Source organism: Faecalicatena orotica, assembly GCF_905197545.1.
GTDB classification, from domain to species: Bacteria; Bacillota; Clostridia; order Lachnospirales; family Lachnospiraceae; genus Faecalicatena_A; species Faecalicatena_A orotica.
The window spans coordinates 1-115,343 of sequence record NZ_CAJJZH010000008.1 but is presented as its reverse complement, the minus strand read 5'-3'; the positions used below and the strand labels follow the sequence as shown (position 1 = coordinate 115,343).

At 45.3% G+C, this 115,343-nt stretch carries 95 protein-coding genes and 1 riboswitch (1 of these 96 running past the window's edge); of the genes, 76 read left to right on the top strand and 19 right to left on the bottom strand.

Annotation, left to right across the window (positions count from 1 at the left end; all coding sequences use genetic code 11):
* The 6 genes from ABIN22_RS16950 to ABIN22_RS16925 all read left to right on the top strand — a co-directional run.
* Window positions 1-42, top strand: the final stretch of a protein-coding gene (locus ABIN22_RS16950) for a sugar ABC transporter ATP-binding protein (RefSeq protein ID WP_109730824.1). Its footprint begins 1,458 nt before the window's first position; 42 of the gene's 1,500 nt are visible here — the last part of the coding sequence; the start codon falls outside the window, past its left edge; it ends in the stop codon at window positions 40-42.
* A gap of 15 nt (window positions 43-57) precedes the next feature.
* Window positions 58-1,023, top strand: coding sequence for an ABC transporter permease (locus tag ABIN22_RS16945; RefSeq protein WP_118622498.1), 966 nt, complete (start codon window positions 58-60; stop codon window positions 1,021-1,023).
* Between the two features lie 14 nt (window positions 1,024-1,037).
* On the top strand, window positions 1,038-2,237 hold the full coding sequence (locus ABIN22_RS16940) for a sugar ABC transporter substrate-binding protein (RefSeq protein WP_109730822.1): 1,200 nt from the start codon (window positions 1,038-1,040) through the stop codon (window positions 2,235-2,237).
* Between the two features lie 35 nt (window positions 2,238-2,272).
* Window positions 2,273-3,256 (top strand): ABC transporter permease, encoded by a 984-nt coding sequence (locus tag ABIN22_RS16935; protein ID WP_118622496.1) that lies wholly within the window; start codon window positions 2,273-2,275, stop codon window positions 3,254-3,256.
* A gap of 132 nt (window positions 3,257-3,388) precedes the next feature.
* Window positions 3,389-4,975 carry a response regulator transcription factor gene (locus ABIN22_RS16930; protein WP_346910104.1) on the top strand — a complete coding sequence of 529 codons (1,587 nt, stop codon included), beginning with the start codon at window positions 3,389-3,391 and terminating at the stop codon, window positions 4,973-4,975.
* 9 nt (window positions 4,976-4,984) lie between these two features.
* Window positions 4,985-6,766: a sensor histidine kinase gene (locus ABIN22_RS16925; protein WP_109730819.1), complete on the top strand. Its 1,782-nt coding sequence runs from the start codon at window positions 4,985-4,987 to the stop codon at window positions 6,764-6,766.
* Between the two features lie 51 nt (window positions 6,767-6,817).
* Here ABIN22_RS16925 and ABIN22_RS16920 read toward each other — a convergent pair whose 3' ends face one another.
* Window positions 6,818-7,315 (bottom strand): QueT transporter family protein, encoded by a 498-nt coding sequence (locus tag ABIN22_RS16920; protein WP_109730818.1) that lies wholly within the window; start codon window positions 7,313-7,315, stop codon window positions 6,818-6,820.
* A 604-nt stretch (window positions 7,316-7,919) separates the two neighbouring features.
* On the opposite strand from ABIN22_RS16920, the gene ABIN22_RS16915 reads away from it, so the two are divergent.
* A complete protein-coding gene (locus tag ABIN22_RS16915) occupies window positions 7,920-8,072 on the top strand; it encodes a hypothetical protein (protein WP_187370895.1) in 153 nt (50 codons plus the stop codon).
* Window positions 8,073-8,157: 85 nt separating this feature from the next.
* Window positions 8,158-8,466 carry a hypothetical protein gene (locus ABIN22_RS16910; protein ID WP_346910101.1) on the top strand — a complete coding sequence of 103 codons (309 nt, stop codon included), beginning with the start codon at window positions 8,158-8,160 and terminating at the stop codon, window positions 8,464-8,466.
* Window positions 8,467-8,900: 434 nt separating this feature from the next.
* On the opposite strand, the gene ABIN22_RS16905 is transcribed toward ABIN22_RS16910, so the two are convergent.
* From ABIN22_RS16905 to ABIN22_RS16890, 4 genes are all read right to left on the bottom strand, one after another.
* Window positions 8,901-9,446: a Uma2 family endonuclease gene (locus tag ABIN22_RS16905; RefSeq protein WP_346910099.1), complete on the bottom strand. Its 546-nt coding sequence runs from the start codon at window positions 9,444-9,446 to the stop codon at window positions 8,901-8,903.
* A gap of 85 nt (window positions 9,447-9,531) precedes the next feature.
* The gene (locus ABIN22_RS16900) at window positions 9,532-9,777 is read right to left on the bottom strand and encodes a helix-turn-helix domain-containing protein (protein ID WP_346910097.1); all 246 of its coding nucleotides are present in this window, start codon (window positions 9,775-9,777) and stop codon (window positions 9,532-9,534) included.
* Window positions 9,778-9,800: 23 nt separating this feature from the next.
* Complete coding sequence (locus ABIN22_RS16895) at window positions 9,801-10,346, bottom strand: Uma2 family endonuclease (protein WP_118622222.1); 546 nt, start codon at window positions 10,344-10,346, stop codon at window positions 9,801-9,803.
* A gap of 49 nt (window positions 10,347-10,395) precedes the next feature.
* A complete protein-coding gene (locus tag ABIN22_RS16890) occupies window positions 10,396-10,626 on the bottom strand; it encodes a helix-turn-helix domain-containing protein (RefSeq protein ID WP_118622220.1) in 231 nt (76 codons plus the stop codon).
* 203 nt (window positions 10,627-10,829) lie between these two features.
* On the opposite strand from ABIN22_RS16890, the gene ABIN22_RS16885 reads away from it, so the two are divergent.
* The 16 genes from ABIN22_RS16885 (at window position 10,830) to ABIN22_RS16810 (ending at window position 29,629) form a co-directional block, all read left to right on the top strand.
* Window positions 10,830-11,417 (top strand): ANTAR domain-containing response regulator, encoded by a 588-nt coding sequence (locus ABIN22_RS16885; RefSeq protein WP_346910094.1) that lies wholly within the window; start codon window positions 10,830-10,832, stop codon window positions 11,415-11,417.
* Window positions 11,418-11,437: 20 nt separating this feature from the next.
* Window positions 11,438-13,234 (top strand): histidine kinase dimerization/phosphoacceptor domain -containing protein, encoded by a 1,797-nt coding sequence (locus ABIN22_RS16880; RefSeq protein WP_346910092.1) that lies wholly within the window; start codon window positions 11,438-11,440, stop codon window positions 13,232-13,234.
* A 267-nt stretch (window positions 13,235-13,501) separates the two neighbouring features.
* Window positions 13,502-14,725, top strand: coding sequence for an anhydro-N-acetylmuramic acid kinase (locus ABIN22_RS16875; RefSeq protein ID WP_109730812.1), 1,224 nt, complete (start codon window positions 13,502-13,504; stop codon window positions 14,723-14,725).
* Between the two features lie 35 nt (window positions 14,726-14,760).
* The gene (locus ABIN22_RS16870) at window positions 14,761-16,242 is read left to right on the top strand and encodes a sugar ABC transporter ATP-binding protein (protein ID WP_346910090.1); all 1,482 of its coding nucleotides are present in this window, start codon (window positions 14,761-14,763) and stop codon (window positions 16,240-16,242) included.
* A 16-nt stretch (window positions 16,243-16,258) separates the two neighbouring features.
* A complete protein-coding gene (locus tag ABIN22_RS16865) occupies window positions 16,259-17,218 on the top strand; it encodes an ABC transporter permease (RefSeq protein ID WP_109730810.1) in 960 nt (319 codons plus the stop codon).
* 93 nt (window positions 17,219-17,311) lie between these two features.
* Window positions 17,312-18,343, top strand: coding sequence for a sugar ABC transporter substrate-binding protein (locus tag ABIN22_RS16860; protein ID WP_109730809.1), 1,032 nt, complete (start codon window positions 17,312-17,314; stop codon window positions 18,341-18,343).
* Between the two features lie 13 nt (window positions 18,344-18,356).
* A complete protein-coding gene (gene alsE / locus ABIN22_RS16855) occupies window positions 18,357-19,043 on the top strand; it encodes a D-allulose 6-phosphate 3-epimerase (RefSeq protein ID WP_346910088.1) in 687 nt (228 codons plus the stop codon).
* 211 nt (window positions 19,044-19,254) lie between these two features.
* Window positions 19,255-20,247, top strand: coding sequence for a Gfo/Idh/MocA family protein (locus ABIN22_RS16850; protein WP_346910086.1), 993 nt, complete (start codon window positions 19,255-19,257; stop codon window positions 20,245-20,247).
* Window positions 20,248-20,333: 86 nt separating this feature from the next.
* Window positions 20,334-21,725 (top strand): asparagine--tRNA ligase, encoded by a 1,392-nt coding sequence (asnS, locus tag ABIN22_RS16845; protein WP_346910084.1) that lies wholly within the window; start codon window positions 20,334-20,336, stop codon window positions 21,723-21,725.
* Window positions 21,726-21,816: 91 nt separating this feature from the next.
* Window positions 21,817-22,869 carry a metallophosphoesterase family protein gene (locus ABIN22_RS16840; RefSeq protein WP_346910258.1) on the top strand — a complete coding sequence of 351 codons (1,053 nt, stop codon included), beginning with the start codon at window positions 21,817-21,819 and terminating at the stop codon, window positions 22,867-22,869.
* Window positions 22,870-22,884: 15 nt separating this feature from the next.
* Window positions 22,885-24,537 (top strand): ATP-binding protein, encoded by a 1,653-nt coding sequence (locus tag ABIN22_RS16835; RefSeq protein ID WP_346910082.1) that lies wholly within the window; start codon window positions 22,885-22,887, stop codon window positions 24,535-24,537.
* Between the two features lie 62 nt (window positions 24,538-24,599).
* Window positions 24,600-25,934: a CCA tRNA nucleotidyltransferase gene (locus tag ABIN22_RS16830; protein ID WP_346910080.1), complete on the top strand. Its 1,335-nt coding sequence runs from the start codon at window positions 24,600-24,602 to the stop codon at window positions 25,932-25,934.
* Window positions 25,935-25,996: 62 nt separating this feature from the next.
* The gene (locus tag ABIN22_RS16825) at window positions 25,997-27,019 is read left to right on the top strand and encodes a CotS family spore coat protein (RefSeq protein WP_109730802.1); all 1,023 of its coding nucleotides are present in this window, start codon (window positions 25,997-25,999) and stop codon (window positions 27,017-27,019) included.
* Between the two features lie 48 nt (window positions 27,020-27,067).
* The gene (locus tag ABIN22_RS16820; protein ID WP_346910078.1) at window positions 27,068-28,798 is read left to right on the top strand and encodes a phospho-sugar mutase; all 1,731 of its coding nucleotides are present in this window, start codon (window positions 27,068-27,070) and stop codon (window positions 28,796-28,798) included.
* Between the two features lie 229 nt (window positions 28,799-29,027).
* Window positions 29,028-29,303 (top strand): non-specific DNA-binding protein Hbs, encoded by a 276-nt coding sequence (hbs, locus tag ABIN22_RS16815; protein ID WP_109730800.1) that lies wholly within the window; start codon window positions 29,028-29,030, stop codon window positions 29,301-29,303.
* Between the two features lie 86 nt (window positions 29,304-29,389).
* Entirely contained in the window at window positions 29,390-29,629 is a 240-nt protein-coding gene (locus ABIN22_RS16810; protein WP_109730799.1) for an RNA-binding S4 domain-containing protein, read from the top strand.
* A gap of 91 nt (window positions 29,630-29,720) precedes the next feature.
* Here the strand turns inward: ABIN22_RS16810 and ABIN22_RS16805 are convergent, their stop codons facing one another.
* On the bottom strand, window positions 29,721-30,509 hold the full coding sequence (locus tag ABIN22_RS16805; protein WP_346910075.1) for a DeoR/GlpR family DNA-binding transcription regulator: 789 nt from the start codon (window positions 30,507-30,509) through the stop codon (window positions 29,721-29,723).
* A 29-nt stretch (window positions 30,510-30,538) separates the two neighbouring features.
* On the bottom strand, window positions 30,539-35,110 hold the full coding sequence (locus tag ABIN22_RS16800) for a chitobiase/beta-hexosaminidase C-terminal domain-containing protein (protein ID WP_346910073.1): 4,572 nt from the start codon (window positions 35,108-35,110) through the stop codon (window positions 30,539-30,541).
* A 305-nt stretch (window positions 35,111-35,415) separates the two neighbouring features.
* On the opposite strand from ABIN22_RS16800, the gene ABIN22_RS16795 reads away from it, so the two are divergent.
* The 8 genes from ABIN22_RS16795 (at window position 35,416) to ABIN22_RS16760 (ending at window position 45,030) form a co-directional block, all read left to right on the top strand.
* Window positions 35,416-36,711, top strand: a complete 1,296-nt coding sequence (locus ABIN22_RS16795; RefSeq protein WP_346910071.1) for an MFS transporter — start codon at window positions 35,416-35,418, stop codon at window positions 36,709-36,711.
* Window positions 36,699-37,547 (top strand): class II fructose-bisphosphate aldolase, encoded by an 849-nt coding sequence (locus tag ABIN22_RS16790; RefSeq protein WP_118622198.1) that lies wholly within the window; start codon window positions 36,699-36,701, stop codon window positions 37,545-37,547. The genes ABIN22_RS16795 and ABIN22_RS16790 overlap by 13 nt, the downstream gene beginning before the upstream one ends.
* A gap of 115 nt (window positions 37,548-37,662) precedes the next feature.
* On the top strand, window positions 37,663-39,243 hold the full coding sequence (locus tag ABIN22_RS16785) for a response regulator transcription factor (RefSeq protein ID WP_109730790.1): 1,581 nt from the start codon (window positions 37,663-37,665) through the stop codon (window positions 39,241-39,243).
* A gap of 91 nt (window positions 39,244-39,334) precedes the next feature.
* The gene (locus ABIN22_RS16780) at window positions 39,335-40,390 is read left to right on the top strand and encodes a LacI family DNA-binding transcriptional regulator (RefSeq protein WP_346910068.1); all 1,056 of its coding nucleotides are present in this window, start codon (window positions 39,335-39,337) and stop codon (window positions 40,388-40,390) included.
* Window positions 40,391-40,561: 171 nt separating this feature from the next.
* Window positions 40,562-41,887, top strand: a complete 1,326-nt coding sequence (locus ABIN22_RS16775; RefSeq protein WP_109730789.1) for an ABC transporter substrate-binding protein — start codon at window positions 40,562-40,564, stop codon at window positions 41,885-41,887.
* A gap of 114 nt (window positions 41,888-42,001) precedes the next feature.
* Window positions 42,002-42,868 carry a carbohydrate ABC transporter permease gene (locus ABIN22_RS16770; protein ID WP_118622192.1) on the top strand — a complete coding sequence of 289 codons (867 nt, stop codon included), beginning with the start codon at window positions 42,002-42,004 and terminating at the stop codon, window positions 42,866-42,868.
* On the top strand, window positions 42,865-43,689 hold the full coding sequence (locus ABIN22_RS16765) for a carbohydrate ABC transporter permease (RefSeq protein ID WP_109730787.1): 825 nt from the start codon (window positions 42,865-42,867) through the stop codon (window positions 43,687-43,689). The genes ABIN22_RS16770 and ABIN22_RS16765 overlap by 4 nt, the downstream gene beginning before the upstream one ends.
* 9 nt (window positions 43,690-43,698) lie before the next feature.
* On the top strand, window positions 43,699-45,030 hold the full coding sequence (locus ABIN22_RS16760) for an alpha-L-fucosidase (protein WP_346910065.1): 1,332 nt from the start codon (window positions 43,699-43,701) through the stop codon (window positions 45,028-45,030).
* Window positions 45,031-45,119: 89 nt separating this feature from the next.
* Here the strand turns inward: ABIN22_RS16760 and ABIN22_RS16755 are convergent, their stop codons facing one another.
* Window positions 45,120-46,676 carry a response regulator gene (locus ABIN22_RS16755; RefSeq protein WP_346910063.1) on the bottom strand — a complete coding sequence of 519 codons (1,557 nt, stop codon included), beginning with the start codon at window positions 46,674-46,676 and terminating at the stop codon, window positions 45,120-45,122.
* Window positions 46,673-48,460: a sensor histidine kinase gene (locus ABIN22_RS16750; RefSeq protein WP_346910061.1), complete on the bottom strand. Its 1,788-nt coding sequence runs from the start codon at window positions 48,458-48,460 to the stop codon at window positions 46,673-46,675. Before ABIN22_RS16750 ends, ABIN22_RS16755 begins: the two co-directional genes overlap by 4 nt.
* A gap of 476 nt (window positions 48,461-48,936) precedes the next feature.
* Here ABIN22_RS16750 and iolC point away from each other — a divergent pair, with 476 nt between their 5' ends.
* From iolC to ABIN22_RS16705, 9 genes are all read left to right on the top strand, one after another.
* Window positions 48,937-49,971, top strand: coding sequence for a 5-dehydro-2-deoxygluconokinase (iolC, locus tag ABIN22_RS16745; protein ID WP_109730775.1), 1,035 nt, complete (start codon window positions 48,937-48,939; stop codon window positions 49,969-49,971).
* 76 nt (window positions 49,972-50,047) lie between these two features.
* Window positions 50,048-51,979: a 3D-(3,5/4)-trihydroxycyclohexane-1,2-dione acylhydrolase (decyclizing) gene (iolD, locus tag ABIN22_RS16740; RefSeq protein WP_346910059.1), complete on the top strand. Its 1,932-nt coding sequence runs from the start codon at window positions 50,048-50,050 to the stop codon at window positions 51,977-51,979.
* A 35-nt stretch (window positions 51,980-52,014) separates the two neighbouring features.
* Complete coding sequence (locus ABIN22_RS16735) at window positions 52,015-52,812, top strand: 5-deoxy-glucuronate isomerase (protein ID WP_346910057.1); 798 nt, start codon at window positions 52,015-52,017, stop codon at window positions 52,810-52,812.
* A 68-nt stretch (window positions 52,813-52,880) separates the two neighbouring features.
* Entirely contained in the window at window positions 52,881-54,035 is a 1,155-nt protein-coding gene (locus ABIN22_RS16730) for an iron-containing alcohol dehydrogenase (protein WP_346910055.1), read from the top strand.
* 283 nt (window positions 54,036-54,318) lie between these two features.
* Window positions 54,319-55,284 (top strand): CPBP family intramembrane glutamic endopeptidase, encoded by a 966-nt coding sequence (locus tag ABIN22_RS16725; RefSeq protein ID WP_346910053.1) that lies wholly within the window; start codon window positions 54,319-54,321, stop codon window positions 55,282-55,284.
* A gap of 98 nt (window positions 55,285-55,382) precedes the next feature.
* On the top strand, window positions 55,383-55,667 hold the full coding sequence (yabP, locus tag ABIN22_RS16720; RefSeq protein ID WP_109730770.1) for a sporulation protein YabP: 285 nt from the start codon (window positions 55,383-55,385) through the stop codon (window positions 55,665-55,667).
* A gap of 8 nt (window positions 55,668-55,675) precedes the next feature.
* Window positions 55,676-56,008: a spore cortex biosynthesis protein YabQ gene (gene yabQ, locus ABIN22_RS16715; RefSeq protein WP_109730769.1), complete on the top strand. Its 333-nt coding sequence runs from the start codon at window positions 55,676-55,678 to the stop codon at window positions 56,006-56,008.
* 99 nt (window positions 56,009-56,107) lie between these two features.
* Window positions 56,108-56,446 carry an FtsB family cell division protein gene (locus ABIN22_RS16710; protein ID WP_109730768.1) on the top strand — a complete coding sequence of 113 codons (339 nt, stop codon included), beginning with the start codon at window positions 56,108-56,110 and terminating at the stop codon, window positions 56,444-56,446.
* Between the two features lie 159 nt (window positions 56,447-56,605).
* Window positions 56,606-58,003, top strand: coding sequence for a SpoIIE family protein phosphatase (locus ABIN22_RS16705; RefSeq protein ID WP_109730767.1), 1,398 nt, complete (start codon window positions 56,606-56,608; stop codon window positions 58,001-58,003).
* Between the two features lie 63 nt (window positions 58,004-58,066).
* On the opposite strand, the gene ABIN22_RS16700 is transcribed toward ABIN22_RS16705, so the two are convergent.
* Entirely contained in the window at window positions 58,067-59,176 is a 1,110-nt protein-coding gene (locus ABIN22_RS16700) for an ROK family transcriptional regulator (protein WP_346910050.1), read from the bottom strand.
* 274 nt (window positions 59,177-59,450) lie between these two features.
* Between ABIN22_RS16700 and ABIN22_RS16695 the strand changes: the two genes are divergently transcribed.
* The 8 genes from ABIN22_RS16695 (at window position 59,451) to ABIN22_RS16660 (ending at window position 70,189) form a co-directional block, all read left to right on the top strand.
* Window positions 59,451-60,995 carry a sugar ABC transporter ATP-binding protein gene (locus ABIN22_RS16695; protein WP_330405311.1) on the top strand — a complete coding sequence of 515 codons (1,545 nt, stop codon included), beginning with the start codon at window positions 59,451-59,453 and terminating at the stop codon, window positions 60,993-60,995.
* Complete coding sequence (locus ABIN22_RS16690; RefSeq protein ID WP_346910048.1) at window positions 60,985-61,965, top strand: ABC transporter permease; 981 nt, start codon at window positions 60,985-60,987, stop codon at window positions 61,963-61,965. Before ABIN22_RS16695 ends, ABIN22_RS16690 begins: the two co-directional genes overlap by 11 nt.
* 79 nt (window positions 61,966-62,044) lie before the next feature.
* Window positions 62,045-63,124, top strand: a complete 1,080-nt coding sequence (locus ABIN22_RS16685; RefSeq protein ID WP_346910046.1) for a sugar ABC transporter substrate-binding protein — start codon at window positions 62,045-62,047, stop codon at window positions 63,122-63,124.
* Window positions 63,125-63,140: 16 nt separating this feature from the next.
* Window positions 63,141-64,190 (top strand): NAD(P)-dependent alcohol dehydrogenase, encoded by a 1,050-nt coding sequence (locus ABIN22_RS16680; protein ID WP_346910044.1) that lies wholly within the window; start codon window positions 63,141-63,143, stop codon window positions 64,188-64,190.
* 108 nt (window positions 64,191-64,298) lie between these two features.
* Window positions 64,299-65,732, top strand: coding sequence for a tRNA lysidine(34) synthetase TilS (tilS, locus tag ABIN22_RS16675; protein WP_346910042.1), 1,434 nt, complete (start codon window positions 64,299-64,301; stop codon window positions 65,730-65,732).
* Window positions 65,716-66,243: a hypoxanthine phosphoribosyltransferase gene (gene hpt, locus ABIN22_RS16670; RefSeq protein ID WP_109730762.1), complete on the top strand. Its 528-nt coding sequence runs from the start codon at window positions 65,716-65,718 to the stop codon at window positions 66,241-66,243. The genes tilS and hpt overlap by 17 nt, the downstream gene beginning before the upstream one ends.
* A gap of 16 nt (window positions 66,244-66,259) precedes the next feature.
* Window positions 66,260-68,107: an ATP-dependent zinc metalloprotease FtsH gene (gene ftsH / locus ABIN22_RS16665; protein WP_109730761.1), complete on the top strand. Its 1,848-nt coding sequence runs from the start codon at window positions 66,260-66,262 to the stop codon at window positions 68,105-68,107.
* Window positions 68,108-68,137: 30 nt separating this feature from the next.
* A complete protein-coding gene (locus tag ABIN22_RS16660) occupies window positions 68,138-70,189 on the top strand; it encodes a glycoside hydrolase family 13 protein (RefSeq protein ID WP_118622371.1) in 2,052 nt (683 codons plus the stop codon).
* 56 nt (window positions 70,190-70,245) lie between these two features.
* On the opposite strand, the gene ABIN22_RS16655 is transcribed toward ABIN22_RS16660, so the two are convergent.
* Window positions 70,246-73,542 (bottom strand): M64 family metallopeptidase, encoded by a 3,297-nt coding sequence (locus ABIN22_RS16655; protein WP_118622373.1) that lies wholly within the window; start codon window positions 73,540-73,542, stop codon window positions 70,246-70,248.
* A 191-nt stretch (window positions 73,543-73,733) separates the two neighbouring features.
* Here ABIN22_RS16655 and ABIN22_RS16650 point away from each other — a divergent pair, with 191 nt between their 5' ends.
* The 10 genes from ABIN22_RS16650 (at window position 73,734) to ABIN22_RS16605 (ending at window position 84,570) form a co-directional block, all read left to right on the top strand.
* A complete protein-coding gene (locus ABIN22_RS16650; protein WP_346910038.1) occupies window positions 73,734-75,512 on the top strand; it encodes a glycoside hydrolase family 2 protein in 1,779 nt (592 codons plus the stop codon).
* 156 nt (window positions 75,513-75,668) lie between these two features.
* Window positions 75,669-77,717 (top strand): BglG family transcription antiterminator, encoded by a 2,049-nt coding sequence (locus ABIN22_RS16645; protein ID WP_346910036.1) that lies wholly within the window; start codon window positions 75,669-75,671, stop codon window positions 77,715-77,717.
* A gap of 206 nt (window positions 77,718-77,923) precedes the next feature.
* Window positions 77,924-78,373, top strand: a complete 450-nt coding sequence (locus ABIN22_RS16640) for a PTS sugar transporter subunit IIA (RefSeq protein WP_346910034.1) — start codon at window positions 77,924-77,926, stop codon at window positions 78,371-78,373.
* Between the two features lie 11 nt (window positions 78,374-78,384).
* The gene (locus tag ABIN22_RS16635; protein WP_109730755.1) at window positions 78,385-78,642 is read left to right on the top strand and encodes an HPr family phosphocarrier protein; all 258 of its coding nucleotides are present in this window, start codon (window positions 78,385-78,387) and stop codon (window positions 78,640-78,642) included.
* An 18-nt stretch (window positions 78,643-78,660) separates the two neighbouring features.
* Window positions 78,661-78,951, top strand: coding sequence for a PTS sugar transporter subunit IIB (locus tag ABIN22_RS16630; protein WP_109730754.1), 291 nt, complete (start codon window positions 78,661-78,663; stop codon window positions 78,949-78,951).
* A 33-nt stretch (window positions 78,952-78,984) separates the two neighbouring features.
* The gene (gene ulaA, locus ABIN22_RS16625) at window positions 78,985-80,277 is read left to right on the top strand and encodes a PTS ascorbate transporter subunit IIC (protein WP_118622377.1); all 1,293 of its coding nucleotides are present in this window, start codon (window positions 78,985-78,987) and stop codon (window positions 80,275-80,277) included.
* A 31-nt stretch (window positions 80,278-80,308) separates the two neighbouring features.
* Window positions 80,309-80,692: a tetratricopeptide repeat protein gene (locus tag ABIN22_RS16620; RefSeq protein WP_346910031.1), complete on the top strand. Its 384-nt coding sequence runs from the start codon at window positions 80,309-80,311 to the stop codon at window positions 80,690-80,692.
* Window positions 80,693-80,749: 57 nt separating this feature from the next.
* Window positions 80,750-81,598, top strand: coding sequence for a class II fructose-bisphosphate aldolase (locus ABIN22_RS16615; RefSeq protein ID WP_109730751.1), 849 nt, complete (start codon window positions 80,750-80,752; stop codon window positions 81,596-81,598).
* Between the two features lie 15 nt (window positions 81,599-81,613).
* Window positions 81,614-82,222 (top strand): AAA family ATPase, encoded by a 609-nt coding sequence (locus ABIN22_RS16610; protein ID WP_109730750.1) that lies wholly within the window; start codon window positions 81,614-81,616, stop codon window positions 82,220-82,222.
* 320 nt (window positions 82,223-82,542) lie between these two features.
* On the top strand, window positions 82,543-84,570 hold the full coding sequence (locus ABIN22_RS16605; protein WP_416388298.1) for a PAS domain-containing hybrid sensor histidine kinase/response regulator: 2,028 nt from the start codon (window positions 82,543-82,545) through the stop codon (window positions 84,568-84,570).
* Window positions 84,571-84,587: 17 nt separating this feature from the next.
* Here the strand turns inward: ABIN22_RS16605 and ABIN22_RS16600 are convergent, their stop codons facing one another.
* From ABIN22_RS16600 to ABIN22_RS16585, 4 genes are read right to left on the bottom strand one after another with little or no spacing between them, the layout of a single operon-like run.
* Complete coding sequence (locus ABIN22_RS16600) at window positions 84,588-85,259, bottom strand: HAD family hydrolase (RefSeq protein ID WP_182440809.1); 672 nt, start codon at window positions 85,257-85,259, stop codon at window positions 84,588-84,590.
* 58 nt (window positions 85,260-85,317) lie between these two features.
* Entirely contained in the window at window positions 85,318-86,583 is a 1,266-nt protein-coding gene (locus tag ABIN22_RS16595; protein ID WP_118622404.1) for a zinc-binding dehydrogenase, read from the bottom strand.
* A gap of 5 nt (window positions 86,584-86,588) precedes the next feature.
* Window positions 86,589-87,524, bottom strand: coding sequence for a 1-phosphofructokinase (gene pfkB / locus ABIN22_RS16590; protein WP_109730747.1), 936 nt, complete (start codon window positions 87,522-87,524; stop codon window positions 86,589-86,591).
* Window positions 87,521-87,997 (bottom strand): PTS mannitol transporter subunit IIA, encoded by a 477-nt coding sequence (locus ABIN22_RS16585; RefSeq protein WP_109730746.1) that lies wholly within the window; start codon window positions 87,995-87,997, stop codon window positions 87,521-87,523. Before ABIN22_RS16585 ends, pfkB begins: the two co-directional genes overlap by 4 nt.
* Before the next feature lie 378 nt (window positions 87,998-88,375).
* Between ABIN22_RS16585 and ABIN22_RS16580 the strand changes: the two genes are divergently transcribed.
* Complete coding sequence (locus ABIN22_RS16580) at window positions 88,376-89,770, top strand: RNA/DNA-binding domain-containing protein (protein ID WP_109730745.1); 1,395 nt, start codon at window positions 88,376-88,378, stop codon at window positions 89,768-89,770.
* A gap of 64 nt (window positions 89,771-89,834) precedes the next feature.
* Here the strand turns inward: ABIN22_RS16580 and ABIN22_RS16575 are convergent, their stop codons facing one another.
* The 4 genes from ABIN22_RS16575 to ABIN22_RS16560 all read right to left on the bottom strand — a co-directional run bounded on the left by ABIN22_RS16575 (window position 89,835) and on the right by ABIN22_RS16560 (window position 95,981).
* The gene (locus tag ABIN22_RS16575; protein WP_346910027.1) at window positions 89,835-91,925 is read right to left on the bottom strand and encodes a BglG family transcription antiterminator; all 2,091 of its coding nucleotides are present in this window, start codon (window positions 91,923-91,925) and stop codon (window positions 89,835-89,837) included.
* A gap of 4 nt (window positions 91,926-91,929) precedes the next feature.
* On the bottom strand, window positions 91,930-93,309 hold the full coding sequence (locus ABIN22_RS16570; protein ID WP_346910025.1) for a PTS sugar transporter subunit IIBC family protein: 1,380 nt from the start codon (window positions 93,307-93,309) through the stop codon (window positions 91,930-91,932).
* 77 nt (window positions 93,310-93,386) lie between these two features.
* Window positions 93,387-94,808, bottom strand: a complete 1,422-nt coding sequence (locus ABIN22_RS16565) for a PTS mannitol transporter subunit IIBC (RefSeq protein WP_346910023.1) — start codon at window positions 94,806-94,808, stop codon at window positions 93,387-93,389.
* A 228-nt stretch (window positions 94,809-95,036) separates the two neighbouring features.
* Window positions 95,037-95,981 (bottom strand): Abi family protein, encoded by a 945-nt coding sequence (locus tag ABIN22_RS16560; RefSeq protein ID WP_346910021.1) that lies wholly within the window; start codon window positions 95,979-95,981, stop codon window positions 95,037-95,039.
* Window positions 95,982-96,251: 270 nt separating this feature from the next.
* On the opposite strand from ABIN22_RS16560, the gene ABIN22_RS16555 reads away from it, so the two are divergent.
* From ABIN22_RS16555 to ABIN22_RS16480, 16 genes are all read left to right on the top strand, one after another.
* The gene (locus ABIN22_RS16555) at window positions 96,252-98,732 is read left to right on the top strand and encodes a glycoside hydrolase family 94 protein (protein WP_346910019.1); all 2,481 of its coding nucleotides are present in this window, start codon (window positions 96,252-96,254) and stop codon (window positions 98,730-98,732) included.
* Window positions 98,729-100,153, top strand: coding sequence for a phosphoglucomutase/phosphomannomutase family protein (locus tag ABIN22_RS16550; protein WP_346910017.1), 1,425 nt, complete (start codon window positions 98,729-98,731; stop codon window positions 100,151-100,153). Before ABIN22_RS16555 ends, ABIN22_RS16550 begins: the two co-directional genes overlap by 4 nt.
* A gap of 26 nt (window positions 100,154-100,179) precedes the next feature.
* On the top strand, window positions 100,180-101,949 hold the full coding sequence (locus tag ABIN22_RS16545) for a sensor histidine kinase (protein WP_346910015.1): 1,770 nt from the start codon (window positions 100,180-100,182) through the stop codon (window positions 101,947-101,949).
* Between the two features lie 78 nt (window positions 101,950-102,027).
* Entirely contained in the window at window positions 102,028-103,368 is a 1,341-nt protein-coding gene (locus ABIN22_RS16540; protein ID WP_118622394.1) for an ABC transporter substrate-binding protein, read from the top strand.
* A gap of 87 nt (window positions 103,369-103,455) precedes the next feature.
* A complete protein-coding gene (locus ABIN22_RS16535) occupies window positions 103,456-104,343 on the top strand; it encodes a carbohydrate ABC transporter permease (RefSeq protein ID WP_109730736.1) in 888 nt (295 codons plus the stop codon).
* Window positions 104,344-104,357: 14 nt separating this feature from the next.
* The gene (locus ABIN22_RS16530; protein ID WP_109730735.1) at window positions 104,358-105,224 is read left to right on the top strand and encodes a carbohydrate ABC transporter permease; all 867 of its coding nucleotides are present in this window, start codon (window positions 104,358-104,360) and stop codon (window positions 105,222-105,224) included.
* Between the two features lie 34 nt (window positions 105,225-105,258).
* Window positions 105,259-106,014 carry a response regulator transcription factor gene (locus tag ABIN22_RS16525; protein ID WP_118622396.1) on the top strand — a complete coding sequence of 252 codons (756 nt, stop codon included), beginning with the start codon at window positions 105,259-105,261 and terminating at the stop codon, window positions 106,012-106,014.
* Window positions 106,015-106,249: 235 nt separating this feature from the next.
* Window positions 106,250-106,361: riboswitch (glycine riboswitch) on the top strand.
* A gap of 139 nt (window positions 106,362-106,500) precedes the next feature.
* Window positions 106,501-106,887, top strand: a complete 387-nt coding sequence (locus ABIN22_RS16520; protein WP_109730847.1) for a GrdX family protein — start codon at window positions 106,501-106,503, stop codon at window positions 106,885-106,887.
* A gap of 154 nt (window positions 106,888-107,041) precedes the next feature.
* A complete protein-coding gene (locus ABIN22_RS16515) occupies window positions 107,042-108,322 on the top strand; it encodes a glycine/sarcosine/betaine reductase component B subunit (protein WP_207657856.1) in 1,281 nt (426 codons plus the stop codon).
* 15 nt (window positions 108,323-108,337) lie between these two features.
* Window positions 108,338-109,648, top strand: coding sequence for a glycine reductase complex selenoprotein B (grdB, locus tag ABIN22_RS16510; RefSeq protein WP_109730733.1), 1,311 nt, complete (start codon window positions 108,338-108,340; stop codon window positions 109,646-109,648).
* 86 nt (window positions 109,649-109,734) lie between these two features.
* A complete protein-coding gene (gene trxB / locus ABIN22_RS16505; protein WP_109730732.1) occupies window positions 109,735-110,679 on the top strand; it encodes a thioredoxin-disulfide reductase in 945 nt (314 codons plus the stop codon).
* A gap of 50 nt (window positions 110,680-110,729) precedes the next feature.
* On the top strand, window positions 110,730-111,047 hold the full coding sequence (trxA, locus tag ABIN22_RS16500) for a thioredoxin TrxA (RefSeq protein WP_109730731.1): 318 nt from the start codon (window positions 110,730-110,732) through the stop codon (window positions 111,045-111,047).
* A 69-nt stretch (window positions 111,048-111,116) separates the two neighbouring features.
* Window positions 111,117-111,587: a glycine/sarcosine/betaine reductase complex selenoprotein A gene (gene grdA, locus ABIN22_RS16495; RefSeq protein WP_109730730.1), complete on the top strand. Its 471-nt coding sequence runs from the start codon at window positions 111,117-111,119 to the stop codon at window positions 111,585-111,587.
* Between the two features lie 161 nt (window positions 111,588-111,748).
* Complete coding sequence (grdC, locus tag ABIN22_RS16490; protein ID WP_346910010.1) at window positions 111,749-113,290, top strand: glycine/sarcosine/betaine reductase complex component C subunit beta; 1,542 nt, start codon at window positions 111,749-111,751, stop codon at window positions 113,288-113,290.
* Window positions 113,291-113,304: 14 nt separating this feature from the next.
* Window positions 113,305-114,483 carry a glycine/sarcosine/betaine reductase complex component C subunit alpha gene (grdD, locus tag ABIN22_RS16485; RefSeq protein WP_346910008.1) on the top strand — a complete coding sequence of 393 codons (1,179 nt, stop codon included), beginning with the start codon at window positions 113,305-113,307 and terminating at the stop codon, window positions 114,481-114,483.
* Between the two features lie 29 nt (window positions 114,484-114,512).
* Window positions 114,513-115,268 (top strand): cyclase family protein, encoded by a 756-nt coding sequence (locus ABIN22_RS16480; RefSeq protein WP_346910006.1) that lies wholly within the window; start codon window positions 114,513-114,515, stop codon window positions 115,266-115,268.
* Window positions 115,269-115,343 lie beyond the last annotated feature (75 nt).

Sequence of the window (115,343 nt, the reverse complement as noted above, 5' to 3'; positions counted from 1 at the left end):
CCAAAGCTGAGTGAATCGGTAATTATAAAGGAAATGGTGTAGAAGGGGGAAAGTGGCATGGAAACAAAAGTAAAAACGGCCCCTGAAAGTACACAGAGGCTCATGGAAGTATTCAGGAAGCTGGTCCCCTTTCTGGGATTGATACTGATGATACTGATCTTTCAGATTTTTGGTGAGGGCAGGCTTCTGACAAAGGGGAACCTGACGAGTATTCTGAACCAGACCGTATATGTAGGGATTATGGCGTTTGGAGCGGTTTTTGTATATTCGCACGGCGGCATGGACCTGTCTTACGGCGGTGTTATCGGGTTTAGTGTGCTGATCTCAATTCTGGCGGCAAATGCGGGGGCTCCGCTCTGGATGGTATTTATTACCAATATTGCTTCTGCCCTCGTCTGGTTTATACTAAACGGAGTAGTATCCGTATATTTAAAAGTGTCTCCTTTTATTACATCTCTGTGCATCATGTATATGTGCCGCGGTATCCTGAATACAGTGTGTGCGGCGCAGAAATACAGCATACCGGTGTATATGTATGAATATGACAGCTGGACGGTCAAGATCGCGGTGCTTATAGCGGTGTATGTCATCTGCTGGTTCCTCTTTGAAAAGAGCGGGATCGGAAAGGCAAACAAAGCAGCAGGCGGTAATCCGCTGGCGGCACAGCAGGCAGGCATCCATGTAAACCGTACCCGTATGACAGCCTACATAATCAGCGGCATCACAGTGGGAATCGCCGGGTTCATCCTCATGCTGCGGGCCGGGAGTGTAAGCACGTCTACAGGACAGGGGCTGGAGATGAATGTAATCACAGCGCTGGTCCTTGGCGGAGTTCCCCTTTCAGGCGGGTCAAAGGTAAAAATCATTGGTGCACTGATCGGCAGTTTTTCAGTCATATTACTGCGCAACGGATTGATAATACTAGGGGTGAATGAGCGTGTGATCGAAGGGATACAGGGGCTCGTTCTGCTGTTACTCGTATTCTTGACCTATGAAAAGAATACGGATGGAATCTTAAAATAAGGAGGAAACAGGTTATGAAAAAAAGAATGATCGCGTTTATTATGGCAGCAGTCATGATATTCTCGCTGGCAGGATGCAGCGGTTCGAATGACAAGGGGAACTCAGATAATTCATCTGCAAAAACAGAAGAAGCGGATGCAAAGACGAATGAGGTGTGGGGGAATGATGCAGGTGCGGGAGAGACATGCGGCGACCCGGACGGAGACTATACGATTGGGGTTGTCATCCATACAACGACAGATTTTCTATGTTCGAAGTTAAAATCCTACACGGATTATATGGGAAAAGAATTTGGTGTGAAATTCAGTTATTACATCATCGAGAATTTTGCGGATGAGACTTATCTTTCTGCAATTGAAAATCTTTGTGCCCAGGGAGTGGACGGAATCATTACAACTAATTTCTCCGGGACGGCGGTTCTGCAGGGACTGAAAATATGTGAAGACAATGATGTTTATCTCGGTGTTGGTTTTTCACAGATCGATGAAAGTATTAAGGAACAGGTATATGCGAGCAAATACTTTGTCGGTGGCTCCTATGAGGCGGATTACCAAGCTGGATATGATATCATTACAAGTCTGATTGACACCGGCTGTAAGAATATTGCAGCAATCGGCTATGAACCGGGCATCACATGCCATGACAGGCGCTGGGAAGGCATGATGGCGGCATTCGAGGACCATCCGGAGATTCAGAAAGCCGGTGAGTACAGAGGGCTTGAATTTACAAAAGCAGTTGAGGACTTCCTCGCGGCAGACGATACGATAGACGGTATCGCAATTACACTGCTCGGTATCGAATACTGTTCCGAGCCGATCAAATCAGCAGGCAGGGAAGGACAGATCAAGATTGCATTCTGTGACCTTTCTGAAAACTGTCAGGAAGGGCTGGACAGTGGTGAGGTTGCATGTGCCATCGGCGGCCAGTATGTGGATGTTGTATTCCCGTTTATCTTCATGTACAACACATTGGAAGGCACACCGCTTTCAGACGAAAAGGTTGAAGTGCCGGTGAACTTCATTACCTGTAAGACAGGAGAAGAATTTTCCAACTATATGACTTATCTGCACAATGACGGCGTTTATGCATGGACAACGGATGAACTTAAGCAGGTAATCAAGAAGTATAACAAAGACGCAACGTCAGAGGACCTTGTGAAAATGGGTGCATCCTACAGTATTGACGATACGATGAACAGGCATAAATCAGAATAGCTTCCGGCAGACTCCGGCTTGAAAGGGGAACGAATATGGCTACAAAATCCATTAAAATAAAAAATGCTGTGAAAGTGATTCTGCTCCCGGTGTTTGTCTATCTGTTGTTTTTCATTTGTTCAGGCGGTAAATTTGGCAAACCGGCAAGCCTCATCATGAATCTGAAGCAGTCTCTGGCACCGACACTGATCTCGTTTGCCATGTGCTGCAATATGCTCTGCGACAGGATGGACTTAAGTGCAGGGGCGGTGGTCATGCTCTCGGCAATGTTCGGGGCGAAAATGGTTTATCTGCACGGGATCGGACTCGTTACGTTTGCCGTACTTGTCGTCGGCACTGGGATCGTGCTGGGGACAGTCTCGGGGATCATGTACAGGCTCCTTCGTGTACCGGCAATCGTAACAGCACTCGGGGTATGTATGGTATATGAGACACTTTCCAACCTGGCGAGTATCTCATGGGTGACGGCAATCAAGGGGGAAACGACGACACTAGGACGTTTCCCGTACTGCCTGATCATTTTTGCAGTAATGTTTGCACTCTTTTACATCATATTCAACTATACAAAGTTTGGGTACAATGTACGGGCATGTGCGAGTTCACAGCAGATTGCAAAAAACGGGGGTGTCAACACAAAGAGGACCGCGTTTCTGTGCTACGTGATCTCTTCAGTATTTCTCGGAGTGGCGGCGCTTCTCAAAATTTCCATACAGGGATCCATCGATACGCCGATGTATATGTCCAGCACGAATATTATATTCAACTGTATGCTCGGTATTTATGTGGGGCTGGCGCTGGAGCAGTACTGCAACCTGCTGATCGGTATCTTTATCGGGAATTTTGTGCTGAACATGCTTACGACCGGGCTGTTAAGCCTGGGGCTGTCCGCCTCGCTGCAGGACACGGCATCCGGCGTATTTCTGCTGGTCATCATGATCTTTACATATAATAACCAGAGAGTTATGGACTTTATCAGCAGCAGGAAAGAGAAAAAAGAATATGCCAAGCTGAATGCATAGCAGGCAGTTATTATGAGCCTCGGCGCAAATGCGCCGGGGCGGTTGTGGTTTACTGGTATTCATTTATGATACAATGGGGGCGTGGTGGAAATTCCGGCCAGAACGGCCGGAAATTTAATGGTGAGGTGGGTTATGATAAAGGTTTTGTTAGTAGATGATGAAAAGCTTGCGCTGGAGTATCTGGAAGACATTATAAACTGGGAATATTACGGATTTGAGATCGTCGGGATTACTACGGATGCCGAACAGGCTCTTAAACTGTTCCGCAAACACAGGCCCCATCTTGTGATCTCGGATGTCAGGATGCCTACGATGAGCGGTCTGGAACTGGTCACGATGATCCGGGAAATAGATAAGCGGGTACATATTCTGTTTATGTCGGGATATAAAAATTTCAGTTATGTGAAACAGGCAATCCGGCTGGGGATCGATGACTATCTGTTAAAAAGTGACGTGGATGAAGAATCCTTCCTCCAGAAGATCCTCGGCTTAAAAGAGGAGATTCAGAAAGAATGTGCAAAGAACCAGTATACAACGAATATGATCCTTGAATCGCTGTTTCTTAAGAATGAACCCGAGGAACATTATAAGAGTATCCTGGATGAGAATGAGTATATCAGGATTCACAAAAGGTATTACTATTTGATACTTGCCAAGAATCTGGTGCCGGATTTTATTGAGTCTTATCTTCCGTCCACCGCATGTTCTGATCTGGCCTATGATTATGAATTTGACAGTATGTGTGCCAGATATGCGCCGGGATATGACATGCAGATGGTATCAGCCTTTGCCGTGGATGATAAGGTAAACCTTGGCATCTTTGAGCTTGCCGGTAACCTGATTTCGCTGAAAGAAATCAATGACCGGATGTTTCAGTTTTCACGGCGCATTATTGCAGGGCTGGGGGAGAAAACATCCTGCAGCTTCAGCGTTTATTATTATGCAAAAGGATGCTCAGTCCGGCAGTTTGGTAGATTTTATGAGAAGAATAAGAAACAGTTATGGCGGCGTTATGTGACGGGAAAACCTCAGATTGCAGAATTCAGCGGCGGTCTGTCAGGGGAAAACGCGGAAGCAAAGGCACCCTCTGTTTCTGCGGAACAGATTTTTAATGGAATCAAGAATGGGGACAGGGATGCCCAGAGGCGTTATATAGAACGTTTAAAAATAGCCATTGAGCAGGAGGATATTGTAACGTACCTATGGTATGCAAAGGGAATGCTGGATGCTGTCAGCCGTTTCGAGGGTTCGCTTCTCGGTGAAAAAAGCGGCCGCAGGTTCAGCATGACGGAATCGAGTTCAACATATGATTTTAGAAATCCAAAAGAAGTCGCGTCCTTTCTGGAATTTAAGATGAGTGAGATTGAGCTGATTTCGGGAGAGGACAGCAGGGGCTCTTATTCCGAGGTGATACAGGAGGCCCTGAATTTTCTACAGGAAAACTATAAAGACCCCGAATTGTCTACAAATGTGGTGGCTCAGAAAGTCAGCCTGAGCAATTCGTGGCTTTCCACGAAGTTTAAAGAGGAAGTGGGAATCGGAGTCAGCGATTATCTGAACGGCATCCGGGTACAGAAGGCGAAGAAGCTGTTGGATCAGAGTGAGTATATGATTTATGAGGTGGCTGAACTGACAGGATTTACATCAAGCCAGTATTTCAGCAAGATTTTCAAACAGTTTACCGGGCTCACCCCGAACGAATATAAACGGAAAGGTTAACAGGATATTATGAAACTGAAGAATAAACTGCTTCTCTCTCAGATATTAGTGTTTCTGGTGATGTTTTTTACCCTGACGGTACTGCTTCCGCATATTGTTTACCTCTCATCAGGCGAGAAGGAACTGGAGAATGCCATGAATTTTAATGAACAGATTATGATGCGGATGGAACGCTGCTTTGACGAGGTGGAGCGTTTTTCCACTGTTGTCGGCAAAGATGACGGGTTGAATGAATTGCTTGAGGCTTATATGGAAGAACCGGTCGAGAAAAATGCGGCGAAGATACGCCTTTATCTGTCCGGGATGGGACGCAAGGACAGCCTGCCGCCGAATCAGGTACTGGGAATATATCTGAATGTCAGCAGGGGGGAGAAGAACTATAGTTTTAACACGGTCGGGATTTCCCAAAGTGTAAAATCACATATCCAGCAGCAGGTGCTTCCGAAGATGAGGGAGGAAGAGAAGAACAGCATGTTCGTAGAGCCTTTTACGTTTGTGAAGGAAGAGTCAACGGCATTTTTCGGGAGCAATTTTAACATGGGCTACGGGTATGCCCGGCAGTACGGCAAGAATGGGATCACAGGGCAGGCTGTCATTGTGGCCTCTTATGACGAGATCATCTACATTGCACAGGATGTCAATGATTACTGTAATGATTTTCTCCTCTTAAACGGGGATAATGTGCAGGTGGCGCCGAGTGTAAAAGATTCCGATATTGATGTGAATACGGCTCTCAGCGATCTGACGATAGGGGACAGCTATATGGAAGGCTTTCATCGGGATGAGGACGGAGTCACGGTCGTGCGTTATTCCCAGAACCGGAGCTGGAAGCTTTTGAGCAGGCTTACGAGGGAGGAAATTATTGCAAATAACCGTTCACTGATTCTGCTTAACGAGATTCTGGTAGCCATTTTCGGGATCTGCGTGGTTGCGGTCATGGTGCCGCTTGTCCGGAAATTTGTGGGCCCGCTCGGGGAAGTCTCACGGCAGATGGGCGAAATCGCAAAAGGAAACCTGAGTGCCCGGGTCACTGTTAAGTCCAGGGATGAAATCGGGGAAGCCAGTGAATCCTTTAACATTATGGCTGGTAAACTGGAGGACAATATTCAGGAGCTGATTGAAAAGGAAAAGCTGGAGCAGACGATGCGCTACAGCCTGCTTGTCTCACAGGTGGACCCTCATTTTATTTACAATACCATGAATACGATCACATATCTGGCCCAGAAGGAACGGAATGAGGATGTTATTGCCGTAAACAGGGCCATGATCGAAATCCTTCGGGACAGGCTGCGTATCGAAATTTCGGAAGTTTATGATACCGTAGAACAGGAACTGAATGTGACCAGACAGTATCTGATTATACAAAAGTACAGGTATGAAGGGACATTCAAAACAAAAATGGATGTGGATGAAGAGGTAAAAGGCATTCTGATTGCCAAGAATGTAATACAGCCGTTGGTTGAAAATGCACTGTTTCACGGAATTCTGGAAAATAAGGATGAGAACGGGGAGATTTTAGGCGGGTGTATTACGATCACCGCACATCAGGAAGAGGGGGAGATTGTGTTATCCATAGAGGACAACGGAGCGGGAATGTCGAGAGAACGGCTCGATGAAATCCTGAACCAGCCGAAAGGCAGAATCCGAGGGGCGCATATTGGCATCCGCAATATCCGTGAGCGGATTAAATACATATATGGCGAGTCTTATAATCTGGAAATTAGTTCGAAGGAAAGGCAGGGGACCAAAGTCGTCGTGAGACTGCCTGCCGTGATTAATAAAGAAGTCTGAATGTAAAAAAGAGCTGCCGCAAAATATTTTGTGACAGCTCTTTTATATCATTTAAGCAGTTCTGAAAATGGCGTGTCTGTATTTGCTCAGGGCGGCATATACAATCAGTCCGAGAACTCCGCAGGAAATGATTTCCCCGATGCCGACTGTCAGCATCATAAGCGGGATAGGAAGCAGTATCTGATACCCATAGCGCAGGACAAACGGTACGATGACCGTATTGGCCAGAACCGGCGGCAGCGGAGCGAGGAACTTGCTCTTCTTACGCAGCAGCCACGTGAATATGGCGCCGATCAGAGTCGCCAGACTTCCGAAAATAATATCCGGCAGGATACACCCGCCGAGTATGTTGCTGATGATACATCCGATGAACAGCCCCGGAACTGCGGCCGGAGTGAATACCGGGAGGATTGTCAGCGCTTCGGAAAGACGGACCTGCACTTCTCCGTAACTGAATGGTGCGAATACGACCGTGATCACTACATAGATCGCGGCAATCATCGCCGCCTGTGACATAAACAGTACTTTGTTGTTGCCTGAATTCTTCATTTTTCAATTCTCCTTTAGTTTTGTTTTACGTGTGGAAGGTCTCGAACACACGATTCATTTTACGGCGGGAATCGCCGGTAAGCCCGTAAGACCTTATTTTTCAGGGCTTGGGAACGATTGTTAGTATAGCATGGGGGGAGGGGAAAAGCAAGAAAAGTACAAAAAAAGTACAAAATTGGAAAATGCAGCGGCATGAAACCGCTACACTGAGCATTCAGTCTTTTTTGAAAAGGTCCCAAAACAAAATTTCTTGTTCGTTATCAGTATAATTATAAACAAATGTGAGGGTTCTGAATTCCATATACTCATATATATCTTTAACGAGTAAACGGAATGAATCTATTGGCACATTAACCCTTTTCTTACAGATAAAAAGAACCATGTTTGCTTTTACTGGGTGATACGGTTCCTCGTATTGATTTTTCATTATCCAATCCTCAGAACCGATTAAATTTTTTTCGTCATTAATTGTTGCGGCTTTATAGAGATGTTAGAAAAGCTAGGCGATTGCGTAGACACTACACCGGGCTATAGTGACAGGCTGATTATTTCAGGTAACGTCCATGTATAGAAAAGTAACAACCCCACGGGTACTACGATACCTATGGGGCAAGCCAATGACCTGAATGTCATTGAATGGCAGAAGGATGACAAGACGGCCATATTATGCCTGACACAGGGGAGAACGATCACAAGAGTAATGAGACTGACTGAGAGCCGCTCGGAGGAATGTAGGATAATTGAAGAGCGATGGTAAGTGATATATAATTTACTTATTGGAGGATCTATATATGAAGAATACGGAAAGCAGATTAGGAGAAGCACGATTTTTTTTCAATAAGATGAAAGAGAGTGAGAATGTATTTCCTGAATTTAATTATTATTTAAATGCATTTATTAGTTCATCGAGGTCGGTTTTATGGATTATGAATGCTGAGTATAATAAAATAGAGGGATGGCATAAATGGTACGCAGATAAGGAACCTGACGAATTAACGAAAATTATGTTAAAAGGAATAGTCGATGCAAGAAATAGATCTCTAAAAAAAGAACCTTTATATGCTAATAAGTATATAACGTTGGGAGATGATCAGTGCTATACTGACCTGATGGAGATTTTAGAAAGTTTAGTGGGAAGAGAATTGATTTAGAAATTAAACAATATACAGAGTGCAAAGAATACAGCTATAAACAAAGTAAAAATGAGTTGGTAATAACTGGTAAATAAAGTATTAACAAAACAATAGAAGAGTTTAAAAATAAAAGTATTATAGAAGTAGCAGATAAATATGTAGAATGGTTAGAAGAAATAGTTATAGAGTGTGTAAATAAATTTGGATAGCATAAATTATCTAATATGCCTCATAAAAATATCTGACCGTATTTTAACGAATTATACACTTGTTTTTGTGATTTGTTAGGTCAGCTCTACAAATGTGGTAGCTGTTTTCTTTGTTTCTCTAATGTAGCATATCTGGCGAAATAAATCTGCTATCTTTCCTTTCCGAAAGAGTATCGAGATATTCAAGACACCTTAAAAAGTAGTAAAACCCGCCCCCAATCCTGATAAAAGGGGCGGCAGTGGTTAAATGTTTAATTGTCCGAAGTCAATTGACAGGTCTTCATAGATGCCAGTTTTTACAGAATCAGAGAAATCATATTCTACCATATCCTCTGATTCAAAATTATAGACAGTGATACGGTTCTTGTCAGGGTCTACAACCCAGTATTCTTTTGTTCCGGCAGTGCGATATTTGAATAGTTTGGTTAGATAGTCCATGCGCCGGCTGCCAGTTGAGACAATTTCAATCACCCAGTCCGGTGCGCCTACACAACCTTTATCATTCAGTTTATCAAGATTGCAAATTACGCTAATATCAGGCTCCACATAGTTTTTATCATCCTCATTCAAGAACACGGCGAAAGGGGCAATAAATGGTTCACATTCTCCACCTTTTGTAGATATATAGTTGGCAATAATATTAAACAGTTTTCCGGCTATCCTCTGATGAGTTGTATTTGGGGCAGCCATATAGTATATCTGTCCGTCAATCAGTTCAGCACGTACGCCGTCAGGCAGTGCATAGATATCTTCAATTGTGTATTCTTTCTTTTGGTTTGGTAATGGCATTTTAACACATCCTTCCATGAAATAGTATTGACAGAGTGACAGCGGCTATTCGGTGGTTCTGATCAAACACACTTTAAGATATATATTAAGAATTTGGTTGAAAATCTACAATCAAATTATATCCCATAGCAGATAGAATTTTATCAGCGTCCTCACAACCAAAATTTTTCTTTGCTAATAGTTTAGTTAATCCTTGGGACTTGATTTGAAGCTTTTCAGCAATTTCACGTTGGGTGATTTTGCTTCCCAACATAAGTTTTTTGATTTCAATAATTATTTGTTCATTATCATTCAGCAAGCAACCGGATGCCGTATCAGGAGAATTCTTCACCTGATGGGAGGGGGCGGCAGTGATTAAATATTCAGTTGTTCGAAGTCAATTGACAGGTCTTCATAGATGCCTGCTTTTACAGAATCAGTAAAAGTGTATTCGATAGTATCCTCTGATTCAAAGTTATATACCATAATACGGTTTTTATCAGGGTCAACTATCCAATATTCCCGTACCCCGGCAGTACGGTATTTGAATAATTTAGTGTAATAGTCCATGCGCCTGCTTCCCGGGGAGACTATTTCAATCACCCAATCAGGGGCACCTGCGCAGCCTTGTTCATTTAGCTTATCAGGTGAGCAAATGAGGCTGATATCTGGTTCTACATAGGTTTTATCATCTTCATTCAAAAATACGGCAAATGGGGCGATGTAGAGCTTGCATAAGCCATCCTTGGATTTGATGTAATCACGGATAGTACCGGCAAGTTCTAATAGTATTTCTTGATGTTTCCTGTTTGGCGGGGCCATATAGTATATCTGCCCGTCAATCAACTCAGCACGTTCCCCATCAGGCAGAGAATAAATATAATCAGCAGTGTATTCGTTCTTCTGGTTTGGTAATGGCATTTTAACACATCCTTCCATGAAATAGTATTGACAGAGTGACAGTGGCTAATCAAATGCGTTCCATAGTTTCATTCGTATCCGGCACATATTCCATTAAATCTCCAGGCTGGCAGTTAAGCAGTTTACAAATAATAGATATGTTTTCCCATGATACTAATTCGTTGTTTCGAAATTTTTGCAATGTGGCTTCTCCAAGTAATTTTTCTTTGCGGAGACGATAAGTAGAATATCCTGCTGTTTTTAAAGCAGAAATAATATTGGTTTTGTACTGAATTGCCATTGGCAGCCTCCCTTTGATGTGAAATTGCGGTAGGATAGAAAGACCAATTTTCTATTGTGCTATTATTATAACAGGGATATACACATATAACAAGTGTATATCGATACCTTTCCCATTCCATTAATTAACAAACATAATGAAGTTGACCTATCTCAGGCTGGTCTTTATAATAAGACTCAAGTGGTGTTGGAAAGGTGGTCTGTATGGAAACGAAGAAATTAAAGGTTTTTATTGCGGAGGATGAGGCTGTCATCCTGACAAGCTTCAAGCTCATGGTTAGGGAAATGGGGTACAGCATTGCGGGAAGTGCTGCGAACGGGAAGGATGCGCTGGAAAAGATTCAAAACACAGAGCCGGATCTGATTCTGATGGACATTAATCTTCCCGAAAAGGACGGTCTGTCTGTTTTAGAGGAGGTAAACCGTAATAAGGTGATTCCTTCTATTATCGTATCGGGTGAGTTTTCCGGGGAATTGGTAGACCGGGCAAATGAAGTTGGTGTATTCGGTTATCTGTTAAAACCCATTGACGAGAAGCAGCTGGAGGTGACGATTAAAGTTGCCTTGCGCAGATTCGAAGAGTTTAAAGAGATGAGTGATAAGCATGAGAATCTGAACATGGCGCTTAAGGAACGCAAGCTGGTCGAGCGGGCGAAGGGAATCCTGATGGATCGGTTTGGCGTGAAGGAATCTGAAGCCATGAAGCAGATGCAGAAAAAAAGCAGGGATAAAAATAAAAAACTGGTGGTAATAGCCCGGGAAATCATTGATGCGGAAAAACTGCTGTCATAGGGGGTGTGTATATGTTTTGCATGGAGCATGTCGCAGGAAAAACGCCCGGAAGCAGGATCAGGGATGTCAGTATCATGGTGGATGGTCCAAGGATACAGGCCGTCATCTGTCCCAATATTAACACAATCGATGAGTTTATGCAGATACTGCACGAGGAGAATTCGATTCAGTCCGGAACTATAACGATGGATGGCGGGGAGTATTATGCAAAGGTTCAGGACAATCAGGTTGCATTCATTACCAAGAAAAAAAATCTATATTACAACTTGCCGGTGGCGGACAATATTATGCTTTCTACGGAAAAGATTCCGTTTTTCCTTTCGGAAAAGAAAATTGAGCAGAGGTGTGCTGCACTTTTGAAAGAGGTGGATTATTCGCTGGATGTTAGAACAAAGGTCCGGAATCTGTCGCAGGAGGAGAGGACACTTGTGTCAATTTTAAAAGCTGCAGCGCTAAAACCGAGGCTTTTGGTGGTAGATGAGATCCACGGAAGACTTTCTTATAAAGGGATGAGCTGCTTTCTCAGAGTACTTGAGATGCTCAAAAAGCAGGGGACGATGATCCTGTATTTTACGAGCCAGTGGGAGGACTCTGTAAAAATCGGCGAAGAGGTTACCGTGATTGCGCACGGGAAAACGTTCGGAGAGTATCTAGTGGAAGACATCAAGAAAAATCCGGCACAGATATATCATGTCATGCTCGGCGGGGAAAGACTAAAGAAAGATGAGAAGCAGGAAGAGTTCCTACAGGCTTTGAGTCAGGGTATCGGAGAAATAAGAGAAGGTTATGATCAAAGCAATATGATGAAGGAGCTGGCAAAAAGGATAACAAAAGAGCTGAAAGCGACCCACTGCAGAATATATCTGATTGACGAAAAAAATAACAGCATTATGCGGATCTCGGATGAAGAAGGCGCAAGGGTGCCTTTCATGAAAAAGGAGATATTGGAGGAACTAAATAAAAAACAGGAGATGTATTATTTTAGTATATTTGAGAATTCCGATTTCCTTTCATGTTTTGAAGATCATGATAATCATGACATGGAGACTGTTCTTGGCATCCCGATCAAATCAAACGGGGAGAATGTGGGTGTGATTCAGGTTTTCTATCGGAACTATTATGTTTACTCCGAAAAAGACAGATTGTATCTGGAACTGATAGGACGTGAGATCGCGATGCTGATCGAGAATTCGCGCCTGAAGGGGCGTTCGGTTCTTTTGCAGGAAAGCCATCACCGGATAAAGAACAATTTGCAGGTGATCATCAGTCTGCTTCAGATGGAAAAACTGATGCTCCGTCACAAACTGAATAATCCTGACAGTGTCGGTGAAGTGGGGGAGATGATCGAGGAAATCATAGGGCGCATTAAGAGCATCGCAACGATCCATAATATTCTGGCCCATGACCCTTCAACGAGAAATGTGGCCGACATTGAAGAAATTATCGGGGAAATACAGAAGTTTTACAGCCAGAGTGCAGAAGTCACAGTACATACTGATAAAGTTTTTGTGCCGTACAACAGATCGGCTTCTCTGGCACTTGTAGTCAATGAATTAATTAATAACAGTATTAAACATGCAAGGAAAGAGGACCTGAAGATTGACATCAGGATCAGCCGCGGGGAGGACATGATCATAATCGAATACAGGGATACAGGAAATGGGTTCCCGGATGACTTCGATCCGGATGATCAGACCGGAATTGGGTTAATGGTGATTCAGTCCATTGTCTGTGATGAATTCAAAGGGAGTGTGGAATTCCGAAATGAGAATGGTGCATATATCATAATAAAAGCAAACGAAAATATATTTTTATGATAAAAATGCATAAAACTTATTGACAAAAGAAAAAATGAATGGTATTATTTGCTCAAACAGAAGAGAAAGAAAGCAAATTCATGGTTGATTTGCATAGTTTCGTGTAAAGGTTATGGACGCCAACACAATTTATTGTGTTGGCGTTTTTTGCGTTATCACGCGGGCAGCCAGATAAATACTACGCCGGCTAATTGTATTTGTACGAATGCTTTCTTTCCCGGGTGAAAACCCCTGTGGCAATAACAAAAAAGAAAGGTGTGTAATGTTATGGCATTAATTATTGGATTAAATAGTGGCAGTTCCTGTGATGGAGTGGATTGTGTATTAGCGGAGATTTCAATGGCAGAGGATCACCAGCCAAACCCTCCGAAATATCTGGGGGGAATTTCAGTTGACTGGCCAAAGCGTCTGAACGAGATGATCTGGGATGCATTTGACTTAAAACTTGGGCTTAACGATCTTGCTAAATTAAACTATGCAATAGGAGGATTTTTTGGGATTGCGGTAAAAAAACTGCTGAAAGAAACCGGGCACACGGCGGATGAGATTGAATGCATCGGAGTGGACGGGCAGCAGGTATTCCTCCATCAGACAGACAGGGCGAAGGCAGATGCGGTTACAGATGAAATGTTTGAAAATGATTATCCGGATCTGTTTCTGGATGATATTTATGCATACGGATTCTGCTTCGGTGATGGAAATGTGGTTGCAGCCTATACCGACATCACGACCGTATCACAGTTCCGCCCCGCAGACCATGCAGTAGGAGGGCAGGGGGCACCTTTGATGCAGTATGTAGACTATGTGCTGTTCAGAAATGAAAAACCAACCCTGACTTTGAATATCGGCGGAATCTCTAATGTTCACAAGGTTTACAAAAACAGAAAGAAAATGCTTGGGTATGACTGCGGACCCGGGAATATCATGATGGATTACATAGCAAAACAATATTTTGGCGTGAATTATGATAAAGATGGAGCCATTGCAGCCAGAGGAAAGTATGACGAAGAAATGTTAAAAGAACTGATGACGGCGGATTTTCTAACAAGACCTTATCCGAGATCAGCCTGGAGAGATGATTTTGACTGTGAATATTCTGAAAAAATGAGGCAGAAATACTCCCATCTTTCGGATGAAGATATTATGGCGACTTTTAATGTGTTCTCGGCGGAAGCGATTGTTTCAAGTATACGTGAGTTTGTCGACCTGTCTGATACAGAGGTAATGTATGCAAGCGGCGGTGGTGCTTATAATAAGACCCTTTTGAAAAATATTCAGGAGAGACTGCCTGAACTGAAAGTAGAAACTTCTTTTGCAATCGGAATACCACCCCAGTTCAAGGAGGCCATGAAGTTTGCCACATTAGGTTATGCAGCCGTGCACCAGAGTGCGAATAATGTGCCAGGTGCATGCAGGGCAAGAAAGTATAACGTTTTGGGACATATCTGTGTAGCACCTAAGTACGCCCTTGGAACAGATGACAGTGAATAGGAAATCTCAGGAATAAGAAAGGCGGGAAATGGAACATGATAGAATTTAAACATATTACCAAGACTTTCTTTTCCAATAAGGCATTAGATGATGTGAGCTTTAAGGCGTATTCAGGTGAAATCCTTGCACTTCTCGGGCAGAACGGCGCAGGGAAAAGCACTCTGATGAAAATTCTGTCCGGAGTCTATAAAAAAGACGAAGGACAGATATTCATTGAAGGCAGGGAGGCGGAGCTGGGAAGTGCCGAGGAGAGCCGAAAAAACGGGATTGGTATAGTATTTCAGGAATTGAGTAATGTTCCCCATTTGACGGTGGCAGAGAATATTGTGCTGGCAAATGAGCCTCTAAAAGGAGCTTTTGTAGATAAGAAGAAACAACTTGAAGTTGCCGCGGAAATGCTTGCGAGAATGGGAATCGATGATATAGCGCCGGACAGGAAACTGCTTGGTATGAGTGTTTCCCAGCAGCAGATATGTGAGATTGCAAAATGTATTTCCCAAAATCCCCAAATTGTTATTTTTGATGAACCTACCACATCGCTGACGACAAAGGAAAAAGAAAAACTGTTTGAGATTATGAGGAAGATGAAGCAGGACGGCCTCACAATTATTTTTATCACACATTATCTGGAGGATGCCATCATGATGGCGGACAGATGCGTTGTCATGAAGGACGGAAAAGTTGCTTTCCACGGTATGATGGAAGGCTTAACTGAGAATCAGCTTGTCGGCTTCATGATCGGGGAAAAAGCAAGCGATTTCTACCCGGCATATCAGAATTATACGACCGAAGAAACGGCTCTTGAATTAAAAGGGTTTGGCGGAGGGGTAGTGAGCCCTCTGGACCTTACGGTCCGCTATGGGGAAGTGGTTGGGCTTTCGGGGCTGATCGGGGCCGGACGTACGGAACTTGCACATCTGATTATCGGCGAAGATAAAGCGAAATGCGGACATATTTTTGTTAACGGCAAAGAAGTACATATCAGGAATGAAAATGATGCATTAAGGCACGGAATCGGTTACATCAATGAGGACAGGAGAACGGGCGGGCTGAACCTGACGATGTCTCTTCAGTTTAATCTGTCAATACCAAGTCTGGTTGCTGGCAGGAAAGAGGTAATTAAAAAAGGAATGGCTGATGACCGCGGCATCAGCCGGATGGCAGAAGAAATGATAGGGAAACTAGGTGTAAAGTGTAGTTCGCCAAAACAGAAGCTGATGAATCTAAGCGGCGGAAACCAACAAAAAATATCTATTGGGAAGTGGATTGCTTCCGGTGCAAGGATCCTGATTTTTGACGAACCTACAAAGGGGATAGACGTTCTTGCAAAAGCCAAGGTATATGAGGTGATCAGAGAACTTGCAAAGCAGGGATGTGCCGTGTTGGTGATCTCTTCCTATAACCCGGAACTGAAAGGGGTCTGCGACAGGATTGAGGTCATGGCAAAAGGGCGGATCACAGGAAGTTACGGGCGGGAAACAATAGAAGAAGAGTTGATGTTGGCACAGCAGAGATAAGCGGGAGGTGTATAAAATGGGTACAAAAAAGAAAGAAGCTTTTAAGGAAAGGTTAAATTCACTGACAGTTCTTTTAGTACTGGTGCTTATGCTGCTGGTATTCTCTGTGATTGCCAAGGGATTTTTTTCCACAAGAAATTTATATTACCTGCTGCAGCAGGTGTCAGTAGTAGGACTGCTTGCGGTAGGACAGACGTTTGTAATCGTTAGTAAAGGGATTGACCTGTCAGTGGGCACGACAGTCGGGCTGTCCTGTATCATGTCTGCGATTTTGATTACACAATACCATGTACCGGTGCTATTGGCGATAACACTGGCAATTCTTTTGGGAGCATTTGTTGGAGCAATCAATGGAATTCTGGTGGCCATACTGGGAATCCCCGCGTTTATTGCCACGCTGGGAACGATGTATGTATTTGAGGCAGTTGCCCTGCTGAGCTGCGGAGGGAATAATATTTATAGTCTGCCTGCTTCCATCAAAGCATTTTCAAACCTGAATCTGCTGGGAATAATACCAAGTATCACGATCATTACACTGATTTTCGCGGTCGTGGCTCATGTTTTATTAAGCAAGACAAGATTTGGAAGGTATACATATGCGATCGGAAGTAACGAGGAGGCAGCCAGATTTTCGGGGATTAAGGTAAAGACAAAGTTATTTATGATTTATTTAATGAGCGGTATTCTGAGTGGAATCGCGGGTGCCCTGATGCTGTGCAGATTAAACTGCGGTGTGGCACTTGCCGGAGAGGGATATGAAATGAATGCAATCGCGGCCGTTGTTATCGGCGGAGGGAGTCTGTTCGGTGGTGAAGGCAGCATACCGGGGGCGCTGGTTGGGGCACTGATTATGACCGTGCTGTCAAATGGGCTTCAGCTTATGGGTGTATCCACATACTGGCAAAAGCTTTTAATCGGAATCGTTCTTGTATGCGCCGTATTTATTGATAATGTACGGAGAAGGAAAGAAATGTAAGAGAATACAAGAGAATATCAATTAGTGTAAAGGCTGGTTATCCGGTTAAGGAAACAAGATATAAAATTATAGAAGAAAGAGGATGAAAAACTTATGAAAAAGAAAATAGCTGCAGCTTTGGTAATGTGTATGGTATTAGGCCTGACCGCATGCGGGACAAATGGGGCCGGAGGTTCTGGGGAAGGCTCTAAAAAAGAAGATACGAAAAGTGGAGATACAGCAGAGATTCAGGTAATCCCGATGTCAACAGCATCCGCATACTGGCTTGCTGTAAAGCAGGGGGCTGAGGATGCGGCAGCTGACTTAAAGGAGGAGTATGGTAATATTCAGGTGAAATATGACGGGCCTCCGAAAAACGGGGATGCGACCGGGCAGATTGACATTATGAATAATGCCGTTACAGCCCAGGTGGATGGAATCGTTCTGGCAGCTACAGATCCTGAGGCACTTCTGGAACCTGTGAAAAATGCAATTGCAGAGGGCGTCCATGTTGTGACTGTGGACAGTGGTGTAGAGCCAAATGAAGCGGACTCATTCTTTTACACGAATAATATAGAAGGATGCAAAAAATTAGGGGAACATATGTTGGAGGAGCTGGGAAAGGATACGAAGGGAAGTTATGCAATCATCGGTGACAGCTATGAATTTGCGGCAGGTAAAGACCGTCCTGATGGCTTTGAACAGGCGATGGCGGAAAATGCAGGCATGGAATATCTGGGAATCCAGCTGGCAAAATCAGATATTGCAGAAGCAGAAAATATTTGTTCCAATTTCCTGACGGCAAATCCCGATCTGGATCTGATTTTTGCTACTAATGACGCTGCGGCACAGGGGGCACTAAATGCGTTTAATAAAGCAGGCATTACAAATGAAGTGAAATTATGCGTGGTGGATGTAAGTGAAGATGTTTTAACAGCTATGGAAAAAGGGATTATTGATGCAGCAGCACTTCAAAATCCTTATACAATGGGGTATGAGGGGGTTGTATCTATTATGAAACTTTTGAATGGCGAAACGGTGGAAAAACAGGTAGATACAGGTGTGTTCATCCTGACTCCGGAGAATATGAAAACAGAGGAAGCCGTAAAAGCAATCCAGCAGTATCTGCCGGATTATCAGCCTTAACAGGAGGGACAGGATGAGACCTCAATTTGCACCGTCCCTGATGTGCATGGATTTTCTGAATGTCAGGGAGGATATGGAAATACTAAACCGGCATGCGGATCTGTACCATGTAGATATCATGGATGGACATTACTGCAAAAATATTACATTGTCCCCGGATATGGTGAAAGTATTTAAAAGTGTTGCAAAAAAGCCGATAGATGTTCACCTGATGACGACAGACCCGCTGGACTGGATTGAACGTGTAGCAGATGCCGGGGCGGATTATATTTCTCCTCATGCTGAAACAATCAATGCGAATGCATACAGGGTTCTGAATGAGATAGAGAATCTGGGATGTAAAAAAGGGGTTGTGTTGAATCCGGCAACGCCCCTTAGTATGGCTGAACAGTACCTGAAACGGATTGACCTGCTTACGATTATGACGATTGACGTGGGATTTGCAGGACAGCCGTTTATTGAAGAGATGCTGGAAAAGGTAAGGCTGGCGAAACGCCTGAAGGAAGAAAACGGGTATCATTACCAGATCCAGATAGACGGATCCTGCAATCAAAAAACATACAAAAAACTGTTTGATGCGGGGGCGGAAATCTTTATCGTAGGTTATTCAGGGCTTTTCAGACTAGAAGAAACTCTAGAAAAGTCATGGGGCAGAATGGAAGAGATATTCAGGCAGGAGACTGGTTGCCCTGAGATATAGAAGAAAAAATTTCGTTAATTTGAAATATATCTTTGCACAGGAGATCTAATGTGCAAAGATATATTTTTTTAGCAAACAGATACGTATCTATACTTGAAAGGCGGGAATATCTTGACTTATAAGGATAAGATGGTATTCTATATTTACTATTATATGATAAGTATTATATAAAAAATAAGGTTAAATAACTAAGATCGAAATAATCAGGAAGATGAGGAAAGGAAATTTGAAGCTGGGAATTGTAGGAACGAATTTTATAAGTGACTGGCTCGCTGAAGCAGCGGCAAAAGTGCCGGATGTGGAACTATATGCGGTTTATTCGAGAAAACAGGAGACAGGGGACGGGTTTGCCTGCAGGCATCAGATTCCAAATGTTTATACGGACTATGAGGAATTTCTGCAGTCAGACATAGAGGCTGTTTACATTGCAACGCCTACTTATGCACACTGTCCGCAGGCAATTGAGGCCATGCGTCATAAGAAACATGTTTTGTGTGAGAAGATTATGGCTGTAAATGAAAGAGAAGCGGCAGCGATGTTTGAATGCTCCCGACAGAATGAAGTCGTGCTGCTGGAAGCCATGAGGCCTGATTTTGACCCTGCATTCAGGCTGGTGGAAGAGAATCTTCCGCGCATCGGCAGGCTGAGGCGTGTGACGATGGAGTATTGCCAGTATTCTTCACGTTATGATAAGTTCCGTGCAGGTAAGATCCTCAATGCATTCAACCCTGAACTTTCAAATGCAGCAATTATGGATATCGGGGTCTATTGTATACACACGTTAGTCAGAATGCTCGGTATGCCGCAGGAAATAAAAGCGTTTTCCACGAAACTTGAAAATGGTTTTGAGGGAAATGGAATCGTAATGATGCAGTATGGGGATGTGACTGCCGAGGCGGTTTACTCAAAAATTACGGAATCTGTCAATCCGAGTATATTCCTCGGAGAAGAGGGAAGTATTCTTATAGGAAAAATTTCACAGCCGGATACGCTGGAAATCGTGTTCCGGGACGGCAGAAGAGAAGCTATCCCTTATACACCCGCAAAGAACAATATGGTTTACGAGGTACAGGAATTTGTCCGGCTTGTGAAGGAAAAATGCATAGAACATCCCTACAAAAAGTATTCTCTGGATACTTTGCGGGTTACAGATGAGGCCAGAAGACAGAACGGGATTGAATTTCAGGCGGATTCAGTGTTATAATAGTGCCAGAGTGTGTTTGGTGATTCACCGCACCCGTCCGGTGTTTTATGAAGGATAAAATATAAAGGGAATAAGGAGTATTTGGTATGGACCTGGTGACAATTCGAGAATTATTTAAAAACAGAGAAGAATATTTGGACAAGAAGGTAACTGTCGGAGGATGGATCCGCAGCATCCGCGACTCTAAGACTTTTGGATTTATTGTTGTAAACGACGGTTCTTATTTTGAACCGCTGCAGATTGTATATCATGATAAAATGGAGAACTTCGATGTGATCTCCAAACAGAATGTAGGGGCAGCGATCGTAGTAACCGGAACACTGGTAGCGACACCACAGGCAAAACAGCCATTTGAGATTCAGGCAGACGAAATTTCCGTCGAAGGCGCCTCTGCACCGGACTATCCGCTGCAGAAGAAACGGCACAGTTTCGAATATCTCAGAACAATTTCACATTTGCGTCCGAGAACAAATACGTTTCAGGCAGTATTCAGAGTGCGCTCTCTGATTGCATATGCGATCCACCAATTTTTTCAGGAGAGAGGTTTCGTATATGTCCACACACCACTGATTACAGGAAGCGACTGTGAGGGTGCGGGCGAGATGTTCAGAGTCACAACTCTGGATATGGAAAATGTACCGAAGAACCCCGACGGCACCGTTGATTACAGTCAGGATTTCTTCGGAAAAGAGACAAGCCTGACTGTGAGTGGACAGCTCAACGGGGAGACATTTGCACAGGCGTTTAGAAGCATCTACACCTTTGGACCAACCTTCCGCGCAGAAAATTCCAACACTACACGCCACGCCGCAGAATTCTGGATGATCGAACCAGAGATAGCATTTGCAGATCTGGATGACAATATGGACCTGGCAGAAGCCATGCTGAAGTATGTAATCTCCTACGTTCTTGAGAACGCACCGGAAGAAATGAACTTCTTCAATTCCTTTGTGGACAAGGGGCTGCTGGGCAGACTCCAGAATGTAGTCAACTCAGACTTTGCAAGAGTTACTTATACAGAAGCAGTCGAACTGCTTGAGAAAAACAATGACAAGTTCGAGTACAAGGTACACTGGGGGACAGACCTTCAGACAGAACACGAGCGCTACCTGACAGAGGAAGTTTATAAACGCCCTGTATTCGTAACAGATTACCCGAAAGAAATCAAAGCATTCTACATGAAGCTGAACGAAGACGGCAAGACAGTGGCAGCAGTCGACTGTCTGGTGCCGGGAATCGGTGAAATCATTGGAGGAAGCCAGAGAGAAGACGATTACGACAAGCTGACAGAACGAATGAAAGAAATGAACCTGAATGAAGAAGACTACAAATTCTATCTCGATCTGAGAAAATATGGTTCAACAAGACATGCAGGATTCGGCCTTGGATTCGAAAGATGCGTCATGTACCTGACAGGAATGTCAAACATCCGCGACGTAGTGCCATTCCCGAGAACTGTGAATAACTGCGAACTATAGAACAATTAATTGGGGACGTAACAAACTTCAAAAAGGTTACGTCCCCAATTGACTTTTGTGGTGTACCAAAATGGAGATTATGGAGGACATGATGAGATTTATCCACATTGCTGATGTGCATCTCGGGGCGCAGCCGGATGCCGGAAGTGCTTATTCTGCGGGGCGTCCGCAGGAGATATGGGAGAGTTTTTCACAGGTTATTGCCCTGTGTGAGGAGGAAAAAACGGATGTTTTGCTTATTGCAGGTGATTTGTTTCACCGGCAGCCTCTTTTGAGGGAGTTAAAGGAAGTGAATTATCTGTTTTCCACATTGTCACATACTCAGGTTGTTTTTATTGTGGGTAACCATGATTATATAAAAAAGGGGTCCTATTACCGTACGTTCCAGTGGAATGAGAATGTCCACCCTTTGCTTGGCAGTGAGCTTGGTTATGTGATGCTGCAGGAATTTAATCTGGCGGTGTACGGATTCAGTTATCATGCGAGGGAGATACGCGAGGAACGCTATAACCTTAAAGCCCCGGGGACGGCGGAATATGAGATTCTTCTGGCGCATGGCGGGGACGAGAAGCATGTGCCTGTCCGAACGGATGCTTTTGAAAATTCGGGGTTTGATTATGTCGCACTGGGGCATATCCACAAACCGCAGGTGTTGGTTAAGAATCTGGCTGTTTACGCAGGGGCGCTGGAGCCTGTGGATAAAAATGATACCGGGCAGCACGGGTTTGTCCGGGGGGAAATTACGGAGAAGGGGACCCATGTTGAGTTTGTTCCTTATGCATCCCGTGAATATATTCATCTTGCGCTGCGGGTAAATGAGTCTATGACGAACGGCAGTGTGAAGGATTACATTAAAGGAACTGTGGAAAAGCGCGGTGTTCAGAATGTGTATAAGTTTATTCTGAGGGGGTACCGGGACGCTGATGTGGAGTTTGATACGGCCCATATGGATGTGTATGGAAATATTCTCGAGATTGAGGATGAGACGAGGCCGGCTTACGACTATCAGAAATTGTATGAAGAAAATCAGGATAACCTGATCGGAAAGTTTATCGGGGAGTTCTCAGGCTGTACAGAAGGAAGTATAGAATACCAGGCATTACAGGAAGGGGTTCAGGCGCTTTTGGAGAACAGTCTGATATAAAGAAAGTGGAAGAGTATGGAGATAAGGGAACTTTATCTAAAGAATTTTGGAAAATTTTCGGACTGCCATTTTTTTATGGAGGATGGGATTCAGATTTTTTATGGTGAAAATGAATATGGAAAATCTACGATTTATGCATTTATAAAAGCGATGCTTTTCGGCCTTGACCGCGGCAGGGGAAGGGCTGCGCAAAACGATGAGTTCAGCCGTTATGAGCCTTGGGAGAATCCCAATTATTACGCGGGGATCATGCGTTTTACAAGCGGCGGGAAACAGTTCCGGCTGGAGCGGAGTTTTGACAGGTATACGAAAAGTGCAAGTCTGGTCTGTGAGGATGACGGGGAGGAACTATCTGTTGAAGACGGTGATCTGGAGATGCTGCTTGGCGGGATGACGAAAGAATCCTTCGATAATACAATTGCGGTCGGGCAGCTTTCAGCGCGGCCGGGGCAGGAACTGGCGGAGGAATTGAAAAATTACGCGGCCAATTATTATGAGACCGGGAGCAGCACGGTGGATTTGTCAGGTGCTCTGGATAAACTGCGGATGCGGAAGAAGTCCGTTGAGCAGGAAATAAAGATACTGTATGAAAAGCAGGAAGAAAAGCGGGAGATAATCCGCCGCGAATGCCAGTACGTCACGAAGGATGCCGAAAAGCTGCAAAGCGAGCTGGAAGATAATCAGGAGAAACTCAAAACTTCCCGGGATTTGCTGCGGGATATGGAACTGCCCGGGGAGATGGATGAACCGGATAAAGACGGGCGGGGCGAAGCATATAACGAAGATGCTGGCCAGAAGAAGCATCCAGATACAGATTCGGGCAAGAGCTACATAACCCTTGGATTACTGGGAATCATCGCGGGCATTGCAGGTAGAATCTGGAGTTTCTTCACAGGATCGCAGTCCATATTTACAGGAGGCGGAGCCATTTCGGCCATGTCATGGATGATTCTTGTGGCAGGCATTCTTCTGGTTTGTTTTGGCGGCATAAAGTCAATACGCCATCGGTTTCATAAAAAATATGGCGGAGAAGAACTTCAGAAGCAAATAGAAAATCAACAGGGTAAGGACAAACAATTTCAAAAGTCTGAAAAAATAGAACAGGAAAAAGAATATCTGCAAAAGCTGAAATGGGAAAACCAGAGGATAAAATCGGAATGGAAGGAAAAGCAGGTGCGTTTCCAGAATCTTCAGGAACAGCTTGCGGAACTGGATATGCCTGAGCCGAAGATTAAAAACCTGCAAATGACAAGCCAGGCGCTGCAGATGGCGGAAGAGAAGCTGCTGTCTGCCTCCCGCCAAATGGTACAGGGGTTCGGGGACATACTGAACCGGAAAGCCTCCGGTATTTTAGGGCAGATAACAGAAGGACGTTATACAAGGCTCCTTGTCGACGAACAGCTGAATATGACATTGCTGGAAGACGGACGGCGGATTCCGGTGGAGAGGGTATCTGCCGGAACGATCGAGCAGGTATATTTTGCACTGAGAATGGCAGCGGCGGAAATCCTTTATGAAGAGCCGCTTCCGGTCATTTTCGATGATGCATTTGCATTTTATGACGAAAAAAGATTAAAATCTACTTTAAAATGGTTGAGCGAACAGCAAAGACAAGTTATAATATTTACTTGTCAAAAACGTGAGCAGGAAATTATAAAACAATTCTGAAAACGGAGCGCAAAAGGGTCTGACCCCTTTGCGGATGTCCCTTTTTTGAAAGGAAGATTTACATGAAGATAGAGTTGCCAAGAAAAGTGATTATGATTATTAATAATCTTCAGCTGCATGGCTATGAGGCTTTTGCGGTGGGAGGCTGTGTGCGGGATTCGATTCTCTGCCGCAGGCCGGAGGACTGGGATATTACGACTTCGGCGAAGCCGGAGGAGATTAAGCGGTTGTTTCGCAGGACGGTGGATACCGGGATTGAGCATGGGACGGTCACGGTCATGATCGGTAAGGACGGGTTTGAGGTAACGACGTACCGGGTTGACGGGCAGTATGAGGACAGCCGTCATCCGAAAGAGGTGACGTTTACAACGAATCTGGAGGAGGATTTAAGGCGCAGGGACTTTACGATCAATGCGATGGCTTATAATGATGAGATCCGCCTTGTGGATGTGTTTGGCGGGATGCAGGACCTGAACCACCACCTGATCCGCTGTGTGGGTGACCCGATGGAGCGGTTTTCCGAGGATGCGCTCAGGATTTTGAGGGCGGTGCGGTTTTCTGCACAGCTTGCTTTTCCGATTGAGAAAAACACGGCCGAGGCGGTCAGGACGCTGGCTCCTACTTTAAAAAATATCAGTGCAGAGCGGATTCAGGTAGAACTTGTGAAGCTGCTGACATCGAACCATCCGGAGCTGATTCAGGATGCGTATGAGCTGGGTATTACGAAGGTGATACTTCCGGAGTGGGATGCGATGGTAGGCGTGGAACAGAATACACGCCATCACAGGTATGATGTGGCGGACCACACGCTCCATGCGCTGAAAAATGTCAAGAAGGACAAGATTCTCCGTCTCACAATGCTTTTCCATGATATGGGAAAGCCGGCGATGAAGACTACGGATGAAAAAGGTGTTGATCATTTTAAAGGCCACGCACTCGTCAGCGAGGAGATTGCGCGGAAAGTCCTCAGGCGCCTGAAGTTTGATAATGAAACGGTTAAGACGGTGACACGCCTTGTCTGCTACCACGATTACCGGATTGAGGCGACTCCACAGAATGTCCGCCGTGCCATGAACCGGATCGGCGTGGAGCTGTTCCCTTATTATCTGGCGGTCCGTATGGCGGATGTCAAGGCGCAGAGTCCATATAAGCGGCGCGCAAAGATTGAAAATATCGTGGCAATGCGTGAGTTGTACCAGGAGGCGCTGATCAATGACCAGTGTGTGACTCTAAGGCAGCTCAAAGTAGGCGGCAGGGATCTGCTGAAGCTTGGCATGAAGCCGGGAAAACAGATGGGAGACATACTCAATGAACTGCTGGAGCTTGTCATTGATGAACCAGAGATGAATGAGAAAGAAAAATTATGTAATTATGTAAAAGAAAAGCTTGGCATTTAGCATACTCAGGCTGTCCCTTTCATAGATTAGAAAGAGTTAAATCGTAGAAACAGGGGGCAGCCATGAGAGATTATGAATTAGAAGTCTTAGAACAATATGATATAGAAGTGAAAGGCACCCGCAAAATAAGGGGTGCGTTTTTTTGCGACACAAAAGAGGGCACGATGCTGTTGAAGGAAGCTGATGTTTCAGACAGGCGTGTCCCTTTATTGTATATTGTCCTTAAGAATCTGGAAGCGGCAGGTTATCCAAATGTTGATACTCCGGTCTATAACAAAGAAGGGGATTTGGTCAGCGTATCGAGAGACGGATCCAGATACATGCTGAAAAAATGGTTTTCTGGCAGAGAATGTGATGTGAAACGGGAATATGAAGTGCTTCAGGCTGCGAGAAATCTGGCACAGCTTCATCAGAAAATGCAGTGGAGCCAGATTGTCGGAGATATGGACCCAATAGATGAGGATGCGGTCATACGTCCGCCTACAGGACGGCATTTGAAGGATGAGTTTCTCAGACATAACCGGGAATTGAAAAAAGTGCGTGCCTTTATTAGAAATAAAGTTTCTAAAGGCGCATTTGAGTTTCTGTTTCTGGAATATTTTGACCAGATGTATTCACTTGCAGAACAGGTGATCAAGAGGCTGGAAAATTCCAGATATGACAGCCTGTATCAGGAAAGCATCGAAGAACTAAGACTGGTGCACGGGGACTACAACTATCACAACGTGCTGTTTACCCCGGGCGGGATTGCGACGACAAATTTCGAACACTTCCGGGTGGACGTTCAGGTCCAGGACCTGTATTATTTTTTGCGGAAAGTGATGGAAAAACACCAGTGGAACGAGAACCTGGGGCAGTCCATGCTTTCGGCCTATCAGGAGATACGTCCGCTGGATACGCGGGAACTGGAGTATATGGCACTGAGCCTTGCCTATCCGGAAAAGTTCTGGAAAACGGCAAATACCTATTACCACTCGAACAAAGCGTGGATCCCCGAGAAAAATGTAGAGAAACTCCAGACAGCAATTACGCAGACGGAAGAAAAACTGCGATTTTTAGAGAATATATTTACTTTTAATTTATAACTGCCTGTTGTATAATAGGAACATACAATTAAGGCAGGAGGTACCAGTATGGATTACAAAGAGAGATACGAGGAATGGTTAGCCAACCCATATTTTGATGAGGACACAAAGGCAGAACTGAGAAGCATTGCAGAGGATGATAACGAGATTAAAGAGCGTTTTTACACAGATCTGGAGTTTGGTACGGCAGGGCTTCGCGGAATTATCGGGGCAGGAACCAACCGTATGAATATTTATACCGTCAGAAAGGCAACACAGGGTCTGGCGAATTATATAATGAAAAGTGGCAATGCGGGAAAAGGCGTTGCAATCGCATACGATTCACGCCGCATGTCACCTGAATTTGCATCCGAAGCGGCATTATGTCTGGCTGCGAACGGGATTAAATCCTATGTATTCGAGTCCCTGCGCCCTACACCGGAGCTGTCCTATGCAGTGAGGAAGTTAGGATGCATCGCAGGAATCAATATCACAGCCAGCCATAACCCGCCGGAATATAACGGATACAAAGTGTATTGGGAAGACGGCGCACAGATCACACCACCTCATGACAAAGGAATCATGGATGAGGTAAAGGCAGTGGAAGACTATACCACGATGAAGACCATGAGCCTGGAGGAAGCAAAGGCTGCCGGACTGTATGAAGTCATTGGTGCAGATGTTGATGATGCCTACATAGCAGAGCTTAAAAAGCAGGTTCTCCATCAGGATGCCATCGACGCTGTGGGCAAGGATCTGAAGATTGTGTACAGCCCGCTGCACGGCACCGGTAATATCCCGGCCCGCCGTATCTTAAAAGAGCTTGGGTTTGAAAATGTTTATGTAGTAAAAGAGCAGGAACTGCCGGATGGAGAGTTCCCGACCGTATCCTATCCGAATCCAGAGGCTGCTGAAGCATTTGAGCTGGGACTGAAGCTGGCAAAAGAAGTAGATGCAGACATCGTGCTGGCTACAGACCCGGATGCTGACAGGCTTGGCGTCCGCGTGAAGGACAAAGATGGCGTTTACCATGATCTGACAGGGAATATGTCAGGATGCCTGCTTGCTGACTATGAGATCGGAGAGAGAAAAGAGCTGAAAGGCCTGCCGGAAGACGGATATCTGATCAAGACAATCGTAACTTCCAATATGGCAGACGCGATCGCAAAGTATTATGATGCAGGACTGATCGAGGTCCTTACCGGATTTAAGTTTATCGGACAGCAGATACTCGGATTTGAGACAAGCGGTAAGGGTGAATATTTATTCGGATTCGAAGAAAGCTATGGCTGCCTGATCGGTACCCATGCAAGGGACAAGGATGCTATCGTTGCTACAATGGCACTCTGTGAGGCGGCAGCTTATTATAAGACACTGGGAATGAACCTGTGGGATGCCATGATTGCACTGTATGACCGTTATGGATATTACAAAGACGATATTCAGGCGATTACGCTGAAGGGTATCGAGGGACTGGCTAAGATTCAGGAGATCCTGGAGACACTGCGCAAGAATCCACCGATGGAGATTGCGGGATATAAAGTATTAAAGGCAAGAGATTACAAGGCTGACACAATCAAAGATATGGAGACAGGTGAAGTAACCGGAACCGGACTTCCGAATTCCAATGTTCTTTATTACGATTTGACAGACGATGCATGGTTATGCGTAAGACCATCCGGAACAGAACCGAAAGTGAAGTTCTATTATGGCGTAAAAGGCACGTCTCTGGAAGATGCAGATGCCAAATCAGAACAGATGGGCAAAGAAGTTCTTGCCATGATCGATAAGATGATGTAACATATCGTGTCAGGAATAATTTTCCAGCCGGAGCACCCTGGCTGGAAAATCTTAAAAAACCCTAAAAAAGTGCCTAAAAGCGCGCAAATACGGGAAAAATCCTTGACAAAAATATGTGAAACAGTTATAACAGTACATAAGGGCAAAACATGTGAACGCCAGTACATGAAAGCCTTTGCTAAACTGTAGAATATTATATTCTAGTACAATAAAGAGGAGGAATTTATCCATGAACAAAACAGAATTAGTAGCAGCTATTGCAGAAAGTGCAGAAATTTCTAAGAAAGACTCTGAAAAAGCATTAAAGGCTTTTATCGACGTGGTATCCGAGCAGTTAAAAAAAGGCGATAAAGTACAGTTAGTAGGATTTGGTACATTCGAAGTAAGCGAAAGAGCAGCAAGAGAAGGAAGAAATCCTCAGACAGGCAAGACAATGAAGATTGATGCATGCAAGGCACCGAAATTCAAAGCTGGAAAAGCTTTAAAAGACGCTGTTAACGCTTAATTGCTATTGAATCAATAAGATAAAACACATGAAAAAGCACTTGTAATGTATGCATTATAAGTGCTTTATTAATGGAAGGATAAAGTATGAGGTTAGATAAGTTTTTAAAAGTTTCACGGCTTATCAAGAGACGCAGTGTTGCGAATGAAGCGTGTGATGCAGGGAGAGTGCTTGTCAACGGAACCGTGGCAAAGGCGTCCGTGAAAGTGAAGCCGGGGGATATTATTGAAATCCAGTTTGGAACAAAGACTGTTAAGGCAGAGGTGCTGGATATTCAGGACACAACGAAAAAAGAAGAGGCGAAAGAACTCTTCAGATATTTATAAAACTTTATGTATACGAATATTTCTATGAACGTAAGCATATTCAGATAACCTGACCGCAGGTTTTTGAATATGCTTATTTTTTATTATCCGTTTACTCCCGTGAGGTATTTGACTCCTTACAAGTTACGATCTGTATCTGGTGTTCCTGACAAAAATCTGTATACTCATTTCCCGGTGTCTGGTCCGTGATAATATAATCAATATCCTCCAGATGTGCATAGGTCATCAGGGAGAAGTGCCCGAATTTTGTGTGGTCCGCCAGAAGGTATGACTCGCCCGTGTTTTCCATGACAGCTTTCTTTACGATGTATTCTTCTGTCGTGGCATTTGTAAGGCCGTTTTCTATGGTGGCCCCGGAGCATGCCATGAAGGCTTTTCCTATATTATATGTCTTAAGGTAATCTACGATTTCGCTTCCTACATAGGACAGGGTTTCTCGCTTTAATTTCCCGGGGAGGGAGATGATGTTCAGGTTCGGATAGGGCACGGCCTTCAGACATACCTGCAGGCTGTTGGTCAGGATGGTACACTGCCTGTCTGAAATATGGTCGACCATATTGAGGCACGTCGTGCCGGTGTCTATGTAGATGATATCCCCGTCTTTCACATATTGTGAAGCCAGCCTGCATATTTTATCTTTTTCTTCAGGGAGTGTGAAGTGGCGGGTCTCATAGGGGATCAGTTTGGGAGAAAGCCCGGATGCGGATACGGCTGTAACTCCGCCGTATACTTTCCGGATTACGCCCTTTTCTGCCAGCGAGTCAATGTCTCTGCGGATGGTATTCTTGGAAACCTTGAATTCCTCGCAGAGGACATCGAGGGTGACAGACTTCTCCCGCATAATATATTTTTCTATCAAATCAATTCTTTGTGTTCTCATAACAAGCTCCTTTTGAATGAAATTGATTCTTACAAAACACCAGTCTGTATTTTTCTAAATGCCAATGTTCCTACGATTCCGCATAAACCGAAAAGCATCAATAGCGTCCACATACTGATCTTGTTTTCATCTCCTGTTCCAATGTCCTTCTTTGCTGCTGTACCAGAATGTGTCCCTGCCCCCGGCACTGCCGCCGCTTTACCCTTCACTGTTACCTCTACTTTCGCCAGTTCTTCTCCAGCCCTTACAGTAATAGCAGCTTTTCCGCCAGAGGCGGCAGTAACCAGACCATTTTTATCCACATAAGCAATTTCCGGGTGACTGCTTTCATATAATACTGTCTGATCATAAGCATCGGCAGGAGTGATTTCAGAAGTAATCTGTCCTGTCTCACCGATATTTAATGTCATGTTATCTGGTGTAACTTTTAAAGTTTCAACGCCTTTTGCAGTAATGATTACCCGGCAGTTTGCGGTAACGGTCATATCTGCATCACTTTCTGCCGTAACGGTTACAATCCCCGGCTTTACAGCCTTAAGTACGAAAGCCTCTTCACCGCTTAAGCTGGTGCTCTGGTTCATTTGTACACTGTCTGCGTCACCGCTTATTTTCCAGTTAATCCTCGTGGAGGCGGGGTTCTGGCCGCCTCCAAGCACTGCTTTCAGATAAATTGGCTGCTCTGGCTGTTCTGCACCGAGCGATACATTTATTTCACTCTTATCAAGACTTAAGCTTGACGGGTAATCCACCGCATCTCCTCCAGTTCTTGCAAGATTATTTTCCACACAGGCAATCGCCGCAAACGTCCAGCAGGATCCAATCTGTCCCTGATTGCGCACCGGAGTCATGGTGCCTGTCTCCCGCAGGTCAAATCTTGACGGCAGATTTGTTACGGGCGCCGGGGCGCTGCTGTTATTTCCCATGTTTACCTTACGTGCACCGTATACGGATGGTGTCTCATCTTCTTCCATTAATGGAACTACTGATTCCACCAGTTTCATTACCTTGGGAGAGAGTTCTTCCGGCTGCACAGGAGATTCCTGTCCACCCTGCAGGGATGTTTCCCGATAGTTCGGTGTCGTAACATCATAAGTATAGGCACGGATACAAGGATAATATCCCAGTATTCCTATATCCAGCCCTTCTTTGAAATCTTCATAGCCGTATGCCTTTCCTGCAATCCGTTCAACCTGCTGTCCTTCCGCTGCCCCGGTATCAGAACTGACGCAAATGGAAACGCTATTCTCCAAAAGTCCCTGAAACCGGATGATCACTTCAAAAGAGGTTCCAGACTCAATCAGTATCGGTGTCTCCAGGCGTTCCGTATAAAACCCTGCATATTTCTTTGTTCCTTCCGCCACCTTCTTCAGAGGCTCTTGTCCGGTTTCTCTTCCTGTTCTTACAAAGATCTCATAATGGCAGTTCGTCTGGCCGGTCTGGAAAGAAACAGCCCTTAAAAGTTCAGGTTTATCCCCGCATTCGAATACTTCGCTGACTGCAAGAGGGGAATTGCCTTGAAGGCTGGCTACAAAGCCTTTTGTATCGTTTTTATATTGATGGTTATAAGCATCCGGCAGTTCATCTGCCATAAATACAGCCGCGAGATTACTCATCATATAGGCATCCTCATAGGAAAGATAAAAGTAACCGTCTTCCCCTGTTCTAGCACCCGTTCCCCAGGAATTTTTACAGATAAAGGCGCCGTTATTCTCCGGCTTTGGAGGTGCCGCTCCGGTACATTCTGCTATCTTTTTGCTGCCTGTGAAATGATCCCGGCTGTAATTATCATCCCAGCCGGTGACGGTAATAATATGGCCACCTCCTTCTGCTTCATATTCTGAACTCATTTTTTCCACATACAGGTTCTTATTATCATCAGTTGCATGTCTGTAAGACCATAGAACGTAGATGTCTGCAGCGCCGTAGCTGTACAGGGCATTCTTTATATTTGCTATAAAATTCTCGCGGGTATCATTTGGCAGATACAATGCATTTTGCACATGGTACTGTGCTTTTTCGGCAGTACTTTGATATAGAGTCTCCTGAAACTCTTTCTCCAGATCAGCTCCATCAACTCCTTGGGACGGATATGGGTCATCCTCTTCTAACAGCGGCCCTTCCCAGCTGGAAAAGTAAGCCATAGACATTTGAAAATGTCCTCCTCCGTTTGCTCCCAGGTTCCAGGCGGTCTCGCTGCCCTTTTGGTTGAGTGCCCGGAGCATACTCATTTCGGATAAATCCAGGTTTTTGATATTCTCTGCTTTCATTTCCCGTTTTAGAGTCAGCTCATAGCTTTCCAGATCTGAACTGCTGTCGTCCAGACTCTTTACTTTTACATAATACTTTCCTGAGTTGGCGTTTGTGACACGAATGTTCTGGCTGTTTCCTTTTAACTCGGAGCTGCCTATCTCTTTTCTGTCCTTGTCAAAAAGTGTCAGGCCATAATTCCCCGATGCCGGCGGGGTAAGAGTAAGACTAAGATTCTCGGTGTTTTCAAGGGTAAATGTATACATATCCACATCTTCTGCCGTATGAAGAGTTCCCTTTAATACCGATGGAAAACTAAAGGACGCTGCCTGTTCAAAGTCATTATTCGGTTCATACCGGTCTCCGTCTTTTGTCTCTGTGCGGTATCGGAAAATACAGGGCAATCCGCTTTCAACTTCTGCATCTCCCTCCATCCTGCTTACTGCCTGGATGACGGTATCTCCGTTAATCGGAATGGGTGCTGTGTAAAGGGTCATATCTTCCAGGGCTGCAACTCCTTCTTCTGTACTATAATAAATCCTGGCCCCCTCGGTTTCACAGGAAAGGGTTACAAAGGTTCCCTCCTGTACAAGCAGCGGCTGCATCTTATCTGTTATTTCCGGGGAGGCGGTAACCTTTGCCGGTCTTACATGGTACTCCCATGTATAAGCAGGAGAATATTTATCGTACATGGAATAATACGCACAGGCTTTCAGAACCATATTAGACCTAGCAGGAATTGGAGCTTCATACAGATTCCTTGATGAATCACTGTCTGCCGGGTCTGCCCCGTCTGTTGTATAATAGATTACCGTATCCCTGCCGCGGGCACTTAAGGTAATCTTCTCTCCCGGCAGCAGATATTCTGGTTCTTTATCAGAGATAACTTCTTCCAGATCTGCCGCTGCATATTGAATATGTGTTCCATACCCTGCCGGTTCTATTTGTCCCGGACTGCTTACATAACAGGCTGAGCCGCCTCCCGGAATCTTATCCAGCCTTTCATTATTCCGGAGGGGGATGATGGGGTCTAATTCAATCTCATCAATAAGAGATGGATTCTCCTCATTTTTGGCGATACTGTACAGACCTTCTGACTGCCGGAGGAGAAGCGCCATATGATAATTCAAAAGCAGATTTTCAAATTCATCCGGTCCCTCATAGCCGATCAATGTGAGTGCTTTCATAAGAGAATCTGTATTACAGATTCCGTGATCGCTGCCTTCCTCGCTGGCAGCCTTAAAAATCGTCTTATATATATTATTGCCTCCACCGTCAAGGCCTTCTGTCTGGGCGGCAAGATAACGGCCAAACAGATACCATTGTCCGTATGTGTCTGCCACTGGCGGTACATAGGATCCGGTAAACACGAAGGGATAGGCATACCCGCTTGCATTGATGGAATGGATTGCCTGATTTGCCTCAGGGGAGGCCTCATCATTGCCATAACCTGCCAGAGCCTGGGCATTTTCAGAAAATACCTCATTCAGCCATGTGTCCGAATATCCCAGGGTCTGGGCGTAATTAATCAAATGCTGGTTTTCATGTGCAATGGTGGGATACAGAATATCTGTTCCAAGAAATGTCTGATTAATGTGCAGTATATCCATCTGGCATCCGGAATCTCTATACTCTTCATACTCCCCGCCCAGACCAGATAAGACATCCATCGGGTCGAAAAAGCCACATAGATCATCTTCTTTAAAAGGGTAGATGACAAAGGCGGTCTTCCTGTCATGATCTACATCGAACCCAAGCGAATCCCCAAAATTCTCAAGAAGCACAGGTGCTATACGGTCATCGATCTCCTGTACAAGCGCCTGGATCTTATCACCTTCTTCAGATACCAACTGCTCCGCATAATTCTTATCGGCCCAGATGGTACAGGTGTTCCCTGTGGCAATGACTGCAGCGGTGAATTTGTTATCTGTCAGTGTATCTCTATGGTATGCTGTTAGTATCTCCTTTTCGTCGCCTTCCTTGTAAGAAGAATCACTGAATACGGAAGGTATTTGGGGTAATTCTTCCAGTATTGGCATGTCCATTCTGTTTTCTTCCAGAATGGCCTGCATACCACACCGGGTTCCTTTTGATTCCTCCAACTGGTCTGGTGAGCGGCTCATTGTTCCTGCTGAATCCCATATGCTTTCAAGTCCTGTGGATTCCAGCGAATCATAAAATTTATTATCATCGTCAATCTCTGCATTTACATTGACAGCAACAATAACATCTCCTGTATAGGGAGATTCCCTGTCTACTTCAGAACTGGATGCAGATACCGGAATAACAGCAAGCAGACAGCTCATTAATAAAGCTGCAATCCGAACACCCCTTTTACAAACATCTTTTTCCATACTTTCTCCTTTGTTTATCCGTCTGGTGAATGTTAACCGGCCGGCTTATGATTCTGGGAGCCGGTTTAGTTAGATAATCTGAATACATTATAGTACATTCTGGTTAAATTGTGAATAAATAACTAAAATATACCCAAAAGGGCATCCCGTAACTCAAGCAATCAGATAGTTTACAGCAGAGATATAATTAAGATGTAATAAAGAGTTGACAAAAATACCACAATATGATAAAAATAACATAAAGATATTACCAAAATATACTCAGAAAATGAAAAGCTAAGGAAAAAATCGGGAGGAGAAATGGGATGGCGTTAGAAAAAACTCAGACAAGGAAAAGGAACCTTATGATGGTCTTTGGTGCGTTTGCCATATTTTTTACAGGGTATCCGCACGTGTGGTCACTTTACCAGCCTTATGTGATGGAACAGGCGGGGTGGACGCAGGGGCAGGCGTCGATGTGTTTTTATCTGGCGCTTGTCACATTTGTTTTCGGAAATATTGTAGGCGGCCGGATTCAGGACAGATATAATCCAAAGATAGCGATTCTGATCGGGGGAGGGATCTTTTCCGCGGGAATTCTGTTGTCTGCATTTCTGATCGTGCCTTCACCGGTACCGATTTATATAACTTATGGATTTATGCAGGGATTCGGACAGGGAATGATCTATACTACGATTCTTTCTATTGCGCAGAAATGGTTTCCCCATAAGATCGGGTTTGCCTCAGGGATTATCGTGACAGCCAATGGTCTGTGCGGATTTTTTCTGGCGCCTTTGAGCAGGACGCTTCTGGCGGCGGGAGGGCCGAAATTCACATTTCTTGTGATCGGTTCCGCCATCGCGGCTTCCTGGATATTCGGAGTCATTTTTATTAAAAACCCGGATAAAGAACTGGGTGATAAACTGATGCTCTCTGCATCGCAGGCCCAGATACAGAGCTCCGGCAAGGAGCAGCACCAGTATACCGCGGGTGAAATGATCCGTACGAAGAAGTTTTATTTTCTGGTAGCTACCATGCTCTGCGGGCTGATGTCATACTTTATGGTTTCTCCGGTTTCACAGATCATTCAGTCTGAGCGGGGAATCAGCGCGGCAGTTGCGGCCAGTGCAGTCATGTTCGGGTCTGTAGTAAATGCGGCAGTCAGGCTCCTGCTTCCTACGATCTCTGATAAAACGGGCCGTACGAAGTGTGTGATGGGTGTTACGGTAGTTACGATGATTGCCATGATAACACTTGTTGTGTCAAGGTCCTATGTGACCACCATCGCGATTATCCTGATGTATGGATGCTACGGCGGAATTATGGGAAGTTTCCCGTCACTGACAAGTTCGATATTCGGACTGAAGTATTCAGGAGAAAATTATGGGATCGTCATGTCGGGAATCGTAGCGGCAAGCCTTGGTGCCCCGGCAATTTCGGGGGCTGTGACGAATGCAGGATATGATATGAACCTGGTCTTTAAGATCGGTGTGGCATTCGCAGCGGCAGCATTTATATTTATTATTTTACTGGAAAGAGAATTAAAAAAAGATTCTAAAGATGCAGTAGTCAAACAGGAAGAGATTCAGGTAGAAAAGGAGGAGACGATATGTCAATTGTAAAAATGAAGGATCTGCTTATTCAGGCGGCAAAGGAAAACAGAGGGTGCGGCGCGTTCAGTGTAGGTAATATGGAAATGGTTAAAGGCGCAATACAGGCAGCAGAGGAGCTGGATACCCCGATCATACTGCAGATTGCGGAAGTCAGGCTGAAACATTCACCACTGGCAATGATGGGGCCTATGATGGTGCAGGCGGCAAGAGAAGCAAAGGTGGATGTGGCAGTGCATCTGGACCACGGGCAGACATTGGAAACTTTAAAGAAGGCTCTTGAGCTTGGTTTTACTTCTGTAATGTTTGACGGTTCAACACTCCCGTTTGAAGAAAATATTTCAAGGACGATAGCTGCAAAACGTCTGGCAGACGAGTATGGTGCGACAGTGGAAGCTGAGCTGGGACTGGTTGGCGGAAGTGAGGACGGTTCGGAAAATCATGGAATCCGCTGTACGAACCCGCAGGATGCGAAAGTTTTCTGCGAAAGAAGCGGTGTGGATGCACTGGCTGTTGCAATCGGAAATGCACACGGAAATTATCCGGTGGCTCCAAAGCTTGCATTCGATGTTCTGGAGGAGATTCATCAAACAGTGGATGTCCCGCTTGTACTCCACGGAGGCAGCGGCATCACGGACGAAGACTTCAGGAAGGCGATATCACTTGGAATCCGCAAGGTAAATATTGCAACCGCAAGTTTCAACTCTCTGGTGAAAAAAGCAGAGGAATACATAGGAGGGGCAGGTGTACATAACTACTTCTCTCTGAATGAGGCGATGGTAGAGGGCGTTTACCAGAATGTAAAGCACCATATTGATGTCTTTAATTGTAAAAAGCCCCTGGTATAGAAAATGTCTGCTTTACGGCGGAAAAAAGTTTCTGTATAATATCAGGTATAGCAGCAGCCGGGAAGAACCGGCTGCTTTAGTAACCATGAAGTTTGGTACATAGGAGGCGCTTTAGATGTATAGGACGGTCATAGTAGATGATGATTTTCTGGTCAGGAGCTATCTGAAGCAGTTGGATTCCTGGCAGCGGTCCGGATATGAGATTATTGCAGATCTGCGTGACGGGGAAGAAGCTTTGGAAGTGATTGAGAAGGAGCACCCCGACCTCGTAGTGACGGATATATCTATGCCCCTCATGGACGGGATAGAGCTGATCCGGCGTGTACGGCTGGATAATCCGGGAATCTATATTATCGTACTGAGCTGTCATGATGATTTTGAGTATGTGAAAGAGGCAATGAAGCTTGGTGCGAATGAGTATGTCCTGAAAAACTCATTGAATGAAGACAGCCTCTATGAGATGCTGGAGAAGACGAAGCCCCAGCTTGCGGGCATCCAGTCCCGGCAGAAAGAGGTTGACGAGACGAAGAAGCTTGCACAGATGGGGCGGCACTCCCTTAAGTATCATTATTTTAACGGGCTTCTGTCTGGTTCTTTATCCCCAAAGGAGCGGGAAAATAGAAGAATCGAGGCCGGTGTATCCGGGAAATTTACGAACAGTGCAGTGGTGAGTCTTTTTATGCCCGGGTTTGGCGGAATCAAGGCCAACTGCCCGCCGCTTGAATTGGAGCAGTACAGCCAGCATCTTCTCCAGAAGCTGTTTGGCTGTTTATCTGAACTGCTGGGCGGGGAAAAGGAATTTGTGGAAGAAGTGTATTTGGGCGAGGGCGTCTTCTGCTGTTTTCTCGACCTGTCACAAATGCGCAGGGACAGCCTGATGAGGCAGCGCCTGACCAGTGTGGCAACGGCATGCTGCCGGTGCAGTAAAGAGGAACCATATACATTTGCCGTGGGTGTGAGTGGAATCTGTTTCGGCGAAGAGGGCATCCGGCAGGCGTACCAGCAGGTGAGAGAGATTACAAAGCTGTATTTTTATGAGAACAGCAACATTCTGTATTATGACGGTGCCCCCCTGATTGGCCGCGAACTCCCGCAAGAAGCTCTGGAACTTTCAAGGGAGATGACTTCCTATATAGATACACACAGGGCGGATGATATGGAGAAGGCATTTAAGAAGGCGGCAGAGGCGTTTGAGAGGTGCCATACAGAGAGCAGGCTTGTCATTCACTGGCTGAAAGAACTGGATCAGAAAGTCTCCATAGAACGTGCTCCAGAGGCATATGGAAACATTATTAAGATCGGGCAGCTTACAGAATACTGTGAGGAGTACCGCAAGAAGCTGTTAAGCTCCAGAAAAAAGGAAATTCCGGAAACTGCGGGGCCTGTAATCCGCAAAGTGGTCGATTTTCTGCATGAACACTACCGCGGACAGATCGGGCTGACAGATGCGGCTGAGGCAGCAAATGTAAACCCGGCTTATCTGAGTTATCTGTTCAAACAGGAAATGGGGATCGGTTTCTCCAATTACCTGATGGACCTGCGCATGGAGTGCGCGAAGGACCTGCTTTGCAATACGAATGAAAAGATTAAAGATGTGGCTGTATTATCGGGGATGAATGATTATCATTACTTCTCAAAAGCATTTAAAAAACAGACGGGGATGAGCCCGGCGGACTACCGGAAGCAAGCTGGCTAATTTCTGATTTTACTTGTCAAATGCCGTCCAATATATTATAATGAACGAAAGATGCGTGCGTATTGCGTGGATAGCGTGAAAAAGCGCGTGCATGACGGGCGGAAGGAATGGTGAGCGTATTATGGCAGTGACGATACAGGATATAGCGGAGGCTGCAGGAGTGTCCAGGGGGACGGTCGACCGGGCTTTGAATAACCGGGGGCGGATTAATCCGGAGGTGGCGAGGCATATTCAGGATATTGCAAAGGAACTTGGCTATATACCGAAGCGTAAAAGGAATGAGAAAGATAAACAGCATATTAAGATCGGGGTTGTGACCCAGCTGTCGAAGGCTTCTTTTATGATTCAGGTGAAGAAGGGCATCGAGGATGCACGCAGGGAACTGGCTGACAGGGATGTGGAACTGATTCTGGAGGAATGCATGACAGTGGACGAGAATGAGCAGCTGAAGGCGATGGAAAAGCTGGCTGCCCAGGGCGTTTCGGGAATTGCAGTCATGCCGGTGGAATGTAATGCGGTCAGGGAGCGGATCAACCATCTGGTGGAAGACCTGAACATTCCTGTCGTTACATTCAATTCAGATATTGTGGGTACAAAGAGGAGCTGTTTTGTCGGGCTGGACAACAAAAAGAGCGGGCGTACGGCAGCAGGGCTCATGGGGGTCATGACTGGCGGAAAAGGCAAGGTACTTGTAATTACCGGATACTTTGGGAACAGTGTCAACAGTATGCGTGTGGATGGATTTGTAGAAGAGATAAAGACCTCTTTTCCGGAGATGGAGCTTGTCGGGGTCCAGAGCAGTTTTGACGAGACGGCGGAAGTGGAAAGGATTATTACGAACACGCTGGAAGTGTTTCCGGATTTGTCAGGCATCGTTGTTGTATCAGGCGGGCAGGCTGGAATACGCAATGCTTTTGAAAAGCTTCCGGAAAGGAAACGGCCGTTTGTAATCATATATGACCTGACACCGAAGAATGTAAAGGCGCTTCATGATAATGTGGCGGATTTTCTGATTGACCAGAATGGGTATACACAAGGGTACCGTTCCCTGTTTGTACTGGCGGATATACTGCAGAAGGGGCAGGAGCCGGCGGAAGAATTTCTTTATACGGATATTATTATAAAGACGAAATATAACGTTTCATAGATGAAAAAGGCATCGGCGCTTTGGCCGGTGCCTTTTTTGTCCGGGCAGCATATTAACCGTTACTGTTTACCATATATGCATTTTGTCCATATTTTCTCTTCTTTTTTCCCATTCTTATTCATTGCTTCATCAGATATAATGAGGACATAAACGAAAGGAGGAGAAAGTTTTATGAAAAAGAGAGGAAAAAAGATTGCGGCGCTGCTGATTTCAACGGCCCTGGCAGCAGGGATGCTTTCCGCGTGTTCAGGCGGATCGGGAGATGCGAAAAAGGAGAGCAAGAAAACAGATGGTAAATCAGACGGGGGAGTGACTCTTACATTATATGGGAATGCAGATGATGCTGCGAAACCATATATGAAGAAAATCTTCCAGCTTTATGAAGAGAAGACCGGAAATAAGATTGACGTTCAGGGTCTGGATGCAAGTAATTTCGAGAGTGTCTGCCTGACAAAATTCCAGACCGGAGATATCCCGGATATCCTGATGCATTTCGGCGGCTACAGTCTGGATGCCTACAATCCGGCAGAGAATTTTGTGGATTTTACGGATGCCAAATGGGTGGATGATATTGCAGACACTTCAAAGGCACAGACGATGAGGGATGGTGTAGTGTACGGACTTCCATTCTGGGAGTCATCTGTATCAGGATGCTTTTATAACAAGAAGATTTTTGAGGAACAGGGCTTAAAGGTGCCGACGACACAGGCCGAATTCGACGAGGTATGCCAGAAGCTTCTGGATGCCGGAATCCAGCCGATTTACATGGCAGCAGCAGATTCATGGCCGCTTTTGTACCAGTTTGGAATGGACCCCATCTTTAAGGATGGAGATCTTCTGGAGAAGATCAACAGCAATCAGACAACGTATTCTGATATTCCGGAAATGACAAGTCTTCTTGAGTGGTACAAGACAAGTGCTGAAAAAGGATATTTTGGGAAGGATTATTCTACAGATACATGGGATTACAGCAGTGAAGTGCTCGGAACAGGCGAAGCAGCAATGATTTTCTGCTGGGATACATGGTTTGATACAGATTATGACAGCGAATCCTATGACTATACAAGTGATGACTTCGGTCTGATGCCGATTTTCATGGGAACGGCAGAGGAAGGAACCTATGAAGGCGGAAATAACTCACTTTTACTCGTTAATAAGAATGGGGATAAGGTAGATACGGCAACAGAATTTGTGAACTTCTGTGCAGACCCGGAAAATTATAATGAGGCGTTTGACGGCATTGCAACGACACCGACGTTCAAAGGAATGACAACGAATAAGCTTTCTTCCCAGTATCAGGGAGCAGAAGAGAGTATTGCAAAAGTAGGTAATCCGTCTATTGCAAATCCTGAGATTATCGGATTCTCACAAAACGACGGCGGAAAATGTATTCAGGAGCTTCTGGTTGGAAATATAGACGTGAAAGAGTGCCTGAAACTGATGGATGATGAGAGAATAAAAGTAGCAACATCACAGAACGTAGAAGGATTCAAGTAGGAAGGAAAAAGTGCCTGCCTGTCAGCCAGAAACAGGCAGGCTCTTTTTGTCCCCGGACGGCAGGTGTTCGCGTTTTTTTGAATCACTGCTTCTGATGAAAGGAAGGGAGAGTCTATGGATACAAAAAAAATATATCCGCGCTATATGATGATCATTCCGGTGATAGTATTTGTTATTTTCTTTGTGCTTCCGTCTACAATCGGATATGCATATGCATTTACAGACTGGAATTCATATGTGCATGATGTGAGTTTCGTGGGATTGAAAAATATCATTGAGGTTTTCAGCGACAGGACGGTGCCGGTTGCACTGGTAAATACGCTGATTTTTGCAGGCGCCAAAACAATCATTGTTACAGTACTTGGATTTGTTTTCGCCCTGATATTGAACAGGCAGTTGAAAACGAGAAATGCAATCAGAACTGTATATTTTATTCCTGCCATTTTTTCCGCACTTGTTGTAGGCTTGATTTTTAGCGCGCTTTTTCAGACAAGGAACGGTACGATTAATCTGCTGGTACAGATGTTCGGGGCAGGCAAGATCCAGTGGCTGGGCAGCAGGTGGACGGCTGTATTCGCGATTTCTATTGCAGAGATATGGAGAAATCTTGGGTACGCAATTGTAATCACACTGGCAGGTCTGCAGTCTGTTTCACCGGAGTATATTGAGGCGGCAAAGATTGACGGGGCCTCCGGGTGGGCCCTGTTTAAGAATATTACGCTTCCCCTGATTATGCCGACCGTAAATGTAAACATTTTATTTAGTTTGATTTATGGACTGAAGATGTTCGACCTTGTATATGTTATGACAGGCGGCGGCCCGGGGCATGATACGGAGACATTTGGAACGCTGATGATGAACGAGATGGCAACGGGGCGGTACGCACAGTCTGTTGCAATCAACCTTGTGTTTACGGTGATCCTTGTAATTGTAGCAGTTGCTTATCAGAAATTCAGTGAAAGGTGGGAGAATGCAGAATGAGTAAAAAGACAAAGACGACAAATGTCATTCTGGAAGTTGTGCTTTGGGTTCTGAGTATACTGATTATCTACCCCATCCTTATGGTTGTTTTCACATCATTTAAAACAAAAGGTGAGGCGAGTTATCTGAACATATCTCTGCCGAAGGTATGGATGTTTGAAAACTATAAAACTGTCTGGGAACAGGGGAGTGTACTCCGGTCCCTTGTAAACAGTTGTGTAATCACGATATCAGCGGTTTTAATCGTAATTCTGCTGACCTCGATGCTTAGCTATGTTGTTGTAAGAAGAAATACGAAGCCATGCCGGTTCATCTACCGTTTTATGACATTTGGAATTATAGCGCCGTTTGCGGCCCTCCCGACGATTGAGCTCCTGAAACGGCTGGGACTGTACGGAGGAAGACTGGGACTGATCTGTGTTTACAGTGCATTATATATTCCGTTTTCCACCATGCTTTTCACAAGTTTTATCAAAGGCATTCCAAGGGAACTGGATGAAGCGGCCGTCATGGACGGGGCAAAAGGTGGGAAACTGTTCGCACTTGTAATCTTTCCTCTTTTGAAGCCGGTGCTGGCTACCACGTCGGTGCTGAACTTTATGTGGATCTGGAATGAACTGCAGATACCAATGTATCTGTTAAATTCATCCGATAAATGGACACTGCCTCTGTCTGTCTACAATTTTTACGGACAGTACAGCAGAAGCTGGAATCTGGTGTGTGCAGATATGGTACTGATATCCATACCGGTTATATTGGTTTACATTTTTGCACAAAAATATATTATTGCAGGAATGACTGCGGGAGCCGTGAAAGGTTAGGAGGAGACGATGAAAAAACATTATTCTGGAACATGGGATTCTGTACGCACCCATGAGGTGCCGGACTGGTATGATGACTGCAAATTTGGAATATTTATTCACTGGGGACTGTATTCCGTCCCGGCATATGCACCCAGAACATGGGAACTAGGCGAGGTGCCGGGGGATGAAACATGGTTCTGTAACAACCCTTATGCAGAGTGGTATTATAATTCCGTAAATGTGGGGCAGGGACCGAGTTATGAACACCATAAAAAAGTATATGGGGAAGATTTTGCCTATGAAAACTTTGCAGACATGTGGAAAGCCGAGAAATGGAATCCCGATGAATGGGCGGAGCTTTTTAAAGAGGCCGGGGCGGGCTATGTTGTTCTGGTCACAAAACACCATGACGGATTCTGCCTTTTCCCGAGTGAGTATACAGACTACAATTCCATGAAAAGAGGACCCAAACGGGATATTACCGGAGAACTGACCAGGGCGGTCAGAAATCAGGGGATGAGGATGGGAACCTATTATTCCGGAATCATCGACTGGCGTTTTGCCAACGATCCCATTTACCGGGAAGAAGACAATTTTGACAATGCCTGCCCGACCGCGGCATATGCAGATTATGCCTACATGCAGAGTAAGGAACTCATAGACCGGTACGAACCGTCAGTATTCTGGAATGATATCGGCTGGCCGCGGCAGGGCGTGAATGCGCTTCCCGGGCTGCTTTCCCATTATTACAATACTGTGGAGGAGGGAGTGGTCAATGACCGGTTCAATGGATTATACCACGACTATACGACAAAAGAATATAAATACGGAGAATCCACGCGGGATGAAAAATGGGAGATGTGCAGGGGTATGGGACTATCCTTTGGATATAATGCAGAGGAAGGCGATGACAAGATCATTTCTGTTCCGGATTTTATCAGGCTCCTTGTAGAAACTGTTTCCAACAACGGGAACCTGCTGATTAATATCGGACCGAAAGCGGACGGGACAATCCCTCAGGAGCAGGTAAAACGTCTGAAACAAATCGGAAAATGGCTCAAAGTAAACGGTAAAGGAATTTATGGAACGAGATGCAGCAAACGGGAGAACGAGCTGCACGAAGATGTGGACCTCTTCTACACAAGAAAAGAGGATGACCTTTTTGTATTCGCGGATGTGAAGGAAAAGCTGCCGCAGGAAATCTTTATCAAGGGTGCAAAAGCGCCGGAGGGTGTCATATCTCTTGATGCAAACGTAGAGCTTACATACAGGACGGAGCAGGAAGGCGTATACCTGAACATATTGAAAAATGAGTCAGGATTCAGGATGGCCGGGGTTCGGATTCCGGGAGGGGAGTAAAAATTGGCTCTTTAAAAAATTTATCATAAAGCCCGCTGGTTATGGCGGGCTTTACAGGTTAGAACAGTTCTATTTTCGCAAACAAACGTCTATTTTTTCTCTCCCTCCAGTTTCTGATAAGCTTTCGGCGACATTCCCTCACTATTTTTAAACACCCTGCTGAAATACAGCTGGTCATCGTATCCAACCGCTTCCGCCACATCTTTAAGGAGCATATCAGGATGCTGACGCATCAGGTTTTTGGCAGCAGTCATTCTTAGTTTCAGGATGTATTTGCTCGGGGAAATAGAAAATTCCTCTTTGAAGATATAACTGATATATTTCTCGTTGTATCCGAATATTTCTGTAAAATTTTTATATGTGACTGTACAGGTATAATTCTGATCCAGATAATCGCGGACCTTCCATGCAAGGGCCTGCGTGTGTGGCACCTTATCTGCTGCCTTGCTGTGTCCTGTACAGAGCTTGGTGAACTCCAGTTTGAGGTTCTGGCAGAGTTCTTCGTAGGAGGATGAGGACGCGAGCAGTTCGGCCGGGTCCGTGCTTATTTCATGTCCGGAATCAGATTTTCTTGCGGCTGTATTGAGTGCATACCGCAGGTCAGTCTGGATCTGAAGCTGGGTGGCATCCTTTTCTGACCAGATGCCGGTGAGCCCCTGGCAGAGCGTTTCAATGTCAGCCGGCGTCATGGCAGGTTTCAGCATTTTGAGAAGTTCCTTTGTTTCCTCCGTAACCGTCATATTTTCTATATATCCGGATTCAACCGGTGCCTTTTCATTTTGGCAGAAGAAACGGCTCTGGCCAAATATAATATGCGATGCAGCGCAGAGGTAACAGCTGCGCACATGGGATGGGATATCCAGTCCTTCATATATGGGATTTGAGAGAATACAGCTGACGAATACCTCTTCCGAAAAAAGCTGTTTATGTATTCTGCGTGCAGCTTCCTCTACTTCTTTTGCTGATACCGGGGAATCGGAGTCTGTCAGTATGGCAAAAACAGTTTCGTTCAGATAGTTTCCCCTAAGAGCCATGATGCGCATCCTGCAGGATTCGGATATGCCATCCAGAAAGCTGTAGTCACTGTCCCGCGCAATCAGGCTTCCGGTTGCAAGCTCGATATACATGCCGCTGGCAACGGTGCCGTAAAATGCAAAGAGAAAGTAAAGGGTACTGCCTTCCAGAGGGTTATAGTCAACTGTATGTTCCGAGTCGCGGGAAAGATTCTGTGTAAGGTAATTGCGGATATCCTTTTCTGAATTTTGCAGGAGCTTCTCTTCGAGCCTGCCGAGCAGTTCTTCCAGAGCATCCGGATCTACGGGCTTCAGCAGATAGTCGACGACCTGGAGTTTCATGGCGCGTTTGGCATATTCGAATTCTGCATAACCGGTCAGAATGACAAAATAAGTGTCCGGGCAGAATTCCCGGGCGGCTTCGATCAGGTCAAGGCCGTCCATCATAGGCATGCGGATATCCGTAATTACGATATCCGGTTTTTGCGTGCGGATTGCCTCGAGGGCGTCGATTCCGTTGTAAGCGGTTCCGATAATTTCATAATCTTTCGAGCACTGCGTAATATTGGCGGACAGGCCTCTCAAAATAGCAGGCTCGTCTTCTACAAGCATGATCTGGATCTTGTGACTCATTTTAATGGACCTCCAATTTCAACTGTCGTTTCTTTTCCTTCTGTTTCATAAATCTGGAATGTTTCTCTGCCCTGATAGTAAATATACAGGCGGAGCACTGTATTCTCGAGGCCGAATCCCATCTTTTCTTTGCTGAACTCGGTGTCGGAGGATTCTTCTACATGTTCTTTAAAGTACTGCAGACGTTCCTTTAACTGCTTTATTTTTGTTTCTGCAAACGGTGTCCCGTTGTTGGTAACCGCGGCATACCAGTTTCCGTCCTTCTGCCCGAGTCTGATATGGATACGCCATACCGGAGGGATGTCAGCGAATCCATGCTGGAAGCAGTTCTCGATAATAGGCTGCAGGATCAGCTTGGGTACCTGGATATCCAGGACTGACTCATCAATATCCCAGGAGTAATCCAGCATGTGTTCGTATCGGATTTTCATAATAAACAGATAACTTTTGACGTTTTCGAGTTCATTTTTCAGGAAAACATTTTTGTGTGTATAACTGATGGAATAGCGCAGTAAATTAGAAAGTTCGGTGCACATTTTAGGTACGGTGCGGCTGCCGGTCTCCATGCCGAAGGCTCCGATTACGGACAGGGTATTGTAAAGGAAATGGGGATTGAGCTGGGCTTCCATCGCCTCAAAATGTGCCTGCAGCGCCCGCTTCCGCGTGTTGATCAACTGGCTGTTCTGTAGTCTGAGTTTATTTAGTGTTTCTTCAATGGCCACGGTAAGGATTGTCACTTCGTCATTTCCGGATGACTTGGGAAGCTGAATATCCTGATCCATTTCCAGTACAGAAAGATCGTCTTTCAGTGCACGCAGCGGCCGTGTCAGGTTGCGTGTCATGATATATAAAAACAAAAGGAGCAGGCAAAGGGCCATAAAATATGAGATAAATATGATGAATGCAAACTGTCTGATATTAGATAAAAGGGGGTCAATGTCACGCTCAATAGCGAGTATCCAGCCTGTCAGCGGGGAGCGGACGAAACACAGCAGGGTGGTGTCATCCAGGTAATACATTCCCTTATCGCTGGAAGTGATTTTCTGCATCAGGCCCGGTACGGAGGTGTAATAATCCGAGGAGGAATCATACTGGTAATAGGTATAAGTATTTTCACCGATAATAGAAAATTGGCGGATATCCGTAATTGCGGCATTTTCCACCAGCTTATCTAAGTCGGAAACACTTTTCTGATACTCCAGAATCCCATATGTATGGAAGGTATCCCGGATTGGACGGACTACGGAATACACATAATCCTGTGTAGACCAGGCATCTATGTGGGGCGGGTAATACAGCTGGTATTGAGAAGTGGTAAGACCCTCTTTTACCTGGGGGAGCGCAGAAATACTTTCCTTTGACAGAATGTTTGTCCGGTAGCTGGAATTACTGATGCGTAAGGCGTCATAATACTGGCTTACATATACGAAAGTTGAATACTTGTCCCGGGTTGTCAGGTAAGAGACGAGGATGGAGTGTGCCGTATCGGTCTCAAAGGCATGCTGGGAAAAATAATTTAGCGGGGATTCCGGTATGGAGAATGCAAGGTCCTTAAAATCAGAGGAAGCATGAGTAGCTTTGAGCATCTGGTCCATTCCCATGAGGTCGTCATCCAGTTGGTTCTGTATGGAAATCAGGGAATCCATGCTGGAAGTCTCCACATTTTCTTTGAGCAGGGATGTATTGTAGTTCACAAAAATATATGCGCTGGAGAACAGTATAAGCAAAATGATGAGTGAAAAGCTGATAAATATTTTTTTCTGAAAATCTAATTTTTTAAACATATTCTGAAAACTCCTGTCCGGGAAATTCAAAAGGTTTCCTGCTCCTTGATGCCTATGGAATTCGCCGCATTTCGTGCTCCCGAAATCCTGACATCTTTTAATTATATTATAGTACATTTTGCGTACAAAGTGTGCAGAAAAGAATAATGCACTCATAAAATGTGCATGATATTACAAAGAAAAATAAAGCACACAAAAGCACACACCTAATATGTGTGTTGAAAGAATAGTGAAATTGCTAAAAATACGACGGTGAATTTTGGTAAATATGTAGAAAAGCAGGAAAAACAACAAAAGTGCTTGCACGCATAGTGCGTGCGTGATATTATAAAAGCACAAAGAAAAGAAAATAAAGCACGCATTGAGACGGAGCATATGCATTACAGACACACGGCAAGCTGCACGGAAACATTTAGCAAAGAGGACAACGAATATCCGCTTTGACGATTCAAGAAAATTATGATGAGGTGAAAGTTATGAAGTATGTAACATTTGATGAAACAAGACCGTTAGACCTGATTCTTCTGGGAAGAGTTGCAATTGATTTTAACCCTGCATATAACGAACAGGTGAAAGAAGAATTCAAACCGCTGAAGGATGTACATATGTTTGAAAAGTACGTGGGCGGTTCTCCTGCGAATATTGCTGTGGGTGTTACAAGACACGGTATGAAAGCCGGATTTATCGGAAAAGTTTCTGACGACCAGTTCGGCGATTTTGTTACAGAGTATTTTGACAAAGCGGGGATCGATACCTCACATATTACAAGATGTGTAAACGGCGAAAAGCTTGGGCTTACATTTACCGAAATGCTTTCACCAAAGGAAAGCAGCATCCTGATGTACCGCAACTGCATAGCAGACCTTCAGCTTTCTGTAGATGATATCGACGAAGATTACATAAAGAGTGCAAAGGCCATCCTGATCTCAGGAACGGCACTGGCAGAAAGCCCGTCCAGAGAAGCAGCGATTAAAGCGGTAATGCTGGCTAAGAAAAATGATACAAAGATTATCTTTGATATTGATTACAGGGAATATAACTGGAAAAATGCTGACGAGATTTCAATCTACTATTCCATCGTAGCAAAAGAGTCTGACATCATCATGGGATCAAGAGAAGAATTCGACCTGACAGAAGCACTGATCCAGCCGGGACGCAGTGACGAGGAATCCGCTGCAGCATGGCAGTCATACAATGCAAAGATCGTAGTAATCAAGCATGGAATGAAGGGCTCCACCGCATATACCTGTGACGGAGAAAAGTACAGCATCAAGCCATTCCCTGTAGAAGCAAGGAAAGGTTTTGGCGGCGGCGACGGATACGGCTCAGGCTTCTTATATGGATTGTACCAGGGCTGGGAAGTCATCGACTGTCTGGAATTCGGATCAGCAGAAGCATCCATGATGGTACGCAGTAACAACTGTTCCGATTCCCTTCCGGGACCGGATGCAGTACACGCATTCATCAAAGAAGAAAAAGAAAAATTCGGCGAAATGATCGCACGTGTGTAGATAGAATTTTGAGAATATTCAGAAAACGGAGCGCAAAAGGGTCTGACCCCTTTGAATATGAAAGGAGATTAGGATAATGGCAAGTACAACAAGAATGACAGTTGCACAGGCACTGGTGAAGTTTTTAGATAATCAGTATGTAGAGTTTGACGGAGTGGAGACGAAGTTTGTAGAGGGATTCTTTACGATATTCGGACATGGTATTGCGGTAGGTCTTGGGGAGGCGCTGGATACGAATCCGGGACAGCTGAATGTATACCAGGGGAGAAATGAGCAGGGGATGTGCCATGTGGCTACAGCATTTGCGAAGCAGAATAACAGGAGAAGAATTATTCCCTGTGCTTCGTCTGTAGGACCTGGAGCTGCAAATATGGTAACGGCCTGTGCTACGGCGACAGTAAATAATATCCCGCTGCTTGTGTTCCCGGCGGATACGTTTGCATCACGCCAGCCGGACCCTGTGCTTCAGCAGTTAGAGCAGAGTTCAAGCCTTGCAGTTACAACGAATGATGCATTTAAGCCGGTCTGCAAGTACTGGGACAGAATTGTTCGTCCGGAACAGCTCATGTCAGCAATGATTAATGCAATGCGTGTCCTGACGGACCCGGCAGAGACAGGGGCAGTGTGCATTGGGCTTTGCCAGGATGTTGAGGGTGAGTCTTACGATTACCCGGATTATTTCTTTAAAAAGAGGGTGCACAGAATTACAAGACAGGCAGCGGCTGAGGAAGAGATTAATGATATCGCCGAGATTATCGCAGAAGCGAAGAAGCCTTTGATCGTTGTAGGCGGCGGTGTGAAATACTCAGAGGCAGGCGAGACGGTTGAGAAATTCTGTGAAGAATTTAAGATTCCGTTTGGCGAGAGCCAGGCCGGAAAGAGTGCCTGCAGGTCAAGCCACCCATACTGCCTTGGCGGTATCGGGGTGACAGGGACTCTGGCGGCAAATGATATTGCAGAGGAAGCAGATGTTGTCATTGCAATCGGAAGCAGGATGTCTGACTTTACGACAGGCTCAAAGAGACAGTATAAGAATGAAGATGTCAAATTTGTTACGATTAATAATTCCAGATTCCATGCATATAAGATGGATGCCGTAAAAGCAGTAGGCGATGCAAAAGCAACTGTAGAAGCGCTTGCAGAAAAGCTGCGTGCAAAAGGCTACCAGTCATCTTATAACGGAGAAATCGAAGCAGAAAAAGCAAAATGGGATGCGGAGATGGAACGTCTTGCAAATTACAGATATCAGGAAGAAAATTTCGAACCAATGATTCAGGCAAGAGACCCACGTACAATTCCTGAATTTGTAAAACTGACAGACGGACGCATCACACAGACAGCGGCATTGTGTGCGATCCGCAGAGTAATTGATGAGGATGCGACGATCATCACAGCAGGCGGAAGTCTCCCTAGCTGTATGCAGAGAATCTGGACCACTGACAAGAGAGGCGGATATCATGCAGAGTACGGATATTCCTGCATGGGTTATGAAGTGGCGGCAGCGCTCGGTGTAAAAATCGCTGAGCCTGATAATGAAGTATATACGGTAGTAGGAGATTCTTCTTTCCAGATGCTGCACAGTGAGATTATGACAGCAATGCAGCAGAGAAAGAAAATTAATATTCTTGTATTTGACAACTGTGGATTCGGCTGTATTAATAATCTGGAAATGAACCACGGTATCGGAAGTATTGCAACAGAGTTCCGCTATCAGGAAGGCAATAAGCCAACCGGTGACCTGATTCCTGTAGACTACGCTAAGATTGCAGAAGGATATGGACTGAAATCTTATACGGTCAGAACCATCGAAGAGCTGGAAGCAGCTCTGAGAGATGCGAAGAACCAGGATAATGCAGTGCTGATCGACCTGAAGGTAATTCCGAAGACGATGACAGACGGATACAATTCATGGTGGAATGTAGGAATTGCTACTACATCTGAAAAGGAAAGTGTCAGAGAAGCATGCGAGGGTGTAATGGAAGGCAGACGAGAAGCAAGAGCGTATTAGAATATATTGCAATGCTAAAAGGAGGCAGTATTGTCATGGAAGAAAAAGTATTTGGTTATCCGGAATATAATGAGTCCGGTGAAAAGATTTTAACAACCTATGAAAATGAATACAGGGCAATGTTGATGGATATCCGTGTATATCGTATGAAAGCAGGAGAAACACGCAGTTTTGTGAAGGCGGCAGAAGAGATGGCCGTGCTTCTTCTAAAGGGGTCTTTGGTATACCGCTGGGAAGGACACGAAGCGCGTGCAGGGAGAAAAAATGTCTTTACAGAAGGCCCCTGGTGCCTGCATGTAAGCAGGGGGACAGAAGTCAGTGTACAGTCTGATATGGATGATACAGAAATTCTTGTACAGTGTACAAAGAATGAAAATACATTTGCGGCAAAATTATATGAGCCAAAGGATGCACCGTGGGCATATGCAGGATCAAGCAAGGGAAAATTCGGCAACGTGGCAAACAGACGTGTCAATACGATTTTTGACCATGATATCCAGCCTGCATCCAACATGGTGCTCGGCGAAGTGCTCAATGATGTCGGAAACTGGTCGGGCTACCTGCCCCACAGACATCCTCAGCCGGAGACCTATTACTTCCTGTTCGACAGACCGGAAGGTTTCGGGGCAAGCTTCGTAGGAGACAGGGTGTTTAAGAGCACAGACGGAAGCTTTTCCGCAATCCCGGGAGGAGAACTGCATCCGCAGGCAGTCGCACCGGGATATCAGATGTACACATGCTGGATGATTCGTCACCTCGAAGGCAATCCGTGGCTGCAGACGGACAGATGTGAAGATGAAAGATATACATGGCTGCATGATGCAGAATTTTAGATAACTGTTCGGAATACTGATTTGAACAGATATCATTAAAAAATAATTCGTACAGGAGGATATAAAAGATGGCAAGAGAATTTATCGTTCCCGGACAGATCGTTACGGGAGAAGGCGCATTAACGCTGGCAGAAAGCCAGTTAAAAGGATTAGGAACAAAAGCTCTGCTTGTAACAGACCAGGTTATGATCCAGCTCGGCAATGCGGCAAAAGTAGAAGAAGCCCTGAAGAATCAGGGGATTGATTATGCAATTTACGCTGATATTGCAGGAGAGCCTACAGACACAATGATCGAAAATGGTTTGAAAGTATATCAGGAAGAAGGCTGTGATTTCCTTGTAGCGTTAGGCGGGGGAAGCCCGATTGACTCCATGAAGGCGATTGCTGCACTTGCCGCAAACGGCGGAAATATTTCTGATTACATGGGAAAAGTTATCGACGGAAATATCCCCGGCATGGCAGCGATCCCGACAACGGCGGGAACCGGCTCAGAGGCAACACAGTTTACGATCATCACAGATACAAAAAATGATATCAAAATGCTGCTCAAGGGAAAAGTGCTGATGCCTGCATTGGCGATTATCGACCCGCAGTTTACAATGACAGCACCGCCCAAAATTACGGCTGCTACAGGTCTGGATGCACTGACACACGCGATTGAAGCATATACTTCAAGAAAAGCACAGTCTTTGTCAGACAGTTTTGCGTTATCAGCAGTAAAGAAGATTTTCAAATTCCTTCCAATCGCATTCAGCGAAGGAAGCAACGTGGAAGCAAGAGAGCAGATGGCTGTTGCAGCTTTAGAAGCAGGAATCGCATTTAACAACGCATCTGTAACTGTCGTTCATGGCATGAGCCGCCCGATCGGTGCGCTGTTCCATGTACCTCACGGCATCTCTAATGCAATGCTTTTGAAGGAATGCCTGACATTCGCACTGGACGGGGCAGAGGCTAAGTTTGCTGACCTTGGCAGGGCAATCAACGTTGCAGGTGAGACCTGTTCAGATACACTGGCAAGTCAGAAATTCTTAAGCGCTGTAGAAAATATCTGCAGAGAACTGGAGATCCCTTCATTAGAGGGTTACGGAATTGAAAAAGAAAAGTTCTTCAACGTAATCAATAAAATGGCGAAAGATGCTATGGACAGCGGAAGTCCGCAGAACACACAGAAAGACATTACCGAGGAAGACGTAAAACAGATTTACAGAAACCTCTGGGACTAAGACAAACTTTAGATACAACATTTTCTTCATAAACTTCTCAAAAAGGAAAAGGCTGGTGGACACTTGACATGTGATATGCTCAATGTGTCCGTCGGCCTTTTTTGTTATCTTTTTCTGGAAAAGTATGGAATTAAAGCAGGAAATCACTGCATTCACGCAACATATATTGTATTACCTGAAAGTGGGGGGTACTATACAATTAACTGGAGCTCCGTTTCGAAACAACTTGTTTGTATTTTCAAAAGAGTTCAGAGAAACTGAAATGGGAAAGTGAGGGAGAACTATGGAGACGCAGAGGAAACGAGATACAAGGGAGCTGATGATTTATGTTTTTATCACGTATGGTCTTACATATCTGGTTGGTTTTATATTCCTTTTTGATAGAGCGAAGGACACAAACATGCAGATTTACCTGTCAACGATGTTCCCTGCGATGGGGGCGGCTATAGCTATGCATGACAGGGGCGGGAATAAGAAGAATACAAGATATTTGAATGATATTATATTCGTATATTTTGGTATAAACGTACTCGTGTTTATCTTGATGATGGCAGGCTTCTTTAAAAATGTGGGGGCAGATAATATCATGCTTGTGCCGACAATACTTGCCAGTATGGGTGTCTTTTTCTATACATGGATATCATGCCCCAGATTGAGCCCGTCCCGGAATTTTAAAATGGCATCGCTGCCTATCGCTCTGGCGCTGCTGTTGGAGCTGGTTAAAAATATCGCAGTATCCTGGGAAAATTTTAGTTTTATAGCAACATTTTTTGCAATAGTATCGATATTTCCGGCCATCTTTTTGAGCAGTATCGCTTACCTCGGAGAAGAGTACGGATGGCGGGGGTTTTTGCAGGAAAAGCTCCAGACAAAATTTGGACTTTGCAAAGGTGTGATCATTCTGGGTGTCCTGTGGGAATTGTGGCATATCCCATTTTATCCCGGATGGTTTGGATCTTATACACCATCACAGCTTGCTGCCGTTGTCCTTGTTCGAATAACTTCAGTAGTGAGTATGGCAATTTTCATTGGCTGGGCTTACTTGAGGACGAATAATATATGGGTATGCATTATTATCCATATGATTCACAACAGTATGGCCGGAGTTTCCAGAGGGGAAATGAACCCGCGTACGGTGATCCTGATGGTTCTGTTTGGCCTTCTGCCTGCACTGGCGATTTTTACAAAAGAATTCAAAAAGAAACCTGAACTCCCCGGTGGTTATAAAAACACGGCCTGCGGCGAATAGGCGTTTCCGGCCGAATTGCTTTTACTGTCCAGATTCCGTACATATTTTGAAACAACCTCTCATATATATAGAAAAGCACAGTTGAAGGGGGAAAGTGTATGGAAGAACGACAAATGCCCAAAGCGCATAAACTGGTTGTGAATAATAGAAAGACAAGTATGGTCACCGGAGTCCTGGATGTTCTTTCTTTCGATTTAAATGAGATCCTGTTGGAAACGGAGCAGGGAATGCTGATGGTGAAAGGGACGGATCTGCATGTAAACCGGCTCAGTGTGGAAAAGGGTGAGGTGGACTTGTCGGGAAATATAGACAGTATTGCCTATTCCAATGTCAACCAGGCGGCGAGGTCGAATGAAAACTTCTTTGCAAAATTATTTAAGTAGGCACGCCTATGATGCTGGGAATCGGAAAAGAGGCAATTATTTTTCTTTATGCCGGACTGTCCGGGATTGTGGTGTTATTCAGCTATCAGATACTCCGGCTCTTCAGAAGACTGATCAGACACCATATTGTTGTGGTCAATTTGGAAGATCTCATCTATTGGCTGGGGGTAAGTGTATATCTGTTCCGGCAGATGTATATGACGACATATGGTAGTATACGATGGTTCTTTGTACTAGGTGTAGTGTGCGGGATAATTGCTGCGAATTTTGTCATTTCTTTGGCGAAAAAAATGTATGAAAAAATGAAGAAAAGCCTTGAAAGAAAAGGTAAAAACCGATAGAATAAATTCATATAGCAGAAAGGGGACCTGCTGTATCATTCCGGAACGATAACGGGACTGGAATGTGGATTGCAATGATGATGAATTGGGTGAGTATGAATGACGAATAGGAAAAGAACGGCGGCAGGCCGGCGCAGAAGCCGGAGACGTAGTTCTGCTTTTGGCTACCATCGCAGGAGCGTTGCAGTGATTACTTTTGTGTTAGTCCTGCTGATATGTGTGCTGACGGTGAATGCAGTGACACTGCAGGCGAAGAACAAGGACTACAAGCAGCAGGAGGCGGAACTGAAGGCTCAGATCAGCGAGCAGAAGGAGCGCGCAAAGGAAGTAAAAGAATACGAAGAATATGTCAAGACTGACGAATACATAAAAGAAGTTGCCGAGGAGAAGCTGGGACTTGTAGACCCTGACGAGATCATTTTTAAGGCGGCAAAATAGAGAATATTACGAAAGATAAGCTCCGGGAGAAATTCCCGGAGCTTTTGTTGTTCTATAGAAAGTTCTTTTTTATATCATTCGCCAGGAAATGACAGGTATTGCACGCTGAATGCTGTATGGTTGCTATAAAGGAATATACAAAGAATAGGAGGGGTAAACATGGACGATGGACAAGTTCTGCACGCCAGTCCTTATGTGGCCCAGATTGAGAAGTTTGCTGACTCGTTAAAGCAGTTATCACATACATTTTTAGCACTCGAAGAAAAGAAGAAATCCTTCAGCAATGAAGAGATCGAGGAAATGTTTGAAAGGGTAAAAGGCAAGGTATGCACAAATTGTGAGAAATGCCCGTGGTGCTGGGGGGAGAATTTTGTACATACATATCAGATGGGGTACGAGATTTTGTCCGCGGTGGATAACTATGGAAATGAGCTCAATACGGAGACGAAGAGGAAGCTGCAGCAGCGGTGTATCATGGCACCGAGGTTTTTGCGTGAGATGCTGGAGGCGTTTCATGATGCGAGGCAGAATATGATGTGGATCAACAGGATTGCACAGAGCCGGGAAGGGTGCGCCGTGCAGATGGATACATTTGCCGATATGATCCGCAGCACCGCCAAGGAACTGGAAGACAGTATGTTTACGGATGAGCGGCTGGAAAAAAAGATCAGCGCTCACTTGAAGCGAAGAGGAATCCGGATTCTGTATACGAATTTTTTTATGAACAGGGAAGGAAAATATGAAGTCCACATTACAGCAAGGGCGATGCAGAATGAGTGCGTGACAACAAAAGAACTGGTGCGCGGTGTTTCGGAAATCATGGGGCGCAGATTTGTACTGGACGGGGCGCACTGCCAGATGCTTGGGAAAGAGTATACGACGGTAGTGTGCATGGAAGGTCCTTCATATTATACGCTGCAGGGGGTTGCCAGAATCGGGAAGGGATGCAGCCAGATATCCGGGGATAACTTCATGATGCTGGAACTTCCGGGCGGCAGGCAGGGCGTTGCACTGTCCGACGGGATGGGGTCGGGCGAGAAGGCATGCAAAGAGAGCACGCTTGTTATAGAATTGCTGGAAGAACTGCTGGAGGCCGGATTCCCGGAGAAGACTGCGATTCAGATGATTAATACGACACTTGTCATGGGGAGGGAAGAGATACATTTCTCCACCATTGACATGAGCGTATTCGACCTGTACTCAGGAATATGCGAGATCATCAAGGCAGGAGCCTCCTCTACATTTATAAAAAAGAAGGACAAGGTAGAACACTTAAGTTCAACAAGTCTTCCGATCGGGGTCCTGCACACGATAGAAATAGACTCCGTAAAACGCCAGCTTGAGGACGGGGACTTTGTAATCATGGTAACCGACGGCATCATGGATGCACTTCCGGTAGGGGAACAGGATATCGTCCTTGAGACAATAATACAGGGGACGGTAATGAATAATCCGAAAGAAATGGCGCATCACATCCTCGAACAGGTACTGAACTGGAACGATACACCACCATTAGATGATATGACCGTGCTGGTAGTCGGGATCTGGGAATGTTGAATTTTAAGAATATTCTGAAAATGGACCGCAAAGGGGTCAGACCCCTTTACGGCTTTTGTTGCATTAAAAATTTTGTATAAACTGGTTGATATAGTGAATGGCTGCCCCGACGGCGGATGCTTCGGTGCGGTAATGGCAGACCCGGATGAAGGAGCCGTCCTGTTCAAACGGGTTGAGGTCCACGGCCTTTTTCCTGAAGGTGTCGATATATTCGGCCATGTAGGCCCCTACGTAACCGCCAAGGACGATGTTACAGTCGTAGCACATTCTGAGGTTATTGACGGCGATGGCGAGATGGTCCATGTACTGATTGAATACGTTCTGCAGTCCTTTGTTCGTTTCCAGTTCTGTAAAGAATCTTTTTAAGTCCCCACCCGTGAAATCGGACAGTACGTTGGAAGAACAGTATGCGTCGAGGCATCCGTATCTTCCACAGTAACAGCGCTTTCCGTGGGGGACGATTGTCATGTGCCCGAATTCGCATCCGCGCCAGTTGTCTCCAGTGTAGATATTCTGGTTGTTCATGTTGGCGCCGCCTACACTGCTGCTCAGTGAAAGGTAGACCATCGGCTGTGTGTAGTGGGCACGCCAGCTTTCGGCAAGACCGGCGGAGTTGGAATCGTTGAACATCAGGATCGGGACATCAATATAGGATGCGAGTTTTTCGTAAATGTTGGGCGATGCATTGATCACGGTGGCGTAAGTGACAGATTTCTGGTCAGAGCCAATGATAACGGGCATGGAAAGTCCGGCTCCGAGCAGTCTGGAGCGGTCAGGTACGTTATTTCGTATCATTTCCTCTGTCTCCCGGCTGATTGTGTTGAAATATTCGGTTGTTTCCTCGTAAGGCACCCGGATTCTTTTGCCTGCAATAATATTCAAATCTAAATCAATTAATACAATAGAAAGATGGTTTCTTGTAATATCGATTCCCATTGCACATCTTGCATCAGGAACACAGCGCAGGATCGTAGGTTTGCGTCCGCCTGTAGATTGAAAATTCCCTGCATTATATATATAGCCCAGACTGCGCAGTTTGTTCAGGTTCTGCGTAACAGTCGGAAGGCTGATTCCCAGCTGGTTCGCTATCTCTTGTCTGGAACATTCTTTATACTGGTAGATCATCCGGTAAATATCACCTAAACTTCTGGAATTCACATTGTTTTCATCCATAATATGCCCCCTTGCGTAGATAAATTGGAGTGACTGAGTCTGTACTTATGATAACCTATTTTTAAAAGTTGGTCAAGAAATTAACGAGATAAAGAAAGAAGTTTACTTTAGATATTGTGAAATAATTATCTAAACACAATATAAAACGCCTATTTTAGTGTAATATGCACAAAATAAGCTAATTAAATTAATACAATAATTACAAACTTAAGAAAAAAGATTGACAAAAGTAAAGCGCGGGATTATACTTTAGAAAACAAAGGAAAGAAGTTTTATGAAAGTGGGTGAAGTGATGGACGAAATCAAGATGCGCGTCAGCGGAGTTGAAAAATCATTCCCTGGAGTAAAGGCGCTGAGCGGGATTGATTTTGCGGTGCGCAAGGGAACTGTGCATGCACTCTGTGGGGAAAACGGAGCAGGTAAGTCAACGCTGATGAAGATTATTATGGGCCTTTATCAGGCCGATAAAGGTCAGATATTTCTGGATGAAAAGCCTGTGGAAGTGAAGAACCCAATACAGGCAAGAGAGCTGGGGATTTCCATGATTGCACAGGAACTGAATTATGTCCCAGAGCTGTCCGTAGAAGAGAATCTCTTTTTAGGACGTCTTCCCATCAGCAGGTTTGGGAAGGTTGACTGGAAAAAGGTGAGGAGCGACGCAAAGAAGTTTCTGGAAGAGGAACATCTTCCGTATTCTCCGGAACAGAAGTTAAAGACACTGACCGTTTCAGATATACAGATGCTGGAGATCATAAAGGCAATTACGAATAATGCACAGGTAATTATCATGGACGAACCCACTTCATCTATCACACAGAAAGAAGTAGAACAGCTGTTTGAAAAGATTGGGCAGCTGAAAGCGCAGGGCGTTTCTATTATATATATATCACATAAGATGGAAGAAGTATTCCGGATTGCGGATGACATCACGGTCCTCAGGGATGGGGCGGTCGTATCGACAGACCGGGCAGAGGATCTGGATCTGGATACCGTGATTGCACGCATGGTCGGACGTAAGCTGGATAATGTATATCCGAAGGAAGAAGTGTCAATCGGTGAAAAAGCGCTGGAAGTCGAACACTTTACACAGAAAGACATTTTTGAAGATATCAGTTTTTATGTAAGAAAGGGCGAGATCGTAGGGTTTGCAGGGCTTGTCGGAGCCGGGAGGACAGAGACCATGAGGTCCGTGTTCGGGCTGGACCCGCATGATTCCGGTAACGTCAGGATTGATGGAAAAGAAGTGAAGATCAAAAGTCCCAGCGACAGCATTTCCCATAAGCTCGTCATGCTTTCCGAAAGCAGGCGTGACGACGGAATCGTTCCGGTCAGGAGCGTAGCCGAAAATGCCAGTCTGGCCAGCCTGAAAAAATTTATTTACAGCGGCTATACGCACAGGTCGAAAGAACGTGATGAGGTGAAAAAGAGTTTTGCAAAGATGAATGTAAAAACTCCTTCTCTGGACACGGCTATCTCTGCCCTGTCGGGCGGAAACCAGCAGAAGGTCCTCTTATCAAGATGGATGCTCTGCGACCCTGATGTCATGATACTCGATGAGCCAACCCGCGGAATAGACGTCGGAGCCAAGTTTGAGATCTATAAACTGATCACAGACATTGTAAAGGATAACAGGGCAGTTGTCATGGTTTCCTCAGAACTGCCGGAGCTGATCGGCATGTGTGACAGGATCTATATCATGTGCCAGGGAAGAATCAGCGGCTGTATATCAAGGGATGCGTTTACGCAGGAGACCATTATGAAACATGCGGCTGGGTTAGTGAATGAGGAATCGCAGGGAGGAGCTAAAAATGAAGTCTAAAACATCGCACTATATGCAAAAGTTAAGTATTTTTATTGTACTGATCGTGTTATTTATTATCTGTAGTATTATCAGTCCTTATTTTCTTCAGTACAGCAACCTGATCAATGTAACAAGACAGCTTTGTGTCGGCATTCTGATTGCCTATGGTGAAATGCTGCTGATTATCAGTGGTTTTCTGGATCTGTCAGTTGGTTCGGTACTGGCGCTGGCAGGCGTTTTCTCAGTTTCCGTATATAAATCAACCGGGTCTATGGCGATGGCACTGATTGCGGCACTTGTGACAGGCATTGTCTGTAACCTGATCAATGCCGTGTTTGTCGGACATTTTAATGTCCCTGCTTTTATCGCAACACTCGGAATGCAGCAGGCAGCCAGAGGTCTTGCTCTTTATTTTACAGGCGGCCAGAACATACTGCAGCTTGGTAAATTCGTGAAGATCGGTCAGGGAATGGTTGGACCGGTCCCGGTTCCCGTCATTATTATTATCGGTGTCACCGTTGTCGTGTGGTATCTGGTCAATAACACGAGGTACGGACGAAGCCTGTATGCGATCGGTGGAAGCAGGCCGGCGGCAGAGGCAAGCGGAATCAATGCAAAGAAGAGTATCTACATATCTTATATTTTAAATGGAATTATGGTCGGTCTCGCAGGAATGATCTTCATGGCACGTAACAACGCCGGTCTTCCGAATGGTGCAGTCGGATACGAGATGACTGGGCTTACGGCGGCTATCGTTGGCGGAACATCCTTTACAGGCGGTATCGGTACAGTAAGCGGCACTATTGCCGGTGCGTTTATCATCGGGTTCCTTGAAAATGTTATGAACCTGCTCGGAGTCAACTCTTATATCCAGCAGATCATAGAAGGAGCAATCATTGTTCTTGCAGTTGCATTTGATGTTGTAAGCAAATCAAAAAAATCACGCAAAGTGATTATAGTGAAGGAAACCGCAGAAAGTAAGAAATAATGCAGTTATTCAAACGGATTGTAACTGTTCAAGGAGTGAACAGACACAATAAATTCATATTTCAAGGAGGAAATATATTATGAAAGCAAAGAAAATCGGAGCATTGTTGTTGGCAGCAGTTATGACATTCTCACTTGCGGCATGCGGGGGCGGCGGAAAAGATGATTCAAAGGGAGATTCATCCTCAGCAGGATCTTCCTCAGACAAGAAACGCGTATGTTTTGTGGCGCGTGCCAGCGCAGATACATTTGCGGCATGGCTGACAACGGAAATGAAAAAAGAAGCGAAAAACTACGATAATATTGAACTCACCTGTGTCAGCGGTGAAGGCGATGATAATAAGGAAAATGGCCTGTTAGAGGACTGTGTGACAAAGGCTTACGATCTTGTTATCATTCAGTCCAATAATAACGGAGCACAGGCACCTTATGTACAGCAGCTGGTCGATGCAGGCATTCCGGTTATCACGACAAACCCGACGACCCACCAGAGTGATCTGGACGGCAGCGATGACGATTCTGTTATGGAAGGAACAGGAACCGTGGATGCAGACCCGGTTGCACAGGCAAAAGTGAGTGCAGACAGGGCGGTAGAGGAAGTTCCGAAAGATGCAAATGTCGTTGTTTTAAACGGACCTTCAGGAAACTTCCACGCAGATAAGAGAAGAGAAGCCTGGACAGAGTATTTCTTCGACAAACGCCCTGACGTTAAGATTCTCTATGAAGATTATGCAAACTGGAACAGTGACGAGGCTCTGACACTAATGGAGTCCTGGGTACAGTCAGGTACACACATCGACGCGATCATCTCCATGAACGATAACATGGCAGCAGGCGCGATCGAGGCAATCAGGGATGACAAAGAATATGTCGGCGCAGACGGAACACCGAGCTTCCTTGCATACGGCGTTGACGGTACTGCACAGGGATGTCTGCTCATCAAAGAAGGAATGCTTACATCTACAGCACTGCAGTCAGCAGCGGATCTTGCAAAGAAAAACATGGAATATGCCGACAAAGTGGTAAATGGAGAAATGAAGGTTACAGAGGTTAACGATTATGTTGATGCACCGGAAATCAATAAGGATAACGTTCAGGAATATATCCAGATGTATATTGATAATGGTGAAATCACGGATGATGGTTCACTCAGCGAATAAATAGGAGATTATGACAATGAAAATGCAAAAAGGTGCTTTTATGAGAGGGACGGACAATATGATTTTAAAAGAAATCCCGGTCCCGGAAGTCGGCGAAAAGGAGGTGCTCGTCTCTCTTGAATACGTAGGAATCTGCGGGTCAGACGTTCATTATTTCCACAGCGGCTGCTGTGGGGCATATAAAGTAGATCTGGCCGAGGATTTTATGCTGGGACATGAATGTGCCGGTACGGTCGTGGAAGTCGGCGCAGGCGTGGAGGACTTAAAAATCGGAGACAGGGTAGCGCTGGAGCCGGGCATCACCTGTGGAAAGTGTGAGGCATGCAAGTCCGGCCATTACAACCTCTGCCCGGATGTGGTTTTTCTGGCAACGCCTCCTGTGCAGGGATGCAATGAAGAATATATTGCGTTCCCGGCGGATATGTGTTTCAAACTTCCGGAAAATGTCTCTACGAAAGAGGGGGCCCTGATTGAACCTCTGTCAGTTGGTTTTTATGCGGCGGAGCAGGGAACTGTGAATACCGGCGATACAGTGATTATCCTTGGCGCGGGATGCATTGGACTTGTAACACTTTTAGCATGCAAGGCACATGGTGCGGGCCAGATCATTGTGGCGGACCTTGTGGAGGCGCGTCTGAATAAGGCTCTTGAGCTCGGAGCGACAGCTGTCGTGAACAGTGGAAAAGAAGACATTTTTGAAAAAGTAAAGGAACTGACGGGCGGGCGCGGCTTTGATGTTGTATTCGAAACAGCAGGTTCAGCAGTAACAATCGCGCAGACACCGTTTCTGGTAAGGCGGGGCGGTACCATCACACTGGTAGGCATTTCCGCACAGGAAGAAATTTCCTATAATTTTGCCCAGATCATGGATAAAGAAGCTACGATTAAATCTGTCTTCCGTTATAAAAACATTTATCCGAAAGCCATCGCAGCCGTTTCCAGCGGGGCGATAGAGGTAAGGGATATTGTAACCCATGAATTTGATCTGGAGCATATTCAGGAGGCATACGAAGAGGCTGTGAATAACAAGACAGATCTTGTGAAGGCAGTCATTAAGGTGAAATGATAATTTTGAGAATATTCTGAAAACGGACCGCAAAAGGGTCTGACCCCTTTGCGGTCCCCTTTACGAAACCCCCTTGCAATATAGGGGGTTTTTGTTTATAGTTTATTTATGATGGAAAAAGTATGCAAGTTTATTGAAAAGTATCATATGATAGTAAATGGGGACAAGGTTATCGCAGGTATATCGGGCGGGGCGGATTCGGTATGCCTGCTTTTTGTGCTTCTGGAATTGAGGAAGTCGCTTGATATTGATATTGTTGCCGTCCATGTAAACCACGGGATCCGGGGGGATTCTGCCCGGGCGGATGAAGAGTTTACTGTTAAGCTGTGCCGTGGGCACGGGGTAAAATGTGTAGTTTATCATGAAAATGTAGAATCAATTGCCAAAAAACGGAAACAATCTGTTGAGGAGGCCGGACGCAATGTCCGCAGGGAGGCTTTTGAAAAGACTTTTCGGGAAGAGCAGGGCACTAAAATTGCGATGGCGCACCACCAGAATGATAATGCTGAGACGTTCCTTATGAATCTTGCGAGAGGCGCAGGATTGAAGGGACTGGGGGGCATTCGCCCTGTCAATGGGAATGTCATCCGTCCTCTGTTGTGCCTGACCCGCGGGGAGATTGAGAACTATCTGAAAAAAAATGGATATGGCTGGTGTCAGGATGAGACGAATGATGAGGATGACTATACGAGGAACCGGATCCGTCATCTTGTGATTCCGGTACTGGAACAGCAGGTAAATGCAGGTGCTGTGCAGCATATGAATGAGGCAATGGAACAAATCCGCATGGCATGGGAATATATGGAGGAACAGACAACGCGCGTCTGGAACCGCTGTGTGGCAGAGATGCCTGACAAAGCGATCCAGATCCGGAAGGAGGGGTATGCCGGACAGCCGGAAGCCATCCAGAAGATTCTGGTCAGGAAGTGTCTGATAAAAGCAGCGGGAGCGGAAAAGAATCTCTCTATCGTACACGTGGAAGCTGTCATGGACCTTATGGAAAAACAAAGTGGCAGAAGCCGCAATCTTCCTTATTCGGTGAAAGCGGTGCGCAACTATGACGGCGTGATGCTGAAGAGAGAGGCAGAAAAGTCAGGGCAGCGGGAGGAAAAAAAGGCAGATTCCGGACAGTATATTCTGAAAGTTCCCGGAATTACAGAAATTAAGGAACTGAATCTGACGATTTGCAGTAGGATTCTGGAAAAATCTAAGGATTTTTCGGTAAATCAGATACCGCAAAAGAGCTACACGAAATGGTTTGATTATGATATAATAAAAGGTAACCTGACCGTCAGAACGAGACGGCCCGGAGATTTCCTTGTGATTGATTCAGCCGGAAGCCGGCAGAAACTGAAGTCCTATTTTATAAATGAAAAAATACCGGCTGATAAGCGGGACATTTGCCCGCTGGTCACAGATGAGGAACAGATATTGTGGGTATTGGGGTATCGTATAAGCAGTGCCTGTATGGTCTCGGATAAGACGAACAGAGTACTGGAGATAAAAGTAACGGAGGAAAAAAGAGATGTCAGAGAAGATTAGAGTTTTAGTATCAGAAAAAGAAGTCGATGAAAGAATTGAAGCACTGGGGAAACAGATCAGTAAGGATTATGAAGGAAAACAGGTGCATTTGATCTGTGTATTAAAAGGCGGTGCATTTTTCATGTGCGAACTGGCAAAGAGAATTACCGTACCGGTTTCTTTGGATTTCATGAGCGTATCAAGCTATGGAGATGGAACAGCCTCCAGCGGTGTTGTGCGTATCGCAAAGGATCTGGACGAATCAATAGAGGGCAAGGATGTCCTGATTGTGGAGGATATCATTGATTCCGGAAGAACATTATATTATCTGATGGATATCTTAAGGAAACGCAATCCTGAAAGCCTGCACCTGTGCACGCTTCTGGATAAGCCCGAGAGAAGGGAAAAGGACGTGACCGTGGATTACGTCGGATTTGAAATACCGGATGAGTTCGTAGTAGGCTATGGCCTTGACTATGCTCAAAAATATAGGAATCTGCCATATATCGGTGTGGTGGAAGGAGTAGAATAGGAAGGAGTACACACCATTGAACAACAAAAAGTATAGAAGCGCGGGCGGTGCGACATTTCTTACATTTATAGTAATTGTTTTCCTCGCACTCTGGCTGACGAACCGCATGCAGGTCAGAGAACAGGATATGACATACACAAGTTTTGTGCAGGAAGTAAAGGATAAGAATGTACAGGATGTCACGATCAAACAGAACAAGACAGTACCGACCGGGGTCGTGACGGTGACGCTGAAGGACAGTGATACGACAAAGCAGGTCAATGTATCGGATGTAAATTCGGTTCAGGCACTTCTGGAAAAGTATAATATAGACTACCAGATGCCGAATGTGCAGGAGGATTCCTGGCTGACGACCATATTGATGCCGCTCTTATTTACATTCTTAGGAATCACGCTGATCTTTATGTTTATGAACCGTCAGGGGGGCGGTGCCAATGCAAAGGCAATGAATTTCGGCAAGAGCCGTGCGAAGATGTCGACAGATACAGATAAGAAGGTGACCTTCGCAGATGTTGCCGGTCTGAAGGAAGAAAAAGAAGCGCTTGAGGAGATCGTAGATTTTCTCAAATCGCCTAAGAAATATATCCAGGTAGGGGCGAGGATTCCGAAGGGTGTGCTGCTCGAGGGACCTCCGGGAACCGGTAAGACACTGCTTGCCAAGGCTGTTGCAGGCGAAGCAGGAGTGCCGTTCTTCAGTATTTCAGGTTCAGACTTTGTGGAGATGTTCGTCGGAGTCGGCGCATCACGTGTCCGCGACCTGTTTCAGGATGCGAAGAAGAATGCCCCGTGTATCGTGTTTATCGATGAGATCGATGCAGTTGCAAGACGCAGGGGAAGCGGCCTTGGCGGCGGCCATGATGAGAGGGAGCAGACACTGAACCAGCTGCTTGTGGAGATGGATGGTTTCGGAGTGAACGAGGGCATCATCGTTATGGCAGCCACGAACAGAAAAGATATACTCGATCCGGCTATCTTAAGGCCGGGACGTTTTGACCGGAATGTCATTGTCGGCAGGCCGGATGTTGGCGGAAGAGAAGAGATTCTAAAAGTTCACGCAAAGAATAAGCCACTGGGTGACGACGTGGACTTAAAACAGATTGCACAGACTACATCAGGCTTTACCGGGGCGGATCTTGAGAACCTCCTGAATGAAGCGGCAATTCTGTCGGCAAAAGAGGGCAGGGTATACCTTCAGCAGTCTGACATACGCCATGCATTTATAAAAGTCGGGATCGGGCCGGAGAAGAAGAGCCGCATTGTTTCTGAAAAAGACCGCCGGATTACGGCTTATCATGAGGCAGGCCATGCAATCCTGTTCCATGTACTTCCAGATGTGGGACCTGTTTACAGTGTATCTATTATACCGACAGGAGGAGCAGGCGGATACACGATGCCGCTTCCTGAGAATGATGACATGTTCAATACAAAAGGAAAGATGCTTCAGGAGATTACCGTTTCCCTCGGGGGACGTGTCGCCGAGGAAGAGATATTTGATGATATCACAACAGGGGCATCCCAGGATATCAAACAGGCTACTGCAATCGCAAAATCTATGATCACTAAGTTTGGTATGTCTGAGCGTCTCGGACTGATCAACTATGATAATGACAGTGACGAAGTATTCATCGGGCGTGATTTCGGCCATACATCAAGGGGATATGGTGAAAAAGTGGCAAGTACGATCGATGAAGAAGTAAAGAGAATTATTGATGAATGCTACCTGAAGGCAAGATCTATTTTAAAAGAATATGATTCTGTCCTTCAGAACTGTGCTGAATTACTTCTCAAAAAAGAAAAAATCACGAGGAGTGAGTTCGAAGCACTGTTCGAGGAGTATGAGAAATGGGGCAAGAGCTTCCAGTAATGGAGGCCCTTGCCCTTAAGGAGGTTTTTTATGAATAAGGACGCACTATTTAGTGATGGAACGTCCAGCTATGTGTTTCCCGCTGAGCCAAAGGAAAATGAAAGGGTAAAGATCCGGTTCCGCACAGCTAAGGATGACGTGGAAGAAGTGCGGATTTCCACGAAGATCGGCGGATATAAAATGAAAAAAGTATTATCCGGGGATGTTTTTGATTATTATGAGATAGAGTGGCAGCTGAGTGATGAGCCGTTTTCCTACTGCTTCGAGATCAGGAACGGCGATGAAGTCTGTTACTACAACCGCTGCGGAGTGGCAAGAGAGATCGTGGATTTTTACGCATTTGTCATTGTTCCGGGATTTTCAACACCCGAGTGGGCAAAAGGCGCCGTGATGTACCAGATTTTTGTAGACCGTTTTTATAACGGGGACCCGTCCAATGATGTGGAGGACTGGGAATACATTTACATCGGTGAACCATGCCAGAAGGTGAAGGACTGGAACCAGCTTCCACAGGCAATGGATATCCGCAGGTTTTACGGCGGAGACTTGCAGGGAGTGATGGAAAAACTGGATTATCTGGAAGAACTGGGAGTGGAGGTCATTTACTTTAATCCTCTGTTTGTATCTCCGTCTAATCATAAGTATGATATTCAGGATTACGATTACATTGACCCACATTACGGGAAGATCGCAGAAGACGGGGGGCTGGTGCTTCCGGAATGGGCCGCAGATAATATTGAAGCGACCAAATATCAGAAGCGTACAGGCAGCCTTGCCAATCTGGAAGCAAGTAATGAATTATTTGCCCGTCTTGTGGAGGAGATGCATAAGCGGGGGATGCGTGTGATACTGGACGGCGTATTCAACCACTGTGGTTCCTTTAATAAATGGATGGACAGAGAACGGATTTATGAGCAGCAGGAGAATTATGCGAGAGGTGCATTCGTCAGCAGCCGCAGCCCATACCGGTCTTTCTTCCATTTCTTTAACGAGAGTGATTCTGCATGGCCGTATAATTATGAATATGATGGATGGTGGGGACACGATACACTGCCGAAATTAAACTATGAAGATTCACCGGTACTTGAACAGTACATTATGAATGTCGGCAGAAAATGGGTTTCACCGCCGTACAATGTGGACGGCTGGCGTCTGGATGTTGCGGCCGATTTAGGCTACAGCAACGAATACAATCACATGTTCTGGAAACGCTTCCGCAGGGAAGTGAAAAACGCAAGACCCGATGCACTGATTCTTGCAGAGCATTACGGTGACCCGGCAGAATGGCTGCAGGGGGATGAGTGGGACAGTGTGATGAACTACGATGCCTTTATGGAACCAGTCACATGGTTTTTGACAGGGATGGAAAAACACAGTGACGAGCGCCGCACAGACCTGTGGGGAAATGCAGACAACTTTGTGAACACAATGAATCACTTTATGTCCACGATGCTGACGCCATCGCTTCAGGTTGCAATGAACGAGTTATCGAACCATGACCACTCCCGTTTCCTGACGAGGACGAACCACATCACAGGACGCGTGGAACAGCTGGGCTCCAAGGCTGCAGAAGAGGGTGTAAATCCGGCGGTCATGAGAGAAGCGGTTGTGATGCAGATGACATGGGTGGGAGCACCGACCGTTTATTATGGAGATGAAGTCGGGGTATGCGGATTTACAGACCCCGATAACCGCAGGACGTTCCCGTGGGGAAACGAAGACCGGCTGATGCTCGAATTCCACAAGGAGATTATCCGTATCCATAAGAATGAAAAACCATTGAGACAGGGCTCACTGCGTATGCTGTCGTGGGAAGATAATGTTCTGGCCTATGCGAGATTCCAGGATGGGGAGCAGATTGTCGTAGTACTTAATAACAGTAAAGACCTGAAGGAGGTCACCGTTCCTGTATGGATGGCAGAAGTCCCGCTGAAGGGGCGGATGCAGAGACTGATATATACTTATGAAGAGGGATATACGACAGAACCGGATGAATTTATTGTTGAGGGCGGGGAAGTTGTTCTTAATATGGGGCGGCATTCTGCTGTTGTAATGAAGACCAAAAAAGAAGAATGTAAATAAAGAAAAGCCCCTTCTGGCCTGATGCCAAAAGGGGCTTTTACTAAGTCATTCAATTTTTAAGACCATTTCTTTTTCTTAACTGTAAATACAACAGCTCCTCCGGCCAGTATGCAGACTAACAGCATAGGGATAACCGGGGCATGATCGCCCGTCTTTGCAGCGGTCTTTGCTGTACCGGACTTCTCTGAAACGGTAACCATAAACGGAGACAGTGAATCAACCGTAATGACAACCTTACCATCTTTTACAACGGTTTCTTTGGATTCAATCTCACCGTTATCCAGCATATGATATACAATGGCTTTTCTTCCGTTATAATCTTTTCCTACATCGAAAGTGATCGTAAACGGCCCTTTCGCCTCACCGGATATGGTCAGATCATATGCCCCCAGTATCTTCATGCCGCTTGCGACTTTTGCTTTCAACTTCTTATAAGTATCATCCGAAGCCGGAATCTTCTTGACATTTAAAGCAGCATTGTCGCTGAAAATACCTTCAACTGTAATATGCGGCACATTCTTGTCACCATTACTTGTAATCGTAGAAGTTGCTTTATCGGGTGTTTTTTCTTTTAGTCCCTGAATTGCTTTTTTCAGGTTGCTAAGTGCATTATCAACTTCTTCCTGTGTGGCATCATCCTGTGCGGATACTTTCTCGGCGGCAGCTAAAGCTTTCTTCAATGCATCTGCCGTATCCTGTGTATACTTACTTTCATCAGCCAGTTTTGTCTTGGCATTTGTAATCTCATTATTCAAAGCAGTTTTATCAACAGCCTTAGTCTGGATCGTGTATGGGGTAATACCTCTGGCAATCGGGAGTGTATGTGTCTGCCCGTCTAAGGTGACTTTTTTCGTCTTCTTTCCTTCATCCGGTACCAGATCTGCCTTGGCGAAATAGCTGCCCGCTTTGGAAGGCGCGCCTGTCAGTTCTTCTCCTAAATTACCATCCTTATTTTCAAAATAGGTCATATTGTAGGAAACATCTTTTACCTCAATTCCATTTATATATGTATGGAAATATGGTGCAAGGTCAATCGGGCTGCCATTCTCAATAAAGGTTTCGTTATAGGCACGACTCATGACCGGTGCGTAGGAATATCCGGACCAGAAATAATAAACTTTCTTTAACATCTGTGTTCTTGCAGCATCTTTTGAAGCGTCGTCCTTCATCCAGTCTGTTCCTTCCGGGCTGCCTGCGTAATAGTTCATGAATTCTGTCGCAGCATATTTCATGCCCTCTTCATTTGGGCCGGCATAAAGTGTGACACGTTTGTTATCGACTCTCGCACCGCCTTTGACCGAATCGTCGTTGACGATTACGATTGCGCCTTTATAATAGGAGGTAATCTGGTTATTCCCGAGATACATTGCTGCACCCGTGCTTAAGTCTGTAGGCTGGATCTTTCCATTTGCATTCACGGAAAGCCCGAAGTAGGTATCCTTTGTGGCTCCTGGTTTGGATATGCCGGAGTCATTGGATATTACCTCTACAGTGTGATAATTAAAGTAAAGATTTGCTTCTTTATAAGGCTCTGTATTCCTGAAGTAATCATAATACTTTTTCGCAATGGCTTCGAATTTATCCTGTTCTGCTGCTGTAAAGCCTTCACCGACAAACACGATATTCTGGTTATTATAATAGGACTGTGCCCCCAGATAGTTTCCTGTGTTGTTGTCTGCCAGGGCCGTTGTCTTAAACTTGATTGTATACTCTACCGAAGCCTGTCCTATTATTTCATTTGATGATTTATCGTAAGCCGTTACCGCTGCCGTGTAGGTTCCGGGAGTAATCGGTGCAGTGTCGCTGTCATATGTATTCGTCTGTTCCGGTGTTGTTGAATAAGGAATCTGACCGGTATAATGTATTTTGGTCAGGTACTCCTTGGCGTAATCTACGGTACATTTGATATCAACCGGTTTTCCGTCATAGACTTTCGAATCGGCCTGTAGGGAAATGATATCCGGATAATCCAGTGTATATGAGGTGGTAAGCTCACAACTGTCATATGTATTATTTCCGGCAAAGGAGGCCTTCACCTGATAGGAACCTCTTTTGGTCGGGGTATCGGAAGTTGAATTATTTCCATCCGCATCGTAAAATGTCAAAGTCAGATCATTCGCTACGTCCGGATCACTTCCTATGGTTTCTGCACTGCCTTTCCGCAGGATGAAGTATTGCTTCATATCAAGGGGATCTTCTGATTCCCGCAGTACTTCGGCATATGTCTGGAACTGCATGTGTGTCACGTTGGAGTTCTTGCAGAATGCGCGTCTTAAGGAGTCCTTGCACACTTCACAGAATTCGTACCGTTTACCAAGAAAACGCATTTTGCAGTTCTCGTGAGGTCTGTACCAGCCGTCTCCGCCATTGTCATACTCATACACGCCCACGCCGTTCTTACCGATATATTTTGCCCATTTTACTTTGGCGGGGTCTGACTCTGCTGTCATGTTGTCGAATTCTCCTGCATAGCTGTCTCCGGCATAATACTCGTCTGAAAGACCTGCGATGGTGTGGCCAAGCTCATGCAGCATCATCTCCAGTGATTCGTTATTCAGGGAAGCCACACAGACAGAACCGCCGCTTCCGCCGTATGTTGTTGCGTTTACAATGATAACGTTGAAGTCGGCTGCCGGCAGATATTTGTTTTTTAAAGTATTAGCCTTTTCCCTGCCTTCGTTTCCGATACTGAGCAGTCTCTGCATCCCACTGGTATAATAGCTGCTGCTGAAATAAGTATCCCTTTTATCAGCCTGTGCCTCCTCATAAGTCAGTGCAGAGTCCCCTTTTGCACCGGATTCATTGGAAACAACGCTCAGTGCGTAGATCTTGACGGTATCCTGGAATTCGTCATAAGGTGATGTGGCCATCACATACTCAGAAGTATTTTTGGATTCCGTAAAGAACTTCTCCTGTTCGTCAGCCTTGAAACCATCTCCCATTATGAGAAGAATAAAGGCATCCTCATCGGCGAGTGCAGAATCTCCGTATACCAGCCTCAATTCATGCTGTTCATTCTGCGCAGATACAGCAGCAGGGGCTGCATTTCTCTGGGCTGCTGCGGGCTGTTCTTCCTGATTCTGAACCTCATCAGAAGAAGGCTGTTCTTCCTGGCCTTCAATGTCATTAGAAGGCAGGTTTTCCGGAATTTCGGCATCATCTGTAGAAGAAGTATCCGCATCCGGCGTTGGAGTCTGGGTTTCTTCCTGTACAGGTGCCTGTGTGCTGTTTTCCGTTCCGTCAGCTTCCTCTGCCAGGACTGTAAACCCCGTGCTTGACAGTGCCAGAGAAGCGGCAAGGATAGTTGTAAATACGGCTCTGGCACATCTGTGTTTTAAGTTTCTTTCTCTCATTTCATTCCCTCCTTGCGTTGATAAAACCAGAATATCACTTTCGATTTAAAAATTCAATGAAAAGAAATAAAATCGGGAATTTGACGGTTAAAAAGTTGGATTTGAATATATTGTATTTACAATGAAGAAGGATTATACTAATAGCATGCCTTAATTTCGGTATGGCAGGAGTACAGAAGGGAGTATTTTTTATGAAGCAACTTTTAACCAGATGGGGAAAAACACTTGACGAGGAACATGTACTTGAGGAATACCCGAGGCCTCTGCTTGTCAGGAAAAGTTATATAAATCTGAACGGGGCCTGGGAATATGGTTTTACTAAAGAATTCAAAAGGCCCGCTCAGTTCGAGGGAAAAATCGTGGTGCCTTTTTCTCCGGAAAGCACATTGTCAGGTGTGGGAAGACAATTGAAGCCGGATGAATATCTGTGGTACCGGAAGACTTTTTTAGTTTCTTTTGATATGTTTCAAAAAGAAAAGCTGAGGAGGCTGCTTCACTTCGGGGCTGTGGACCAATCCTGTGTCGTTTATATCAATGGCAGGGAGGCCGTCCGGCATACAGGAGGATACCTTCCTTTTGAGACGGATATTACAGATTATCTCAAGGAGGGGGAAAATGAGATACTGGTTTCGGTTAAGGATTTGAGTGACACATCCTACCATTCCAGAGGCAAACAGAAACTGAAACGCGGCGGAATGTTCTATACGGCTCAGAGCGGCATCTGGCAGACGGTATGGATGGAAGACGTCCCGGGGGAATACATTCAGAAAATCACGGCCCGGCCGGACCTGGATGCGGGAAAAGTACGGATTACTGTAACGTCAGAGAAAAGCTGTGCAGTGGAGATCGAGGTCAGAAAGCCGGGGATTTATGAGGAACCCTTAAGAAAACCGGAGGATGTCTTTGGAGAGGTGGAGACACTGGAAGACTGGGGGCATGGAACGGGAAGGACGAATGAGGAGATTGTGATTCATCTTCCTTATATTTATCCGTGGACCTGTGAAACCCCGTATTTATACTATTTTACGGTGAAGATGGGGGATGACACCGCAGACAGTTACTTTGCTATGAGGACATTCACAATTGAGGCTGACAAGGCCGGCCTCCCGAGAATATGTCTGAATCATAAAGTGCAGTATCAAAAAGGGGTGCTGGACCAGGGATACTGGCCGGACGGGCTTTATACAGCGCCGAGTGATGAGGCACTGATCTTCGACATACAGTCTATGAAGAATATGGGCTTTAACATGCTTAGAAAACATCTTAAAATTGAGCCCCAGCGGTGGTATTATCATTGTGACAGACTCGGCATGGTTGTATGGCAGGACATGGTAAACGGGGGCAGGATGTATAAACACTGGTTTGTGACTTACGGGGCAACCGCGCTGTCATGGAGGAACCTGAAGATAAAGGACGGTTATACAAGGCTTTTATCCCGTGAGGATAAGGCAGGCCGTCTGGAATTTGTAAAAGAAATGAAGGAGACGATTGCACTATTAAAAGGACACCCGAGCATCGCGGCATGGGTAATCTTTAATGAAGGATGGGGGCAGTTCCAGACTGCAGATATGACGGATATTGCAAGGAAGGAGGATCCGGACCGGCTGATTGACCAGGCAAGCGGGTGGTTTGATCAGGAAGGGGGCGACTTCCAGAGCATCCATAATTATTTTTTCCGGTTAAGAATCAGGCCCGAGGAGCGCAGGGCAACTGTGCTCTCTGAATTCGGCGGATATTCGATGCGGTCGGAGGGGCACAGTGCATGCCTGACCCAGTACGGATATGGAATATATACAGATGTGAGCCAGCTGAACCGGGCTTACGTGAAGCTTCAGGAGGACGTGGAAAAACTGATTCCAGAAGGACTCTGTGCGAGTGTCTATACACAGCTTTCCGATGTGGAAGAGGAAGTGAACGGAATATTTACCTACGACCGGGAGGTGCTAAAGATCAGAGGGACCTGCATATGAAAAGCTATCCATTTTGCTTTCAGAATGATATAATAATTTATATCATTCAAAAGTGCTAATATTAATTGTGGTTTCTAAAATCTTGCAAAGTTTTTTGCAAAATTTTATACTCCGCCATTATCACAATCAAAAGTGGACTGTAGAAGGAGATGTGAAATGAATACAACGTATTTAAACGCAAGATGTCAGTCAATGCTGCAGTTGCTTTTAGACACGGGTTCTTATTTATCTATGCAGCAGATTGCAGCAGATTTGCAGGTCTCCCAGCGCAGCATTTATTATGACCTTTGCCGGATTAATGAATGGCTTGCAGACAATGGGATACAGGAATTGGAAGTAGTAAGGGGCAAGGGACTGCTTTTAACCGATGAGATGCGGGAGCAGATAGAGGCCTGTACGGAAACGGTGGAACAGGAGGACTCCTATATTTACTCACCTACTGAGCGTGCGCAGATTATTATTTGTGCCATTATCTATTCTGCGGCACCGGTTCATATTGATAAGCTTACCGAATATTGCAGAGTCAGCCGGAATACTATTTTTAATGATTTGCAGGTGGTAATCAACCAGCTGCAAAAAGATGATTTGACTTTGGAATACCGCTCCAAGAAGGGATATATTATTACCGGGGATGCGATTAAGATCAGGACTGTTTTTTTATTGAATTTTCAGGGCCTTGAGAACCTATTTGCCAGCCGCGGGTTAAGCTTTATCGATCAGGGTAAGATTGATGAAGCTGAAGAGACTTTGAAAAAGGTCGAGCAGGAGCTGGGCGTGGAGTATATACCGGAGAGCCGGAAAGCGCTTGCAGTGCTGATTCCAATGATGGAACGGGGAGATGGCGGAATCTACTTTGCAGATTTGAAAAAAGAAGAGATGAAAAAGCACAGAGAATATGATTTGGTGGAAAAGTATTTCCCGAATCTGTGCGAGAAGGAGAAAACGTATCTGTGCCTGCATTTACTGGGCGGGCGGGTTGCGATGGTTTCCGAGAATATCTTTGAAAGTGCTTCTAATGAGCGTGCATATGAGATTGCAAAGGCACTGGTTTCCGAATTCGAGAAGGTGGCCTGTGTTACATTTGAGCGGAGGGAAGAACTGGAACGGCAGCTTTTCATCCATATTAATGCATCCCTTTACCGCTACCAGTATGGAATCCAGAGTCTGGACTCACTGAATGTCGACATTATCCGGGAATATCCGGATTTGTTTGAAATTACGAAGATTGTCAGCCGGTATCTGGAAAAGCAGATAGGAGTGTCTGTGCCGGACACAGAAGTCGCTTATCTGGCACTGCATTTTGGGGCATATCTTCCGATTTCCAACAATAAAAGTGAACGGCTCAGGGTGCTGATTGTGTGTGCTAATGGCATTTCCACAGGAAATATGCTGAAGCGGGAGCTGACTAAAATGTTCCCCGAAGTGGAAGTCGTAGGAGTGGAATCGACGTCAACGGTGCGAAATGCTCAGGCCCGCTGTGAGATCATTGTCAGCACAGTGAAGATCAAAAGCGTGATACCGGTCATCCAGGTACATCCGATTCTGACCGGAAGGGATAAGGCCCTGCTTGCACGGCATTTCAAGATGATGAATAACGGGTCTTACGTGAATGCTAACGAATTGTTTTCCGTGGTGAAACCATACATTATAGAAGAGAAGCAGGAACAGGCTAAAAAGAAGATTGAGGAATACTTATACCAAAGCAGGAATAATGCTTATGCTGATTTGCAGCAGCACCAAAAAGACCTGCTCAGTATTTTGGATGAGCCGAGAATAGCGGTTCATGAAGATGAATATAAATGGACGCTGGCACTGCGGACTGCCGGCGAATACTTAATGGAAGCAGGAAGCATTCAGGCGCCCTACATTGACAGCATTATCTCACAGCTGCAGTACTATGGGCCTTATATGTTCATTGCGCCAAGAGTCATCCTTGCCCATTCCAAACCGGAAATCGGAGTCAATAAGCTGGACTGTTCCATTCATTTATTTAAAAAGCCGGTTGCTTTTTCAGAAAAGGACCACGCGAATGTGGTAATTGTCCTGGCAGCGGAAGATCAGGAAAGCCATATGAAAGTACTTCGCGATATCATGACGCTGTTCGAAAAGGATGAGGCAGTGGATGAATTAACAGGGATGGATACGCCACAGGAGATACTGGCCTATTTTGAAAGAAGGCTGGCAGAGGCATACGAAAAAGAATAGCATATATAAAGGAATCATGATTATTTTAGAGAGAGCTCTAAATCCAATTGCGGGTTTAGAGCTCTTTCTTTTAGGAAAATATACGTGAAATTCTGTCTACAGATTTGCAAAATTCATTGCAAATACTTGGACTTCTTTTTGCAAAATTTACTTGCTACAATAACATCATCAAATCGAGAAAGGGGAAAACAAAAATGATATCGGATATGTTGAAACCGGAAAACATACATATCACTGAGCGGGTAAGCAATTGGAAAGAAGCAATCCATTTGAGTCTCGAACCATTGATAAAAGGCGGTTTTGTTACAGATAATTATGAAAAAGCGATTCTCGAAAGTACGGCGGAATATGGACCCTATTATGTGCTGGCAGAAGATTTTGCACTGATTCATGGAAGACCGACAGATGGCGTGATTAAAAAGCAGCTTGCAATTACATTACTCCGGGAACCAATTCAGTTTTCAGAAGACAGTTTTCAGGTAAGGGTACTGATTGCACTGGCAGCCAGTGACTCGAATTCCCATATAGATACGATGAAAGTTTTATCGAATATCTTTATGGATGAGAGTAAGGTCAGTGAAATGGTACATGCCAAAAAACCTCAGCAGATTTATGATATGTTGATTCAAATGGAAAATGAAATCCGGGAAAATTAAGGGAGGGGAAGATGCAGAAATTTACATATGTAATTACAGCAGTTCAGGGGATTCATGCAAGGCCTGCGGGGCAGCTCGTAAATGTCGCCAAGAAATACGAAAGCCAGATCATGATTTCCGCAAAAGAAAAAACAGCGGACCTGAAGAAGATTCTTGCCTTAATGTCACTGGGTGTAAAACAAAACGAAGAAGTAACGGTGTCAGTAACCGGAACGGATGAAGCGGTGGCTGTAAAAGAGTTGAAACAATTCTTTGCAAATAATTTATAAAGAAGGAGGATATAAAACATGTTAAAGATTTTAGCAGTATGTGGGAACGGACTTGGGAGTAGTTTTGCCTGTCAGATGACAACAGAGGCGGTATTGAGGGAAATGGGTGTGGAAGCAAAAATGGATCACATTGATATCTCAAGCGCGGCAGGAATGGATGCAGACCTGATTATTTCAGGGAAAAATTTTGAAAAACAATTTGAACGTATTTCCTTAAAATGCCCGGCAATTTTTCTGGAGCGTCTTGTAGACAAAAATGAAATCCGTGAAAAGCTTACACCAGTTTTAAAGGACATGGGAGTTATTTAATCAGTAATACATTTAAGAGAAGGAGAGGGAATTATGGCAGTATTAAATTTTATTATTAATAATATTCTGACTCAGGCTGCAATTATTATCGGTTTGATTGCATTATTAGGTCTTGCTCTGCAGAAAAAGCCTGCAGGACAGATTGTATCAGGAACAATGAAAACAATTCTTGGATTTATGGTATTATCGGCCGGTTCAACCGTCATGCAGGGCGCGTTATCCTATTTTGGGGCGATATTTAATCAGGGTTTTGGTTTAAATGGCCTTGAGAGTGTTGTTGCTTCTATTGAAGCTATTAACGGACAGGCTATGGGAGAACTGGGACTGGGTGCAGAGATTGCAATTTCATTAGCAGGTATCTTTATTGTAAATATTATCCTGGCAAGAATTACACCTTTTAAATATATTTTCCTTACCGGACAGGCTCTGTTGTGGGAATCTACATTATGTGTAGTATTTGCTTGGTTCTGCGGACTTCGCGGTATACCTCTGATTTTAATTTCCAGTTTAGTAGGTGGTGCATTCGCTACACTAATGCCTGCAATTGCACAGCCAATCGTGCGTAAAATCACGGGCAGTGATGATATTGCCCTCGGTCATTTCTGTACAATCGGATACATGTTTTCAGCGTTAATCGCAAAACTTGTTGGAGATGACTCTAAATCCTGTGAAGACTTGAAGCTTCCAAAGAGCCTTGAATTTCTTCAGGATACCTACCTCTCCATTATGGTAGTTATGATTCCGTTCTACTTAATTGTAGCGGCAATTGCCGGACCGGAAGCCAGCGCAGAGTTTGCCGGAGACACAAACTACATGGTATACGCATTCTTACAGGCAATGCAGTTCGTAGTAGGTTTGTATGTACTGTTAGCAGGAGTACGTCTGTTATTAGCAGAAATCGTACCGGCTTTCCAGGGAATTTCCCAGAAATTAGTTCCAAATGCAAAACCGGCACTGGACTGCCCTGTATTGTTTCCATACGCACCAAATTCAGTCATCATGGGATTTATTTTCACAACAATCGGTTCTTTGATTGGTATGTTCATCACAGGTATTCCGGCTCTTGGTGTTCCGCTTGTTATTCCGGGTGTCATGAGTAACTTTTTTGCCGGTGGTACAGCAGGTATTTTTGCAAACAAAGTCGGTGGGCGCCGCGGCGTTATTATAGGATGTATTGCTCATGGTATTTTTATCATGATGCTTCCGGCATTCTTATCACCAATGTTATCACAGATCGGCTTCCAGAATATCACATGTACAGATGTAGATACCGTAGTAACGGCATTCTTCTTCATGATTTTTAAAGGGATTGGCGGAATATTCTAAGTATTGTTAAATCGCAAAGGGAGGCAGCGAAATGTTCTTATTTGGAAAGAAAGATAAAAAAGAAAAAAAGGCAGAGGAAGTACCTGTTATCAATCAGGAAGAATTAATGAAACAGGCAGAAGAAAAAGTTCAGCAGCTGGAGGGAACACAGGGAGACGCACGAATTGAACTCTTAAACGAAACTGGCTCCCTATATATGCAGGCCAGAGAATATGACGAGGCAATCAGGTATTATGAAGAAAGCTTTGAAATGAAAAAAGTAATGGGCAAATCCTATACAGATCTGATGTCGCTGTATAACAAAAAGCGTCAGCAGGCCGCCGAAGCAAAGGATGATGAAAAGATCACCTATTATTTCGGAAAAGTACAGGAAATGATGCAGATATCAAAAGATATGATTCGCGGGAAAATATAAAACCGGATATATCTGTTAAAGACTAAAAAATTATATTCAGAAAGAGAAGGTAATATCATGTATAAGAATTTAATAGAAATGTTTAAGGAAAACGAGGGAAAAGGGGCTGTCGGAGCGTTTAACGTACATTGTTTTGAAATGGTGCCGGCTATGGTAAAAGCAGCGGCAGATCTCAACGTGCCGATCATCCTCCAGACATCACTTGGAACAGCAGAATATATTGGTTTTGAGCCATTGATTGCGGCTGTGAAAGCGCTCGCAGAAAATGTGCCGGTAAACGTTGCATTACATATGGACCACTGTAAAGATATTGATGCATTGAAAAGAGCAATCGATTTAGGTTATTCTTCAGTTATGTACGATGGTTCTTCTCTTCCAATCGAAGAAAATATAAAGAATACAAAAGAAGTTGTAGCTTATGCACACGCTCATGGCGTATCTGTTGAAGGAGAAGTTGGTTCTATCGGCGGTGCAGAAGACGGGGTCGTGGTTGACAAAGATGCGGCTATGTATACGAAGCCTGAAGATGCCCTGCATTTTGCATCTGAAGCAGGGGTTGATGCATTGGCTGTTTCCATTGGAACTACACACGGCCAGTATAAATCAAAGGCAAAGATTAACTATGAACTGTTAGAGGAATTAAAAGAAAAACTTGGAGATACAGGGCTTGTACTTCATGGAGGCACAGGTGTTTCTGATGAAGATATGAGGAAATGTGTAAGAGAAGGAATGAAGAAAATTAACGTTGGGACGGAGTTAAATAAATCTTATATTGAAGTAGTAAGTAAAACATTTACGGCAGAAGGTGTTACACCGTTAACATCCTTAAGGGGGCTGCTTGGGCCTGCAAATGACAGAATTGCGGCTATTGTAACAGAAAAGGCTTCATTATTTAAATTAGATTAATCAATGGGGTTTATCATGAAAAAATGTATGATTCTGCTGGCAGGATATCCGGCCACGGGAAAGAGCAGTATGTGTGCCCTTATTTTGAAAAAGTATCCCCGGTTCCAGACTGTAAATCAGGATGAAATGAAAGAGCAGATGTGGGATGAGTATGGATTCAATAATCAGGAAGAAAAAACGAAAGTCGAGAATATGGCGTGGGCCAGGTACTATGCTGTTATTGAAGAAAAAATGAAGCAGGGTGAATGTATCATCTCAGATTATCCTTTCAGTGATAAGCAAAAGGGCCGTCTTACAGATTTGTCCCGGAAATATGGTTATGAAGTCATTACAATCCGTTCCTTAGGAAATATTGAACATCTTTATGAGGTTTCAAGAAAGAGAGATTTGGCTCAGGACCGTCATCTGGGTCATCTGGTAAGCTGTTACCATAAGGGCGATGTTCTGGAAGACCGTACCCAGGCGGACAGTCTGGTAACTTATGAGATTTTTCAGGACCGCTGCCTTCATAAAGGATACGATAAATTCCAGATGGGGCACTTGATTGAGGTGGATGCATCAGACTTTTCGAAGATTGATTATGCACAGATTCTGGAAGAGATCGGAAAACTTTGTTCAGAATAGACGGCCACGCTATGGGCTTGGAATATATCTGATATAAAATATGCAAAAATGGAAGGAATCCCATAGACAAGGGAGCCTTCCATTTTTTACTGTATACAAGCTTTTTCTCCACCATTTTGATTACCGAAGAAGGGGCATAACAGGATGGACGAAAATGCCGGGGTATGGTAGAATAACATAAATGTACAGATAAACGAAGTTCTGGAGAGGTTGCTATGAAACAGGAAAAAAGTATGGAATGCCCCGGAGAATTGAAGGCACAAAAAGACTGCGTGGGAGAGGTAAATATAGAGGATTGTGCAATAGCCGGACACGCAGATATGAATATGGCTGCGGAAAGGACAGATTATGCCGGGCTGTATCAGGAATATTTCCGCCTCATGATGGATGCTTATGAAGGCAATATTTATATCAGCGATCTGGACAGCTATGAGTTGCTGTATCTGAATAATACTTCCTGTGATACTCTGGGCAGTCCCCCAGAGAAATTACTGGGACACAAATGTTATGAAGTGATTCAGGGGAGAAGTACCCCATGTCCTTTCTGTACTAATGATAAACTGCGGGAGGACGAATACTACGAGTGGGAATTTGATAATCCGGTATTGGAACGGAAGTTTTTAATCAAGAACCGGCTTATTAACTGGGAGGGGCACCGTGCGCGGCTTGAGCTGTCCCACGATATGTATACCAGTGAATTCAAGCTGGAGAAAAAGAACCGTGAGCAGGATGCCCTTCTCCGATCCGTCCCTGGCGGATTTGCCCGGCTGGATGCCAGAGACTGCAGCACCGTTCTCTGGTATGGCGCCAACTTCCTTGATATGATCGGTTATACAGCGGAGCAATTTGAGAATGAACTGCACAGCCAGTGTACTTACCTCCATCAGGAAGATTTACAGCGTATTATACCTATGCTGCAGGAACTTATGGTTACCGGCGGGAATATGGTTACGGAGGCAAAGATCACGACCCGCAGCGGTCAGACGAAGATTCTTACAATTACCCTGTCTTATGCCAGGGGAGAAGAAAGCTGGGATGGAATACCATCCTTCTATACAATAGGGATAGACATTACGAAGCAGAGGGAGGAGCAGGAGCGGCAGAGGAAGATACTGGAAGAAGCATATAAAACAGCTCAGATCGCCAGTGAGGCAAAGACCAACTTCCTTTCGTCCATGTCCCACGACATACGCACGCCGATGAATGCCATCATGGGGATGACAGCTATTGCCGAAGCAAACATTGATTCGCAGGAAAAGATAAGGGACTGCCTTAACAAGATCAATACATCGACACATCATTTGTTAAACCTTATTAATGAGGTTTTGGATATGTCCAGAATTGAGAGCGGAAAGATCGACCTGATATCTGAAGAGGTGTCACTGCCTGAAATGTTCGAGGATATTGCAAACATGTTTCAGCCTCTGGTTGCTGAAAGGAATCAGAAGCTTCAATTATTCAGCGGTCATTTGCGGCATTGGAAGGTAAGAACTGACGGGGGAAGGCTTCAGCAGGTACTGATGAACCTGCTTACAAATGCGGTGAAATATACACCTGAGGGCGGAACCATCAGTCTGCGGGTACAGGAGCTTCCGGATAACAGTGGAAATAAAGGACAGTACGGATTTATCATTGAGGATAACGGGATTGGTATTGACGGGGAATTCCTGCCACATATTTTCGAACCCTTTACGAGGGCGGAGGATACGCGGATCAATAAGATTCAGGGGACGGGACTCGGACTTGCCATTACACAGAATATTGTCCGCATGATGAACGGTACAATAGAAGTTAAGAGCGAGCTGGGAAAAGGGAGCGAGTTTATCGTTGCCATTCCACTCGAACGGTGTGATGAGATTGTGATACCTGAAGCAGAACCAGATAACTTGGGAGCTTCGGATGCGAATGATAATGACAGCCAGGGAACCTCAGAGGCTTTGGATGAGAAAACGCAGGACTTTCTGACTTCCAAAAGAATTTTGCTGGTTGAAGATAATGAACTGAACAGGGAGATTGCGTCAGAGCTTTTGCAGATGCATGGATTTTCTATAGATAAGGCTGAGAATGGACAGCGTGCCGTAGAGAAATTTGTTACTTCTGCCCCGGGAACTTATGACTGCATCCTGATGGATATCCAGATGCCGGTCATGGACGGGTATCAGGCGACGAGGACGATCCGGTCTTTAGACCGGGAAGATGCACATACGATCCCCATACTTGCCCTGACGGCCAACGCCTTCGCAACTGATCTGGCAAAGGCGCACAGTGCAGGCATGAATGACCACATTGCAAAACCCATTGATATCAACCGTCTTTTAGAATCATTGCAGAGATGGATGAAAAAATAATGCATCTGTATTGAAATTCAGGCCAGTGTTTTTATCCATTCATCCAGCTCACTCAGACTGTCCAGTATCCGGAAACAGAGCCGTTTCATCTCCTCGTCCGGTGCAGTCATATCAGGTACCATGATTACCGTACAGCCGGCTGCAATGCCTGCGCGTACGCCATTGGGGCTGTCTTCGACAACGAGGCAGTGTTCCGGTTTTTCGCCGAGTATTTCGGCAGCAGTCAAAAATACATCGGGGGCGGGCTTGCTGTTTCTGATTTCGGTGCCGCAGACAGAGGCATCAAAATCGAATGGCAGGTCCGCACTTTTAAAGTATTCTTTCGCAGTCTCCCTCTGTGTTGAGGTAGCAAGTGCTTTCTTTATTCCGGCCTTCCTGAGTGTGGCAAACAGTTCCCTGACACCGGGTTTTAGAGGAGCACCGTTTCTGGCGATATAAGTATCCATATAGCCAGTCCTCAGCTTCCTTGCCTCATCAAAGGGAAAGTCTTCTCCGAACCATCCTTTAAACAGCATCCTGCCGGCCCGTATATCACAGCCGCGGTTTTTATTGATCTGCTCATCTGTAATAGGAAATCCCAGTAGTCTGCCGGACTCCATCCATCCCTGATAGGCAAGTCTTTCTGTGTCGAATATGACACCGTCCATGTCAAACAGTACAGCTCTGATTTCTTTTAGTCTTTGAATCATAATAACCCTCCTCATTCCTGTTTTATCTCTAAACCGGTTCAGAGGAGGGCAGTATCATTTAAGCTTCTACGCCAAAGTGGTCGAACAGGATTTTTTCCGCTTCTGAACTCCACAAACCTCTGTTTTTCCGGCATACTTCATCCAGTTTTTTAAACAGGGGATCAGTTTCCCCTAATTTCCCGAAGTCTTCGATGGCTGTAAGAGGCATGTCAAACTGGGTGTATGTCAGCTTCTTGCCGCCGGGGATTTTGGGCAGGTTCATGGTTGCCTCTGCGATGCTGTCGATCCCGCCGATGTGGGTAACCATGACGGCCGGTTCAATGATGCCTCTTGCCGCAAGATCGTTGGCCTCGATCAGGTCATCGTTATTGCCTCCGGTTGTTCCCATAATGTGTGTACTTGTGTAGTGGCAGTTGTAGAGATTGATCTCTCCTTTGAACTGGTTATCCGTCGGGCCTGCGAAAAAGTTCAGGCATCCGTCGAATGCAAGCAGTTTGTCACCAAGTTCGGCTACTGCACGGTTTGGGATGTAGACGAATACGTCGTCATACCCCTTTCCGCCTGTGATATCTTTAAGCTCCTGAACAGGGTCTGCCATCTTAGCAGTATTTACATACAGAAGTTCCACGCCCTTTTCTGCCGCAAAGGATTCCGGGATGACTTCCCTTGCTCTTTCTATTTTAGCATCATCAATGTCAGTTACAACAATTCTTTTTGGTTTATTTTCAAACTGGATTCCGTAGCTGACTGCCCCGAGTCCCATTGGCCCGCAGCCGCCAAGGATGATAATATCGCCGTCAGCCTTTGTGCCGATTGCATGACTGTGGTCCCTCTTGTTGGTATGGTAGTTGCCGCGGTATCCGCCAATGATACAGCTCATAGGTTCTCCGAGTGACGCCTCAAAAAAGCTTTCTCCTTTATATTCCATCAGTGCCCCCAGCTCCATAACTTCATGAGGGATGATGCAGTAGGTACATGCACCGCCGAAGTATTCATAAGAGTATCCCGGGGATGCAAGGCTGCCCTTGTAGTTGAGGGCCGGCTGCTGTGCGAACTTCATACCCGGCTTAAACTGGTCTTTCCATTTATCCCCGACCTCCACGATCACACCGGCAAATTCATGGCCGACGATAACCGGGTTTGTATCGATGTTCTGCGGCGCTCTCTTGTGTTTCTTTCCCTGCTCGGCCAGCTTATAAGTCGACATACAGATGCTGTCACTGATTACTTTAACGAGGATTTCATCATCCTTGATTGCCGGTAATTCAAATTCTTCCAGTCTCAGATCCATTGTACCATACATTCTCACTGCTTTTGTTTTCATCATTTTTACTCTCCTATCTTTTCTATGATTACTTGTTCCATTAACTCGTCTACCAGTTCCCTTGCCGGCGGCTTTGTCCCAATTGTTGTAACAGCCCCTGCGGAAGCAGCCATACAGATGCGGGTAGTATTTTCATCGCCGTTTTTTGTGTCAAAGGAATAGGCAAGCGCCGCAACCATTGCATCTCCGGCCCCTACAGTAGAGTGTGCCTTTACGTTAAGCGCGGGGCATCTGACTTCATAACCGTCCCGGACAAACATGGCGCCGCTTTTTCCCATTGAAACGGCTACGGTATCCACACCCTTTCCAAGAAGCTGTCTTGCAGTCTTTAAAAGGTCCCGGTCAGAGGCACGATAGTCAATGCCCATGAATTCTTCTAACTCTGCCCGGTTCGGTTTGATAATATCGGGGCCAGCATCCAGCGCCTGACGGAACATACAGCCGTCGGCATCCAGCAGAACCTTTGCCCCTTTTTTGTGGAGCAGCCTTATGATCTTTTCATAGATATCGATGCTGATACCGCTCGGGATACTGCCTGCCAGTACGAATAAAACTCCGTCGCCTGCATACCCTTCGAGTCTGGCGAGCAGTTCATCCAACTGGTCCGGGGTGATTTCAGGACCGGGTTCATTCAGCTCGGTAACCTCTCCGTTATCTTCCAGTACCTTCGTGTTTGTCCTTGTTTCCCCATCTACCCAGACGAAATCTGATTGAATCCCCCTGTCTTTCAGTACGCTCTCAATCGTTCGGCCTGCATTTCCCGCGAGAAAGCCAGTTGCGATGCTCCCACCGCCCAGCTCACGGATGGTTTTTGAAACGTTAATACCTTTTCCACCTGCATCATATTCAACCTTGTGGATGCGGTTCAGCCCTCCCGGGATCAGGTGCCCGATCTCTACGGTTTTGTCAATGGCAGGGTTCATTGTTACTGTTACAATCATGATATCTGCTCCTTTCCTGTAAGAATCCTGTAAATGGTGTCTGCATCAGCCGTTCCGCTTGTCAGTTCTGCGGCTGCTTTTTCATCCATCATCTTGTCAGCGATGACTGACAGGATATCCAGATGTTCTTCCCCGACGCCGGCGATTCCGATGACAACCTTGGCCTGTTCATCCCCCCAGGGTGTGCCCTCAGGAAAAACCATAACTGCGATCCCGGACGAACGGATTTCTTTTTTTGCCTGCTCGACTCCGTGGGGCAGTGCAAGGCCGCTTCCCATATAGGTTGAGAGTGATCTTTCACGTTCGAGCATCGCATCGACATACGGCTGGTCTACATAACCGGAGTCTGCAAGCATCTGCCCGACCTTGCGGATGACATTTTCCTGAGTGTCGGGTCTGCAGTTCACCCGAATGTTTTCACGGTATAAAAGTTCCTTCTTTTCCTCCACTTTTTTTCTGCTTTTAAATAACATATTTATCCTCCTTTTTGGGATTGACTTTTGGTTTTCGTTCTTGTCTATGCCTTAATTATAGGGAGGTTGGGGGCTGTTTTTCAATTCAAAGAAGATGGGATTTGGCACCATCAGATAGTGCCAAAACTAGGCGGTGCGGGCATCTCCCTGACTTGACAGATTGATTTTAGTCATAGATAATAATGAGAGGTAAGTAAAGATATAGATATTCATTTTGTGAATTTCATAAAAAAGGGAGTATTAACAGTCTAAACAAAAAGTGCAGGATATATGTTAAATAGATTAGGCGAACTTGCGGTATATAATTTTTATTTTAAGTTTACATTAATTGGATATGGAAAAGATATGGAATATGAATTATAGAAAGAAGGTAGTAGGTTGAATTTAGGAATAGAAAACGAAACAGTGGAATTCAAGAAGTCAACAGGAGAATTAAAAGAAGCAATGAATTCTATTTCTGCTATATTGAATAAGCATCAGCATGGAGAATTGTATTTTGGAGTAAAACCAGATGGTAGCATTATAGGGCAGGTTGTTACGGAGGAGTCACTAAGAGAAGTTAGTCAGAAAATAAAGAATTCTATTGAACCTAAAATATATCCTGAAGTGAAAAAGGTGGTTATGGATGGCAGGGATTGTATATATGTTAAATTTGCAGGAAATCAGACTCCATATTTTTCATATGGTGTAGCAAGGATACGTGTAGCAGATGAAGATTTAATTATGTCACCACAGCAATTAGCAGATTATATTCGCAAGGGAGATAGAGAAGAAAATCGGTGGGAAAATTTGATTTCTAATAAAACAATTGATGATGTCGATGAAGAACTTCTAAAAAAATATACAAATCAGGCTCATGATGTTGGGAGAATAGCAATTGTTTATACAGATAAGAAAACAGTTTTAAATCAATTAGAGTTATCAGAGGGAAATCATTTAATAAATGCGGGAAAGGCATTATTTGCAGATGATTTAATTCAAGATATTCAAATGGCAATTTTTGCAACCAATGAGAGATTGACTTTTAATGATATTCAAAGGCAACATGGACCCGTACTTAAGCTTATAGACATAGCTGAAAGTTATATAAAAAGTAATATACATTGGCGCGTGGAATTTACTGGTGCATTACAACGTACGGAAATACCGGAGATACCAATTGATGCTATCCGAGAGGCATTGTTAAATTCATTTTGTCATAAGGATTATGCAGCCGGACAAAGTAATGAGGTTGCAATTTATAAAGACAGAATTGAAATATATAACCCAGGTGCTTTTCCAGAAGGATTTGAACCACAGGATTTTATTGACAAACCGGAAAGGCCAATTCGTAGAAATCCCAAAATAGCAAGAATTTTATATTATTCTAAAGATATTGAGAGTTTTGGGACTGGTTTGAAACGTATAGCTGATGCGTGTGAAAAAGCAGATGTTAGATATGAATTTAAAAAATTAAAGTCTGGATTTGTAGTTTGTTTTTATCGGCCGGAAGAAAAAGTGAATAAATCCACAGATCAGAATAATAAAGACAATTTCTTACAACATTCTTCGGAAGTTCCGAATATGAGTATACAGGATTTTGCAAGACTCATGAATTATTTGGAGCAGCCAAGAACTAGAAAAGAATTACAAGAATTCTGTAACTATAGTTCAAGAGATTATTTCAGAACAAAAATACTTAAGCCATTAATAGACGCAAAAATTGTTGACTTGACAATTCCAGACAAACCGCAGAGTTCAAAACAAAAGTATGTTAAGCATAAAACAGAATAAAATATATGACTTGCCCACTTGACTTGTATAGTAAGTGGGCAAGTCATGTGGAACTGATCCTACATTACAGCCCACCCAGATATTTGGTAAAGAATTTCTTCAGATATTTCGAAAGTACCCCTCTTATTTCTTCTTTATCTCCTTTCAGGACTACTTCCATAAAATCATACTCCTCGATCAGCAGTGTACTAATGTATCCGAGGATTTCATTGTTGATCCGCACATTTTCATCATCCGGCACGAGCATGACAAAGATGACGTTAATTCCCTTAAAGTAAGGGTCCATGAAGGCTGTGAGGTCTTTTGTCATGCACACACCAAAGCAGGGCCTTACAACGCCCTTTGTCCTTGTGTGAAAGAGTGCAAAACCAAATTCTGCAAAGACCTGCGTGGCGATCTTTTCCCTCCTCATGATATCTTCCTGTATCAGTTCACTCCGGTCACTGTAGGGGGAGAGTTTTTCCCCGATGGCAATCAGAAGCTCCTTAAAAGTGATCCAGTTGTCAACCTTGAAGAAGTCCATATATTTGATTACGGCATTGATCTGGGCGGCGGCCAGGTTGATTTCTTCGAGCTGTACGGTGAACTCATCCTCTGTTTTCAGCTTTTCGGGCATCCGCTCATACTGATAGACCATGCGCCGGCTTTTTTCAATATCGTCATCTCCGAGAAGCGGATTGACATAAATAACAGGGGCATCCTGCAGGTCCAGCGGAAGACTCGATATGAAAAAGTCCGTCTTACCGATGATATAAGGCGTAATGTCGTTTTTGCCATAGGCGGTGATATCCACCCGGTCACGAAATACTTTCTTAAGTTTGGAAGACATCAGGCGGGAGATGCCGATTCCGCTGGAACATACGACGCCGATATGCACCTGGCGGATCTGTTCGCTTTTGCCCTCCAGGCGGACAAGCGCCGCCCCGAAATGTACCGCGAGAAATCCAGTCTCTTCATCGGGGACGGCAGTCTGTGTCTTTTCACCTAGAACGAGTGCGACCTTGCTGCATTTTTCATAGATATCCGGATAGCTCTCCTGAATTTCCTTCAAGATGGGATTCTGGATCTTCATCCCGTGCAGGAGGCGGATCAGTGTAGGCTGCAGGTGGGCAAGAAGCCCTTGTATGAATTCATCATCCTGTTTCAGGTAATAGGCTTTTTCTGCGTCGAATGCATCGATCATCTCATTCAGCAGATCCTGAAGTTCACGGTTACCCATCTCAACCGTTTTTCCGTCGGCCCATGAAATCTTTTCGTGTTTGGCCCCTTTGATGTGAAGGCAGATATAAGAGATTTCTACCTCTGGTATCTCAATCTCGAATTCCTCTTCCAGTTTGAGGACAATCTCCTTTGCCAGCAGATAGTCCTCATCCTCATGGAGGTCCCCGTTCCAGCCGTCGGCGGTTTCCAGCATTTCATCCTTAAGAATCCGGTTGATGGCAATGGAAATATGGATAATCAGGCCAATATAAGAGTTCTCTGTCAATGTGAGGACACGGGTATGGTTCATCCCCATAATACAGCCGATGACACGTTTCAGGATATCATCGTTGAGTACCTTCCCCATGCTGCTTTTAGCAAATTCTTCGCAGCTTTCCTGACTGCTTTCGGATTCATAGGCATCCCGGATCAGGCGGGTATCGATGTTCTCATCAATAAATGCCCGGATTGCCCGGCGGTAGTTCTCTTCACTGCCTTCAACTGCAATACCGCTTCCGGGTTTGCGCACCACAAAAAGGCCGTACCGGTTCAGCCATTCCCCGACGGCTTCCAGATCCGTACTTATGGTTGCTTCGCTGACCTGAAACTGGCTGCTGTAATAAAACAGTTTCTTCAGCCCTTTTTCCTTCAGGACCTCTAAGATAAGCCGTTTCCTGCGTTCTTCCCGGTTGCTGACATCATAGGAGTCACCCTGGCTGATATCATCAAACAGGCGCCCTTTTTCTTCCGCACTGCCCTCCAGCCACACCCCGACCCCTGTCTTAGACATGAAACGGATATCATAGGGCTTCAAAGAACTCTGGATATAACCCAGCTCACGCTGGACGGTCCGCTTGCTGACACCGACCTTCGCGGCCAGATCCTTTACGGAAATGCTCTCTTTTTCGGAAAGGAGCACGTGTAATATTTGCTTGATCCTTGGGGTAATATCCATACTGTTACCTTCCTCTCTCTCGAAGCAGACAAACCAGCCCATCGTAGGATGCGGCGGTAAGGAGGCTGCCGGCTGTATAAATCTCTCTCGACGGACCTATATCTGATTTGAGTTTCTCCGGCAGATGGTCATACAGATCCTTCTGGCATACAATCAGGTCGATGCCGTCAGGAATCAGGTCTGCCGCATATGCGTCCACCTGGATGCCGGTCAGTTTTTCCTGTGCCAGCCGTCTTCTTAAGATGGAGGCACCCATTGCACTTGTTCCGACCCCACCGTCACAGACCACGGCAATTCTTTGTATTTTCATATTTTTTTCCTCATTTATATTGTTCACGGGAGATTTATCATGAGTACTTATTTCTTTTGAAACGGTATTGTTGCTTTTAGTGGTCATCTTTAACACAAGCAGGCTTCCGGCAAAGGATACTGCCGTGGAGACTGCCAGCCCGGCAAGGGCGAAAAGCCATGTATTCTTTCCGGCCATCAAGAGGATTGTGACCACACTTCCGGGAGATACAGGCCCCTGCAGTCCGGCGTGCAGATACTGGAAGGTAAGGTTCCCGGCAAAACCTCCGGCCATCAGAGGAAGAAGGAGCCAGAGGTTGGACAGTACATAGGGAAAATAAACCTCGTGAAGCCCACCGACCGCCTGGGTAAACATAGCGGCGCCATATTCCTGCCGCTTTTCCTTATGGCAGAGGAACAGGGCCCCAAGCATACCGAATCCGGGGCCTGGATTTGCCTCGAGCAGAAAGAAAACTGAACTGCCATGTGCGGCGGCCTGACTCATTCCCAGTGGAACCAGAATGCTGTGGTTCATGAGGTTGTTCAGAAAAAATACCTTTGCGGGCTCAATGATAAAAGCGAGAGTCCCTAACATCCCGAATTCCACCAGCATGTCGGTAAAACGTGATAAAAGTGTGATAAACTGGTTCATAACCGGTGTGAGAACTGCATAAGCCATACCCGCCATAAGACCTGCCAGAACCGCGACCCAGAGGTTCTTGACAAGCATCTGCAGGGAAGCCTTGCATTTACAGGAAATCCACTGAAAACTGTACTTCCAGAGGAATCCGGCCGCGGGACCAATCAGAAGCGCGCCCCAGAGGCCAGACTCAGTACCACCCGCTGCAATGCCGCAGACCGCCAGGGCGGCTGTGAGCCCTCCGCTGTTCCCACCGGTCTTCCTTCCGCCCTCGAAGCTGATTAGTACTGGCAGGGCGACGTGGTAAACCAACTGCGAAATGGCATACATATTTTCATTAGGAAACCATCCGTAATCATGAAAGATTACGGACAGAATTCCGATGAAAATAAATATGCCTATATTATTTATGATGATTTCTTTATAAAAACGTCCTGTCTTCCGTAACAGCTCCATCCTGTATCCACCTTTTGATTCTGGGATTATTATCTTTATTGTAGCATGAATCGGGAGCTCATGAAAGAGTATGCATATTACTGATTTCGCCCTTTAAGTTCAAGAACCAGTTCGTCGTATTCCGGGGCCGCAAGGAAATTCGTGATCAGAATCCGTTCTGCGTTCGGATTACTCCGGGCCGCGCGTTCGCCCAGTTCCCTGTGTGTTACAACAATCTGGACATCGGCAGGAATGGAAGATACCGGGGTATGAATAACTTCGATTCCCTGAAGTCCTGCGGCGGCTATCTTTTTCTTAAGAACCGTTGCACCCATTGCGCTGGACCCCATTCCGGCATCACAGGCAAAGGCAATCTTGTGTACTTTTCCCTGTGTGGCGCCGTCTTTTGCCATATCGTTTCCGAGAGAGCCTTCTGCAGCGGCCGGCTCAGCGATTCCTTTTGCCTGTCTCTTCATGCTGTCTTTTTTCTGCTGTGCTTCTTCAAGGCTTGTGTCTTTCCCCATGAACTTGAGAAGCGGCAGTGCGACGATAAGGGCCACGGCGGCAGATACTGCGATTCCGAGCAGGAGCCCTGCGTAGCTGTGCCGTTCTGCCATCATGAGCAGTGCAAAAATGCTTCCCGGTGAAGCGGGGGCTGTCAGTCCTACACCCATGAGGTTAAAGATAAAGATTCCGCTTGCACCGCCTGCCATTACAGCGAGGAGCAGGAGCGGGTTCATGAGGATGTACGGGAAGTAAATCTCATGGATACCGCCAAAGAAGTGGATAATGACCGCGCCGGGTGCGGAACTTTTTGCACTTCCTTTTCCTGCGATACAGTATGCGAGCAGGATTCCAAGGCCTGGTCCCGGGTTTGCCTCCAGAAGGAAGAATAGGGATTTTCCGATTTCTTCTACCTGCTGGATTCCCATCGGCGACAGGATCCCGTGGTTGATTGCATTATTCAGGAACAGCACCTTTGCCGGCTCGATAAACACACTCGTGAGCGGCAGCAGGCCGTGGTCGACGAAGAAACCGACTCCTGCCTGCATAACACTGTTGAGGGCGCCTACAAGCGGCGTGATTCCTACCATTGCCAGCAGGGCCAGAACTGCGCCGAAGATACCAAGTGAAAAATTATTGACCAGCATTTCAAAACCGGCCGGAATCTTATTTTCCATGAACTTATCGAACTTCTTAATGATCCATGCGGACAGCGGTCCCACGATCATTGCGCCGATAAACATCGGAACATCGGAACCTACGATGACACCCATTGTAGTAATGGCCCCGATGACGCCTCCGCGCTGTCCCGCCACCACATTTCCGCCTGTATAGGCAATCAAAAGCGGGAGAAGCATTGTTGACATGGGAGTCACTAATTGTGCAAACCTTTCATTCGGACGCCAGCCTGTTTCTATAAACAGGGCGGTAATAATTCCCCATGCGATAAAGGCACCGATATTCGGCATTACCATGCCGCTTAAAAATCTGCCAAAAGTCTGGACTTTCTCTTTCATTGATTTCACACCTCTTTCATCTCAAAAACCTTGTTTTTACGGAGATATCTAATACGTATCTCACAATTACTGCCCCTTCGGGCGGGCTTCAGCCTAAGCTGAAAATGAGGTATGACTGGCCAATCAATCTCTTGTGTTCTGAACTCATTATAGCTCTTTAAATGAGCATGTTTCAACAAATAGAAAAGGAGATTTGGCGCTATAAAATAGTGCCAAATCTCCGTATTTTTATGGTGTTAAGCGATAACGGGTAATATCTTTCCAATTTGGAGGAAAGCCCATTCGGTTAAGAAGTTCATCATTGTTTATATGGACAAGATTTTTGGAAGCATGGTCGATCAAAGCAGATAAATTTCTTTTGAAAATTCTAAAATCATTGCCTGAAATCAGATAGCGAAAAGCAATTACCACAGCAAATAAATCGTTTTTTCCATATTGATATTGGATTCCGTTCATTGGTACTGATAATTTCTTATGTAATGGCAGATCAGAAATATTGTCTATTGTCCGGTAAGTAAATAAGCGTTCTCCATGAGCGCATACATTTCTAAACTTTGTTAGGACGGACAAGAACTGTTCCATTTGCTTTCTGTTGATAATACCAAAATTTTTGCATACTTTTGACTGTAAGGATTGTGGAAAGACTTTGTACATTTTTGAAAGGTTTCCAAAAGTCAGGACGTTGATCAGTACCCACATTGGAATATTGCCGTAAGTAGTTCGGTAATAATTGATATATACATAATCGTTTGTTGTTGCGGCTCTTTGCAAGGTTGAAACTAAACGGACAACAGTATTATGATTTTTACGGCTGTTATTAAAATTATGAATGTCCAAGTAAGCAGATTGCTCCTCGCCATACTGTTCAGAAAAATAATAGGACATTAACGAACGCAGATGGCGTTCAATCTGGAGTAGGTATTTGAAAAATAATTCACGAAGCTCTTTATCAAAGTTATAGAGAGAAACAATTTCTTCAAAGGAAGTTCCGTCTTTATATTTTTTTGTTAATGGAATCCTGAACAAGTGCTTGTAGCCGCCCATTAACGGAAAATAGCCAATATGTTTCAATACATCTTCTGCATACTGTTTATTTGAAATAGTAAGGTGTTTTTCATTTTGGAGCCATTCGACTTGTTCTGAAAAAGTAGAAAATTTCTTTTGTGACAACATTTTTTCTCCTTAAAAACAAAAGAGGGAGAGACCCGCAGGTTCTCCCCCGGTTACGGGCTTCGCAAGTTTCCGTAACACGATCACTGAGTTCAATATAGCAGAATTAACATAAGAAGTCAATACGCTTAATTTAACTCTGTATTAGTATATGATATATAATGGTTACTATTACACAATTTTATGCAAATAATCGCATTTCCCGCAGTTGGTTCTTTTGGACTGTAAGCTTATAATCAAATCAGATGATATCAGGCGGGAGGAGTTTCTATTATGGAATATGGTCATTTTGACAGTGAAAAAAGGGAATATGTGATCGACAGGGTCGATCTGCCGGCATCCTGGACGAATTATCTGGGTGTGCGGGATATGTGTGCGGTAGTCAATCATACTGCGGGAGGTTATCTGTTTTATAAGTCCCCGGAATACCACCGGATCACGCGTTTCCGTGGGAACAGTGTGCCGATGGACCGTCCGGGGCATTACGTGTATCTGAGGGACGATAAGAGCGGGGATTACTGGAGTATTTCCTGGCAGCCGGTCGGCAAGAGTCTGGATACTGCAAAGTATAGTTGTGTGCACGGGCTATCCTATACAAGATATGAATGTGAATATAACGGGATTAAAGCGAGCCAGACTCTGTCCATCCCGATCGAAGATACGGTAGAGCTGTGGGATGTGAAGGTGAAGAATACAGGTACAAAAGAGCGGTCTTTAAGCCTGTTTTCTTACTGTGAATTTTCCTTCCACCACATTGAATTTGACAACCAGAATTTCCAGATGAGTCTTTATTCTGCGGGTTCTTCGTATGAAGACGGAATTATTGAGCACGACCTGTATTACGATGAATTCGGGTACCAGTATTTTACGGCCGATTTTGAACCGGACGGCTTTGACTGTCTGCGGGATGAGTTTATCGGTGCTTACCGCTCCGAGAGCAATCCTTTGGGGGTTGAACGCGGGACATTAAGTGGCTCTTATGAAAAGGGAAATAACCACTGCGGGGCACTTCATAAGAAGATAATACTGGAACCGGGAGAAGAGGTCCGGGCAATATTTATGCTTGGGGAGGGCAGCCGGGAAGCAGGAAGGAAAATGAGGGAAAAGTATCAGGTTTTCCACAATGTCGACCAGGTTTATGTGGATTTAAAAGCATTTTGGGAAGAGAAGTGTGGAAAACTTCAGATTCAGACGCCGAATGAGGGGATGAATACGCTGATCAACACATGGACGCTGTATCAGGCAGAGATCAATGTCATGTTTTCCCGGTTCGCTTCCTTTATTGAGGTAGGAGGAAGGACCGGCCTCGGTTACCGGGATACGGCGCAGGATGCCATGACAGTACCCCATTCCAACCCGGAAAAATGCCGCCAGCGCCTTGTGGAACTCTTAAGGGGGCTCGTATCAAAAGGGTATGGACTGCACCTGTTTGAACCGCGCTGGTTTGACCCCGAGGCGGAGGAAAAGCCCTTTAAGTCACCGACTGTAGTTCCCCAGCCGAAGCGTGAGGACATGATCCACGGGTTGGAGGATACCTGTTCCGACGATGCGCTCTGGGTGATCGCGGCAATCACAGAGTATGTGAAGGAAACAGGGGAATATGGGTTTATCGATGAAATGCTGACTTATGCGGACGGCGGAAGTGGTACCGTCTATGAGCATATGATGAAGATTCTGGATTTCTCTTTCGACCAGGTAGGAGAGGACGGCGTATGCAAAGGCTTACGTGCGGACTGGAATGACTGCCTGAATCTGGGAGGGGGAGAGAGTGCGCTCGTATCCTTCCTTCATTACTGGGCAATTGAGAACTTTCTGGAGCTGGCAAGGTTCCGTCAGGATGCAGATAATGTAAAGAAATATGAGGCAATGCAGCAGACGGTCCGTGAAGTATGCGGCCGGGAACTGTGGGATCAGGAGTGGTTCATCCGCGGTATTACGAAGAACGGCAGGCGCATCGGCACGACGCAGGATAAGGAAGGGAAGATTCATCTGGAGTCCAATGCATGGGCGGTCCTGTCTGGGGCGGCGAGCTATGAGAAGGGGATCCGGGCGATGGACAGTGTGCAGAAATACCTGTCCACACCTTACGGAATCATGCTGAACGCACCGTCCTTTACCGTGCCGGATGATGATATCGGTTTTGTGACAAGGGTATATCCAGGAGTTAAGGAAAACGGTTCTGTCTTCAGCCATCCGAATCCGTGGGCATGGGCGGCAGAATGTCGCCTGGGAAGGGGAGACCGGGCAATGGAGTATTACAACGCCCTCTGCCCGTATTACCAGAACGATAAGATCGAGATACGGCAGGCAGAGCCTTACTCCTACTGCCAGTTCATCATGGGGAAGGACCACAGCGCATATGGACGGGCGAGGCATCCGTTTATGACAGGAAGCGGCGGCTGGGCTTATTTCTCAGCGACCAGGTACATGCTGGGCATCCGCCCGCAGTTTGATTATCTGGAGATTGATCCGTGTATCCCGGCACAATGGGACGGCTTTGAAGTAAGCCGCGTCTGGAGGGGTATCCGGTATCAGATTATCGTTGAGAACCCGGACCACGTTATGTCAGGAGTGAAGGAATTGTATCTGGACGGGGAAACTTATGCACCGGCATTTTCCAGTGCAGGGCTTGTCAGAGAGGGAGATACATCCGGGCAGTCGGCAGAGAGATCTGTTGCACAGATCCCATTTTTAGCAGATCAGAAAGAACATACAGTCAGAATCATTATGGGAGAAAGGAAGGCACAGTTATGATAGCATTCGGTACAGGCGGCTGGAGAGCAATTATTGGAGATGAATTTACAAAGGCAAACATACAGGTCCTTGCAAAGGCTATGGCGAGGAAGATGAAGGCAGAAGGCGTAGAGGAAAAAGGGATTGTCATGGGATATGACAGGCGTTTCCTTTCGAAAGAAACGATTTACTGGTCATGTGAGATATTTGCAGAGGAAGGGATCAAGGTATGGTTCATCGACCGTTCCGTCCCGACCCCGCTTGTCATGTTCTATGTGATGAAACACAATATGCCATATGGCATGATGGTGACGGCCAGCCATAACCCGGCCATCTATAACGGGATCAAGGTGTTTACAGAGGGCGGAAGGGATGCAAATGAGATCCAGACACAGGACATTGAATGTTACATTAAAGAAATAGAGGATGAGTTCCGGGGAAAACCGCTGCCGTCAATGTCCTATGAGAAGGCCTTAAAAGAAGGGCTTGTCGAAGAGTTCAACCCCCTGAATGAATATCTGGATAATATTATCGACAATATTGATATGCAGAAGATCAGGGACGCGGGTCTTAACATTGCCCTCGACCCGATGTACGGGGTCAGCCAGACCTCATTGAAAACGATCCTGCTGACGGCGAGGTGTGATGTAAACCTCATCAATGAACGCCATGACACCCTGTTCGGAGGTCGGCTCCCGGCGCCAACGGACGGGACACTGCGGGCACTCAAGACGTATGTCATTGATTACGGCTGTGACATCGGACTGGCAACAGACGGGGATGCGGACCGGATCGGTGTAATTGACGACAAAGGAAGATTTCTGCACGCCAATGACATTTTGGTGTTATTATATTACTATCTTGTAAAATATAAAGGTTGGAAGGGACCGGTTGTAAGAAATGTAGCAACCACACATATGCTGGATAAAGTGGCGGAAGGGTTCGGCGAAACCTGCTATGAAGTCCCGGTAGGATTCAAGCACATTTCCGCTAAAATGCAGGAAACAGGAGCAATCCTCGGAGGGGAATCTTCCGGGGGGCTGACCGTACGCGGGCACATCAACGGCAAGGACGGGGTGTATGCGGCAATGCTCCTCGTCGAGATGCTTGCCGTGACAGGAAAAAAGATGTCACAGATTATGGAAGACATCCAGAAGGAATATGGCACAATTCACATGGAAGAACGGGATTATAAGATGACGCAGGAGCGCAAAGAAGAGATTTTCCATATGCTCATGGAAGAAAAGCTTTTGCCTAAGATCGATGTGCCGATGCGTGATGTGTCCTATCTGGACGGGTGCAAAGTATACTTCGAGAACGGCGGCTGGATTATAGCCAGATTCTCAGGAACAGAGCCACTTCTGCGTATCTTCTGCGAGATGCCGGATGAAATGCAGGCGAAAGCATTATGTGAAGAATTTGAAACATTTCTGGATCTCTGATCGCTGCTTCCGGGAAAAGGAAACATATGAAGACGAAAAGAAAGATTTCTATTAAGTCAAGGATCATTGCACTGATGGTCTTATGCTGGCTTCTGCCCCTAATCCTGATCACGGGGGTAAACGTGTATTACATCTCAAGCAATCAGTTTGAGAGCAAGATTTCGAAACAGATCGAACAGCTCAAGTTCAACGACCAGGTGAGCGCCGAGCGTCTGAATAAGGTAATAGAAGCGTCCCGTCAGGCATCTTATGACGGGACGCTTACTGACCTTTATGTAAGGTATAAGAAGGGGACTATTCCGGAGCACGACCTGCTCGCATCCAGTATGTATTATCTGGGGGACAGGTACGGGCGGGACAGCCTCATTAAGGCCTCCATTCTGTGGTACAGGGATGATCCGGCCAGACTGAACAGCAGTGCTTACAATACCGGCGAGGGCGGGACCTACCAGCTGGTACAGAGATACTGGGACGAGGACCACGAGGCGGTCGAGGCGCTGGCCGGGAACCTTGATACAAAGGTGCAGTTTTACAGCAGCGGAAACAGGCTGTATCTGGTGCGTAATCTTTACAGCCCATCCTATGTAAATGCAGGTACACTTGTGCTGCTTATCAATAAAAATGAATGCTTTGAAAACTATTCTGTTTTCCCGTCCGGGACATCTGTGACACTTTATGTGGATGACTGTAACCTCCGCCTAATTGGGGATGAGGTTACTGCAAAGGAAACGGGAAAGGAGGAGATGGGGGGAGTCTCCGGATATACGTGGGACAACGGTATTCTCTGCATCTATCATGACATGCTGGCGGGGGATCACAGGATTACTTCGCTTGTCCGGTTCGATGACAGCTCCTCCTTCACGCTGTTTTACGGATATAAAACCATACTGATCGGGATGGTACTCTGCCTGATCCCATTGCTTTCCATCCTTCTGTGGGTGTTCTACAGGCATGTGACAAAGCCGGTTGAAAAGATGATGGACGGTGCCGTGGAGATTGAAAAAGGAAATCTCGGCTATCAGCTGGATTTTGAACCTGAGAGCAAGGAGTTCCATTATCTTGCGGATTCTTTTAATAAGATGTCAGAAAAGCTGAAATACCAGTTTGACCATATCTATGAGGAAGAACTGGCACTGAGGGATGCACGGATTATGGCGCTGCAGTCCCACATCAACCCACATTTTATGAATAACACACTGGAGATTATCAACTGGGAGGCGCGCCTGTCCGGGAATCAGAAGGTGTCGCAGATGATTGAGGCCCTGGCGACGCTGATGGATGCAGGAATAGACAGGAAAAAGCAGCCGGAGGTACTTTTGTCCGAAGAAATGATCTATGTGAATGCTTATCTCTATATTATTGCCGAGAGGCTCGGGAAACGTCTTACGATTAAGAAAGAGCTTCCCGATGAAATCATGCAGTACAAGGTTCCGAGGCTGATCCTGCAGCCTGTGATCGAGAACGCCATTGAACATGGCGTCGTGAAAAACGGTCAGGGGACGGTCGTCTTATCCGGCCGTAAAGAAGGCAGGTTCTTATATCTGGAAATTGTGAACGAGGCACATCTGACGAAGGAAGACGAGGCAAAGGTCGAGAGGCTTCTGGATGTGGATTATGATACAAGCAAAGAGGCTTCAGGCAGTCTGGGGATTGCAAATGTGAACCAGAGGCTTAAGATTCTGTACGGGGAGCCGTGCGGACTAAGCATGGAAAAACTGGATGAAAACCATGTCCGGGCCCGTTTGACTATCCTTGTCGGGGAAGATGGCAAGATAATGCAAGAAATCACAGATTGAGTTATTCACTTTTCCTAAAAAAACGTCATAATAAAAGTATAAATTATACAGAATGTATAAGCGATTGGAGGAGAAGTTATGAAGAAAAAAGTGGTTTCAATTTTACTTGTAACAGCAATGGTTGGAACAATGGCAGCAGGGTGTGGTTCCAAAAAGGGAAGCGACAGCAAGGACGAGGAGTTATCTTTAAGCGTCACAACAACATTTGCCGGTGAAGATGGAAATGCACCGAATTATAAAGAAGCCGTTTCCGCATTTGAGGAAGAGACTGGAATCAAGATTAACGATTCATCCGCGGTTTCAGACGAAACATTTAAGGCACGTATCGAGACAGATTTCCAGGCTGGTTCAGAACCGGACGTACTGTTCTTTTTTAACGGGGCAGATGCAAATTCATTCATCGAAGAAGGAAAAGTTATTTCTATAGATGATATCAGGGCTGAATATCCAGACTATGCATCTAATATGAATGACGACCTGATACCGGCATCACTGGTAGATGATGTGAAATATGCGGTTCCGGTAAACGGATACTGGGAAGGCCTCTTCTGTAATACAGAAGTTCTGGATGCAGCAGGCGTGGAAGTTCCGGGAGCAGATTATACATGGGCTGATTTCGAGGCAGACTGTGAGAAGATCAAAGCAGCAGGCTACACGCCGATCGCATCTGCACTGGGTGAGATCCCTCATTACTGGTGGGAATACAGTATCTTCAACCACACTTCACTTGACAGCCATCTCGAGGTTCCAAAGAGTGTAGATGAAGGCAACGGACCTGGCTGGGTAGAAGGTATGGAAGATATTAAGAAACTGTATGAAAAAGGATATTTCCCGGAAAATACATTATCAGCAAAAGATGATGAGACATTTGCACTGTTTACAAGCGGAAAAGCCGGATTCTTAATCGATGGTTCATGGAAAGTAGGCGGTATCGCTTCAGCATGCCAGTCAGACCCGGATGATGCATCCACACTTGACAAAGACAAACTGGATAAATTCACAGTTACTTATGTTCCGACTAACGGGGAAAGAAAAGCAACAGACCTGATCGGCGGACTTTCTGAAGGATATTACATCACAAAGAAGGCATGGGACGATGAAGCTAAGAGAGACGCAGCCGTTAAATTCGTAGAGTACATGACAACAGACGATATGGTTGCAAAATTCGCACAGCACACAGCATCTGCCTTAAAGGAAGCTCCGGAAGTAGATGATGCAGAGTTTAACTCCCTTCAGATCAAGGCCATTGACATGATGGCAGGTGTTTCATCCCTGACAGGTGCAGTACAGGATATTTTCAACGGAGAATGCAGGGTATCAACATTCGACGGTATGCCTCAGATCGTTACAGGAGAAGTCAGTGCAAAGGACGCTGTAGCGGAAGGTCTTGAGATGTACGCAGAGCAGACAGCAGAATAGGCATAAAACTTATAACCGGGGCGCGTGTCTGTGAGAACCGTGAACAGACACGCCTCCGGTTTTTAAAACTCAGTAGGAGGCAGAGTCATGGAATCTAATATATACAGAAACAAAAAACCGCTGTTTGTGTTCCTGATACCGGCATTCATATTCATGGTGATTTTTCTTTACTATCCATTTGTTAAAAATATTCTGAACAGTTTCCAGAATATTTCCAGCCTTGGTGCTGCAAGCAAGGGATGGAACGACCCCTGGTATACGAACTATGTAAAAATGTTCAACGACCCGAATATGCGGACCGCAATCTTAAACACAATTATCATGATGCTTGTAACAATTGTCGGCCAGGTCGGAATCGCAGTCGCACTTGCACTGATGGTTGATAACATCAAAAAGGGGGCAAAATTCTTCCGTACCGTATTTTTCTTCCCGATTGTTATCTCAGCTACCGCATTAGGTCTGATGTTTAACCTGATCTTCCTGTATGACAAGGGAATGGTCAACCAGCTTTTAGAATTCCTTGGAAAAGGAACCCTGACTGACTGGAAAGATACGGCACACGCGCTGGTTATCATGCTGCTTCCGGTTATGTGGCAGTATGTAGGTTTTTATTTTGTAATCCTTATCACCGGACTCAACAATATTCCGGAAGAATTATATGAATCCGCATCTATCGACGGTGCAACAAGATGGCAGAGGATCAGGTATATTACACTGCCGATGCTGAGAAATGTCATCTGCACATGCGTTGTCCTGGCAGTAACAGGAGCGCTGAAGGTATTTGACCTGCCGTGGGTTATGTTCCCGAAGGGCATGCCGCTAGGCAAAACATGGCTGACCGGTACCTATATGTACTATCAGGCATTTAATACGAAAAATGTAGACTACAGCTCTGCAATCGCAGTCGTGATCGTAGTGCTTGGAATTGTAACCTCTAAAATCGTCAACAAAGTGTTCAAAGAAGCAGATTACTAAGAAGGAGATAAGGCATGAAAACAAAAACAAAGAAACGTATGTCACCCGGCATGATAGTGATTTATGCAATTCTCATCTTCTGGGCCCTGACAACAATTTATCCGATATTCTGGATCATCATGAACTCATTTAAAGCAAAAAACGAGATTCTGGCAAATTCATTTTCCCTGCCGGTCGGTGATCTGTTTACAACATCTAACTATAAAACTGCCTTTGAACGTTTGAATATATTCAGTGCTTACCGGAACAGTATTATCATATCCTGTACCGTAGCACTTGTCGTAGTGCTGCTGGCAGGGCTGGCATCCTTTGCCATCGTCCGCTACAGCTTCCGGTTAAAGAAATTTGTTTACTCACTGATCATAGCAGGCATGATGTTCCCTGTGTTCTCGACGATCATCCCGGTATTCAGAATGCTGAATTCGATACATATCGCCAACACAAACAATCTGTGGCTCTCCCTCTTATCCGTGGCACTGCCCCAGATCGCGGGGAACCTGTCATTTGCGATCGTGGTGCTGAGCGGTTATATCAAGTCTCTTCCAATTGAACTGGAAGAAGCCGCATACATGGAAGGGTGCAATGCCTACCAGATTTTCTTCAAGGTGGTGATGCCGCTGACAAAACCTTCTTTTGCGACAGTAGCGATTTTCTCATTCCTGTGGAGTTATAATGACCTGTTTACACAGATGTTCCTGCTGCGCCTGCCGGAACAGAGGGCCATCACCCGCCTTCTGAACGAGCTGACTGCTATGGAGGGAACCAACTACGGACTTATGGCGGCAGCGGTAGCATTAGTTGTCATTCCGGTCATAATTGTGTATATTATATTACAGAAGCATATTATCAAAGGTATGACTGCAGGAGCCATCAAAGGGTAGATCCGCAGGATGCCTTGTTTATGAGGGTGGGAAAATGTATAAAGTTGTAATTATCGATGATGAGCCGATTATAGTCGAAGGCTTGTCCCGTGTGATTAAGTGGGAAGAATACGGCTGCCGTCTGGCCGGGACTGCATATGACGGCATGGAGGGCGTGAAGGTGATCCGGGAACAGGAACCGGATATCATCTTCTCAGACATCGCCATGCCGGGCATGGACGGATTGAAGATGATCGCGGCAATCCGCGTGGAACAGCCCGATGCCATGATCGCCATACTCACAGGCTACCGGGACTTTGATTACGCGCAGACCGCCATCCGTCTAGGTGTATGCAGATTCCTTTTAAAACCATCCAACCTCACCGAACTGGAAGAGGCCGTTCAATTCATGGTAAGCGAACTGAAGAAGAAACAGCCGGAAGCGGCAGGGCATGAGGACACGGAAGAGGATTCCGAAGGAACTGCAGGAAGCTTTATCGTAAAGAATGCTATGGAATATATGCAGAATCATTATGCGGAAAAGGTTACCTTATCCGAGCTGGCTGACAAGATGTATGTGAGCCAGTGGCATCTCAGCAAACTCCTGAATAAGCATATGAAGAAGAGCTTCAGCGAACTCCTGAATGAGATCAGGGTAAAAGAGGCGAAACAGCTTCTGAAGGACCCTTCTTTAAGAGTCGGTGATGTGGCGGAGATGGTCGGATTTTTGGATATTGCACACTTTTCAAGGGTCTTTAAGAAGTATACAGAAATGTCTGCCAATGAGTATAGGAATAAAAAGCTTGGCTGATATCAGTTATTGAAAATGTCTATAAATAGTATAGAAATATTCTTTTATACAATCTGCATAAATGTATTGGATTTCTGGAACGGAAAAACGGGAACAAACAGGGAAACAGGTTGTGCAGAATAACTAATTTGATGAAATTTTTCCTGAGAGCTTGCAAATTTTTTAACAATTGGTTATTATAGAAACAGGCAATAGACTGGGTTCTAGTTGTCTATAAGTAAACTGCATAGTGGGATGATGTTTTTCAAGAGAGAGCCGGACAGACCGGCCGCCGAAGAGGCAAGCCATGTATACGAGGGTGAACGTATACGGGTGAAACTTTCAGGCAAAAGGACTGGGAAACGTACCACATTCTGAATCTTGTGCTGAGCGCTTTTTAAAACAAAGAAATCAGGGCAAACAAACAGAAAGGAGGACGATTTATACACGGGCGTGTTTAAATTGTCTTTTTTTATCTTTGAAAAGCCAAAGGAGAAGAAGGGTAACATGAGCAAAGGCAACTACATAGTCATAACCAACAATCCACTTGTTTTTGAAAAGCTGAAAGACGGGCACGAAGTCATATACAGGGAGATTTCTTACGAAGAGATTCTAAAAGACGTCAGAGACAGAATCCACGATGGTCACCGGCTTTTAACACATCCGTTATCAGGAAGCGTAAAGCCGAATGAAACACCATACAAATCAATTCTAATTACAAAAGGAAAGGAGAAGATGGATGACTGGTCCGTACAGATCATTGAAAGTGCCATCCAGGCCTGCCGGAAGTTTGAATTTAAGTCAGACAAGTACGGTGCCGGGGTGTACAAAGACTTTCAGATGATTGACTGGACCCTGTTAGAAAGTGGATTGGCATCAGCCGACCTTTGGTAGGCCGGTGCACATGGCGGCGGCTGCAAAGAGAAGCACCAGCGCCAGTAAGTTCAAAAGAGGTTTTGAATCGCCTAGTTGTACGAAAACTATGAAAATGCTGATACTGTTCGCACCTGCGAATAGTAATCAAATAATTGAGAGGAGGGCATGACAAGTGAGATTAGAAATGGGACACATTTACATTAAGGATATCCAGTTCGGACCGGAGTCAAAGATTGAAGACGGAGTCCTTTATGTATCCGAGGAGGCTGTGAAGGCAGTTGCTCTGGAGGAGGAAAAGATTAAGAGTGTATCACTTGATATTGCGAGACCGGGAGAGTCAGTAAGAATCACACCGGTAAAGGATGTTATTGAACCGAGAGTAAAAGTTGAGGGAAGAGGAGGAATTTTCCCGGGCGTCATCTCTAAGACTGATACAGTCGGAGAAGGCAAGACTTATGCACTGAAAGGAATGGCTGTTGTAACAGCGGGCAAGATTGTTGGATTCCAGGAAGGTATCATTGATATGACAGGCCCCGGAGCAGAATATACACCATTCTCAAAGACACAGAACCTGGTTATGGTATGTGAACCGGAAGAGGGAATCGAACCTCATGATTATGAAAAAGCAGTGAGACTTGCAGGATTCAGGGTTGCAGTTTATATTGGGGAATTAGCTCGCGACCTGACACCTGATGAGACAAAAGTATATGAGACATGCACGATTAAAGAAGGTATTGAGAAGTATCCTGACCTTCCGAGAGTTGCATATGTACAGATGCTGCAGAGCCAGGGGCTTCTGCATGACACATATGTTTACGGCGTAGACGCAAAGAGAATCGTTCCTACAATCTTAAGCCCGACAGAGATCATGGACGGCGCGATTGTATCAGGAAACTGCGTATCTGCATGTGACAAGAACCCGACATATGTACACCTGAACAATCCGGTTGTACATGATTTATTCGAACAGCACGGAAAAACTCTGAACTTTGTATGCCAGATCATTACAAATGAGAACGTGTACTTAGCTGACAAGCTCCGTTCATCCGACTGGACAGCAAAGCTCTGCAAGATGCTTGATCTGGACGGCGTTATCGTTTCTCAGGAAGGATTCGGAAATCCGGATACAGACCTGATCCTGAACTGCAAGAAGATTGAGGCAGAAGGCGTTAAGACTGTTATCATCACAGATGAGTATGCAGGACGTGACGGTAAATCCCAGTCTCTCGCAGACGCAGACCCGGCAGCAGATGCTGTTATCACAGGCGGAAATGCAAACCAGGTGATCATTCTTCCTAAACTGGACAAGGTGATCGGTACTCTGGACTATGTAACTAAGATCGCAGGTGCAAGTGAAGAGACTCTTCGCGAGGATGGAAGCTTGGAAGTTGAGCTTCAGGTTATCACAGGCGCAACAAACGAAACTGGCTTTAACAAGCTGAGTGCAAGATAGCGGGGAGGAGAAGAAATGGCTAAAATTAAAGTTGTTCATTATATTAATCAATTCTTCGCACAGATTGGCGGAGAGGAAAAAGCTGATTATCCGGCAGAAATCCGTGTAGGAGAGGTTGTTGGACCGGGTATGGCACTGACAGCCAGCTTTAAAGATGATGCAGAGATTATCGCTACAATCGTGTGCGGTGACTCTTATTTCAATGAGAACCTGGAGAAGGCAAAAGCAGACATTCTGGCTATGGTAAAAGAGCAGGCTCCGGATGTATTTATCGCAGGACCGGCATTCAACGCAGGACGTTACGGCGTGGCATGTGCTACGATCTCTGCTGCAGTACAGGAAGAACTGGGAATCCCGGCACTTACAGGTATGTATGTTGAGAACCCTGGTGCAGATATGTTCAAGAATCAGGTATATATGATTGCTACGAAAAACAATGCGGCAGGTATGAGAGACGCTGTTTCTAAGATGGCACCTCTGGCATTGAAGCTTGCAAAAGGCGAGCCGATCGGTGCATCAGCAGAAGAAGGCTACATGCCTAATGGCATCCGTGTAAACTTCTTTGAAAAAGAAAGAGGTTCACAGAGGGCAGTAAAGATGCTGCTTAAGAAACTGAATGACAAACCGTTCGTAACAGAGTATCCGATGCCAGACTTCGACAGAGTTGACCCGAATCCGGCAGTAAAGGATTTAGCTCATGCAAAGATCGCCCTTGTAACATCAGGCGGTATTGTTCCGAAAGGAAATCCGGACCATATCGAAAGCTCCAGTGCATCACACTACGGAGAGTACGATATCACAGGTGTATATGACCTGACAGAAGAGACATACGAGACAGCACACGGCGGATACGATCCGGTATACGCAAACAAAGATTCAGACAGGGTACTGCCTGTAGATGTGCTTCGTGACCTTGAAAAAGAAGGCGTTATTGGGGAACTGCATAACAAATTCTATACAACAACGGGGAATGGTACGTCCGTTGCCAACTCAAAAGCATTTGCTGCTGAATTTTCACAGAAACTGCTTGCGGCAGGCGTAGACGCAGTCATCCTCACCTCCACCTGAGGCACCTGTACTCGTTGCGGTGCAACGATGGTGAAAGAAGTGGAAAGAGCGGGAATCCCTGTAGTACATATCTGTACTGTAACACCGATTTCTATGACAGTAGGGGCGAACAGAATCGTTCCGGCTATCGCGATACCACATCCTCTTGGAAACCCGGCATTAAGCCACGAAGAGGAAAAAGAACTCCGCCGCAGGATTGTTGTAAAAGCACTGAATGCTTTAACAACAGAAGTAGACGGACAGAAGATTTTCGAGTAAAATAAAAAGGGGGATACCTTCCTGATAATAATAATCAGGAAAGTATCTCCTGCAATTGAATTCGCGAAGGAGAGGAAACTTTCGTTATGAGCAAAATATATGACGTTATTATTCTGGGAGCAGGCCCGGCAGGACTTGCAGCAGGATTATATGCAGGCAGGAGCCGTCTGTCCACACTGATCATCGAAAAAGGACAGGACGGGGGACAGATCGCGATCACAGATGAGATCGAGAACTATCCGGGACAGATCGTAGATGGGGAGTCAGGCCCGTCACTGATCGAGAGAATGACACAGCAGGCTGAAAAGTTTGGCGCAGAGCGCGTATCTGATACAATCAAAGAGGTTGAACTGGAAGGCGAAGTAAAGATCTTAAAGAGTGAGAAAGCAGAATATCAGGCTAAGAATGTAATCATCGCAACAGGAGCCCACGCAAGACCGATCGGCTGTAAAGGTGAGAGGGAGTTTATGGGCAAGGGTGTGTCTTACTGTGCAACATGCGATGCCAATTTCTTTGAAGATTTTGAAGTATATGTAGTAGGCGGCGGCGACTCCGCAGTTGAGGAGGCTATGTACCTCACAAAGTTTGCCAGAAAAGTAACCATTATCCACAGACGTAATGAACTGCGTGCAGCAAAATCCATTCAGGAAAAGGCATTTGCTAATCCGAAGATCGAATTCTTCTGGGATTCTGTAGTGGAAGAGCTTTTCGGTGACGATATTCTTCAGTCTATGACAGTGAAGAATGTAAAGACAGGAGAGATCAGAACAGTAGAGGCTGATCCGGATGATGGAATGTTCGGCCTGTTCGGGTTCATTGGAACAGTTCCCAACTCTGACGTGTTCAAGGGAATCATTGACATGGACGAGAGAGGATACATCAAAACAGACGCTGATATGCATACTAATATCCCGGGTGTTTATGCGGCAGGAGATGTCCGCATCAAGAGCCTGAGACAGGTTGTAACAGCGGCTGCTGACGGCGCAATCGCAGCCGTTCAGGTGGAAAGAAGTATGTCAGATTATTTCTAGGACATACAGTAACCAAAGGAAGTACTTTACAAGAATGGAGGGTTTGACCAATGGTAGATTTGGATAAGACTAATTTTGAGGAAGAAGTTTTAAAAGCAGAAGGATATGTATTCGTAGATTTCTACGGAGACGGCTGTGTGCCATGCCAGGCACTGATGCCGAAGGTACATGAATTTGCAGAGACATATGGCGATAAGATGAAATTTACATCTTTGAATACAACAAAAGCACGTCGTCTTGCGATTGCACAGAAAGTTCTTGGACTTCCTGTTATGGCAATTTACAAAGGCGGAGAGAAGATCGACGAAGTAGTGAAAGATGATGCTACTCCGGAGAGCATTGAAGCAATGATTAAGAAATACATCTAATCAGATGTTTTCTAGATCATAGATTACAAGATGAGTGATATAACTTACAAGAAAGGAGATCGAATAATTATGGCTATCTTAGAAGGTAAAAAAGCAATAATTATCGGAGACCGTGATGGAATTCCGGGACCGGCTATCGCAGAATGTGTAAAAACTGCCGGCGCTGAAATTGTATTTTCATCCACGGAATGTTTCGTCTGAACGAGCGCAGGCGCAATGGACTTAGAGAATCAGAAGAGGGTAAAAGAATTTGCTGACGAATACGGTGCAGAGAACTTAGTAGTAGTTCTCGGTGCTGCAGAAGGTGAAGCTGCAGGTCTTGCAGCTGAGACTGTAACAGCAGGTGATCCTACTTTTGCAGGTCCATTGACAGGAGTCCAGCTTGGACTTCAGGTATATCACGTATGTGAACCAGAGATGAAAGAAGAATTTGATGAAGCCGTTTATGATGAACAGATCAGTATGATGGAAATGGTACTCGATGTTGATGATATTATCAATGAAATGACCGACATCAGAGAGCAGTACTGCAAGTTCTAATAAAACTTATAGACTGTTAGTTCTACTTCACAAGTTAAGAGGGGCAGGCCTTAAGTGTACCCGATAAGGGCCTGCCCTCTTTTTTTTCCTGTTAATACAGTTCCTTACCGGAATTTATATCACGAATCAAACTATATGAGCTTAAGAAAGGCGGAAAACCAATGAACAGTGTAATTAAAGGAGCAAGCTATGTATTAGTACATACTCCTGATATGGTTTTATATAATGGTACAACACAGACAACAGAGAAGATTGTTAACCCGGAATCAGAGTATTTAAAAGAAGTGCCAAACCACCTGCGTTCCTATGAGGAAGCAGTTTCCTACTGGCCGAACCAGACTTATATCGGAAATGTACATCCTGATGAGCTTACAGGGGTAGAATTTCCGTGGTATGACAAGAAGAAAGAAGATGCCGGCCGTTACGGAAAATTCGGCGAGATCATGCCGGAGGAAGAATTCTTATTCCTTGTACAGGCATGTGACATGTTCGAGGTTGTAAAACTGGAAAAAGGTTTTGTTTCAGAATACAAAGAAGCATTTGCGAAAAACCCGATCATTTCAGAAGATATCGTAGAAAAAATCACGGAAGGCGCTGAACTCTCTGAGATCGAAGAATTCGTAAACAATGATCACGCAGAGGGCCTGTACTTCCAGAATAAACTGGTTGGATGTGTAAAACCGGCACATGATATTGATGTGAATTTATCTTCACATGTTATGCATGAAAACCTGATGAGCAAGGCATCCAGCGTTCTTGCCCTGCTTTATGCAGTACGCAATGCAGGAATTGAGAAGTCTGATGTTGAATATGTTATCGACTGTGCAGAGGAAGCATGCGGCGATATGAACCAGAGAGGCGGCGGAAACTTTGCAAAGGCGGCAGCCGAAGTGGCAGGACTTGTCAGCGCATCCGGATCAGACGTAAGAGGATTCTGTGCGGCACCTGTACACGCAGTAATTGAAGCGGCAGCACTGGTTAAATCAGGTGCGTACAAGACAGTTGTTGTAACAGCAGGCGGATGTACCGCGAAACTGGGAATGAACGGAAAGGACCACATCAAGAAAGGCCTTCCAATCTTAGAAGACTGCCTCGGCGGATTTGCTGTTGTTATTTCTGAAAATGACGGAGTCAGCGCTGAGATCGACCTGAATCTTCTGGGACGCCACAGTGTAGGAACCGGTTCTGCACCGCAGGCAGTTATCGGAAGCCTTGTAACAGAATCACTTGACAGAGTGGGCATGAAGATTACAGATATTGACAAATTTGCACCGGAGCTCCAGAACCCGGACATCACAAAACCGGCAGGTGCAGGAGATGTTCCGCTTGCCAATTACAAGATGATTGGTGCGCTTGCTGTAAAACGCGGCGAGCTCGACAGAAAAGCACTGGCTGATTTCACAGCTTCACACGGACTTACCGGATGGGCTCCTACACAGGGACATATTCCTTCAGGTGTGCCTTATATCGGATTCGCAAGTGAAGACATCAAAGAGGGCCGGATCAATAATGCAATGATCATCGGTAAGGGAAGTCTGTTCCTTGGAAGAATGACAAACTTATTCGATGGTGTATCCTTTGTAATGCACGGAAATACAGCAGCACAGGAGAGTGCAGCAGACGCAGGTGTTTCAGAGGATGAAGTAAAGAAGATGATAGCAAACGCAATGAAGGATTTTGCAGCTTCTTTACTGGCAGAGTAAGGGAGGCAGTGACTATGGCAGATAATATTCAGAAAATGATCGCCGATACCTTCCTTCAGATGGCGGAGGGCCTGGAGACAGGAAGCTTCAGTAAAAGACCGAAAATTGCACTGACAGGCATGGGCAGCGAACATGGTGAAGCAAACGCAATGGAAGCAGCAATTGCCGCTGCAAAAGACGGAATAGATGTATATTACATTGGAACTTTAGAGTCAGAAGAGAATGGAAATTCTTCAGGCAATGTTATCACTGTAAAGGTTGAAGATGAAGAAGCGGCCCACAAGAAGATGGAAGAACTTCTGAAAGAAAAGAAAGTAGACGGAGCAGTTACCATGCATTACCCGTTCCCGATCGGCGTATCTACAGTAGGACGCGCTGTGACACCGGGCAGGGGCAGAGAGATGTATGTGGCAACAACAACGGGTACATCCAGTGCTGACCGTATTGAAGGCATGATCAAAAATGCAATTTACGGAATCATTGCAGCAAAAGCATGCGGAAATGCAGAACCTACAGTCGGAATTCTGAATGTGGACGGAGCGCGCCAGACAGAGATCGCCCTGAAGCAGTTAAAAGATAACGGCTATCACATCAATTTTGCTGAGTCAGCAAGAGCTGACGGAGGATGTGTCATGAGAGGAAACGATGTCCTTCAGGGGACACCGGACATCATGGTATGTGATTCCTTATCCGGAAATATCCTGATCAAAATGCTTTCCTCCTTCACAACAGGCGGCAGCTATGAAGCATCAGGATACGGATATGGCCCGGGAATTGGCGAGGGGTATGACCAGCTTGTCATGATCATTTCACGTGCATCAGGGGCGCCTCTCATTGCAGGAGCGATCCGTTATGCGGCACAGCTTGTAAAAGGCAGAATTTTCGAAGTGGCAGCAGCAGAATTTGCAGCAGCAAATAAAGCAGGACTTGCAGATATACTTGCAGCCAGAAAAGCTTCTGACAAATCCGCAGTGGCACAGGAAGTTGTAACAGCGCCGGCAAAAGAAGTAGTTACTGCACAGATCGCGGGAATCGAGATCATGGATCTGGAAGACGGCGTTCAGGCACTCTGGAAGATCGGAGTGTATGCAGAAAGCGGAATGGGCTGTACAGGACCGATTATCCTTGTAGCAGATGCAAACCTTGCGAAGGCAAAGGAAGAGCTGAAAAAGGGCGGATATATCGCGGATTAAAGCGGCTCATGTAAGGAGGTGCGGTTATTATGTATCAGTTATGGAAAGACCTTGAGAGACTGAAGAGTTACCGGTGGATAGAACTTTCCCACCCGCTGAACAATGACAGCCCCTATTGGGGAGGTATCCCGGACGGGGCGGTGGAATTGTCAGAGACAGTTTTCGACTGGGGAAATGAGATGCTGAACTGCCTGATTCAGACGTTTAAATTTCCCGGACAGTTTGGAACCCATATTGATTTCCCCGGACATTTTATAAAAGGGAGAGAATTATCAGAAGAGTATGGTGTCAGAGATATGATATACCCCCTTGTGGTAATTGATATTTCTGAGAAGGTGAAAAAAGATGTACACTATGCTGTTACAGTGGAGGACATCAAAGAGTTTGAAAAACAGTATGGTGATATTCCTGACGGGGCTTTTGTTGCACTCCGAACAGACTGGAGCAGGCGCTGGCCGGATATGGATGCGATCTGTAATTATGACGACGAAGGCGGGGAACATACTCCGGGATGGTCGATGGAAGCATTGAAGTATATCTATGAAGAACGTGGGGCAGCGGCAAACGGACATGAGACGCTTGATACGGATGCGTCCGTGCTTGCTGGGCAGGCAGGTGACCTTGCGTGCGAAAGATATGTGCTGGATAAGGGAAAGCTGCAGGTAGAAGTACTATGTAATCTGGATCAGGTTCCACCCGCGGGTGCGATTGTAATCGCGGCGTTTCCGCCGATTGAAGGTGCGACCGGTCTGCCGGTCCGTGTATGGGCAATTGCGGAGGAATAGGACAATATAACAGGGGTGCTGCAAAATGTGAACCGCTCCCCGTCAAGTAGACAATTAAAAAAATAAAATCTTTTC

Coding starts and splice junctions, on each gene's coding strand:
- ABIN22_RS16710 (WP_109730768.1), top strand. CDS start 56,108: ATGACGAATAGGAAAAGAACGGCGGCAGGCCGGCGCAGAAGCCGGAGA.
- ABIN22_RS16540 (WP_118622394.1), top strand. CDS start 102,028: ATGAAGAAAAAAGTGGTTTCAATTTTACTTGTAACAGCAATGGTTGGA.
- ABIN22_RS16585 (WP_109730746.1), bottom strand. CDS start 87,997: ATGTTATTTAAAAGCAGAAAAAAAGTGGAGGAAAAGAAGGAACTTTTA.
- ABIN22_RS16610 (WP_109730750.1), top strand. CDS start 81,614: ATGAAAAAATGTATGATTCTGCTGGCAGGATATCCGGCCACGGGAAAG.
- ABIN22_RS16830 (WP_346910080.1), top strand. CDS start 24,600: ATGAAGATAGAGTTGCCAAGAAAAGTGATTATGATTATTAATAATCTT.
- ABIN22_RS16795 (WP_346910071.1), top strand. CDS start 35,416: ATGGCGTTAGAAAAAACTCAGACAAGGAAAAGGAACCTTATGATGGTC.
- pfkB (WP_109730747.1), bottom strand. CDS start 87,524: ATGATTGTAACAGTAACAATGAACCCTGCCATTGACAAAACCGTAGAG.
- ABIN22_RS16700 (WP_346910050.1), bottom strand. CDS start 59,176: ATGGATGAAAACAATGTGAATTCCAGAAGTTTAGGTGATATTTACCGG.
- ABIN22_RS16865 (WP_109730810.1), top strand. CDS start 16,259: ATGGGTACAAAAAAGAAAGAAGCTTTTAAGGAAAGGTTAAATTCACTG.
- ABIN22_RS16555 (WP_346910019.1), top strand. CDS start 96,252: ATGGAATATGGTCATTTTGACAGTGAAAAAAGGGAATATGTGATCGAC.
- ABIN22_RS16920 (WP_109730818.1), bottom strand. CDS start 7,315: ATGAAGAATTCAGGCAACAACAAAGTACTGTTTATGTCACAGGCGGCG.
- iolC (WP_109730775.1), top strand. CDS start 48,937: ATGAAGTATGTAACATTTGATGAAACAAGACCGTTAGACCTGATTCTT.
- ABIN22_RS16680 (WP_346910044.1), top strand. CDS start 63,141: ATGAAAATGCAAAAAGGTGCTTTTATGAGAGGGACGGACAATATGATT.
- yabP (WP_109730770.1), top strand. CDS start 55,383: ATGGAAGAACGACAAATGCCCAAAGCGCATAAACTGGTTGTGAATAAT.
- ABIN22_RS16520 (WP_109730847.1), top strand. CDS start 106,501: ATGAGCAAAGGCAACTACATAGTCATAACCAACAATCCACTTGTTTTT.
- ABIN22_RS16925 (WP_109730819.1), top strand. CDS start 4,985: ATGAAACTGAAGAATAAACTGCTTCTCTCTCAGATATTAGTGTTTCTG.
- ABIN22_RS16660 (WP_118622371.1), top strand. CDS start 68,138: ATGAATAAGGACGCACTATTTAGTGATGGAACGTCCAGCTATGTGTTT.
- ABIN22_RS16890 (WP_118622220.1), bottom strand. CDS start 10,626: ATGGCAATTCAGTACAAAACCAATATTATTTCTGCTTTAAAAACAGCA.
- ABIN22_RS16940 (WP_109730822.1), top strand. CDS start 1,038: ATGAAAAAAAGAATGATCGCGTTTATTATGGCAGCAGTCATGATATTC.
- ABIN22_RS16755 (WP_346910063.1), bottom strand. CDS start 46,676: ATGAGTCACAAGATCCAGATCATGCTTGTAGAAGACGAGCCTGCTATT.
- ABIN22_RS16535 (WP_109730736.1), top strand. CDS start 103,456: ATGGAATCTAATATATACAGAAACAAAAAACCGCTGTTTGTGTTCCTG.
- grdD (WP_346910008.1), top strand. CDS start 113,305: ATGGCAGATAATATTCAGAAAATGATCGCCGATACCTTCCTTCAGATG.
- ABIN22_RS16765 (WP_109730787.1), top strand. CDS start 42,865: ATGAGTAAAAAGACAAAGACGACAAATGTCATTCTGGAAGTTGTGCTT.
- ABIN22_RS16805 (WP_346910075.1), bottom strand. CDS start 30,509: ATGAGAACACAAAGAATTGATTTGATAGAAAAATATATTATGCGGGAG.
- ABIN22_RS16480 (WP_346910006.1), top strand. CDS start 114,513: ATGTATCAGTTATGGAAAGACCTTGAGAGACTGAAGAGTTACCGGTGG.
- ABIN22_RS16695 (WP_330405311.1), top strand. CDS start 59,451: ATGAAAGTGGGTGAAGTGATGGACGAAATCAAGATGCGCGTCAGCGGA.
- ABIN22_RS16685 (WP_346910046.1), top strand. CDS start 62,045: ATGAAAGCAAAGAAAATCGGAGCATTGTTGTTGGCAGCAGTTATGACA.
- grdC (WP_346910010.1), top strand. CDS start 111,749: ATGAACAGTGTAATTAAAGGAGCAAGCTATGTATTAGTACATACTCCT.
- ABIN22_RS16905 (WP_346910099.1), bottom strand. CDS start 9,446: ATGCCATTACCAAACCAAAAGAAAGAATACACAATTGAAGATATCTAT.
- asnS (WP_346910084.1), top strand. CDS start 20,334: ATGGACCTGGTGACAATTCGAGAATTATTTAAAAACAGAGAAGAATAT.
- ABIN22_RS16650 (WP_346910038.1), top strand. CDS start 73,734: ATGAAGCAACTTTTAACCAGATGGGGAAAAACACTTGACGAGGAACAT.
- ABIN22_RS16770 (WP_118622192.1), top strand. CDS start 42,002: ATGGATACAAAAAAAATATATCCGCGCTATATGATGATCATTCCGGTG.
- ABIN22_RS16775 (WP_109730789.1), top strand. CDS start 40,562: ATGAAAAAGAGAGGAAAAAAGATTGCGGCGCTGCTGATTTCAACGGCC.
- ABIN22_RS16630 (WP_109730754.1), top strand. CDS start 78,661: ATGTTAAAGATTTTAGCAGTATGTGGGAACGGACTTGGGAGTAGTTTT.
- ABIN22_RS16735 (WP_346910057.1), top strand. CDS start 52,015: ATGGAAGAAAAAGTATTTGGTTATCCGGAATATAATGAGTCCGGTGAA.
- ABIN22_RS16785 (WP_109730790.1), top strand. CDS start 37,663: ATGTATAGGACGGTCATAGTAGATGATGATTTTCTGGTCAGGAGCTAT.
- ABIN22_RS16945 (WP_118622498.1), top strand. CDS start 58: ATGGAAACAAAAGTAAAAACGGCCCCTGAAAGTACACAGAGGCTCATG.
- ABIN22_RS16645 (WP_346910036.1), top strand. CDS start 75,669: ATGAATACAACGTATTTAAACGCAAGATGTCAGTCAATGCTGCAGTTG.
- ABIN22_RS16690 (WP_346910048.1), top strand. CDS start 60,985: ATGAAGTCTAAAACATCGCACTATATGCAAAAGTTAAGTATTTTTATT.
- ABIN22_RS16655 (WP_118622373.1), bottom strand. CDS start 73,542: ATGAGAGAAAGAAACTTAAAACACAGATGTGCCAGAGCCGTATTTACA.
- ABIN22_RS16525 (WP_118622396.1), top strand. CDS start 105,259: ATGTATAAAGTTGTAATTATCGATGATGAGCCGATTATAGTCGAAGGC.
- ABIN22_RS16885 (WP_346910094.1), top strand. CDS start 10,830: ATGGAAACGAAGAAATTAAAGGTTTTTATTGCGGAGGATGAGGCTGTC.
- ABIN22_RS16860 (WP_109730809.1), top strand. CDS start 17,312: ATGAAAAAGAAAATAGCTGCAGCTTTGGTAATGTGTATGGTATTAGGC.
- ABIN22_RS16725 (WP_346910053.1), top strand. CDS start 54,319: ATGGAGACGCAGAGGAAACGAGATACAAGGGAGCTGATGATTTATGTT.
- ABIN22_RS16605 (WP_416388298.1), top strand. CDS start 82,543: ATGAATATGGCTGCGGAAAGGACAGATTATGCCGGGCTGTATCAGGAA.
- ABIN22_RS16875 (WP_109730812.1), top strand. CDS start 13,502: ATGGCATTAATTATTGGATTAAATAGTGGCAGTTCCTGTGATGGAGTG.
- ABIN22_RS16575 (WP_346910027.1), bottom strand. CDS start 91,925: ATGGATATTACCCCAAGGATCAAGCAAATATTACACGTGCTCCTTTCC.
- ABIN22_RS16910 (WP_346910101.1), top strand. CDS start 8,158: ATGAAAGAGAGTGAGAATGTATTTCCTGAATTTAATTATTATTTAAAT.
- ABIN22_RS16705 (WP_109730767.1), top strand. CDS start 56,606: ATGGACGATGGACAAGTTCTGCACGCCAGTCCTTATGTGGCCCAGATT.
- ABIN22_RS16820 (WP_346910078.1), top strand. CDS start 27,068: ATGGATTACAAAGAGAGATACGAGGAATGGTTAGCCAACCCATATTTT.
- tilS (WP_346910042.1), top strand. CDS start 64,299: ATGATGGAAAAAGTATGCAAGTTTATTGAAAAGTATCATATGATAGTA.
- trxA (WP_109730731.1), top strand. CDS start 110,730: ATGGTAGATTTGGATAAGACTAATTTTGAGGAAGAAGTTTTAAAAGCA.
- ABIN22_RS16835 (WP_346910082.1), top strand. CDS start 22,885: ATGGAGATAAGGGAACTTTATCTAAAGAATTTTGGAAAATTTTCGGAC.
- ABIN22_RS16620 (WP_346910031.1), top strand. CDS start 80,309: ATGTTCTTATTTGGAAAGAAAGATAAAAAAGAAAAAAAGGCAGAGGAA.
- ABIN22_RS16895 (WP_118622222.1), bottom strand. CDS start 10,346: ATGCCATTACCAAACCAGAAGAACGAATACACTGCTGATTATATTTAT.
- ABIN22_RS16840 (WP_346910258.1), top strand. CDS start 21,817: ATGAGATTTATCCACATTGCTGATGTGCATCTCGGGGCGCAGCCGGAT.
- ABIN22_RS16760 (WP_346910065.1), top strand. CDS start 43,699: ATGAAAAAACATTATTCTGGAACATGGGATTCTGTACGCACCCATGAG.
- ABIN22_RS16750 (WP_346910061.1), bottom strand. CDS start 48,460: ATGTTTAAAAAATTAGATTTTCAGAAAAAAATATTTATCAGCTTTTCA.
- ABIN22_RS16565 (WP_346910023.1), bottom strand. CDS start 94,808: ATGAAAGAGAAAGTCCAGACTTTTGGCAGATTTTTAAGCGGCATGGTA.
- ABIN22_RS16530 (WP_109730735.1), top strand. CDS start 104,358: ATGAAAACAAAAACAAAGAAACGTATGTCACCCGGCATGATAGTGATT.
- hbs (WP_109730800.1), top strand. CDS start 29,028: ATGAACAAAACAGAATTAGTAGCAGCTATTGCAGAAAGTGCAGAAATT.
- ABIN22_RS16640 (WP_346910034.1), top strand. CDS start 77,924: ATGTTGAAACCGGAAAACATACATATCACTGAGCGGGTAAGCAATTGG.
- ABIN22_RS16560 (WP_346910021.1), bottom strand. CDS start 95,981: ATGTTGTCACAAAAGAAATTTTCTACTTTTTCAGAACAAGTCGAATGG.
- ulaA (WP_118622377.1), top strand. CDS start 78,985: ATGGCAGTATTAAATTTTATTATTAATAATATTCTGACTCAGGCTGCA.
- ABIN22_RS16850 (WP_346910086.1), top strand. CDS start 19,255: ATGAGGAAAGGAAATTTGAAGCTGGGAATTGTAGGAACGAATTTTATA.
- ABIN22_RS16780 (WP_346910068.1), top strand. CDS start 39,335: ATGACGGGCGGAAGGAATGGTGAGCGTATTATGGCAGTGACGATACAG.
- ABIN22_RS16800 (WP_346910073.1), bottom strand. CDS start 35,110: ATGGAAAAAGATGTTTGTAAAAGGGGTGTTCGGATTGCAGCTTTATTA.
- ABIN22_RS16550 (WP_346910017.1), top strand. CDS start 98,729: ATGATAGCATTCGGTACAGGCGGCTGGAGAGCAATTATTGGAGATGAA.
- ABIN22_RS16635 (WP_109730755.1), top strand. CDS start 78,385: ATGCAGAAATTTACATATGTAATTACAGCAGTTCAGGGGATTCATGCA.
- ABIN22_RS16790 (WP_118622198.1), top strand. CDS start 36,699: ATGTCAATTGTAAAAATGAAGGATCTGCTTATTCAGGCGGCAAAGGAA.
- ABIN22_RS16930 (WP_346910104.1), top strand. CDS start 3,389: ATGATAAAGGTTTTGTTAGTAGATGATGAAAAGCTTGCGCTGGAGTAT.
- yabQ (WP_109730769.1), top strand. CDS start 55,676: ATGATGCTGGGAATCGGAAAAGAGGCAATTATTTTTCTTTATGCCGGA.
- ABIN22_RS16615 (WP_109730751.1), top strand. CDS start 80,750: ATGTATAAGAATTTAATAGAAATGTTTAAGGAAAACGAGGGAAAAGGG.
- trxB (WP_109730732.1), top strand. CDS start 109,735: ATGAGCAAAATATATGACGTTATTATTCTGGGAGCAGGCCCGGCAGGA.
- ABIN22_RS16595 (WP_118622404.1), bottom strand. CDS start 86,583: ATGAAAACAAAAGCAGTGAGAATGTATGGTACAATGGATCTGAGACTG.
- ABIN22_RS16935 (WP_118622496.1), top strand. CDS start 2,273: ATGGCTACAAAATCCATTAAAATAAAAAATGCTGTGAAAGTGATTCTG.
- ABIN22_RS16825 (WP_109730802.1), top strand. CDS start 25,997: ATGAGAGATTATGAATTAGAAGTCTTAGAACAATATGATATAGAAGTG.
- ABIN22_RS16880 (WP_346910092.1), top strand. CDS start 11,438: ATGGAGCATGTCGCAGGAAAAACGCCCGGAAGCAGGATCAGGGATGTC.
- ABIN22_RS16810 (WP_109730799.1), top strand. CDS start 29,390: ATGAGGTTAGATAAGTTTTTAAAAGTTTCACGGCTTATCAAGAGACGC.
- alsE (WP_346910088.1), top strand. CDS start 18,357: ATGAGACCTCAATTTGCACCGTCCCTGATGTGCATGGATTTTCTGAAT.
- ABIN22_RS16570 (WP_346910025.1), bottom strand. CDS start 93,309: ATGGAGCTGTTACGGAAGACAGGACGTTTTTATAAAGAAATCATCATA.
- ABIN22_RS16600 (WP_182440809.1), bottom strand. CDS start 85,259: ATGATTCAAAGACTAAAAGAAATCAGAGCTGTACTGTTTGACATGGAC.
- ABIN22_RS16730 (WP_346910055.1), top strand. CDS start 52,881: ATGGCAAGAGAATTTATCGTTCCCGGACAGATCGTTACGGGAGAAGGC.
- ABIN22_RS16870 (WP_346910090.1), top strand. CDS start 14,761: ATGATAGAATTTAAACATATTACCAAGACTTTCTTTTCCAATAAGGCA.
- hpt (WP_109730762.1), top strand. CDS start 65,716: ATGTCAGAGAAGATTAGAGTTTTAGTATCAGAAAAAGAAGTCGATGAA.
- iolD (WP_346910059.1), top strand. CDS start 50,048: ATGGCAAGTACAACAAGAATGACAGTTGCACAGGCACTGGTGAAGTTT.
- ABIN22_RS16915 (WP_187370895.1), top strand. CDS start 7,920: ATGGGGCAAGCCAATGACCTGAATGTCATTGAATGGCAGAAGGATGAC.
- ABIN22_RS16545 (WP_346910015.1), top strand. CDS start 100,180: ATGAAGACGAAAAGAAAGATTTCTATTAAGTCAAGGATCATTGCACTG.